Consider the following 115,343-nt stretch of genomic DNA (forward strand, 5'->3'; position numbering starts at 1 on the left):
TTGTCCGAAGCCTTCCGGGTGTTCTCGTCCTTCGTCCTTTGGGACAGGATCGTCGAGATCAGAACATGGAACGGATCTTTAGGCCACTCCGGATCCTCTCCAGCCGAGTTGCGGCCGGGGAACACGCCCCCGACGTAGACCTCGGAAAGGATCTTCAGGATTTCGCATATCCGCTCTGAATCCATCTCAATGCATCCTCCGCGGTGCGGAACGATCCGGTCACCAGAATATTCTCCTCCCCTCTTGCTTCCAAAGCGGCATCCAAAGCTTCTCCTACGGTGCCGCAAAGGGTGACGTTGCCGTGCACGCGGCGCATGGCATCGTAAAGGACATCGGGAGACGCGGCCCTCGGGGAGTTGGGCGGGGCGACGAACACCTTGGTCGCAAGCCCGGAAAGGATGTTGGAGACCTCTCTGATGTTCTTGTCGGAAAGCATCCCGAAGACAAGGACCACTTTGCCGTAGATCTCCACTATATCTTCGTAAAGGCACTTTGCGCCGGCGACAGTGTGCGTGACATCGATTATTATGGGTTCGCCGACGAGCTTCTGCATCCTGAACTCCCAATTCACCCTGCGGAGCCCGGCGTCCAGATTAGACGCTATCAGATATTTGAAATCCGAGAGGCAGGAAACAGCCTCTATGGCCAAAGCGGCGTTGCGGGCCTGCATCCTTCCCGGGACGGAGACCGTGAAGACCTCGCCCTTGTAGGACATCTCCAAGCTGTCTGAAAAACTGGCGAGCACCTCTATATCGGATTCGTCTACCCTCTTCAGAGGACAACCGACCTCTTCGGAGCACGATTCCAAACAGGAGCAGACTTCGTCGCCGTTTAGCGTTACGCACGGCACGCCGGGTTTCATTATCCCCGCCTTGTTCCAAGCGATCTCTTCGATCGTGTTTCCAAGGGCGGCGGTGTGCTCCATGCTCACGTTCGTGATGACCGAAACTTCGGGGATGATAACATTGGTGCAGTCGTATCTGCCGCCCATGCCGACCTCCACGACGATTATATCGGCCTCGACCATGGAAAAGAACTCGAACGCCACGGCGGTGAGAACCTCGAACTGGGTGCATCCCATCCCCTCGGATTCCATGCGCTCCTCTATGGGCCTGATCTTCGAGAGTATGAACGTTAGGTCCCTGTCGGATATGCATTCCCCGCCGATGCGGATGCATTCGTTGATCTCAAGGATCTGGGGCGAAGTGAAGGCCCCGACGCAGAACCCGGAAGCGTTCAGTATGGATTCGATCATGGCGCAGACCGAACCTTTCCCGTCGCTGCCCGCCACATGCACGGCCCTGAGCCCTTCCTGCGGGTTGCCAAGGCGTTCCAAAAGCGTATCTATCCTCTCCAAACCAGGCTTTATGCCTTGGTCGGATAGGCCGTCAAACCAGGCCATTATCCCATCTGGGTCCAATATGATCTCCGACGGCGGAATACATGAGCGTGCTTAAAAATATGTCACAAAGTTTCGCCGGCGGGCGTCGAAATTGAGCTGGATCACCTCATCGAGGACGTGCTTAGCATAGATGCGGGCGACATTGATGCCGGTGCAGGATTCGAAAGCCTCGAAAAAGGCGTTGGAATTCACCTCGCACAATATCATATCCCCTCCGTCCCCAGGGAAAAGCAGATCGATGCCGCAGTAATCCAGATCCAATGCGTCCGCTATCCTTTCCGCGTACGCCGCGACCTCGGGCGTCAGATCGTATGGTTCGCCGACGCCCCCGCACCCGATATTGGATCTGAAATCCGCGTCGGAATGCCTCAGCATGCCGCCTATGGCCTTCCCTCCGATGACTATGACCCTAAGATCCCTGCCTGAACTGCTCCCGACGAATTCCTGGAAGACATGAGGAACCGTTTTTACCTTCTCCATCAGCCCTGACAGCTGATCCGCGTCGCGGGCTATGTGCACCCCTTTGCCCATCGAGCCGTAGCATTCCTTGACGACCACAGGGAATCCCAGCGCATCGGCAACCTTCCCGGCGGCTTCCGGCCTCACCGGCTCCCCGGGATCGTAGCAAAGGAGCCCGGGAAGGGTCTTCGGCATCCTGACGTTATGGCCGGCCAGCCTGATGTACGTGACCATCTTGTCGTCGCATGCCTCTATTGCAGAATAGCGGTTGAAAACTGGGACTCCGGACCTCTCCAGAGCCTCAAGAACGTATTTGTCCTTGTCCAGATAGACGCAGAAAGCGTATCCGTCGCAATCTGCGACGATGCCGCGGCCCTCTATGCGGGCGATGAAACCGTCGTTCCTGAGGATGTCGGTCTCGATGCCCAACTCGGCGAACTCCTCCGCGAGCCTCGACGCCTGGACATCGAACGCGCGCATCCTGGAATACGCGTTGATCAGAATCAGTCCTTTCATAAGAGGAAAAGGGAGGGGGAAACCCCTCGATAAAGTTCAGTCGAAAATCTCCTTGTAGATGGATTCGACCAGCTCGTGATAGGTCATGCCCTTGGATGAGGCGACCTCGCGGACCAGATCCATGGTTCCGGAACCGTACTGCGCGGCCTTCTTCCTCTTCTCCGCGATGAACGGGAACCCGAGGTTCCTTGCGACCTGCTTCAACAGGACCTTCCTGGAATCGGCGTCCTTGGGCTTCAGATCCGCCACATCCATGGCGCCGACCTGCATGGTGACGATCGGATCGATATACGGATAAAGGATCGTCTTCCCGAAGTGGTTGGCCACCTTGGTCTCATGGGGTATCGTAGAGGTGATAAGCTTTCCCATATCGGATTTCATCGTCCTGACCAGCTCGTCATCCGGCATGCCGACGTACTTGGTGTATCCGGCGAAAAGCTCGTCGGAACCCTGCCCTCCGATAATGTACTTCTCATGGACAGTCCTGCAGACGAAGAAAAGCGGGAGCTCGAATGACAAGGTGAGGGGGCTGGAAGTCCCGGTTATGGAGATCATCTCGCGGAGCCTGGACTCAATGTTGTCCTTCGTTATCGGAATGTGGAGCCATGGGAGACCGAGCTTCTCGGACATCTCGCGCGCCATCACCACGTCGTAGGATTCGTCCTTCCCCGACGTGTAGAGGGTCACCGACCTGGCATAATCCTTGGCGATGGCCGCCACCAAGCCTGAGTCGAGGCCGCCTGAGAAGGCCACCGCTATGTCGCGGTCCTCGACGCCAGTCCTCACGGCGGAAACGATTGCGTTCTCCAAATTCTCGGAATTGACCGTCATGCGCTACGCATCGCTAAGCACGGATAAATACAATATGCAAGAGCGCGAATGGCATATGGTGTGTTACTTGATGCCCCTTTTTGGAAAGAAAAGTGTTATTTAATCGCAAAATGATGCGACGGTTATGGAAGGCGTAACACGCATAGGCGTATCTCTGGAGCCCGATCTCCTGGAAAAATTCGACAAGTCGATAAGCGACAAAGGTTACGTCAGCAGATCCGAAGCGGTCCGCGACCTCATACGCGATTCCTTGGCTGAGAATGAGTGGAAGAACAACGACGAATGGATGGTCGGAACCGTGGTCATAGTCTACGATCACACCAACAATACCGTCGGAGAGAAGCTGACGGACATCCAGCACGCCCATTTGGGAATGGTCAACACGTCGATTCACGTCCACCTCGACGACAGCAAATGCATGGAAATACTCATCTGCGAGGGGGAGCTCGGCAACCTGAAGAATTTCGCCAACGAAATCACTTCAATAAAAGGTGTCCTGAGAGGCAGACTCACTATGGCCGCCCCTTCCACAGGGAATCTCCACCATGTCGGGCACAGGCACTGACATCTCCACCCCATCGGTGCCGAGGATTATGGTCGATAACCCCTCGGCATCGCCCATCCCAAAATAACGGTTTATGATATCTGCCGTAGTGACAGAAGGATAGAATATCCAAGGGTCGGCCTGACCGAAATCATACGATCCGGGGAACGGGCTGGCCCTCATGATCATATGAGGCTTGGATGAAGATACAGTCTAGGGGTACATTACAAAATTCTCTGAAAGCCAGAGTATGTTGTCCATCCCGCGTATCTCTTCCGCCATGCTTTGCGGGACATCGTGCCCAAGCAGCGTCCCGTATTCGTCTACGATCTCGATGGTCACCCGATCGGGGCGAGGGAAGTTCGAATCGCAAAAAACCGCGGCGACGAGATCTTTGGTCACGCATTTGCCGAGTCCGATGCTCTGAAGTTCCATAGAACCAGAGAAAACCGATATGGAATCCTCTTCGTCGACTATCCTCGATATGAGGTCGGCGTTGAGAATCTCCGCGCGAACAACGCCGGGTTTCTCCAGAACTTTGGAAATGAACTCATCGGAGCGCATATGGAACTATCATCCAAGTACAATATAAAACCATTCTTTGAATTTAATGAGACGTCAATGAATTCTGACCGTATGTTGCGGCCGCAAAAGCGACGCACCGCCAACTCTTAAATAACCTTCACAAATTTCAGGCGGCGATGAGGAAACTAATAATCACCGAAAAAGCGAATGCCGCGAGGAGGATCTCCACGATCCTGTCTGACGGACAGTCACACTCCACCTCCAACGGAGGAGTGACGGTGATATCTTTCGAGGCCGACGGCGACGAGTACAAAGTGGTGAGCCTGAGAGGGCACATCATAGAATTGGATTATTCCAAAGAGTACAACGACTGGAGCAGCGTGAAGCCCGAAGACCTCGTTTATGCGGAGCAGGTCAAAACCGTCCGCGTGAAATCCATCCTCAACGCAATCAAAGCTATCGCCGAAGAATCCGACGAGATAATCATCGCGACCGACTACGACAGGGAAGGAGAACTCATCGGCATGGAGACCGTCAGAGCCATCGGCGTTTATTCCGATGCTGGAGGGGAATGCTCCCTGAACGGCAGGATCGCCGTCAAGAGAGCCAAATTCAGCGCTCTAACTAAAGGAGAAGTGGAAGCGGCTTTCGCGGATCTCGCCAGACCTGACAGAAAGCTTGCCGACGCCGCGGAAACGAGGCAGATCGTCGATCTGTCGTGGGGAGCCGTCCTTACCAGGCTCATATCGCTGTCGTCCGGCCAGATAGGAAAGAATTTCATGTCGGTCGGAAGGGTCCAAAGCCCTACCCTCAAGCTTCTGGTCGACAGGCACGAAGAGATAGAGGGATTCGTCCCGGTGCCGTTCTGGGATGTCATCGGAAAATTCGGGATGCTGGCTTTCAAAGGCGGCCATGAGGGCAACCATTTCTGGGAGAAGGAAAAAGCAGATGCCGTGCTGGCGAAAGTCGAAGGCGAAAAAGAAGGGACGGTCGTGGAATACGTCGTCACCAAGAAAGAGGAATACAAGCCCGCCCCGTTCGACACCACCCAGATGCAGGTGGAAGCCAACAAAATCGGCATCCCTCCGACGACCGCCATGAAGCTCGCCGAGGACCTTTACACCGGGGGATACATCTCCTATCCGCGTACGGAAAACACGGAATATCCCCGCACGCTCAACCTGAGGTCGGTCCTCGAGAAGCTGAAGGAATCAGAATTCGGAACCGAAGCCGAGGAAATCCTCTCCCAAGAGAAGATAATCCCGTCCAAAGGGAAGAGAAGAACCACCGACCATCCGCCGATTTACCCTACCGCTGGTGCATCATCCGACAAGATGAAGGGCGACAAATGGAAGCTGTATGAGCTCATCGTGAGAAGGTTCCTCGCCACCGTCGCGCCCAACGCCGAAGCGGAGGTGACGACCTGCGCCATAGATGTCGCCGGGGAGAGATTCCTAGCCGAAGGGTATGCCCTGAAAAAGCAGGGGTGGAAAAAGTATTATAAGAAATATCTGAAAGCGCCCCCCGCGAAGCTGCCCGAGATGGAGGTCGGGGACAGAGTGGAGATCAGATCCATGTCCGCCGCCGAATCCGAGACCCAGCCGCCTTACAGATACAATCAAGGTACCCTCATCCAAGAGATGGACAGGCTTCAGCTCGGAACCAAGAGCACCAGGCACGACATCATCAGCAAACTGTTCTCGAGGAATTACGTCCAAGGAAACTATATGATTCCCACCTACAGCGGCATAGCCCTCACCAAATCGCTGGAGAAGCACGGCGGCGGGATAACCGAGCCGGACATGACCGCGAAACTGGAAGCTGACATGGCCAGCATCACCGAGGGCAAGCGCACGATGGACGAAGTGGTGAAGGAATCCCAGGACATGCTCCACAGCGTCGCTGTAAAGATCTCCGAGGAATCCGAGGCCATTGGCGAAGAGATCAAGGTCGCGCTCCACAGCCAGCAGCATGTGGGCGTATGCCCCGACTGCGGCAATGACATGGTAATAAAAAGATCCAAAAACGGGAATTTCATCGGATGCAACGGATATCCCGAATGCACCCGCGCATATCCCATCCCGAAAGGTGCGCTGAATCAGATGACCGAGACTGTGTGCCCCGTATGCGGGCTGCCGCAGCTCAAAGTCATCAGGAAAGGCAATCCGCCTTCTGTCCAATGCATAGACCCGAAATGCAAGAGCAACGTGGAGAAAAACGATCTCGGCCCCTGCCCGACGTGCGGGAAAGGCCGCATAAGAGTCATGTTCTCCAAACAGGGCAAAAGATTCGCCGGATGCTCCGAATGGCCCGCCTGCTCCCAGACATACCCTCTCAGACCGAGGGGAAGCGTCCAGTCCGCGAAGAAAGTCTGCGAGCTCTGCGGCGCCCCCATGATAATCTTCGGCAGCATGGAAGAATGCATCAATACCGATTGCCCCGGCAGGAAGAAAAGCGCCCGCGCGAAAAAGACGGCGGAAGGAGCGGAGAAACCTAAGAAAGCCCCCGCAAAAAAGCCGGCCGCGAAAAAGAAGAAACCGGCGGAAGCAGATTGATCTCGCCAAAAATAAGGCCCTAAGGCCAATCAGAATAAACTTGGGCCTTCCTCTTGCTGCCCTGAGAAAATGGAATCCAGCTCGTCTATCTCGCGACCGATGCGTTGGTTGCGGCAGGAGCTGCATTCCAGTTCTTTTCCCAGACTCAATTTGAACTCCATCTCGTCCCTGTCCAGAACGGTGATGCGACCGCAGTTGCAATAGATGCTTTTGCCGCTTACGATGGATTCCAGCACCTGAATGCATTCATTTGGTTGGCCTTCCCAGTAGCTCATCCTATCCCCTAGCCCTTGGATCCCGAACGGTTTTCCCCATCCATTCTGAACCCTATATCCTCCCGTTTTTCCCCTTGAACAGCAGGATATCGCGCAGAATTACCTTATGCCTAGGCCCGATATAAGCCTTGTCTAAATCAGGGCAGCTGTCCCTATTCGTGTCCCTGATCGTCAAAATCGATGTCTGAAAACTGTTTCCGACTGATGATGACATTTTATATCTCGGCCGTTGAGCAGATGAAAGGAATCGGCATGCGCTATAAAAAAGGAAGAAAACCGCCATTGCGGCGGGAAGAATTTTCGTTGCCCTGATCGGATCAGAGACGGAATTTGGAGATGCCCGGGAACACGGCCTTAGAGCCCAATTCCTCTTCTATCCTGAGAAGGCGGTTGTATTTGGCCGTCCTCTCTCCGCGGGCCGGCGCACCGGTCTTAATCTCTCCCGAACCCCATCCGACGGAAAGATCTGCGATGGTTGTGTCCTCGGATTCCCCAGATCTGTGGGAGACTACGACGTTATAGCCGTTCTTGTAGCTGAGCTCCGCCGCATCCTGGGATTCGGTGACGGTCCCTATCTGGTTGACCTTCAAAAGAAGCGCATTGGCGGCGCCCATATCGATTCCGCGGGCGAGACGCTTGCTGTTGGTTACGAAGAGATCGTCGCCGACTATCTGCACATGCTTCCCGACCCTCTTCGTGAACTCCGCGGTAGTCTCGAAATCATCCTCTTGGAAAGGATCCTCGATGCTGACCAGGGGATGGCTCTTGATCAATGACTCATAATGGTCCAGAAGCTCTCCCGAAGACAGTTCCATGCCATCGACGGAATAGACTCCTTTGCTGTGGAATTCCGAGGATGCCGCGTCAATCGCGAGGAAAACCTCTTTTCCGGGCACATACCCCGCATCCGAGACCGCATCCACGATCGTGGAGAGCGCTTCGTCCACGGTGCTCACAGGGGGCGCGAAACCGCCTTCGTCGCCGACGTTTATGGAGCCGGAGCCGTACTTGGAGCTGAGAAGGGATTTCAGGCGCATGTAGACCTCCGAAGACATCCTGAGGCATTCGGAGAAGGATTTCGCCCCTGCGGGGATTATCATGCATTCCTGGATCTTCAGATTGCCGCCCGCGTGCTTGCCTCCGTTTATGATGTTGAGCATAGGCACGGGAAGAGTGACATGGTCCTTCCCTATGTGCTCATACACGGAGATCCCTTCGCACGCAGCCCCGGCCTTGGCGACAGCGAGAGACACGGCGACAGTGGCGTTGCCTCCCAGCCTGGATTTGTTGTCCGTGCCGTCCAGGTCGATCATAGCCAGATCTACTGCCCTTTGATCGGTGGGATCCATGCCGGTGATGCGCTTGGCAATCTCGTTGCGAACGTTCTCCACGGCTTTCAGAACGCCTCTGCCGCCATATCTGGATCCTCCGTCGCGCAATTCCAGCGCCTCCCAGGAACCTGTTGATGCGCCCGACGGCGCGATCGCAGATATTTTATGGCCTGCAACCGTGATCTCTGCCTCGACTGTAGGATTCCCCCTGGAATCGAGAACTTCCCTTGCCCACACCTTCTCTATTTTCATCATACATCCCCAATCAATCTTTATAATCGTTCATACCGCGCATCAATACGCGATAATCATTCTTTGAAATGGAATTCTTGTCTACCGATACAGCCAAAGTACGCACGACGCCCTCGGTCCTCTTCAAAAGGAGATCCAACATCCTAAGCGTCTTGCCCATCCCATTCACTTTGACCATATCATCGAAATTATCGAAAACGACCACCGGATTCGGTGAATCTTTGATGAAACCGCTCAGCTCGCTGACGAGAGTGCCATATCCTTGGCTGCTGAACCCGCCATCTTTGGCTTTGGGCGCCATCGCCCTCACATCTATCTTGCCATAACCCAGCTTATCCTTGACTATCTTAGGTTTATCTGACGTTATGACCATGACCGAATAAGCTTCCGGATCGAACATCTTAGCGAAATCATAGATTTTATTCGGGTAATCCTCGAAAACCACATACGAGGAACCGAACCTGACCCCGTGCTCGGAAGGATTCTCCCTTTCCGGCTCCGGCTGGGTTTTCTTCTTCCTGAACATTGAAAATAAGCCTGGACGGCTTTTCGGCTTCGCATGCGCGCCATTCTTGCCGCCGGCCATATCGGCGACGACGGGAGAGCTGGATGATACGCTGTAGAGGGCGTCCAGAAGATGCTCCGTATCGAAAGGCTTGCGGACGCATCCCTTCACCTCGGGAATGTCGGTGGGAATCTCCTCCGCTATGGATGCCAGCAGAACGACCTTGAGCTTGACGTCGGGATGAGACTTCCTGACCTCCTCTATGAAACCGAGGCTGCTTTCCCCTCCGAGGACGGTATCCAGGAAAACGATGTCGGGACGGAAATCGACCGCGTTGGATACGGCTTCCTGCATGGTGCCGCTGATGCGGATCTCGCATCCCTGCTCCCTGAGGATATTCTCGACGGCCCTTCTTATCCCGCCTTCGTCATCTATGACCAAAGCCCTCATACGAAAACCCAGTCCTGAATGACGATATTTATATTTAACTAAAACGAATAAAAAATGTCTAGATTAGGCAATTTTCATGGCATCCAAGAAAGAAGCCTGAATACCTAAGGCAGTTTGATGGGGATGGTACCCTTGACTGCGATTCTGCAAGGCCAAAGGAAACCGGGAAAAAGAGCGAAAACACCGATTGAATTGGAGCGGAAGACACGTTCCGGTATGATACATAGAAGAAGTGATGAAAAGAAGCGCTGGGATCCCGGTCCCAACGGTTCTTTCTGGTGACCGGCCGGAATGGCCGTAAATAGATGTGGAAGAGGAGAATTCCTCACTGCTTCCTGCTTTCCTTTGCTTTGGGCCTGAGGTTGCTGTAGCCGCATTTCCTGCACTTTGTAGCCTTGGGGGCGTTGGTGGCATAGCAGTTCATGCAGACAGACTTCTCAAGGAGCCTTTTCTCAGCTTCTTTGAAGCGTGCCATCTTAATTCCTCTGGACATTCGCATTATGCAGGTCATATAAAAAGGTTTTATGAGCGAAAGCGCCCCTCAGTAATCGCGCGTATATGCCATGGCAAAATCACGAAACTGTTTCCGACCTAGGCAGACAGCAAAAACAACACACACTGCCGCATTTTCCTTCCCAGAATCGGATTTCTGATTACGGAAACAGAGATCTCTGCTTGATGAAGTCCTCGATCGGGCCTGATTCCGATCCGGGCATCTCGTGGGTGACATATTCCGGTTTGAGAATGTCCAGCAGCTCTTTGCATGAAGGATCTGAGAAGGGCATGTGCCTGTCGATCATCTTCACGTGATGGTATACCCCGCGTATGAAATCCATCAGCGGCTCCTCGCCCGGAACTACGTCCTCAAAACTCTCGCGATAATCCGCGGATGCGCTGTAATGGAAATGGACCGTCCTCACCTTATCTACGACGTCATTGCTGTATCCAGAGAATATGTCTGCGAGAGCGTCTATGCCATCCTTCTCCGTGCGTATCCCCGGAAGGCAGCTCATCAGATGGCCGGTGTCTATGCAGAGGCCCCAATTCGAGAATTCCAGTTTCCTGTCCAGAATCCTGAAACCGGAGCTGTCAACCATCCTGAGGCCGGGCCACCAGAGATTCTCGAAAAGAATCTGGAACGGGGGCTCGCCTCCCTCCATATCGGCAACGACGCGGTTCATGACCTCCGCGAACTTGGAGATCACGAAATCGTCCGTGTGAGGGAAATGATGGGTGCGGATGCTGGGGATGTGCGCGTTGCCCAGATGGAGGACACCGTACGGTGGTCTGACAGTTTTCGCACGGTCTATGGCCAATGTTATGTTGGACACCACTTGCTCGGGAGAGCGGCCATACATGTAATACATGGACGACATCTCGTCCATTTCATAGGGCCTTCCCTCCCAGGCGGCCAGCCAATCGGTGGCATAAGGGAGATGGACCGCTGAAGACAATTGCTTGTGGGAATCTGGGATGGGCTCATAAGAAGTGAGCATCTCCAGGCCGTCGCAACCTATGGCATCCAAGAGGGCGGGAGGGTTCCTCCCGAAGAATCCCATCTCTTGGTATACCGAATAGCTGAGGTAATGCCTCATAGCCTCAGAATAACTCCAAAGCGGCGGATACTGCGGCTTCCACGGCGCTGCAGATGTTGTCCGCGCCTCCGATGATCAGAGCGTCATTCGGAGTCAGACCGGTGTCACGGATGGTCTTGGCGATGGCGGGCGACTTCTCATCCAGATTCCAATCCGGTGGGACCATCAGCTTGCCGTCGCGGATGAGAATGGTTGTGCATCCCTGAGCGCCCATCTTGACGCCGACATCCCTCTGCTCCATTCCGTTCTTGACTTTGTCGGCCGCCCCGAGGACGATTACGGCCTGCTGGAAGTCCCCCATGACGCTTTCGGGGACCTTTATGTCGACCGGCCTTATCGGAATCTGCCTGAGGAATTCGAGCCCTGCGGAGGTGATAGTGATCCCGGTCTGCTTGATGAAGATGAAATCCCACTCTTTCAGCGTATCGATGATCCTGCGCATGCTGCCTTCTCCGATGCCGACCTCTTGAGCCAGCCTCTTCCGCCCCATGCTTTTGCCGCCGGAGAGTACGTGAAGAGACCAGTAAACGTTCGCATCGTTGAATCTGAACATCGGGCCGAATTGAGGTTCGTCGATTATCTTCAACCATACCACCTGAGTAGAGATGTCATGGGCATTCTGGTTTTTAATAATGTTGGATGGGATTGAAAACCATCATGCAACGGTTAGTCACATTTCTTGTAATGGCGTAAATAAATCCAAAACAGATGGATGGAAAAGGTTTGGATGGGAAGGGGATCAGAAAGTCCTGACCTTCCCATCGATGATCATATCGGACACTTTGTCCACGTTGTCTAGCCAGTACTCGGCGACGGACTCGGCCTCGGACTTCCATGCGGCCAGGTGGGGATCCTTCTCCGCGTTGGGCAGAACGATCTGGACGGAGGCGTTGAGAGGCTCGGACACAGGCTTACCGATCTGGGAGAGGAGCCTGACCCTGATCTCAGCCTCATTGGTAACCTTCTCTGCGATCTCGTCCGCGATGAGCTTGGACATGACGTTGTAGATCTTTCCGATGTGGGTGATCGGGTTCTTTCCGGACGTGGCTTCCATAGACATGGGCCTGTAAGGAGTGATGAGCCCGTTGCATCTGTTACCCCTTCCGACGGATCCGTCGTCTCCCATCTCCTGGGAAAGACCTGTGCAGGTCAGGTAGTAGTTTCCGCGCTCGTAATCGTCTCCGGTGTTGATCTCAAGCTTGTAAGTTATGTCTTCGCTGCCGATGATCTTGAGAGCGTTGTCGGTTACGCAGTCATACATCTGCTCTATGGCGGATTTGTAGTGGCCGGCGTCGGGGATGTATTTGTCGACCATCGCGCAGGCGATAGTCATGGTGACCTCGTTGTCGACCCTGGAGCACATTACCTTGACATCCTGTCCGGTCTCAGGGAGCTTCTTCTTCATCTTGCCGTTGATGAATTCCTCGGTGAGAAGGGTGAGCTTGTCGGTGATCGAATAGGGCGCATAGCCGACTCCGAAAGAGGTGTCGTTGGCAAGAGTCTTCCCTGCGCTGTAGATGCCGGTCAGATCGTCGGAACCCATTCCGAGTTTGGCGTCGAGGATCACCTGGGAATCCACATCGAGGTTGGGGAATGTCTTCTGAAGATAGTCGTGGGCTGCCTTGAGCGCCGTGGGTTTGCATGGGAGATCCTTGCGGTTCTCGCCTTCTCCGGCGTAAGTAGTCGCGCGCCCTACGAGAAGGATGTAGACCGGGTCGATGATGTATCCGCCGCCGAACTTGGGCGCGGCTTCCCCGGCGGCGATCTGGGTCTCGTCGGTATTATGATGCAATACGTGCCCGAATTCCTTTCTGTACATCCTGCAGAGGGCTTTGCTGACCTCTTCTGCCAAAGCGTCGGAAACGCTGTCCGGATGTCCGATCCCTTTTCTTTCGACAATCTCAATCTTTTTCATCGGCGTGGGAATCTCGTTAAGCCCTTCCGCGTGGATATTCTTCGAAGTCATTGGAAACATTCCCTCTTTAGTTTAAGAATAGAAAATAGTCGTCATAGATAAACAATACGGAAGACAATATTCAAATAAGAATATAATAATTACATATGCATGAAATTCCCGCCGTCTACGGACATCCGCAGGATAAGGAAGAATTTGGATGTCACCCAGATGCGCCTTTCGGAGCTGTCGGGCGTCAGCCAAAGCACGATCGCCAAAATAGAGCAAGGAAAAATCTCCGCCAGCTATGCCACCGTGGTGAAGCTGTTCGAGACTTTGGATGAGATCAGGGAGTCCGGGAGGAAGGATCCTACCGCGATCGAGGTGGCTTCCAAAGGCGTTATGAGCGTCCAAAGCACCGAGAGCATCCTTAACGTGTCGGAGATGCTCAAAATGACCGGGTATTCCCAGCTCCCTGTGATGGAGGGGGAGATCCCAGTCGGTAGCATATCCGAAAGGGACATATTCGATGCCATGAGGCAGAGCCATTCCGCGGATCAGATGAAGACCACTAGCATCTCCAAGATCATGAAGGAATCCTACCCCATAGTTTCTGATAACGCTCCCATGTCGTCGGTTACCATGCTCATGACCGACAGCAACGCTGTTCTCGTCGCCAAAAAAGGGAAGATCGTAGGCATCATAACCAACGCCGACATGCTGAAGCTGATCTGACTCGGTCAATCCATTTTCCTGGCCGCACGATTGGTTATCTCGTAGCGATCGAAATCGTCGGCCAGAATCGTTTCGGAGAAGACCGCCTTGGCTTCCTCCAAGAGAGAATCCCTGCAGTCGTCATAGCGATTGCTTATGTGGGTAAGGAAAAGATAGCGCACGCCAGCTTCCTTGGCGGTGGCCGCCGCCTGCAGCGCGGTGGAATGGAAATGGCTGTCAGCCAAAGACGTTTCGGACGACATATACGTAGATTCGTGGATCAGGGCGTCGACGTCACCTATGGCATCCGCTATCGCCGAAGTTGATCTGGTGTCTCCAGTGTACGCGACGCGGATCCCTCTTCTGATGGGACCGACCACCTGCTCCGGAAGAATCCCTTTGACGGTTTCGCCCCTCTTCAGGCGGGCCATGTCCGGTCCGTCTTTGATGCCCAACGAAAGGGCCTTCCCTCTGTCGAGTTTACCGGGAGAATCAGGCTCGGACACGATGAATCCGACAGATGGCAATCCATGGTCCGTCCCGAAAACAGATACCTTCATCTTGCATACGGAAAACTCGTTTCCATGGTCGGCCTCGACGACCTCCACAGGATACTCGGTCTCGCCTTCGGTGGCATCCATGATGGCTTTCAGAGGCGCTGCGAACCCTTTCGGGCCGCATATCATCAGAGGGTCCTTCCTTCCAAGAAGCCCCATGGTCTGGAGGAGCCCGGGAAGGCCGAGGATGTGGTCGCCGTGGACGTGGGTTATCAGAACCGCGCGTATCTTCATGAACGAGAACGGCGAAATCATCAGCTGGCGCTGGGAACCTTCCCCGCAATCCATGAGGATGATGTCAGATCCGCTGCGGAGGGCGATGCAGGATGTGGACCTATTTCTGGAGGGGAGACTGGCTCCCGTGCCAAGGAACAGTATCTCCATCCTAGCACCGCCAAAAAGGGAATCAATAGACCTGATCCAACGATCTGTCGGTCTTGGTCTCTTTCTTGAATTCTTTATAGTGCTCTTTGCAAAGGTGTATCTGCCTCGCGCTGGGGTCTTTGAGATCAAGAGAGGATTTGGACACCTGTTTGATGTTGAAAGACCTCTCCGCCGGGTTATTGCACCCGGAAACGTCACAGATTTCGGTCGCTGTTTCATGCTTAGCCAATGCCATGGGATACATAATCGTCTCCATAAGGTATAATTATGATGGGATGGCTGGGATTTCATTTATATATAGACGATTGGCATCCATTTTTATGAACACTAAAGACGAAATATGCGACGCATTGGACGGAAATAGAGGCGACCAAGCTCCCCCCGCGATATTCACCCAGACTGGGACGGTCGGGCAGATGGACAGATGCGGGGCCTGCTGGCCGGAAGCGAATTTCGACGCTGAGAAAATGGCTCAGCTGGCCGTCCAACCGGCGGAGATGTTCGGATTCGCCATGGCAAAAGTGCCGTTCTGCGTGACCATAATCCCCGAGATATTGGGATGCGATATCAGCAAAGGGAACAAAGGGGCCCAACCCGCTGTGACCGCATCCCCTTGGAGGAACGACGACATGATGCTTGTCGAACCTCCGGATGTGATGTCTCCCGATGAGTTCCTGTCTTCCGGGAGATGCCCGATGATTTTGGAGGCGGCCGAAAAAGTGAGGTCGCGCAGAGAAGACCTCTTCCTGATATGCGGGATGGAAGACGCATTCTCGACCGCGTACCAGATGACTGGGTTGGAGACGTTCCTGATGGGCGCGATGATGGACCCGGATCTTTGCAGATCCTGGGTGGAAGCCGTCAAGCCTTGCCTCAAAGCTTACGCGGCGGCCCTTTCCGAAGTTTCCGACGACGTCCAGCTGATCGTCGAATCCGCGACCGACGTTATGCCCGCCGAGATGTTCCACGATTTCGTGGAGGGGAGCGCCTCCGACATCGTGGGTTGCATCAAAAAATCGTATTCCACCGTGCACAGCTGCGGAGAGACGTCGGAAATCCTCGAGGATCTGGCTTCCATGGGTGAGACGGGACTCTCCGTCGAGACATACTACGATCCAGTGGGTGTCGCAGAAAGGATAGCGAAGAAGGTCCGCATAGTCGGCGGCGTGCCTCCGGTTAACCACCTGATGCAAGGCACCCCCGCAATCATCCGCGAGGACGCCATCAAATGCTCAGACGCCGGATTCGCCATCATAGCGCCGGAATGCGGGGTCCCTCCGCTCACTCCCAACGAGAACCTGATGGCCCTGGCCAAGTACAGGGAAAATCTCTGATCCGATCCGGGGGCCTCCCCGGACCTTCCTATCAGCCAGCGGAAAAAAAGGATAATATCTTTCGTCGCCAATGGCGGGAGCATGACCAAGGTCTCACCCTCGATGCTTTCCGCCGATTTCTCTAAGCTCGGCGAAGAGCTCGTCCGCGTTGAGGCGGCCGGCGCGGATTGGGCCCACCTCGACGTCATGGACGGGATGTTCGTTCCAAACATTACATTCGGGCCTCCCATCATAAAATCCATACGCAAATGCTCGGGCATATTGTTCGATGCCCATCTGATGATAGAGGATCCGTCAAGATACGTGGACGCTTTCGCCGATGCCGGCTGCGACATGATCACCGTCCATTGCGAGGCCGAGGGGAACATAGCCGAGGCAATCGACAGAATCAAGGGAAGAGGGCTCAAAGCTGGTGTTTCGCTGAACCCTGAGACCCCCACGTCAAAAATCATCCCTTATCTGGGCGATGCGGATCTCGCTTTGGTCATGACGGTACATCCCGGATTCGGAGGGCAGTCCTTCATCGGGGAATGCGTGCCGAAGATCGGCGAAATCAGGAAATGGGCCGAAAACAGAGGGAAAAGGCTTGAGATCTCCGTCGACGGCGGGATAAACGCCGAAACCGGGAAAATCTGCGCCGACACTGGGGCAACCGCCCTAGTGGCTGGGTCCTCCCTGTTCAGGCTGGACGACATGGCGCCCGAGATAGCCAGATGGAAGCTGTACGGGCCTACGCTCTGAGGTGATTTTATGGGAGTAAACCTTTCACCGATAGTGGAGCCCAGGGAGATAGAGCTCTCGGAACTCCGCGGCAAAACCGTCGCAGTAGATGCGTACAACACCATCTTCCAATTCCTTTCGATAATCAGGCAGCCGGACGGAAAGCCCCTCATGGACCAGGACGGCAACGTCACGTCGCATCTCTCCGGGATACTGTATCGCACGTCCAACCTCATCGAAGCGGGCATCGAACCGGTCTTCGTGTTCGACGGCAAGGCCAACGCCCTCAAGGCGGGTACTATAGAGGAAAGGATAGCCCGCAGAGAGAAGGCGAAAGAGGAATACGAGCAGGCTCTGGCCGAAGGGGACCTCAAGAAAGCGTTCTCCAAGGCGCAGCAGACATCCAGAATGACTCCCGATATTCTCGAGAGCTCCAAAAGGCTGCTTGAGCTCCTCGGGATACCCGTAGTCCAGGCCCCCAGCGACGGGGAAGCCCAGGCGGCCTACATGTGCTCCGCCGGTTCCGTCTATGCGGCGGCCTCGCAGGATTTCGATTCCATACTTTTCGGGGCGCCCCTGCTTCTGAGGAACCTTACGATGTCGGGAAGGCGCAAAATCCCCGGCAAAAACGCCTACAAAGACGTGAAAACCGAACTCATAGACACCGAGAATATGCTCCAAAACCTCGGGATCACCAGAGAACAGCTCGTGGACGTGTGCATCCTCATAGGAACCGATTTCAACCATGGGATCGACGGCATAGGGCCGAAAAAAGGGCTTAAACTCATACAGAAGCACGGGAACCTGGAGGAGACCCTGCCCGCGATTGGCAAGGAGATCCCCGAATACCAGGAAGTCCGCGACATTTTCCTGGACGGCCCGAAATCCGACGATTACGACGTCAAGCATGGCACGGCCCTTCTGGAAGAGACCGTGGAGATGATGGCTGGATATGGGTTCTCCGAGGACAGGGTGAAAGCCGTGGTCGGCAGGATCGAAGCGGCCAGGAAAACTGAGGACAGCAGGAAAAAGCAGAGGTCCCTGGACGGATGGTTCTGAGCTTAAAACCTGGGGCCCGTGCACGGCCCTGGGAATCCCCGAGGGTCGATTTTTTGCTATATTGACTTTTCAATAAAACTTTATATCCAGCATCTATGCTGTCAAATGTGGGCAGAGGAGAATTATCGATAGGCCCTGCGAGAACTCGCGAAGAAAATGGAAGGGCAATCCAAGAAGTAGACATAACCTTCGTTCTTCCGGGGGAGAATGCCCAGACCAAGACGCTGTTCTACAGCGTGCAGGCCGAATATGGATACGGCCTGTGCTCGGATCTCTCGGACGCTTATGTGATGGCGTCCCTCGTCTATTGCATGAGGAGAGGGCTGGACATCGTGGCGGAATCCCCAATGAGCAGCCACCTCTACCACAATGTTACCGAGTACCTGATCCCCTCCCTTGTCCATACTGACGGCCACCTCGAAGCAATCAAGATCCATGCCCCTATAACGAAGGACTCGAAGGTACGCGCCGGAAAGCACGTGGGTACGGGAATGTCATGCGGCGTGGACTCCATGCACGCGCTCTGGCACTATCTCGACTACGAAGACAGCAGCCGCAGGCTGACGCACTTGTGCATAACCGATGTCGGAGCTTTCAACGTCGTTTACGGCAGCGATGAGAATATCAAAAAAGTCAAAGAAAGATCGTACGAACGTGCAAGAACAGTATCCGAAGACATCGATCTTCCTCTGATTGAAATCGAATGCAACATAAGAGAAGTATTGAAGCAAAGCCACAGGCTGACCCATACCTACACAGACCTGTTCTCCATAATGATGCTGAGATACTTCTGGAAGGTCTATTACTACGCATCAGTGGGCGACGGGAAGCTTGCCCTAGAGCTGGAAAACAACAGCAGACACGACTCCGGATACTATGAGATGTTCATCCTGCCTTTGGTGTCCGACGGAAAGCTGGACATTATGTCCGAAGGATTCATCTCGAATCGCTTCCAAAAAATCAAAGACATAAAGGACGCCCCGTACGCCCAGAAATACCTCTACTCCTGCGTGAAAAGGAGCGAGAATTGTGGCGTCTGCAGCAAATGCCTCAGAAACCTTTGGAATCTGGATGCGCTCGGTTGCCTCGATTCATTCCGCGATGCTTACGATATCGATGCTTACCTGAAAAAACGCAGAGTGCTTATGATCAAACTGGCCAATCAAGCCGGAAAGAATGATTTCGTCGAGGATGCGATCGGCGTATTCGCCGGCAACAAGGATCCAGATTACCTTTACGCCCTAAACAGCATAAAGAAGATTGAAACCGCAGTATCCGATTACGAAAAAGGCAAGAATCTGAAAAGATGCTTCAGGATATTCAAACATTACAGGCGTTACAGCACTCTGGCCTACGTATACTACGGCAAATCGCTGTTGGAAGGGAAGGGAACCGCCGCCGACGAAGAGCTAGGAAGGAAGGTCATGGAATCCGATAGGGCCAGAAAATACCTGCTGAAACACAGGGTTTCCGAAGATGACGAATCGGAATAAGAAAAGAATACCCGGCCAACTCCGAACTCTTCCTGATGCGCTGGAAATCCATCTCTGTGCCGATCATCTAACAGAACGATGTGTCGCTTTTGATTCCCATATTGCCTGTGGCAAAGACAAACCCGCATATCTGTTCTTTCAACCCTCAGGATTCTTTGTATTCTATCGTCCTGTTCAATGGCACTACAGTCGTACCGTCGCTTAAATCCTTAGCGACAGTGGCTCCCGCGGCAATCTTACAATTATTACCGATAACTATGTTCCCCACCAATACGGCTCCAGCACCGATGAATACGCCATCGCCAATTTTAGGTGCCCCATAGCGTTTATGGCCCTTCGTCTTATTGGACCCGATTGTCACCTGCTGGTATATAGTGCATTTTTTTCCGATCACCGCTGAATCACTGATAAAAATGGAAAGAATCCCGTGAGGAAAACTGGGGATCGCCGAGATTTTGGAGCTTATACCTATCCAGCTTCCGCGCTTCTCCAAGACATAATAATAAAGATTCAACATCATTTTCTTGTCAGAAGCGCCACTTTTTATAGCTTTTCTTAATCTGAATATATATTCTACCTGCCATGGTATCCTTTTGCCTAAAAACATTGATTTTTCAAATAATTCATATGATTTATATAAATCGCGAGGCACCACGTCACCGTCGAAATAAAACTCGGATAATAGAAATATGCATCTGGACGACTGGCTGCTATTGCAAAGCAAAAATGATTCGCGACGGTCGTTAATATCGGTGCTTTGGAAGAGTATGTTAGCTAGCGGTGCCACAGCCTCTTTCACTCCGGATTTGACTGCGGATCTCAGCATCATTGTTGCTTTGCTGATATCCTTCTTTGTCACTTTACCTTCAATATACATCATTCCGAGCCTATAATAGATGCCATCGTTTCCTAAAGCCTCCAATGACTTGCATAAATCAAAGGCGCGTGCCCTTTCAGTTTGGCTTTTGCTTGAATATAGCTCATCAATCAACAGAACAGATGCATCCTGATTTCCGGATTTTGATGCCTGCTCCAATAAATCTATAGCTTTTTTTCTGTCACTGGGAACAATGTTTCCTGTAAGATACCACTCCGCAAGCATAAGCTGGAAAGCGGGCCTACCTTCCCGCGCTAGTTCCGTGCAGATTTCTGCCGCTTTCAATCTGCTTTCCTGATTCCCTGATGCATATGCATTGATTAAAGACAGAAAAGACGACTCATCATCGATATCGTCGATCGCTGAAAGAACAGAATTATCACTCATGCCCAACAACCTCAAGCATTTCTCCATTATTTAAGTGCCACTTTAGTGCTATGCGCGAATTTTAAGTGAAAATACACGTCTTATCAAGGACTACTTATTTCATACGTGATTCGGAAGTTGTTAATATAACATATCCTTGCCGTCAGATATGGACAGAGGAAAATTGTCGATAGGGCCTGCGAGAACTCGCGAAGAAAATGGAAGAGTGATACAGGAGGTCGACATTACCATAGCTGTTCCAGGTGAGGATACCCAGACCAAGACGCTGTTCTACAGCGTGCAGGCCGAATATGGATACGGCCTGTGCTCAGATCTCTCGGACGCTTATGTGATAGCGTCGCTCATCTACTGCATGAAAAGAGGGCTGGACATCGTGGCAGAATCCCCCATGAGCAGCCATCTCTACCACAACGTGACCGAGTACCTGATTCCCTCCCTTGTCTATACCGACAGCCGCCTCGAAGCAATCAAGATCCATGCCCCTATAACGAAGGACTCGAAGGTACGCGCCGGGAAGCACGTGGGCACGGGCATGTCGTGCGGCGTGGACTCCATGCATGCGCTCTGGCACTATCTTGACTACGAAGACAAGAGCCGCAGGCTGACCCACCTGTGCATAGCCAACGTCGGTGCCTTCAATGGCCTTTATGGCAGTAAAAATAGTATTAAAAAAGTTAAAGATATGGCATATGAACGCGCCAGAACGGTATCCGAGGACATCAAACTTCCTCTGATCGAAATCGAATGCAACATACAGAGCGTGTTAAGACAGGGCCATAGGCTGACCCATACATACACGGATCTGTTCTCCATATTGATGCTGAGGTATTTCTGGAGGACCTATTACTACGCATCGGTGGGCGACGGAAAGCTTGCGCTCGAGCTGGAAAACAACAGCAAGCACGATTCTGGATACTATGAGATGTTCTTGCTGCCTTTGGTGTCCGACGGAAAGCTGGACATCATGTCCGAAGGATTCATCTCCAACCGCTTCCAGAAACTCAAAGACATAAAAGACGCCCCGTACGCCCAGAAATACCTCTACTCCTGCGTGAAAAAGAGCGAGAACTGCGGCGTATGCTCAAAATGCCTCAGAAACCTTTGGAATCTGGATGCACTCGGATGCCTCGATTCGTTCCGCGATGCTTACGATATCGACGCTTACCTGAAAAGACGCAAAACAAACATGTTCATTCTGGCCAATCAATCCGGAAAGAATGATTTCGTCGAGGACGCGATCGGCGTATTCGCCGGCAACAAGGATCCAGATTACCTTTATGCCCTGAAAAGATTGAAAAATCTTGAAACCGCAGTATCCGATTACGAAAAAGGCAAGAATCTGAAAAGATGCTTCAGGATATTCAAATATAACAGGCGTTACAGCACTCTGGCCTACGTATACTACGGCAAATCGCTGTTGGAAGGGAAGGGAACCGCCGCAGACGAAGAGCTAGGAAGGAAGGTCATGGAATCCGAGAGAGTCAGAAAATACCTGATGAAACACCCTGACCTCGCCCCACATGATGCCTGAGTAGGTATGCAACTCTGGTCACGACAGAAAAAATCGAATAAGCCGTTCGTCGAGAATGCCGCCCGCGTCTTCTCAAGCAACAGCAATCCAGACTACCTAAGCGTCTTGGGCAAGATAGATGCGCTCAGAAACGCCGTATGCTACGACGAAAAGGCGAGAACATAGAGCATTGTTAGAGACTTTCTCAAAACAAATGTCTCGACAAATGGCCTTCTATTGTTAGACAAAGAGAGATTTGAGAACAAAGGGACCGACACCTACAAAAAACTCGTGAAATAGATCATCAGTTCCGCTCAGGTCAAAGCATAGTTGAGGAAACGTCGTCTAACCAGTATAACAATTAGAGCTGCATCCGACTATCCTTAAGCCTCAGAAAGCACCAAATCATCATAACAAATGCGAGACCTATTGCGGAAGTCAATGGACCAAAGCATCATACAAGAAAGCCAGACCCAATTCCAGACGCTCCTCAATGCGCTGGAAATGCGACCCGGGGCCGATCGACACTTCCGTCTCGCATCCCCTGGATCTGAGAATATGCGCCGTCTCTTCCGTGCGTTCCCTGACAGTGCGGAGTATGGCGCATCCGGAACGTTCCTCCCTGTCTCCCAGAGAAAGGAAGGCCTTTTTCCCTTCGCCGCTGAAATCCAAGTCTCTGAGATACTCGACCCAGCCTTCGTACCACAGGGAACCGGACATCGATGAGACAGCGGAGAACATGTCGCCATGGGTGAAAGCATACAGCGAGAACAGCCCTCCGAGAGAATATCCGGCAATCCCATATGCCGGCGGAGACAAGCCGTGAATCTCCACCTCTTCAGGTATAATCTCTTCGACGAGCCGCCTCAGAGTCTCGTCTGCATTGCCGCCGAAATCGGGATCCCCTGCACGCAGACCGGGGGCCTTCCAAGGCGTCAGGGCATCGTTCCAATCGTCGTACCTTATGTCGATGACGTTGGCATTATGGGGCGCCGCAGATGCTATGTCGAACGGATGGCCGGCCATGTCGATGAAAATGATGCATGGCGCGAGATCGTCCCCGCATGGAATGAATTCTGTCTCTGCCATACGTCCGATGCCTCCGATCGCAACCAATTGAATGGCCGCCGGTTTCCCGGCGAAAGAAGTTTCAGAAAGCGCTTTCCTTGAAGAGCGCAGTGAATCTGTCCTTTTCCGCGTCGCTCAGGATGAGCGGAGGAATGAGGCGTATGGTGTTGCCGTGGCAGACGTTGACCAGGACGCCGTTGTCGCGGCAATGCTTCTGGACGTTGGATGCCGATTCGGCGGTATCCATCTCGATCCCGATGATGAGGCCGTATCCGCGGACTTCCTTGGCTTTGGGGGAGCCGACCGCGAGAAGGTCTTCCTTCCATCTGGCCCCCATCTCTCTCGCATGCTCGACGACCTTGTCGCGCTTCATGACGTCGATGACGGCGTTTCCCGCGGCGCATACCAAGGGGTTGCCTCCGAAGGTAGTGCCATGTGTTCCCGGAGTCATCACCGACGATATTTCCTCGGTCGTCGTGACGGCGCCTATCGGGAGACCTCCGCCGAGAGCTTTGGCCATAGTGATTATGTCCGGGATGACACCGAAGTTCTCTATCCCGTACCACTGGCCGGTGCGTCCGATTCCGGTCTGGACTTCGTCGCAGATCATCAGAGCGCCCTTGTCGTCGCACACGTCGCGGACGGTCTTGAAGAACTCCTTGGGCACGGTGCGGACCCCGCCCTCGCCCTGTATGGGCTCCACTATGACCGCCGCTGTGTCGGAATCCACCATCGATTTGATCTGCTCACAATCCCCGTAGTCGAAATACTTGAACGCGTCGCTGATCAAAGGCTCGAATGATCTTTGGTATTTCTCCTGCCCTGTGGCTCCGAGCGAGGCGGCTGTTCTTCCGTGGAAACCGTTCAAGGCGGACAGTATCTTCCCGCGGCCGGTGTAGCGCACCGCAGTTTTGAAGGCACCCTCGTTGGCTTCCGCGCCGCTGTTGCAGAAAAGCGTCCGATCCAGATTTCCAGGGGTTATCGACGCGATTCTCTCGGCGAGCTCCGCCTGCTGCTCCACGTAGTAGAGATTCGACACGTGGCACATGCGGGAGGCCTGCTCCTGTATCGCCGCGGTGACGTCAGGATGCACATATCCCAGCGAATTCACGGCGATTCCGGCCACCAGATCCAAGTATTCTTTTTCTTCCGTATCGTATAGGCAGCATCCCTTCCCATGCGTGAAAGACAGGTCTATCCGCCCGTAATTCTGGAAAAGGAATTGCGATGATTTCTCTTTGATATCGTTGAATTTCATTTCTCTCATCCCGTGACGATCGTTCCGCGGCCCTCAGACATGATGCCGCTCTCGTCTTTCCCGTTCACCATGCGGACCGATGGTACGCCGGCTTCCAACGCTTTGATGCAGGATTCGACCTTCGGGATCATCCCGCCCGAGATCGTCCCGTCTTCTATGAGGGCGCGCGCCTCTTCTATGGTCAGCGAATCTATCTTGGACGACGGATCGGCGACATCCCTCAGTATTCCTGGGACGTCGGTGATGGCAACCATTCCGGAGCACCCTATGCCCACGGCGATTCCGGCGGCCATTGTGTCCGCATTGACGTTGAGCATGTTTCCTGCGGCATCTTTCCCGATGGGATACACAACAGGCACTATTCCCTGCTCGATCAGATCGAACAGAGGCTGGGGGTCCACGTCGGTAACCTCTCCCACCAATCCGAGATCGACTTCCTTTTCCTCTCCGTCTTCCGAGGCTTTGATGGGCGCTTTCTTCTCGCACGAGGCGCAGAAATAGCCCGGGATTCCGATGGCGTCTGCGCCGGATTCCCTGAGGCAGCCGACCATGTCTGCGTTTATCTTGCGGAGCACGGTCTCAGCGACCTCCAAAGCATCCTTGTCTGTGACTCTGACGCCGCAGACCTTGACCGGCTTCAAGCCTCTCCTCTCCATCTCCTCAGATATTTCCGGGCCTCCTCCGTGGATGAGAATCAGCTTTTTGCCTTCTTTCAGCATGGCCGCCATCTCCGACGAAAGGCGCATCATATCGCCTTTCCCGCGTATGGCATTCCCTCCGAACTTGAGCACGTACAGATTGTCCATGAGAACAGCTCACGTAGCGTATTCCGCGTTGATGCGGACGTAATCATAGGTGAGATCGCAGCCCCAGCCTATGGATTCCTCCTCTCCCACTCCGAGATCGACCAGAATGCTGACCTCTTTGTTGTCCATCGCCATGCGGACGACCTCCACAGCGCGCTCGTCCTGGAAAACAGGCGACCCGGCATCCAAGATCGGGACTTCCATGTCCCCTCCCTTGATTATCAGGCGCATCTCCTCCAAGTTGAACTTTGCGCCGCTGTTCCCGACGGCCATCATTATGCGCCCGTAGTTGGGGTCGGAACCGAATATGGCTGACTTGACCAGAGGCGAATCGATGATTGTCTTGATGACTTTGCGGGCATCCTCCTTGGATTCCGCCCCGGTGACCTGGACCTCGATGAGCTTGGTGGCTCCCTCCCCGTCCATCGCGATGGTGCGGGCGATCTTGGTCATCACGGTGCGGAGGGCATCCTCGAACTCGGGATCCTCGTCTGCGCATTTGCCATTGGACATGCCGTTGGCGAGCAGGATGCAGGTGTCGTTGGTCGACTGGTCGCCATCCACGGAGACCATATTCATGCTGTCGTCGAGGATGGACTGCCACTTCTCGCGGAAAGCTGGGGATAGGTTGGCGTCAGTGGTGACCAGAGACAGGGTGGTCCCGTGCAGGACTTTCATGTGGGGCGAGATCATCCCGCTTCCCTTGGATATCGCGCCGATATACACCAGAGTGCCATCGCTCAGGCGGACGCGGGCGGCGCATTCCTTTTTGATGGTGTCCGTAGTCATGATGGCTTCGGCAATCAGGCCGTCGGCCTCTCTGCCGGAGCTCAGCTCTTTGGCGGCGCGGGATATCCCGTAGCGGATCTTGTGCATGTCCATGAAACGGCCGATCAGTCCCGTAGACATGACTCCGACCTGGACCGGATCCAGACCGAGCTCAGTCGCGACCGACTGCTTCATTGATATGGCGTCCTCGATCCCGCGGCGGCCGGTGAGAGCGTTTGCGTTACCGCTGTTCACCACGACGGCAGAAAGCGTCGGGGAATTCTCCTTCATCATGACCTGGACCGGAGCCGCCTTCACATTGTTGCTCGTGTAGCCCACGAAAGCTGCCGCCGGCACCTCGGAATACAGCAATCCGAGGTCGAGCGAGCGATATTTAACTCCGCTGTGGACGCCCGCCGCTTTAAAGCCCTGCGGGGTCGTAACTCCTCCATCGATTATTTCCGTCATATTCAAACCCCCAATCCCGGGAAATTGAGCCCGGATCTCTCATCGAGACCTAACATAAGATTCATGCACTGGACCGCCTGCCCAGATGCGCCTTTGACAAGATTGTCCACCACGCCGAAGGCGACGGCTTTTCCGCCCAGGACGCGGGCCGACACCTGCGCGTGGTTCGAAGCGACGACCGCGCGGATGGACGGATCAGGAACGTAATGGACGAACGTCTCGCCGCCGTATTGCTTCCCGTAGATCGAATCGATCTCCTCCTGGGAGACGTCCTTCTTCAGATCGAAATAGCATGACGAAATTATCCCGCGAATTATCGGGACCAGATTCGGGACGAACGTTACCTTCGAATGCGAACCCGCGAAGCGATCCACTGCCATCTCTATCTCGGGCGTATGGCGATGCTTCCCTATGCTGTAAGGTATCACGGATTCACCGCATGTCGAATGGTGGGTGCGCTCCGTCGGCACCATTCCTGCCCCGGAAGTCCCGGATTTGGCGTCCACGACGACGTCATCGCCGACCACCCCCGATTTGAGCAGCGGGCCGCAAGCCAGTATTATGGATGTCGCATAACATCCGGGATTTGCAACCAGATCCGCCCCTTTGATTTCGTCGCGGAAGAATTCTGGCAGGCCATACACGGCTTTCTGAAGGTTTTCCACGTCAGTATGCTCATGCCCATACCATTTCTGGTATGTCTCCACGTCATGGAGGCGATAGTCCCCTGAAAGGTCTATGGCTTTGATCCCGCGCTCCAGCAATGCTGGGACCTCCTTCATAGCCACGCCATGGGGCGTCGCGACGAACACGAGATCGAGATCCGAGGCCTCCGAGATGTTGGAGATGAACTCGAGGTCCAAGTATCCCTTGAGATAAGGATGCGAATCCTGCACTTTCTTACCCGCGTTCTGACGCGACGTCATCGCGGCTATTTCGACGTCCGGATGGACGGATAGGATGCGGGCAAGCTCTCCGCCTGCGTACCCCGTTCCCCCAATGATCCCTACTTTTGTCATGTCGAAACGTCCAGTTAAGTGAGTCGAACCCACTGTCGTTAAGCCTATAAAACTATTGTTTAGCAAAAGACATCTATTGTCTGATTTGTTGATGCACTGTCGCTCTGACACTTTGCATATCCAGATGTCGACATAGAGACCATTCACGGCGACATCAAAGGGAATCCCCCGAAAACCGATGGTTCTGGGAAGCGACCAAGGATATATGCGTAATGCATTTCCGCAAAACAATGGGGCGAGAAAGGATGGAACGCATCAACAAATCCGTCATCATATTTGGAGGCACAGTATCATTCATACTCAGCTGCTATTTGATGATCGAATACGTAGCCCTGATTTACGGATTCTGGACCCTCGTACCCGCCGCCATAGGCCAGATCATCCTGTTCGTCATCCTGGCCAGCGCATTTAAAAACATGGGCTATACGAAGTACCACAATACTTTCGTCACGTTCGACTACCGTACATATGTGGACTTCCTGAAGAATTTCGTCGTGAAATTCAAAGATTTCATAATCGAAGAAGGGGAAGAGCTGATGGATTGGGGATACATAGGAATCGGGATCATAATCCTGATGCTGTTCCCCCTTCTGCTGTCAATCGTAGGCTTCGCCGCATTCCTCCTCTGTTTCGCGGCCTATTTCTTCCTGGTGATGGTGGTTTACATCGCGGCTCTCGCCTTGGCCAAAGCGTCGGAATCCGGCGGCTATGCGAAAAACACGGGGCGCTGCGTTTGCCCGACATGCGGAACCGTCTTCGCACGCCCGATATACGTGTGCTCCTGCGGCCATCGCTACCCTTCAGCTTCGACCATAGAGCTCCGCCCTTCGATCCACGGGTTGACAAAGACGAATTGCGAATACTGCGGCGCGAAACTCCCTGTCAGCGGCGATAGGCGCTTATTGGATGCGATCTGCCCGGATTGCGGCGGCAAGATATCGACCCAGGAAGGCCGCCCCTATCTGGTCACATTGGCCGGTTCTTCCGGATCCGGGAAGACCGCCCTGGCTTTCTCCGCGATGAAAGCCTTGGAAAGCACCGGGAAATCGGAATACCCCTATGGGAATGCCTATGGCCTCAGAACGCCGAAAACCTACAGCCCGCCTTACGTCATCAGCGTCGACGCCTCCAAGAAAAGAAAGCAATACCTCGCTCTTTTCGACATAAATGGGGCATATTTCAGCGACAGCGATGACGTAGGCCAGCAACCGCAGTACGGCCAGGAAAATGCCATAATCATAACGATAAACCCGCTCTCGCCGGATGCGACCTTGAAAGATGAGAAGGCGACGAACATTTTCTGGCAGAAATACCATTCAGTCTCGCAGACTTCCCTGTCCGATTCCATACATGTTCCGCTGCATGTGGTGGTCACCCACGGCGATTTGGAAGGGGATAAGGCCGATATCAAAGGATATCTTGAGTCTAAAGGGTATGGGCTGATCATAAAATCCCTTGAAAGCAACTTCCGCAGCGTCTCCTATCACATCTGCGATGCCAGAGACCCGAAAGAGGTCGCGAAAGTTTTCTCCGATGCGATTTCCGGCGGGAACAAAGCGTTATCCGGCGCATTCCCGAAAATATGATGGCATAACGGTCACGAAATTTCCGGATTCCGATAAGATATAACTATCAACAACGACATAACGGAACGAGTTCGTTGCGCCCGAAACATGCGTACGAAACATCGGCAAATGTCGTCGCGGAGCTGGTCAATTGGAATCGCTCAATAAAGCTGTGATAATACTGGGACATATTCTGGCGCTTATTATCAGCGAATTTGTGATGTACTGCGTGGGGATCGTCAATACCGACCTTTACATCTCCATTCCCGTAGGAATAAGCATGATCGGCCTGGTGGTCGTATTGGGGATGTCCATGTACAAAATCGATTACAGCGAATTCCACAACACATTCGCCGTCTTCGATTATCACACCGTGATCAGGATGATCGTCAAAAGCGCCGAAGGCTTCGGAACTCTCATCGGCTTGGCGCTGACATTCGGCGTATACGGGATCGTCCTGATGATATTCCCGCTCATCCTGGGGATCATTGGGTTCGTCATCGCTCTGATCGTCTTCCTGATCTACTACTTCATTGTGATGATCATATTCGTCACGGTTCTGGGCTACTCGAAGATGAAGGAGAGGGCCGGTTACGCCAAAAACACCCGCCGCTGCGTATGCCCGAGCTGCGGCGCCATATTCGAGCGCCCGATCTACGTCTGCTCTTGCGGCCAACGCTATCCCACGGCGAATGGCCTGGACCTCCGCCCATCGATCCACGGGATCAACCACACCCATTGCGAAGTGTGCGACGCAAAACTGCCTGTGACTGATCGCCACAATAAAAGACGCCTCCTCGATGCGGTATGCCCGGAATGCGACGCCATAATCAATGCCAAAGAAGCCAAGCCCTACATTCTGACCTTGGCCGGGCCGTCCAAATCCGGGAAGACTACCCTCGCTTTCTCCGCTATGTATGCGATAGAGAAGAGCGGAAAATACTCCTACCCATACAGTTCCTCTTACAGCGGAAGCACCCCCAAAACATACAGCCCGCCTTACGTGATAGATGTGGACGTCTCCAAGAAGACGAACCGCCATCTCGTCATGTTCGACATCAACGGCTCATACTTCAGCAGCGACGAGAACGATTTCGGACAGCAGCCCCAATACGGGCAGGAAGACGCAATCTTCGTGACGATAGACGCCAGCGCCCAGGACGCCGCGGTCAAAGCCGAACTGGCCGTCAACGAATTCTGGCAGAAATACCATTCGATATCGCAGACCTCTCTGACCAGCACGATCCGCGTCCCGCTTCACCTGGTGGTCACCCACAAAGATGCCATCGGAGACCCGGGAGACGTCAGGGGATATCTGGTATCCTCTGGCTTCGGGCAGCTGATCTCCATGCTGGACAACAGCTTCAGCAGCGTCTCATACCATATATGCGATGCAAGAGACACAAAAGAGGTCGCGAAAGTGTTCTTCGATGCGTTCGTCAGGCTGGACTCGGACGTGGCGAACATGTTCTACAAGGCGTGAGGAAGGACATCGACATTTATGCGCAAGTGATTTGACTGCAAAACCCATTATAGATTACAGGATGCCGTGGTTCAATTGATCTGCTTTCATTGCTTCCAAGAAATCGACAAGGAACTGTACATTTGCAACAACATAAGATGCACCAGCCCCACCAAAGAGGTTGTCCCCAACATAAGCGGCGGCAAAAGGGTGTGCCCCACCTGCGGGAAAAAGGTGGGATTCCGCATATGCCCCAACTGCAAATGCCAAATACCTTTCGACCAGGAGAACCAGAAGAACATCTTCTACGCGATCGCCGGGGTCAGAGGATGCGGGAAAACCCACTACATGACCGTCCTGATAGACAGGATGAAAGAGCTGTCCAACGAGTTCGAATGGAACATACAGGGCATAGGGGACACGGAAGAGATCTACAGAACCAACTATTACAACCCGCTCTTCAAGAACCACACCACCCTGGAAGGTACGGACCCTCTGAGCATCAGGAAGGATTACGATGTACTTTCATACAGGCTGAAGCTGAAGAATGGCAAGACCATATACCTGCATTTCATCGACACCGCCGGAGAAGACGTCCGCGACATCAGAGGGACCTCCGCAATAGGCAATTACCTGTCTTACGCCCAGGGCCTCATATACATCATCGATCCGACCATATGCGACGGAGTATCCGATGTCGTCGGGAGCGGCCACGGCGCAGACGAAGACACCGATTACATCTCCACTTTCAACAGCATCTGCCAGACCATCCGCAGCTTCAACAGGATCGGCGACAAGAAGAAGATCCCCATCCCGCTGGCGATAGTCATGGCCAAAGTGGACGTGCTCCTCCGCGAGCCAAAGAGCCAGGAGGAGATGAGCGCGCTTCTGGGGCCGGAATCGGCCATCAACAAACCCAGGGTGAAAGGGAGGTTCGACGAGGAGAACAGCTACGCCATCGACCAGGAGATCCGCGGATACATCGGAAAATACTCCAGCGGGCAGATCAATCAGGCCGCGGAGAGCGAATTCAAGGTCTCCCGCTTTTTCGGGGTCTCGGCGCTGGGCAAAGACCCGGAGGGAAAGAGGATCGACAAGATCGAGCCCCTGAGAGTGGAGGACCCCATCCTTTGGCTGATCTACGGCAAGAACACCAAGACCGACAAATTCCCCGATCTGCCCGACCTATTCCACAGGAGGTGAACCATGCCGGAGCAGATCATTTACACCATAAACCGCGCGATACCAGGCCATCTCCAATCCGGCTACGGGATATACTCCGAGACTGAGGGCATCCCCGAGGGGGACCGCGCCGATGTCCTGGCAAGATTCTCGTCGTTCAAACCGCCCATGCCCATAAGCGGACCGGATGATCCCAATCTGGAGCTCATACCCAAAGCCCTGGCGTTCGGGACGCTGAAATCCGGGAAGATGTGCGTCGCCCAGAAAACCTTCACCGGGTACATCTACGGGATGCCGAGCAGATACAACAATTACGTTTCGCACTCGTTCATCTGCGATGATCTGGAAGGCTACCCGATAGAGTACATGTCCTCCCCGTCCTTCTGCACCGGGATCGACTTCGACGGCATGGACGTCACATCGGCTCCCGCCAGCCTGGACAGCTCCCCGCCGGCTCTGGAAAGCGGGCGCGCGATATGCCTGGAATCGACGGAAAAGTTCGTGGAATCCAGGGACAAAGGGTTCCTGAGGCTTCTGACATATAGGATACTGGACGCATGCGACAGGAAAGACAAGGTGCTGCTCTGCGCCGATTGGAAGGAGACCCCATTCTGGATAGCCGCGGTCACCATGCTGTTCCCCAAAAAAATCGCGGACAGAATGACGTTCGTTACCTATGTGCATCCGGACAACGCGGCGGTATGCGAAGAAACGATAATGGGCCTCTACGAGAGGCGCAGAGGCCAGATCCGCGAGGGCATAATGACCTCCGATGACGAGGCCTTCGACCCGTCGGAGACGTTTGACGGCCCGTTCAACGAGTACATAGACGGGGCGTATGGCGGGCTGAGGGAGGGATTCTTCGGATTCCTGGCGAAAGCCGAAGCGGAAACCCCCGGCAAGGACATCATAGGCCTGTATGACCTGTACTGCATTGCTGAGAAAGGCATGAAGCTGTCAGGGGACAGCCTTGACCGCGCCTGGGAAGCGCTGAAGAAATACGGCGCCAAACTTCCCGCGGAATGCTCTGCGGCCGCCGTGGAATGCAGGATGGAAGTCTTGGACGATGCCGACGTGGATTTCATCCAGAACGATCTTTGCCGCTCCCTGAAGGACGAGGAATGCGTGAGGAAGATCAGGATTGCCGTGGCGAAAAGCCGCCTCCAAGGCATGGACGGCCTCAGACCTTCCGAGCTGATGGGATTTTACGAGAGGAACAGGGGATCGATCGCGGATATGGCGTCGTATCGCCTCGGAGACTGTATGGGGTCGCTTCCCGGCGCCTGCCTGGCCGCCAAATACTGGTCGGACAGCCGCTCCAAGGATTCCTTTGAAGCGGCATCGGCGGCGCTGAGCCAGGCCGGGCCAGAAGCGGCGGAATTCATCCTTTCGGATCGCCCCTTGGCCATGGCCGCTTTGGGTTCGGACAGCCCGGCGAGCGAGAGTCTGAAGCGCTCTCTCCTCGAGGGAATGCTTTCTTCGAAGACCAGCTTGGATGAGGCTGCGCGCCTTGCGGAGGTGATAGGATACGATGCCGACCTCCAGGATGCTCTGGACGACCGCATGGCGGAAGGCCCATACGCCGGAGCCTATGTCAAAGGCAGATGCGAGAGCCTCATCGCCGAAGGGAAGACGAAAGAAGCGGAATCGATGTATCTGTGCCATTGCGAATCGGCCAGCACGGAAGAGATGCTGGATGCCCTGGAATTCCTGGGGGCTGCCGGCAAACCTCTGGAGAAAGCGTGCATCCCCACAATAGCCAAGAGATTCGAGAGCATGCCCGGGGACTTCCTGTCCGAAAAGAAGATGCGCATCGCCCATATGCTGGCGGAAATTGATGAGACCCTGGAGGGATCCCTCCGCACCGCCCTTTATCTGACCGCGGACAGCATAAGCCTCGGAACCCCGGCGGATCTGGATGGATACGATTCCTTGAGTCCGGAGGAGAAGAGATCATTCTGCCGCAGAGCCCTCCGCCGCGGGGTCAGGATGGACGAGGAATGGTTCGAATCCAGGCTCGCCCCGTTCGTCGGACACGAAAGCTCCGAATTCTACGAAGCGGCGGCCGACATAGTCCGCCCCACGATCATGGACTCCCCGGAAGTCCTCGCGGCATACATCGTGGCCGTAGGGAAAACCGGGATCGACGTTTCCGACCTCACGTACAAGAGCATACCTTGGCGCGGGAGGCCTTCGAGACTCGAGAGAGTGGTCGAGAAGATAGGCGGAAGCGAAGAGGACCTGGAGACATATTACGAGCACTCCGAGAGGCCCCCCGAAGAGAAGGGAGGATTCCTCGGCGGATGGGGCAGCAAAGAATCCGACAGCCAGACCAAAGAGGAGAAGAGCAAGCGCTCCGGCGGCAAGGATCCGGGATCCGACAGATCAGACAGCCGCAAAGAGGAAGGCCAGCGCGAGGAAGGCGGAGGGAACATCCTCAAAGGCCTGAAAGGCTTGTTCAAAAAATGACGGTGGACGACATGGCCGGGATAAAAGTTGGGATAGATTTGGGGACCACGTACTCAGCGATAGCTTACGTGGACGACAGCGGAACGCCCAGGATGATCGAGACCGACTGGGGCGAGGACACCACCCCTTCGGTGGTCGCCATAACCGATGACGGGTACATAGTCGGACACGAGGCCAAGGAGTTCCAAGCCAGCGGAACCGAAAACGCCTTCTCGACGTTCAAGAGGTTCATGGGAAGCAGCCACCGCTATTACGCCGGCGACAGGGAATTCAGCCCGGAAGAGCTGTCCAGCATGCTCCTGAAACGCATGAAGGAGGTGGCCGAAAAAGTATCCGGGAAGGAGATAGAGGGCGCGGTGATCACCTGCCCCGCGTACTTCAACGAATTCCAGAGGAAAGCTACCAAAAAAGCCGGGGAAGACGCCGGCCTGAAGGTCTTGGACCTGGTGAACGAGCCTACGGCGGCCTCCGTCTATTACGGATTCAAAAAAGGCGCCAACGGCACGCTGATGACCTTCGACCTCGGCGGAGGGACTTTCGACATCACCATACTGGTTATCGCGGACGGGAACATCACCGTCAAAGCCACCAAAGGGGATTCCGCACTGGGCGGGAAGAACTGGGACTCCGAGCTTTGCGACATCGTCTCCGCCAAATTCCAGGAGGAGACCGGAGACAGCTTCGAGAACGACAAGGAGTTCATGTGCAAGATGATCGTCGACTCGGAGAAGATGAAAAAGGAGCTCTCGTCGAGGAACGACGCCAAGATGAGGATAAACTACGGCGGCAGCGCGGTCACCATCTCCGTCAGCAGAGATGAGTTCGAAGAAGCCACATCCTATCTCGTAGACAAGACGATCAGCATCTGCAGAGACCTCCTCGCCGAGATGGGCATGAAATGGAGCGACATCGACCACGTGCTTCTGGTCGGAGGCTCCACCCGCATGCCGGCCGTCCGCTCTGCCATCAAAAACGAGAGCAAAACGGACGTCATCATCCATGAGGACACCGACCTGGCCGTCGCCAAAGGGGCAGCTCTGCTTGCGAACGCGCAGGAAGGCAAGATAAGGATACACAAGAAAGAGCAGGGCATGGGCGTCAGGACCGTCAACATGAGCTTCAAGGACGTGACCCCGTTCGGCCTCGGAACTTTGGTCACCGATCCCGGGTTCACAAAATACCTCAACAAGATAATGATCGCCCGCAACTCCGCGATCCCGGCCAAAGGCCGGCGCACTGTCAAGATACAGCCCGGGAACTATACCACGAAGCTCGACATATACACTATCCAGGGCGAGAGCGAGAACCCCTTGGACGTGGGCAACAAAGTGCTGTACCTGACCGTCGCAAAAGAGATAGAGAACGACGGGGACGGCGTGGAGATAGATATCGACTACGAATACGACCGCAGCGGCATGGTTAAAGTCACGGCCTATCAGGGCGAACGTCTCCTCAAAATGGAGACGGGGGTAGTCCCGGACAACTGCGCTTGGATGGGCAAGCCCCCTGTGGCCGAGAAGATCGCCGGAGGAAAGAAGTACATCATCCTGACGATTGACCTGTCCGGAAGCATGAGCGGCAATCCTTTGAAGGAAGCCATCAACGAGATGTGCAAGTTCGCCAAGATGATCAAGGACGCGGAGTTCGCCCTGGTAGCGTTCGCCGACTCCTCCAAAGAGGTCTCCGGATTCACTACCCCCGGCAACATACTGTCTAAGATCGAGTCTCTGAACAGCGTCAACGTCGGCGGAGGTACCAGCTGCAACCCCCTGAACAAACAGGTATATTCCCTGGCCAAAAGCGTCGCAGGAAAAGGGAAAGTGTTCGTCGTGACGCTGACGGACGGCCAATGGTATGGCGACAATACGGTCGAGAGCAGCATAAAGAGCCTGAAAGAGCTTAAAGTCGAATGCATAGGCATCGGGTTCGGGGACGTGGACAGAACCTTCATCCGCAAGATATCATCCTCCGACAAATCCGCTCTAAAAGCCAGCTTCGGAGGCCTGGGAAGAACGCTGTCGTCGATAGCTTCAGATATCAGCGGAAGCAAATGATGCGGACACAGGAAGCGAAGAGGACGGACGATGACTGACCCTTACAAAGCCTTGGGACTCAACCCTCTGAACACATACGACAAGCCTCAGGTGCAGCAGAGGATAAACGCTCTGAAGAGGGCCAACGAAATCAAATACAGCCCGGAGGAGCTTGCCAGATTCGAGGCGGAGATAACTTCCGGGATGGCCGCGGACGAATCCCTGGCCGCAATGAAGAAAGATTTCTCCAGGGTTCTGAGGAGCTTCATCTTCGTGCGCACGGACGGCAAGCAGGTGATCTTGGACAAGAGCGCCGACGCCATCTGCAAGAAGATGAAGAACAAAGGATGGAACATCGAGAAGGATGACATCGACGATCTTACCAAAACCCCCATCGAGAAATGCAAGGACTACGCCCTGAACGCGAAGCTCGTCGGAGCCCTGGGGGCGATGGAATGCAAGCCGTTCGTGGAATGGACCAACGACGCCGTGGACACGGCCAACGGCTACGGAGGAAACGTAGATAAGCTGGGCCCGAAGTTCGATGCGAGCGAGGTCAGGGCCATCTACGCCGCCCTCAACAAAATCTTCGACGTGCTGATGGAGCAGCGCAAATGCATGGACCTCGTCAAAGCGTTCAGGAAAGTGAAGCCCTGCGTTGACGACGACAAGCTGCTGGAAGACCTGAAAACATGGTCCGTCCTGTGGGAGATCGTCGAGGACATAAGGGCCTCATCCTCGGACCGCATAGAGAGGAGCACGATAGAGGCCCTCTTCGAAAGCAACGGATTCGCCCGTTCCGGAGCTGACACCGACAAGTCCCTGAAAGCGCTCGAGCAGTACTGCATGAGCATGGGGATAATCGCGAACCTGTCGAAGGACGACGATTTCGATCTCAGATGCGGCTCGTGCGGCGCCTACATGCCCAAAGACAACGAGAAATGCACCGTCTGCGGGTCGGATCTGTACTACCACTGCAAATGCGGGGCCACGACGCCTTTTTCTGAGGGGAAATGCAAGCGCTGCGGAATGGGGATAGCCCTCGTCAGCGACATCAAGGAAACGCAGAAGAAGGTCGAAAAACTGACGGCATCCTACGGTCTGGCCGAGCTCAGGCGCCTGCTCAATGACCTCGGGGAGCACAAGAAAAACTTGGATCCTCTGGTCTTGGCCAGAGCCGAAGCTGTTCTGAGGGACAACGACGCCATCGTTTCCAAGTTGGATTCGCTGATCTCAGCATCGAAAATAAACGAGGCCCTGGAAGCCTCGAAGAGATACCTCGCCGGGAAGCCAAACTCCCCAGACCTCGAACAGGTGAGGCTGCGCAAGAGCCACTGCGAATCCACGATGGCCGAGGTCAGAAGGCGCCTCCAGGACGCCGGGACCCTTTCGGGGAAGGACGCCGCCAAAGAATACGCCGCGATAATGCGCCTCTGCGCCGACTGCCCCGAAGCCAACGCGCGCTTGGAAGGCCTCAGGCCGCAGAAGCCTTCCTCGGTGATGCTGTCGGAAAGCATGGACGGGTTCATCAGGATAAGGATGGCCCAAGCCGACGGGAAACCGGCCGGGTATGAGATCGTCAAGAACGCCGGCCGCGCCCCTAGGAACCGCGAGGACGGAGAGACGATAAAGACCGCCGCCTCGGAATACGTGGACCGCGACATCGTCTTCGGGAAGGGCTACTACTACGCCGTATACTCCGAGAGGGAAGGGATATCATCATCCGAGCCTACGTACGCCGGACCGTTCGCCGTGTTCTCCAACGTGAGGAACCTCCGCGCCTCTTCGGAAACGAAGGGGATACGCCTGAGATTCGATGTCCCCAAAGGATGCAGCAGAGTCTGGATGTGCAGATCCGAAGGCTCCGTACCGGCTTTCCTCGGCATGGGACGCATAGATCTTGGGACCGAGGGCGGATATCTGGACGTGGAATCCTCCGGCGAAGGCATGTCATACGGTTACCTTCTGGTGGCCGAATATTCCGACGGGCGCTCTACGCCGGCGTTCTCGAAAGGCGTCTCGGTAGTATGCACCTATGAGAAGGTCCCGGAACCGCCCGGCAATTTCAAGGTGCAGCCGAAAGGGAACGGAACTTTCTCGGCCGCATGGAACCAATGCAGAGAGGAATGCAGGCTGTATTCATCGCCGAAGCGCATCGGCGGAAACAAAACGGCCACCGCTGATTACGTCAGAAAGAACATGTCGCCCCTGAGCTTCGAGACAACGGGCCAGAATTCGGCTTCGTTCTCGCTCCCGCCCGGCGCCGTGCTGTACGTCTACCCCGTGGTCATATCGGGTTCCAACGCCGCCATAGGCGCCGAAAAGCTCGTGCACAACGCGATCCCGCCGGACAACGTCAGATGCGTGTACAGCGGAGGGAGATACGTCGTCACATTGGACTGGCCGAAAGGCGCCTTGGCGATGAGGGCATGCTATTCCGGGGACGGATTCCCGTCGGACCCCCACGAAGGGTTCTCTGTAAGGAAAACCAAACAGGAGTACGATGCCCAGAAAAAGATCGAGATACCGTCCAAGGATTCGGAGATATTCGTCGCCGTCTTCTCCGAATATCCGGAGAGCACATTCTCCGAGGGGCGCAGCATCAGCTGCTCCAAGCTGAAAGAAAAAACCGCGATAAGATACAGCATCACAAGCGGGCTGTTCGGAACGAAGATAGAGTTCTCGACCGACCCCACATTGAGCGCCCTGCCTGAGATGGCGCTCCGCGTATCCGACTTCGGATTCCCGCGCCCGGACGACGAGAAGATTGCCACCGTGAGCAAAGTCGATCTGAACAAAGGAAGGGGCACTTTCGTCCTCTCCAAAGAAGCGGCCAAAGCGTATAGGAGCTCCAAGAGATCGGGGCTATTCTTCGCGAACTTCGAGGACTATGAGATTTACACGCTGGAACACCCCAGGAGCTGATTGATATGGAAGAGACAGAAAGAACGGACGAGATATGCGCGGATGCCGGAGAGCAGATCCCCGGACCTTCCGCGGAGGCGACCGAGCCGGAACCTGAAGAGACGGAACCGACGGCGGAAACTTCCGGGCCCGAAGAGCCATCGGAAGAGCCGGAAAAAGAAGACTTCGAACCTGAAGAGACGCCCGAAGCGGAGATCCCATCGATAGATTCCCGTCTCGACGGCATATCTTACCAATTGGCCGAAATCTGCGACAGAATCTCGGTTATGGATGTGCTGCTGGAATCCCGCACCATACCACAATCGGTGTTCCAGCACTTCAACGGGACCATCTCCGGGCAGCTGGATAAGGTCAAGATGAGCCTTACCGCGGACATCCTGAAGGAGATCATCAAATTCAGGGAGGATATGGCAAGGTTCCTGGCCAACGCCCACGAGAAGAAAGATGAGCTTACTGTGGACTCTTTGCTGAACTCCTTCGACAACTTCGATTACGGGCTCCTGAACATCCTCGAATGCCGCGGGGTTTCCTGCACCCGCGCGGAGATCGGAACGGCTTTCGACAGCAAAACCCAGAAGATCGTGCCCCCGGCCGTCCCGACCGGCGACAGGGAACTTGACAAAACCATCCAATCGATCAAAACGGACTGCTATGAGCTGGAGGGCAAGGTGATCTATCCCTCCCAGGTCAAGGTTTTTAAGTACAACGGAGAATGATAAGATATGTCAGACCTCAAAATAGGAATCGACCTCGGTACCACATACTCATGCATCGCGGTTATCGACCCCGCCACGGGGCTCCCGACCATCGTGAAGAACTTCGAGGAAGAGGAGACCACCCCCTCCGTGGTCCTCTACGACACGGAAAACAACGAAGTCATCGTCGGAAAAGATGCCAAAGCCAATGCAGCGATCTATCCGGACACCTGCTTCGACTCGATCAAAAGGCACATGGGAGAGGCGGGATTCCGCATCTACGTCGGCGACAAGGAATACTATCCCCAGGACCTCTCGGCCGAGATCCTCAAAAAACTCATCAGAGATTTCAAGCAGTTCTATCCGGAGTACGACATGAGCAGCGTGACCATCACCTGCCCCGCATACTTCGACGAGAACCAGAAGAAAGCCACCAAGCAGGCCGGCGAGATCGCCGGTTTCAAGAACATCAACATCGTCGAGGAACCCATCGCCGCGGCCATTTCTTACGGAGCGAAGAGCGACAAAAACCAGACCGTGTTCGTGTACGACCTTGGAGGAGGAACGTTCGACATCACCATCATCAAGATAGAGAACGGCAACTACTCCGTGTTCTGCACCGGAGGAGACTCCGGCCTGGGAGGAAAAGATTGGGACAGAGAGCTCGAAGACCACATAATAGAGAAGATCGCGGAGGCCGAGCCTTCCCTCGATGTGGGCGAGATCAAGAGCGGCGAGAACTACCCCGGGATCGCCGCCAAAGTCGAGGACATCAAGAAGCAGCTGTCCACCAGGACATCCGTCAAGAACTACTTCACCGTCGGCGCCAACAACATAGCCGTCGAAGTGACCCGCGAGGAGTTCGAATCGTGGACGGAAGCCCTTCTGGACAAGACCAGAGGATACATAGACACCCTGATGGCCGAGAAGAACCTCTCCTTCGACGACATAGACAAGTTCCTTCTGGTCGGAGGGTCCACCAAGATGCCTCAGGTCCCCGCGATGCTCAACAAATTCTACCCCCAGCTCGCAGGGAAGATCGAGAGCCACGACCCCAACCTCGCGGTCGCCAAAGGCGCGGCGCTGTACGAGCAGATGGTCACCGACGTCAAGACCGGCGGCATCAGGAAGTTCACCAGGGTCATGCCCCATACCTACGGCATCATCGCCTTCGACGACGAGAAACAGAGGGACATGGTCTGCAACATCGTCTACCGCAACGAGCAGCTCCCGCTGGAAGGGGCCAGAGAATTCTCCCCGTCCTCCAACGGCCAGACCCAGGCCCGCATCCAGGTGTGCAAGAACGACGCTCTGGAAGAGGACGGAGACCAGGAGGTCGACCTGTGCCCCAAGATCGGAGAATTCGTATTCGATCTCGCCAGCGACAGCAGGATGAACGAGGAGATCATTGTGAAGATCCGCGGGAACGAGAGGGCTGAGCTTGAAGCTGAATGCATCTACCGCGGCGTCTCCAAGATCTACTCCCTGCAGTTCACCGGCGACCAGATCATGTCCGAAGAAGAGATCAAAAGGAAGAGGCTCGGAGCCTGAGATCCCCGTCCGCCTCCGAGGGGCCGCCTCCAGGCCCCTCCGTACGGGCACCAAACGGTTTGACGCCGATGACAGAATTCAACGCGCATATCGTTACGGCAATCATGCCCGCCGGATGCCGTGATCCTTCGGTAAAAACATAAAATCAAAGCCTTATGGAGCCGAGACCTTGTTCAGCGGATCTGAAAAGATCCTTATTCTGAACTCCTGGCTGATCGACCCCTCGCCTGCATCGTCCCCGTACGAAACCGACATCCATATCCGAATCTCGCATTGGTCTCCGTACATCCTAAAATAAAAAACGTTGCTCACATCGTTCTCCGCGGATCCATTCCCACGGAACTGAGAGACGAATCCTGAGCTGAATCTCATTTCAGTTCCATCCGTCGCCGTGACCATGATGCCGCCGGCAATGCTGCTCTGGCAAACCTCCATGGTTCCTCCAGAGGAAATAGACAGGCCATCCATCCTGGATTCGCCGGAGCAGTCCATCACGATCCTGTCTGCAGCACGTCCGGATAGAATAGACTGAACTGCGAGCCTATACAAGCCGGATTCTTCTGACAGCCCGAATCTTTGTTCGATGTACATGCCATCTGCATCCATTTCGTATCTGCTTCCATCGCCGTCGCGAAGATCGAAACATACGGAGCCGGACTCATGCACAGAACGTTCGATGCCGTCCTGATGGGCAATCCCTATGATGCACATCGACAGAAACATCACGGCGAATATCGCGATAGCAACCAGCATTGCGGCTTTGCCATTCATCGAGCATCACCTCAGGCGCCGTGTGGGTCGAAGCGGCATTCCGATATTATCAGGATAGCCACCACGGTTATAGCAGTTGCAGCGATGGACATCCCCAGAATGTGCTCGTTCGGTGCGACAAGCCTGAACACATGCACAAAAACCGCGGCGACGCCTATGACGGGGGATATCACGGCCGCCGATTCAAACGGAGAAAGGTTGCGGTTATACGACCAAAACGCAAATGTGCACGCCGCCAACGCAGACAGCGAAAGAATCATGATCAACATCCCTGAGATCATGTATCCTGTTATCTGGGGGTTGATCAGGGCATAAGACAGCAACAGAATGCAATTCGCCAAGACAGGAACGGATATTGCCGCGATAATAGGACTTTTTATCGCCTTGGGATTCCCGAACGTGGACAATATGAATTTTACCCACCCCGATTCAACCCATTTGGAGATCGACAGCATGGACATGGAGAACGCGCTGGACAGCGATGCGGCAGCTATGAAGACTACATAGCTGTGATCGATAGCGCCCATGCAAGATGCCGAATGGTACAGAGCGATGAACAGCGCCGTGACCAGGATGCCGATGGCCATTTCTCTCTTCAGAAGAAATATCGAGGCGACGACCAGCCCCCTCAATTTACCAATCCTCCGCAATGCATTACGAGATCTTCGAGGGTAACGTCCTCGATTCCTAGCTCTGGAAAGCTCTCCGACAGCTCCGGCCTGCCCTTTATGAAGATTGCGCTGCCGTATCTCCCGGATTCCTCGCCGATCACGTATTCCCGCTGTATCGGCTTCGCGGGTGCGTTCACGCGACCGTACTCGCTCATGACAGCATTCATGTCATCGAACAGAACCTGTTTGCCGCCGTCCAAAAGGAGAACGTAATCGGCATTGACCTCCAGCATCGGGGCGTCATGCGAGGCTATGACGACGGTATGCCTCTCATCCGAAACGTATTCCCTCACAAGACCCAGGACTTTGTCTTTGGAACCCGGATCCAGACCCGAGGTAGGTTCATCCATAAGCAAATAATCTGTCTCATGCGACAGCGAGACGGCGACCTGAAGCTTGGTTTGGTTTCCCTTGGACACCTCAGCTATCCTCAGTTCTGGGTCGATATCCAAGAACGAGCACAGATGGAAGAATCTGCGGCGATCCCAGCCGGGAATGACTATAGACATCAGCTTGGAGAGCCCATAGGCATCAATGTCCGGCGGATATGGGCAGCGATCCAGCACGATGCCCATGTTCCCGCCGATAACTGGCTTGGAATAACGAACATCGCCCGAGTCAGCGGCGTACGAACCGGAGATGCAACTGAGCAAGGCGGTCTTCCCCGAGGAATTCTTGCCGATTATGGCCGTAATATTCCCTGCAGGGAGCTCTGCATCGATAGGACCCAATATGAAATCATGGAACCTCCTCTCCAGATGGTTGATGGCGATTCCCGCGTTCATCTCTTCCCCTCCTCATAGAAGATGGATACTATGTCGATGAGCTCCTGCAGACCGACTCCGTAGGTCTTAGCCTCCTCGACGGCCTTGCTCAGCAGCGATTCGATCTCGTTCAGCTTATACTCGGAAAGAAACCCGAAATCCGTATCGGAAACGAAACTTCCCTTTCCCACCATGGAAACTATGAAGCCTTCCTTCTCGAGATCCTCATAGGTGCGCTTAGTGGTTATCAGGCTGATTTTCAGATCCTTGGCAAGCTCGCGCATGCTCGGAAGCGGATCGCCCGGGCGAAGCTTTCCTGAGAGAATCATGTTCTTTATCTGAATCTCCAGCTGTTCGTATATCGGTTTTCCAGCTGATTTGCTGATGATCAGTTCCATCTGCTAGGCATCAGGCATTCCCCGTATTTAAAGTACATATAATAATTAATATATATACTTAATATATACAATAGTTCAGCAGAAATGCTAAGTAATCGGGAGGTCTGAATGAACAGAAAGATTTTGGTTCTAATGGCGATAATAACACTTGCCACGTTAGTTTCCATGGCGTTTCTTCCATATTCCATGGGGAATAGCAAACAAATCTCTTCCACAGAAGGATATAGGAATGCTGTGGACACGGATATCCCCGTTTTCGTGATCGGGGAAGATGGGAATGCGAAGGATATATTCGCAGCCGTGTCTTTCGGGACGAACACCGTCCGCATAAGCCAGAGCTTCGACGATTACAATAGCGAAGACATAGTCATTATAGACGGCGGCTGGATCGGAAAAAACAATCGGAGCGACATCTGGAAGCATATGGATTTGCTGATCGGAGACGGCATCGTGGTGTCAGTGACCGGCTCGTACGATGTGTTCGTGGACAATCCGAACTCCGTTTTCGCCGCGTTCGTAGACGGATGCCATGCCTACGCAGTACATAACGACCTTTCATCATCGAGATATGTCTGCCACAGCGCCGACGGCTCGGATATGCAAGAATGTGTGACGGAGACCTACTGCTGGGCGCACAGAATCCTGAGCGCGAAACAATTGCGGAACGCATCGGATCTTACCTGCGGAACAGAATACTCCTCGGATTACAGCGGCTATCTAGATGGCTACGGCTATATGAATATTGAGACCAATTATTATGCAATTCCCGAGGATGATGAGAGATACAACTACTATTTCGCTCGCTATTACGAAGAATCCGTTCCGAATCATAATAGATTCACGGCAGACATGTACGTCGAATCCAACAATGCGCAAAACAATCTGATATACAGCTACACAGCGCCTGGTACGGTATCGAATGTCTCTACGGCCTACATCAGCTACGGTGTTGAGATCGGCATCCCTCCGTCGACTACATACAACGTTGGATGGTCGTATTCGGTGCAAGATGTTGCCGTACACAACGGCTCCGATACCGAAACCGGAACATACGACATATGGCATAATGTGGATGAATTGAAGGCGGTGGGACAGGGCATGTATCATGTCGAGCCCGCTAAATTCATGCGCGCCGATTGCTACAACGGATCTGGGCATTGCTACCAATCAGACGTCTACACAGTCAAGTTCTGCAAATGGGTCGCTTTTTGGCTAGAATTCCACGAGATCACAAAAACGTTGCATGTGTATTACAAAGGATTGCCGCATACTCTGACGATTGACCCAAACGGTGCGGAAGAGTATGAAGATCTGGAGATGACCATTGAATTGGGTGCCCCAGAACCGGATTCTTCTACGTATAGCGAAGGGACATTCGTCAGCCTCTGGGACAGGGGATATTACAGATCTGGATACACATGCATCGGTTATTCTACAAATCCTAACTCAACTATCGCCGAGTATAATTTTAATGATACTATTCAGATGCTAGATGATTACATATTGTATGCTGTGTGGATGCATGATTGATAATGCGCCAAAAATGTGGGTGTGAGAATGAATAAAGCACATATCATCTTGGCCGTCGCGCTGCTGCTTGCAATCGCGGTGATTGCGGCAATAATAATCAGTGCCGATGACAAAAAGGAATACCCAATAGTCAGCGCGAACGAGGGGCTGCTCGGAACGGCATCTTTCGATGTCGCCGACACAGAGCACAGCGGCACCTGGATAAAAGGATCCGCATTCGCCATTGATAAAGGCGACAAAATCCTGCTGAAAATAGTTGGCGAGATGGAAATGAAAGGGAACGATCCGATGGGCGTTGGAATCAATACCGCTCTCGACCAGGAATACGCTCATCCTTCATTCATTATAGTCGGCGCCTATAGCGACTGGGAGCAGAAACGCGGAGTACCGAAACTTAGTGCCAATCGTTATGGATTCGATATTGGTTTTTCATATTTAGCCGAAGAAAAGGCCATCGGAGGTGGAACTTTCGTGGTCGATTTCGAGTCTACAGAGCGGTTCGACCGCTCAGAAGGCAAGATCGACTTTATTGTGGGGGCGGGATCCTATTTTTACAAAGGAATCTGGTACAAACATCCAGCGAACGAAGTTGTCACAATACACTTTAGCAATAATAATTGAGTGCGATTCTATGAATAAAACTGTTTTAAAAATACTGACCATTTCTGTGGCCACAATGATACTCTTCAGTTCATCAGGATGTTTATCACAAATGTCAGCAATAGAAAACGTCATTGATGATGGACAAGTCTCATTTTCTTCAATTGGTGAGCAGATATTTGAAAACCAATATCCATATAATGAAGACCTACTGTTAGCTATCTACACAAGCAATGCAACCACAAGTTTTTCAGACGGAGTTCAACACGAAATAAAAGCTGCTTCATCGATCTGGATACCTAGAGGAATCTGGAGTTCCACAGAAAACGGTTCGTGGGATTATGCATTTGTAACTACTGGGATGGGAGAATCCACTGATGGAGATTACATTCGCATTGCATTTATGGATGTGGATGGAACGTCGGATCACGGCCCCATGATAATGACTCCCGATACAGATTCTACACGTTCTTGGTGTATGCCATCATCAACCGGCTCAGGATTTAACCCTACCCCTGCAATCAGTCTTATAGCCCAAACATTGATTTCTATATTGAACCCTACAATGGGGATAAATGTCATCTCATCTTTGCTCCTCTCCTTTATTGGAATGATGAAAGGTTCATCGAGTGGCTTCACTATTAGTGATAATCATTTTACCAGAACATTGACTTGGAACCCGGACATAGATTGGACCGGCCAGAACATGGCATTTATCGCCCATGTATTACCGGGTGAAGATGTTAGTTTCACTACCGAATACGCAATATTCGGCCCTACATACGAATACCTGAGCGCAGGGAAGCACATCATATCCATATCAGCCCCCTCTATTTCAGAAGGTGGCCCTTCTGCTATGACTATCGAAGAAAGGGAAGCAGCAGGAATCGTCACCGTCACAAAGGCCCAATTACAGGCCCTGGCACCAGAATTCGGACTCAGCAACGATGAGGTTCAAGAGATGATGGATTCCGACGATAACGAATTTTACTTTACATCCGTGGCTCCATCCTGCGTCACGGAAGAACCGGAAGAAGCCGATCAAGGATACGGATCTAGGGACGCTCTGCTGGATGCCATCGCCAAGAAAATCTCCGTGAGCGAGAAGATTATTGCTGCATTCAGCGAGGACGACATCTGCGACCTTCTTGACAGCCAAGAAATCGTGGCCAGACATGCCATTAAACTGGAAAGCCTGCGCGCCTTAGACCGTCTCGTGAGGTTTGGGATCCACAGCCAAAACTCTCTAGAAAGAATGTATGACATGTACTGGAATCTCATAGGCCGTGCGAACGATCTTGTTTCCAATTTCGGAAACGATATCCTATTAAGTAACGTGTCGTCGGGATACGTCAGGGAGGCCCTGGACAGGGGTCCAGCGATAGTTTCGGATACTCTGGATGGATTGAGGGCCTCGGCAATGAACGGAATCTTCGACACCTTGGGTGACGGCGAAGCGCTGCTAGTGGGCAGCAACTGGCTGAGCGGCAATGCATCTCGCATGAGAATGATTGCCGAGATAGCCGCATCGGGACATCCGGTAATCATGTCGGGGAACAGTCCCGATGCGTTATCCACAGAGAATATCGGTTTGCCCACCGCATACTCCGACTCCGCGGACGTGTATGGCCTGTGGCATGATGATAATAACAACATCACATACTGCTACAGCGAAATTGGGGGCGAACTGAACGATTCCATCGAATCTGCGTTCGAATGGACAGAAAACTCGCAATCAAACACTCCAACTCCTGGTCAACTGGCGCCAGAAAACTCCGTCGTTTATTCCCTAACCAAGACGCACGGAAACTATGGAGATTTAATCGTAAATACTGAGTACGATCTAATTGAAATCGAAGATGACCTGTATATAGCCCTTACACACTACAAACTCACCGGCGATGCCAACGTATCCACGTCGTTCTGGGACAGATGGACTGCGGTATCAGATTTGAGAGTGTCATGTGAGCACAACTATTCATTTCTGATCGACTACGACCCCCATATTAGTCCAACAGGAAACGGCACTCAAAATGTGAATATTTGCTACCCCGATACCCAATTTTATATTGGATGGTCCTTCCAAATTGAAGACACAACCTTCCACGATTCCTCTAGCCTGTTAAACAATACATTCTCACTGTGGTACGACATAGACGAATGCGAAGCCAATGATGGAAAAAGCTATACAATCGAGCCGGGGACAATCGCCGAAATATCCACGGATGATATACAAGAGCTGATCCAGGAAATAGAGGAGAGATTAAACGAAAACATAGTGAGTGAAGAGGACAGGATTACGATAAAACCATTCAGATACTCTGAAACCGAGCACTATTCAGTGACGTTCTTCAGGGATCGTACGCTCCTGCCAGACCAGACGGAGACAGTGGAATGCGACATAACGGTGACCCTAATCTGACACAAATATGGCCTAATGCCCAACAGGAAACGATCGAGACCGCGCTCAACCAACTACAATCCATTATGGTGGGTTCGAGCGCCCTCGATCTCCGGCAGATTCAAGATCTTACGCGTTGGACAACGTATATCCAGTCTTTCTGAACATAATCGCCCATTCAGAGCGGGTGGGAGGCCAGCCGACTACGATCAATGATGCGCTAGGGCACCAACATACAGCATGAACCAGACATGGACGAACCTACCCTCGACCACTTCCGGTCCGATGGTCATATATCGAAAGAAACTCTCTCCCAGAGCGATAATCATGGCAGAGAAAACCAAAGACAAAGTGGTCCTCGCGTATTCCGGAGGCCTCGACACCTCAGTCGCCATCCATTGGCTCCAGGAGCAATACGACCTCGACGTGATAGCCATCGCTATCAACGTCGGCCAGCCCCCCAGCAAGGACGACATCGTCGCCCGCGCCCTCAGAAACGGAGCCATAAAATCCGATTTCATAGACGCCACCGAGGAGTTCGTCTCGGATTACGTCTGGCCTTCGCTCAAAGCCAACGCCCTCTATCAGAACGTGTATCCTCTGAGCACCTCCATCGCCAGACCCCTCATAGCCAAGAAACTCGTCGAAGTGGCCAACAGAGAGGGGGCCAAGTACATCGCCCACGGATGCACCGCCAAAGGGAACGACCAGGTCAGATTCGACGTCGGAATAGTCTCCCAGAACCCCGACCTGAAGATCATCGCCCCCATGAGAGAATGGGTCACCACCAGAGAGAAGGAAATCGAATACGCCAAAGAGCACGGGATCGAAATCATCGTCAAGAAAGAGAGCCCGTACTCCAGAGACGAGAACCTTTGGGGAAGTTCCTGCGAATGCGGAATCCTCGAAGATCCCTGGGCCGAACCCCCCGCAGACGTCTGGGAGAACACCGTCGACCCCGAGAAAGCGCCTGACGAACCCCAATACATAGAGATCGGATTCGAGAATGGTATCCCGACCCGCCTCAACGGCAAGAAGGTCGAGGGCGTGAAGCTGATCGAGAAGCTCAACAAAACCGCCGGAAAGCACGGCGTAGGCAGAATCGACCACGTCGAGGACCGTCTGGTCGGCATCAAGAGCCGCGAGACCTACGAATGCCCCGCCGCGGTCACGCTCATAACTGCCCACAGAGCACTCGAAGCCATGACCCTCCCCAGAGACACCATCGAATACAAGCGCGGTATCGAGCAGAAATACTGCCAGCTGGTGTATGATGGGCTCTGGTTCGGCGGCCTCAGAGAGCCGATCCAGGCGTTCATCGACAAGACCCAGGAATACGTCACCGGAACCGTCAGAGTCAAGCTGTACAAAGGGACCGCGACCGTTGTCGGAAGAAAATCCCCGTACTCCATGTACGACACCGGCCTCAGCACCTACGCCGAAGGCGACAGCTTCGACCACAGATCCGCGACCGGATTCATCTACGTCTGGGGTCTCCCCGGAAGAACCGCCGCGAAAGCCCACGGGAAGAAGTGATCCCTTTGCAGCAGGCTCTCTGGTCGGGAAGGTTCGAAGGCGGGATGGACGATTCCACTCTGGAATTCACCTCATCCTTGGATGTGGACTCCAAACTGGCGTTCTACGACGTCATGGGATCCTTGGCCCACGCAAAGATGCTGAAGGCGTGCGGGATAATCCCCGCCGAAGACGCCGACGACATCGTAGAAGGGCTGAAAGGGATTCTGAAGGAGATCTCGGACGGAACCTTCGAACTGGACTATTCTCTGGAGGACATCCACACCAACGTGGAATTCACTCTCACCCAGAGAATCGGCCCGGCCGGAGGGAAGCTGCACACGGGCAGGAGCAGGAACGACCAGGTCGCCGTGGATTTCAGGATGTACCTGAGGGATGAGGCCCTGAAAGCCGTAGAATCGGCGGACAGCCTCATGATGAGCCTCGTCAAGGTCGCCGAAGAGAACGGTGGAACTGTCATGCCTGGGTTCACCCATATGCAGCACGCGCAGCCGGTCTCCCTGGCCCAGCACATGCTCGCCCACGCATTCAGATTCTCCAGGGACGCAGACAGATTCCTCGATGCCTTCAGGAGAATGGATAAATGCCCGCTCGGAGCCGCCGCCCTGGCCGGGACCACCTACCCGATAGACAGGAGGATGACCGCCGCCGCCCTGGGATTCAGAGAGCCCACCGAGAATTCCATGGACACCGTCAGCGACAGGGATTTCGTGACCGAACTGGCATATTGCGCGGCGCAGACCGCCATCCACCTATCATCTCTTTGCGAGGAGCTCGTACTGTGGTCTTCGCAGGAGTTCGGGTTCGTGGAGATGGACGACAGATACGCAACCGGATCGTCGATCATGCCTCAGAAGAAGAACCCGGATATCGCGGAGCTCGTCAGAGGCAAGACCGGATCTGTGATAGGCGCCCTGACGACCATGATAGTCATGACCAAGGGCCTCCCGCTGACCTACAACCGCGACCTCCAGGAGGACAAGTCCCCCGTGATGGAATCCATGCGCACGGTGATCTCTAGCGTAAAAATCATGTCCAAAGTCATCTCCACATCCAAATTCAATACGAAGAGAATGATGGAAGTCACCAGCAGAGGGCAGATCAACGCCACCGATCTTGCCGATTATCTGGTCACCAAAGGCGTCCCGTTCAGAGAAGCCCATGGGATCGTCGGCGCCGCCGTGAGGAAAAGCATCGAATCAGGCGTGAACCTCGAGGACATGCCTCTCGAGGAGCTCAGAAGCTTCTCCGACAGGATAGAGCAGGACGTGTATCAGGTGCTCCCGGTGAGAAAATGCATGGAACGGCGCGATTCCTACGGCGGGACTTCCCCCGGATCCACCGACGTCCAGATCGGCCAGGCCATGGAGCAGATAATGACCAGAGACGAGATTGTCAGGCAGGAAAAGCAGCTGATAGAGAACTGCTGGAAAGCTCTGACTGAATGACGGGGGATTCCCCCGCACTTTTCTCTATAATACTATAGTGATAAATTAGAAAACGATGCAGTCTTCTCGATTATCACTATAGTCTTAAAAATGGAGCGCCCAGTTAGACGCCCCGGTTTGATTCAGCCTTTATAGTACATCATCGCGTTGCAGATTGTCGCCGCGATGTTGGATCCGCCTTTCCTTCCCTTGGGGACTATGAACGGCACATCCCTCTCCATGATTATCTCCTTGGATTCGACCACGTTGACGAATCCGACGGGTGCCCCGATGATCAATGCAGGCTTGAGTTCTCCCGAATCGATCAGCTCCGCGAGCCTTATCAGCGCGGTGGGAGCATTCCCGATGGCAAAGATGACCGGATGGCTCTTGGCAAGCTCGGCGCCTTTCTCCATCGCCACGGTGGCGCGGGTGCATCCGCGTTCCTTGGCCTCCGCGGAGACGTCCTCATCGGAGATGTAGCAATGGACCTCTCCGCCGTACTGGGCGAGCCTGGGCTTGTTGATTCCGGCGGCAGCCATTTTGGTGTCGGTCACGATGTGGGCGCCGTTTCTTATCGCTTTGACTCCGATGTTCGCCGCATCCTCGGAGAACACCAGATTGTCGGCGTAATCGAAATCGGCGGAAGTGTGTATGCATCTCTTAACTATGGAGAACTCTGGCTCAGGCCAAGTCCTTCCGTTCAATTCGGAGACTATGGTCGCCATGCTGTGCGCTTCTATGTCCTCAGGCTTCACTACGGTTATAGCCATTATATCACTCTGGTTTGCCAACCCTGAACTCGGTTGTAAATGTCTTATCGTAAAGTTTTGAAAGGTCGTGCTCATCCCCGAGGAAATCCCCGACGACTGTGAGAGCGGTTTTCTTTATGCCCTCTGCCTCGACTTTCGCGGCGATGTCGGCCAAAGTGCCCCTAACAATCTTCTGGTCGGGCCAGGTGGCCTTGTAGACGACTGCGACTGGAGTCTCGGGCTCGTATCCGCCCTCCTCAAGCTGCGCGACCATCTCGTCCAAAAATCCGATGGAGAGGAAAATGACCATGGTGGCGTGATGCCTTGCGAGGTCCACAAGCTTCTCTCTGGGAGGCATAGGCGTCCTGCCTTCCATCCTGGTGAGGATGACGCTCTGGCTCTTCCCTGGGAGGGTGTACTCCGCGTTGAGGACCGCCGCGGTCCCGAGGAACGAACTGACCCCCGGGATCACCTCATATTTTATGCCGAGCTCGTCGAGCCTGTCCATCTGCTCCCTGTGGGCGCCGTAGATGGCGGGATCCCCGGTGTGCACGCGGACGCACTTCTTTCCGGCGGCTTCAGCCTCTTTCATTACTTCGATGACCTCGTCGAGATTCATCAGGGCACTGTTGTAAATCTTCGCATCGGGCTTGCAGCCATCTAAAACGGCGGGATTGACCAGCGATCCCGCATATATCACCACATCAGCGGCGTCGATGAGCCTCTTACCTTTTAACGTCAGGAGCTCGGGGTCGCCCGGGCCCGCACCTATGAACGATATCATGTCAGTTCCTCCTCGGCACCTTTATCGGCGCATATCGGTGAGGGTTGTAGATTAAGGGACAATAAATAAGAATCGCCGGCCGTAATTCAACTCCAAACTTTCGAATGGAAACAGACGGAATATCTATCCGAACGGATTGCATTTCACGTCCTAAGCGCGTTGTGAGCACCCAATTATAATATAATATCTATACATCCAACAATATGGAAAACGGAGGCAGAGATATGGAAGGCAACTATGTGATCGTGGGTTCCCGCCGGATGAGATGCGGCCATACCACTGGCACATGCGCTGCCGCAGCCGCGAAAGCTTCCGCTCAAGCCCTTTTGTCAGGCGTATTCCCTGCCCATGTCGAAATACTCACGCCCAAAGGAATCCTTCTCGATCTGCCGGTGGAAGAGCCGAGATCCGAGGGGAAACGCGCCATTTGCGCCGTCAGAAAAGACGGAGGCGACGACCAGGATGCAACCCATGGAACGCTGATATGCTCCGAAGTGACGCTCACGGACGCTGGCATTACCATAGATGGAGGAGTGGGCGTAGGCAGGGTCACGCGGAAAGGCCTGGATCAGCCTCCCGGGAACGCCGCGATAAACAAAGTCCCAAGAAGCATGATAAGGGAAGCTCTGGAGGACTTGGCGCTCACATACGGCTACAAAGGCGGATTCTCGGTCGTGGTCAGCGTGCCGGAAGGCCAGAACATAGCTACCAAAACATTCAATCCCCGTCTTGGTATCGTCGGCGGGATATCCATACTCGGCACCAGCGGCATAGTCGAGCCGATGAGCGAAACCGCTCTGGTGGCGTCGATAAAGAAAGAGATGGACGTCCATGCCGCCGCCGGAGAGAAGGTCCTGATAGTCGTCCCCGGAAATTATGGCAAGGAATTCAGCGATTCCATCCCCGGGATCACGGACGACATGTGCGTTAAATGCAGCAATTTCGTCGGCGAGATGCTGGACCATGCCTGCGCGCTGGAGACTGATGTGGTCCTGATCTCCAACATAGGGAAGATCGTCAAAGTGGCGGCCGGGATAATGAACACCCATTCCCGGAATGCGGACGGCAGGATGGAGACGATAGCCGCCAACGCTGCGATGGCAGGCGCGGATATCGATACGGTCAAAAGAATCATGGGATGCATATCCACGGACGATGCTCTGAGCCTGCTGAGCCCGGAGCTCATGGAAAAAACCTGCGGGATCCTTATGGAAAAAATCCAATTCTACATGAACCACCGCACGGCCGGGAAGATCCGTGTTGGGGCGGTCATGTTCTCGTCGGTCTACGGCCTTCTGGGGAAGACCGAACTGGCAGACGCTCTCATCGAGGAGGCGACGCGGAAATGAGGATAGCGATCATAGCGTTCACGGCAAACGGATGCAAAACCGCCCTGAGGATCAGGGACTCTCTGGATGGGGAGGACGTCACCGCCCAGTGCAAAACCACCCATGACGTCGAAGGCATAGAGATGATACAGTGCTCATCTGACGAATGGACCGCCAAGACTTTCCCGTCCGTGGACGCTATCGTGTTCGTCGGAGCTACCGGAATAGCTGTCAGGCTCATCGCGCCATACGTCAAAACCAAAGATGTGGACCCCGCGGTCGTCTGCGTGGATGAGCACGGAAGATACGCGATAGCTCTCCTTTCCGGGCATATCGGCGGAAGCAACCGCCTGACGGCAAGAATAGCTGCTGGCATAGGCGCCACGCCCATCATAACCACCGCGACGGATATCAACGGGAAGTTCTCTGTTGACGTGTTCGCCACCGAAAATTGCCTCAGAATCACCGACCTCCACAAAGTGCAGATAATTTCCGCGGACATACTGGCGGACAAATTCGTGGGCATATCATCAGACAGACCCATCGAAGGAAACCTGCCCCACGGGCTCACGGAAGCCGACGCCGGGCACTGCGGCGTACGCATATCTTCGGATCCCTCCGAATCCCCGTTCAATGTGACCCTCAACCTGGTTCCCATGGACATCTCCGTCGGCGTCGGATGCAAAAGAGGGATCCTTCCCGGGAAGATGCTTGAGTTCGTGCTCTCAGTCCTGAAAGAAGAAGGCATAGCTCCCGAAAGAGTCGGATCGGTGTCCAGCATAGACCTGAAATCCGACGAGAGAGCGGTTCTGGACCTCGCCGCGTCCCTGAAATGCCCTGTGATGTTCTTCACCTCGGAAGAACTGATGTCTTTGGAGGGGAAATTCTCGGGATCGAATTTCGTCAGATCCGTGACCGCCGTAGACTGCGTGTGCGAGAGGGCCGCGATCAAAGCGCGCGGGGGAACGCTGATACGCCGGAAGACCGCTTCCGATGGGATGACTGTGGCCCTATCCAAAATCGAAGTGAAACCGAGGTTCTGACATGGAAGACATACTCATATTCTCTGGGACGACCGAGGGAAGGGCGATATCCAGGCTCTTGAAGGCCGCCGGCGCGAACGTCCATGTGAGGGTGGCCACCCAATACGGAGCTGACGCGATGTCCGGCGATGGAATCTCCGACGTCCAGGTGGGAAGCTGCGGAGGGGCTGAAGGCATCGCCAAAGAAATAAGGAATAAGGGATGCGGCTGCGTCGTCGATGCCACCCATCCGTACGCATCTGTGATATCCGAGCACATCAGGCAGGCATGCGACGCCACCGGAACCAAATTGGTCAGGGTGCTCAGAGACGCCGGCTCCCAAGACGGGATGGCAGTGGTCGGTTCGGTCCGCGAAGCCGCGGAGTTCCTTTCCAAGACGGAAGGAAACATCCTCGTCACCACCGGATCCAAGGAAGCCGAGGAATACACCAAAATTCCGAATCATACGGAGAGGGTGTTCATGCGCGTCCTCTCGACCCCAGAATCTGTAAGCAAATGCAGTTCGCTGGGATTCCAGGGCAAGAACCTTATCTGCGCCCAAGGCCCATTCTCGGAGGAGTTCAACGTTGCGACCATCAACCATGCGGATGCGAAATGGATCGTCACGAAAGATTCCGGACCATCCGGAGGGTTCCCGGAGAAAGTATCCGCCGCGGAGAAGACCGGCGCCAAAATTGTCCTCGTTGCCAGGCCTCCGGACAGCGGGCTGCAATATGCGGACGCTCTGGCTGAGCTGGGACGCATCGTCGGCAAGGAGCTCAAAGACAGCTCCAAGAGAAAGGTCACTCTGATCGGGATAGGGATGGGCGAAGACGGGATGACCGTGAGGTCCTCGAAGATAGTCAAAGGAGCTGACTTGGTCATAGGCGCCGAAAGGATGCTGAGAACCGCCGGCGCAAAAGGTCCCAACACCCTGGCCGAATATCGCGCCGACAGAATAGCGGAATACCTGGCCTCACATCAGGAATACAGAAACATAGCGATCCTCCTATCAGGTGACATCGGATTCTACAGCGGCGCCAAGAAACTGCTGGAAGCGCTGGAAGGATTCGACGTCGAATCGGAGTGCGGAATCTCCACCGCCGCCTATCTATGCTCGAAAATGGGGATACCGTGGCAGGACGCAAAGCTGACGAGCATCCATGGCAGAGAATTCAACGTCACCGGAGCGGCGAGAACCAACGGGACGGTCTTCGCACTGCTGTCCGGTACAGAAGGGGCCAAAGCCCTGTGCTCCGAGCTTATGGAGTATCTTCCTGACGTTACGGTGACGATAGGAAGCAACCTCGGCTACGAGGACGAATCGATAGTCTCCGGGTCGCCTGAAGAGTTGGTAAGCAAGGAATTCGGCGCCCTCTGCGCGGCGGTGATCCAGAACCCTCATCCGGACGCATCCTGCCCGATATGGATTCCGGACGAGGAATTCATAAGAGGCGATGCGCCGATGACGAAGAGCGACGTCAGAGCGCTGTCAGTCGCGAAGCTCCGCCTTTCCCCGGACTCGGTCGCATTCGACGTGGGCGCCGGCACCGGATCGGTATCCATTGCCATGGCGCTGGATTGCCCGGAAGGCAGAGTCTACGCGATTGAAAGGGAAGATGCAGCGGCTGATCTCATCGAACTCAACAAAAAGAAGTTCTGCGCTCCGAACGTAAAGGTGATCCGCGGTCTGGCCCCGGATGCCATGGAAGGTCTGCCTGCGCCCACCCACGCTTTCATCGGCGGGTCGTCGGGCAATCTGAAGGAGATCGTTGAGAAGCTTCTGTCCATGAATCCCTGCGTCCGCATGGTCATAAACTCCGTCACTTTGGAGACTCTGTCTGAGACTATGGCGGTCATCCGCGAGGAAGGCCTCGTCGAAGAGGAGACCGTCTGCATCAACGCCTCGAAATCCAGGAAAGCCGGCAGATACCATCTTATGACCGCACAGAATCCGGTATACATCACGGTGGCGAGAAAATGAGATGCCCGAGGATCATGATAGCAGCCCCTTCCAGCGGCAGCGGAAAGACGCTCACGACCTGCGGCATACTGCAGGCTCTGGTGAACAGGAAGCTTAAGACAGCCTCGTTCAAATGCGGTCCCGATTACATCGACCCCATGTTCCACAGCCGCATCATCGGCGCCAAATCGAAGAATCTGGACGCTTTCTTCCTGAAAGAAAACGACCTGAGATATATCTTCTCCAGAAGCGCGGAAGGATACGACATCTCAGTGGTGGAAGGCGTGATGGGATTCTACGACGGCATCAAAGTGGACAGTTCCGAAGCGAGCTCCTATGACGTCTCCATCAAAACCGGCACCCCTGTGATTCTCCTGATCGATAGCCGCGGGGCGAGCCTCTCGACGCTCCCGGTGCTGAAAGGATTCCTCGATTACAGGAAGAACAACATCAAAGGCGTCATATTCAACAGGATGTCCGAGAAAGTGTTCAAGATGATAGCGCCTGAAGCAGAGAAACTCGGCGTGAAAGCCATCGGCTACGTGCCCAAAGTGAGCGATCTGGTGCTCGAAAGCAGGCACCTTGGCCTCGTGCTCCCCGGAGAAATCGAAAATCTGAAGGACAAACTCAACAAACTGGCTGACGTCTTGGAGAGGACTCTGGACATCGACTCGCTGATAAAGATCGCGAACGAGGCCCCCGACATCGAAGGGGAACCTCCGGAGATACCCCAGACCGCTGGGAAAACAAGAATCGGGCTCGCCGACGACGACGCTTTCTGCTTCATATACGAGGACAACGTAGATCTTCTGAAAAGGATGGGCGCCGAGATCGTCAGATTCTCGCCTTTGAAGGACAAGAAACTTCCGGACGTCGACGGCATAATGCTACCGGGAGGGTATCCCGAGCTCCACGCCAAGGAATTGGAGGACAACGCTGCCATGAGGGAGGACATAAAAAACAAGCTGGATGCCGGGATGCCATGCATGGCCGAATGCGGCGGCTTCATGTACCTCCATACGATGATGACCAACAAGGAAGGCATGACATACTGCATGTGCAACGTCATCGACGGCGATTCCAAGAACATGAGCAAGCTGACCAGATTCGGCTATGCCACCTTCGAATCGAAATCCAGCGGGATATGGTGCAAAGGCCACGAATTCCATTATTGGGACAGCGACAACTGCGGAAGCGATTGGAAAGCAAAGAAACCGTCGGGATTGGAATACAGATGCATCCATGACGACGGCCGCATAATCGCTGGATTCCCTCATCTGTACTACTATTCGAACCCGGATATAGCCGCAGAATTCATAGGGAGATGCCTGGAATACAAAAGCAAAATAGCCCTGTGATGACCGGAACCGAAACATCAGATCGATCACGTTTTTGAAGTGCGATGCGGATGGGAAACCCCATCCAAACCCTTCGATATTATTGGGGCCGATGATGACCCCTTGCATCAATTCCCTTCTATTATCTACATATCGATTATCGAAAGAAGATCTAAAAGCAGATAAAGTCTTTCCTGACAGCCGCGGTTTCGCATCCCATCATAAAACTGAGCAGGGATTATAACAAGAAAAAAAGAAAGCCACGGCCCGGCCTTCGAAGACCGGACCGATTGTTTGGGAGGGGTTTCCCCCTCGTTCAGGTTTCGGATCACTTCCTTCTCATGAGGAAGAACGCCAGCAGAGCTATGATGATGATAGCTGCCGCAGCGATTCCGATGTAGAGCCAGAGGTTGTTGTCGCCGCCTCCGGATCCTCCGTCGGTGACAGTGACGTCGCAGGTCGCGGTCTTGCCGCCGTCTTCGGTGATGACGGTGATCTTCGCGGTTCCCTTGCCGACGGCCGTGACTTTTCCGTCGGAATCGACGATGACGACCTTGGTATCGCTGGATCTCCAGGAGACTTTCTTGTCGGAAGCGTCAGAGGGCACAACGGTCGCCTTGAGGGTTGCAGTCTCGCCCACTTTGAGCTGGAGGTTGGTCTTGTCAAGAGTGACTCCGGTCACATGGATGACAGGAGTTACTTCATTGACGGTCACAACACATTCCGCATACACGGAGGGGTTGTCCTCGGAAGCGGCTCTGATCGTGGCAGTTCCCTTGGAAACTCCGGTGACGACTCCCTTGTTGACGGTAGCGACATTGGGGTCGCTGCTGGTCCAAATGACGTTCTTGTTGGAAACGTCCGCGGGGATGATCGTGGCGTTGAGAGTCACGGTGCTGCCGACGTCGATGGTGGTAGCGATGGTGTCGAGCGTGATTCCGGTTACGGGCACAAGCCTCTCGGTCACGGTCACGACGCAGGTCGCGGTCTTGTTTCCGTCGACGGTGGCAACGGTAATAGTCGCGATTCCCTTGGAGATACCGGTGACAACGCCGTTGGCGCTGACGGTGGCGACGGAAGCATCGCTGGTGTACCAGGTGACGCTCTTGTCGGTGGCGTCAGCAGGCAGGACAGTCGCAGTGAGAGCGAGAGTCTCGTTGACGCAGATCTCTGCGGAGGTCTTGTCAAGGGTGACTCCGGTCGGATGGACGACTGGAGGCACGATGGGCTTGACGGTTACGGCGCACTCGGCCTTGTAACCTCCATCGACGGTGGTAACGGTTATGATGGCGGTTCCCTCGGAGATACCGGTAAAGACGCCGTTGACATCGACGGTCGCAACGGAAGCGTTGCTGGAGGACCAGATGACGGCCTTGTTGGTCGCATCGGCGGGCAGGACGGTGGCGATGAGAGTGACTTTCTCGCCGACGAAAATCTCTGCGGAGGTCTTGTCGAGAGTGACTCCGGTCACATGGACGATCGGGGCCATGACAGTCACAGAACAGGTGGCTGTGTGGGCTCCGTCGACGGTGGTAACGGTGATGACGGTCTTTCCTGCGGCTATTCCGGTCACTACGCCGTCGTTGACAATAGCGACAGACTCGTTGCCGCTGCTCCAGATGACGTCCTTTATGGTCGCATCGGCAGGCAGGACGGTAGCGGTCAGTGTCGCGCTCTCTCCGACATACATGGAGATCGCGCTGGCGTCGAGGACGACTCTCTCGACGGGGATGGCATCGGAAGTCACGAGGACGTAACAGGTCGCGACGAGGTCTCCGCAAGTTGCCGTGATGATGGCGGTTCCGACGGAAGCTGCCCTGACGACTCCGTTGTAGACGGTAGCCACGGAAGCGTCGCTGGTGGACCAGACAACCGGGTCGTGGTCGGCACCGGCAGGGTAGAAAATGGGCTCAAGGATGAGGACATTTCCGGGCCTGAGCTCGGCGCGATCGATGTTGAGGGTCATGTCAGTGGCTTGGCCGGTTATTACGGTGACAACACATGATGCGGTGTATCCTCCGTCGACGGTTGTGACGGTTACGGTCGAGGTTCCCTTGGCGAGACCGACGACAACGCCGTTATTGACGGATACAGCGTTGAGGTTGCTGCTGCTCCACATGACGTTCTTGTTGGTGGCGTTGGCAGGCAGGACAGTCGCTTTGAGGACAGCGCTGGTTCCGACATAGATGGTGATACTGGTCTTGTCAAGAGTGACGCCTTCGACGGGCACTAAGACAGGGGAGACCTCTGCAGTGACGACGGCGTCGTCGGTCAGCTCAATAACCATGGTGTCAGTGATGTCGTAAGTAACACCTCCCATATTGATGATGACGGAATCAACGGCATACCCGTTCTCAGGGATGACGACGAAAGCCACTCTGGTGGGATCGATTCCGGGGACAGCGATGATGGTCGCGTGCTCGGGGGATTCGATCACGAGGTCGTATGGACGCTCCTGAGGATCGACCTTTCCGATCACTCCGATGTTGATGTCCATCCCGCCTCCGCTGATCACGATGCTTCCTGAAGCCTCGAACTCTCCGGTTTCGGGGTTGAAGAAGGTGGACATGGGGACATCCCATCCGCTGGTGTATCCTTCGGGGGATTTGTCCATGCTGTTGTAGATTCCAGCCATTATCTTCTGGAATGCATCGGCTCCATCTCCAGGCTGGAAGTTCCTGAGAGCGATCTTGTACGATACTCCGTCCTTGTCGCAGACAATCGAGAGGATGTTGAAGAGCTCAGGGACATTGAGGAGAGGCTCAAGCACTTTGTTGAGAGCGTTGCCGTATTTCTCGCCGAAGAGCTGGACGGCATTGACCTGGCTGTACAGCATGGCGAGGTACTCGGCGGTCATCTCCCCATCGATTCCGTAAAGAGGAACGCTGACGGAAATCTTTCCGGTCTTGTCATCTACGGAAACGACGGAAGAGATCTTCTCAGCGGCATCGATCATGGCCTGATCCACGTCGACGTAGACGAATATGGCCCCATCATACGGCGCGCACTGGGATTTGATTATGTTCACATCCGCGAAATACGCGAGAGCCATTCCGGGCTCGGCGACGCTGATGTTGCCGATGGCATTTACGCCGTCCCTGAGAAGGCCGTTAATAGCGGCATCGACGTCAGGGATGTCTCCGTCCTGGATGTAGGTAACGCCGCCCATGACGTATTTGACATAGCTGTCGATGATGAATTGAGCCATCGATGGGTCGTTCCAGTCGACATTGGCAGGGATATTCTGGGGGTAGACGTAGAACTTGATCTGCCCGTTCTCATAGACTCCATAGGCAGCATCGAGACCGACGGAGGACTCGAAAACAGAGTTCATGTCGGCGACGAAGGCGGCGGCAGAGTCTTCGGCGTTGATTATGTAAGCGTCGAAGTTGACGGTGAAGGGCACGACGGTGCCGTATCCTGCATAGTAGTCAGCATGTGCCTGGCCGGAAACGTTGAATTCTCCGGTGGAGGGGTCGTAAAACTCGCTGAGAGGAACGTCCCAAGCGTTGACGGTGCCCGGGAGAGCGTCTCCGATTCCGTTGACGATTCCTTTCGCAAGTTTCTGGTAGGCATCTGCGCCCTCTCCGGGCTCGAAATCGGAAAGCGTGAGGCTGTAGTCGGTTTTGTTTGAGTTCCAGACGAAACTGACCGAGCTGATCGCGTTGGGAAGCCTGTTGGCAATGTCAGCGAGAGTGTTTATCATGCTGGCATACTGGGGGTCGAAGACCTTGTCAGCAGTCAGCGTAGAATACAAAGTCGCAAGTTCGCGGAGAGTAACGTCGCCGGAAGCCGCGGGAACGATTGCCGCAGCGCAAATCTCGCCGTCATAGACGTCGATCTGAACGAAATTGGTGGCGTATCTCGCGAAATCAATAGACTTTTGGTCCAGCGGGATTTTGACGACGACGCTTCCGTCGTACTCTTCGTATCCGGTCTTGGTCACTGTGAAGCTCTCGGAAGCATAGACCGTGACAAGTCCGGGGGTCGCTGAGCAGATGTTGTTGATCGCGATCCCCGCGATGCAGAGCGCTCCGGTGGCGGACGCGGAAGGATCGGGAATTCCGCCTTCCATGTACGAAACGCCATCCAAGACGAAACTGTCGTATTTGGTGATGATGTCGTATGCTAGCCCTTTCATCTCCGCCGTGTTGGCAGAGAGCTCGGAAACGAAAGCCGGGTCTGCTATGACCTCGATGACGCCGTCGTCGGTATACTTTATGCTGACGATGTTGGTGCCGATCGTTTCCTCAAGGAACATGTTGGCATCTGCCACGAGCTCCTCGCCCGAATTGGGGGAGGCGGCGGCTTTCTCGTCCGCAAGGCAGACGATGCCCGCCATCGCGATGAGAGATACCAGCATGGCGATGATTAACGCGTTGCTGTTCTTCATTTGAATCACTGAACCAGGCTCGAAGACCCATAAGGTCCCCTGGGCTCTGACAATGTGGGTATGAGGTCTACTAATAAAAATTATGGGTGCTATTATATTAATAAAAAGGAGTAAGAAAGGCCAACATAACTAAAGAACGCGTAAGCAACGGAAAATTGCCGATTTAGAAGGGGAAGGACGTATCCTCCCCCTAAGCCGCATTCATCTGTGGCGGACGAAATAGACTGCTGCGATTATCGCCAAGAGCGCGATGACGGCTATGCCAACATATAGCATCGCGTTGCTCCCGCCGCCTTCGGGATGGGGTTCCTCCGCGACTGTGACGGCGCATTCGGCAGAATGGCTCCCATCGACGGTTGTGACGGTTATGGTGGCGCTTCCTGGTGAAACGGCCTTCACATTCCCATCAGAATCCACTGTGGCTACGGCTGAATCGCTCGTCTTCCAGGTGACCCTCTTATCGCTGGCATCGGCAGGCCTGACCTCCGCGGAAAGCTTGGCTGAATCCCCGGCTTTCAATGCCAAAGCGCTGCTGCTGAGGGATACCCCCGTTACGTGTATCTCGCCTTTCGCGACAGTAACGGTGCATTCGGCGGAATATCCCCCGTCCATCGTCAGAACGCTTATCGTCGCCGTACCCTCGGAAACGGCAGTGACGATGCCATCCGATACCGTAGCGACGGATGGATCGCTGGTTGACCAGTAGACCTCTTTGTTGGTCGCATTGGATGGCGAAACTTTAGCAGACAGGGTCAGCGTTTCTTCCAGAACAATCGTGGCTGAAGACCGATCTAAAGCTACTCCGGTGACCGAGATTATATCGCTGGAAACCGAAACGACGCATTTTGCCTCGAATCCTCCGTCGGCGGTCTTCACCATTATATTGGCTGTGCCTTCGTAAACTCCGGTGACAACCCCGTCCGATACCGTGGCGACAGATGGATCACTCGTTATCCAGAACACTTCTTTGTTGGTCGCATCATATGGGATGACCGTTGCCACTATAGTTTGAGTGCTTCCGGAGACCAACGACATGCTTTCGCGATCCAAAGTTATTCCTTCGACCGCGCGCACTGGTTCCTTGACGGTTATCTGGCAGGAATCCGAGAATCCGCCGGCTATGGCCGTTATCGTGGCTTTGCCGGCCGAAAGTGCGGTCACAAGGCCATCTGAAGAAACCTTAGCCACAGAAGTATCGCTTGAGGACCATTGCACATTATCGGTTGAGTCCAACGGCAGAACTTCAGCGGTAAGCTTCAGATTTTCGCCTTCGGCCATCGATGCGGTCGACTTGTCCAGAGATACGCTTTCTGCCGGGATCTCCTTAGCTATGACAGTTATCGAACAGGAATCGGATATGTTCCCGTCGGCAGAAGAAGCGACTATCTTAGTGACGCCCGCAGACAAACCTTTCACGATGCCATCCTGGCCGACGTTTGCCACCGAAGGATCAACGCTTTTCCAGATGATGACCTTATTGTCAGCATCAGAAGGAGTGACAGTCACTTTCAGAGCTGTCTCCTCTCCCACCATAATGGATGCGCTCGTTCTGTCCAACGTTACCCCGGCGACATGGATCGCACTCTTCACTACTGTCACGACGCACTGATCCGAGAATCCCCCGTCCACAGAGGTGGCGGTTATGATAGCGGTCCCTGGAGATACGGCCTTCACGACCCCGTTCGAAACTGTGGCCACCGACGGATCGCTGGTTGACCATTCGATTCTTTTATCGCTTGCATCCGACGGAATGATGTCGACCCCGAGAGAGCACTCGTAGCCTATGGCGACCGAAGCTTCCTCCTCGCTGATGCTTATGGCCGTTACGGGAACCCTTTGAACGGATATCTGGCAGGAATCCGTTGCTCCGCCGTCTTGGGCGGTGACGGTTATTATCGCGACGCCTTCGGAAAGCCCCGTGACTACGCCTCCCGAAACGCTGGCCACCGACGGAGCACTCGAAGACCAGAATACGGTGCGGTTGGTGGCATCCGAAGGGGTGATGATGGCCCTCAATGCCAATGTCTCTCCGATTTTGATGGTCCCGGCGGACTTGTCTATGCTCACGGATTCGACATGCACCTCGCCATCATCGACGGTGACTTTGCATTCCGCTTCGAATCCTCCGTCAGAAGTTACCGCGGTGATGATCGCAGTCCCGGGGGATATCCCCGAGATTCTCCCTGAACTGACTGTCGCAACCGACGAATCGCTCGTGCTCCAAATAACCGTCTTGTTCGTGGCGTTGGATGGCGACAGCGTGGCTATGACGGTCGCGGATTCCCCTTGGACGATGGATAGGGCGTCTTTGTTCAATGTGATCCCAGTAACAGGGACAATCTTGGCGGTGACCGTGACCTTGCATGTGGCGGTGTATCCTCCGTCGGAGGTTCTGACCGTTATCGTCGCGGTCCCGGGGGATATGCCCGCCACTTTGCCGCCGCTTACGGATGCTATCTTGAGGCTGCTGCTGGACCAGACAACGCTTTTGTCGGTCGCATCGGCAGGCATAACGGTCGCTATGAGCTCCAGTGATTCTCCCGTCAGGAGCTCTGCCGAAGTTTTGTTCAGCGTCACACCGGTGACATGGACCTTTTCCTTCTCCCAGACTGCGTACAGCACGGTATCCCCGAGGACTCTGATCAAACTGCCCTGTTTGTATATAGGCACCGAGCCATCTTTGCTGGCCGACCATCCGGAAAATTCGAATCCGGATTTGGAAAGGGTGTTCTTGGCCAAGACTGTGGCGTATTCGCCGTATTCATAGAGGCCCGAATCGGTCGGAACCTTTCCGGAGCCCCCGTTGGCGTTGTATGTGACATGGAAATCTCCGGTATCCCAAGCGCCCATGATGGATTGGGTGAAAGTCAAAACGCCAGAATAGCCGCTTATCTCGTCCTTATACTGGCAGACGAATGCCACGTCCCTGCTGACCCTATCGATGGAAGTATAGGTTTTGCCGGGAAGCAAGGTGAAAAGATTGCCGTCGGCGCCGCATGCCATCGCGCTGATCGGCATGCTGGTTTTGTTTTCAATAATCTTGCCATTGAACTTGCCGTCGGCGCCATACACCGCCGTCGATGACAACTTAGCATCATTATCGATTTGAACCTTAGATCCGACCACGGAGGATTGAATAGTGCCCAGAAAAGTTCCGGATACTTTCATCTCACCGCTGACCACCATGTCGGCCACAACACTAAACCCTCCAGCCGAAAGAATTTCAGGTGTCGGATAGTATTTTTTCTCAAAAACATGGTCATAAAGGCCATTATAGCATATCAAGGTCCCTGTGACGTTCAGCGTTGCCCCTCTGGCGACTCCAAGGCTGGATCCTGGCAGGAACCTCAGCTGATTGGCAATCTCGAAATTCCCGCTGACGATGGTTATGTCAAAGTTATATGGGATTGAAAAAACGGTTTTTGCGGTGTCCACGTGACGCCCCTGCACATCGAGGATTATGGATCCGGCAGATCCTCCGCCCACTATTCTGATGTATTTCTTGCCGACATCATTCCATATGTTACTCTGCCAATCATCATCCCATACATCGCTCATCCCTTCGGCAGAAAGATATTCAGATGAGACGTACCTGGTCGTGAGCGAGGCCCCTTCGGCCAGTTTGATTAGCCCCTCATCAACCCCGACCAAAGTGACGGTGGCTTTGTTGAATTTTTTGTTCGCATAGAGATTCATGAGCCCATGAACAATTGCTCCATATTCCATCTCGAATTTGGACTGTATATTCTGGACAGCATATCTGTTGAACGGAGACTGCCCGCTATTGTAGTTGACGTAAGCGAAATCCCCGCCGACATAATCGGTGACGATGAATGGCTCATATATCTCTGAACCCTTCTCCGCGCGCAAAGTTCCGGTCCCCATGAGAGAGCCATAACAGCGGAGAACCCCGCCGTCCTTAACCGTGACATCCCCCTTGATGTAAAGGCGGGCGAAACTTCCGGACGTATGCCCCTGATAATCGAAAGTGAAAAGCTTAGAAAGCACCCCCCCGACTATGAGCTCGCCTTCTACCGTAATGGTCGAACCTTTCTCAAGAATCAATGCCAGATAACGATCGTTCGATATTTTAGCAGAAGCTTTATCGTTGCCGTCCATCGTCCCATCTTTATCCAGAACAGAGGAATATGGGAGCACCAATGTCACGCCTTCTTTGACCGTGACATCCTCGTCTATGGTTGCAGACATATACGGATTCTTCCCGGATACCTCATCCCCGATGACAAAAACGACATCGCCGGATTCGCTGGCCTCCAAAGCCTTCGGAACAGTCTCATAAAACATGTTTCCTATTTTGGCGCCTCCCTCGGAAGCGTCCGCTCCGGAAACTGAGAGCGACAGCGCGAAGGCCACGAATGCGGCGATAGCGAGAAGGAAAAGGGCCGAACGTCTCAAGCGAACACCTATCAGGCCCATATTCTTAGGGCACAAAAAACTTGGCGGTCACGAACGTGTTTTAACTATCGCGCATATTACGGGTTATGAGCGAAACGGACGAAACAGGCGAGTCAAACCCTGGGCCGATAAAGCGGCTCCGCGTGATGGGAACCGCGAACAAGACAATCATAACGGCTATCTACGTCCCCGCTCTTGTCTACGCCGGATTGGCGCTGTTCCTTACGATCATGACGTTCGGAAGCGAACCTGCGACCGTCATCCCCGGGATCGCCAAACTGTCTGGACCTTACAGCGGATTGCTTTCGGAGCAGCCCTGGGGCTTATACGTGGCAATAATAGGATTCGCGCTTTCCGCCGCAGGAATGTTCACGTCGGAGCCCTTGGACGTCCTCGGAGACCAGAATCGCGTCCAATACCTGTGGACCCACCGTCCGTATGCGCCCCTCAGATGCGTAGCCGCCCCTTGGGGCCTCATCAGCTCGGCATGGAAAAGGAACAAATTCTATGCGGTCGCCCCGATCATAGCCCTGCCCCTTTATGCCGTCTGGTCCGCGATCATCTCCGTCGCGCTGATAATCCCCTTCGCCATAGCTTGGGCGGTCGTATCCCATTCCATATCCAAAGCCAGGAAAAAAGAAAGGCTGGAATACAGAACCTCCACCAGATTCGCCGTCTGCCCCAGCTGCAGAAGGAAATTCTCCCGCCCCTTGGTCGTAAGCGACGGCGAAATGATAGACTATCCGATCCCCGGCAAATACGGCATAAAATGCCAGACTACAAACAAAGGCCGCAAGATTCCCTGCACCCATGGCACAAGGGGGATGCTTGAGACCAAATGCCCGCATTGCCTCCAGCTCATCCCAACCCGCGAATCATACCCCGTCTGCATATCCCTGGCGGGTGCGTCTGGCGCCGGGAAAACCACGCTGATGCTTGCGTCCGCCGAGATGATAATGGCTGCGGCCAAAAAGATAGACATAACATCTGAGACCCCGACCGCCGGCCTATCCCCCGATATCATCGCATGCAGGGATTCGGCGCATCCCACCGAGCCTGGGGCCGTCAATTCCGAATGCCTGTTCCTCAAACCCCTATCTGGGACCGGCTCCGAAATAGTGTACAGCGACATATCTGGCTCGGAATTCCTGGCGAGAAAAGACAAAGATCTGTTCGAAGAGTACTACAAGTACACCGACGGAATCGTGTTTGTCTTCGACCCCAGGTTCGCGAGAACCAATATGGCGGACCTCATAGATGCGTTCAACTCGTTCTACGGGATGTTCAGCACCATCAGAGGGATCGCTCCCGGAGAGCCCGCTCCGATCAGATTCGCCATGGTGGCCTCGAAGAAAGACATCAGCGGCATGGAGAATTCGGATGTCAGGGCGTACCTCCACAAGAACGGAGGGGACGCATTGATAAGGACCGTCGAAACCCTGTTCGAAGACGTAAGATATTTCTCGGAATGCGGAGTAGGAAACAGGCCGAAGACCGCCGCGGCGCCGATCCTTTGGATAGCCGAGGGAGCCGGGATGGAATCCGCGGCTAAGATATCGGCCTCGTTGGATGCGAACATCTGAAATATGAACAGCGTTTGGTCGTATCATGGAACTGCCTGCGAACGAAAGCGGAACCCGTCCCGAAGTAAGCGTGATAATTTCGGTGCTGAACGGGGAGCTTTATATCGGCCACATCTCCGATTATGTGCGCAGGCAGACGTTCAAAGACATCGAAGTGATATTCGTCATTTCAAGCAAATGCGTCGACGCATCCCTGGCCAAAGCACGGGAGGCGGCATCCCAGATGCCCAACGCCATAGCCGTGGAATACCCCGATACCGGAGCTTTGGGAGGCTCCAAGAACTACGGCAAAAAAATGTCTAAAGGGAAGTACCTCTGGTTCTTGGACGTGGACGACGAGCCTTCCCTGCATTACCTCGAGGAGATGGCCTCCATCGCCGAGAAATACGGAGCGGATGTCGCAGGATGCAATTTCATCTATTCCACAGAGCGCACCCCGTTCGAAGAGGATGAGGGAGAATACGCAATCCATTGCATGACCGGGGAGGAAGCAGCGATCCTCAGGTCAACGGAAAGATACCCGGTGGCCTCCTGGTCGATGCTGTACCGCGCGGATCTGGCCGAAGAATTCGGCATCGACTTCGAAGAGGGTATATGCGAAGACATCGAGTTCACGTACAAGACGCTCCTGAACTCCAAGAAAGTCTGCTACAACACCAAACCCCTCTACAAATACATGGTTGCGACGCCGGGGTCCATCTGCAACAGCGACAAAGACCGCAGAGGGCGCGTGGAGATAGAAAGGTACAACGATTTAGAGAGATACGTGGAAGGCTTCCCGAACGAGAGATTCCTGAAAAGGCGCTTCGCATTGCTCCGCATCAGATCATCGGGCCACATGTCTCTCAGATCGTTCCTGAAGTTCGTCGAAAGCCCCGAATACATGGACATGCTGAAAAGGGCGGGCGGAGCCCAGGTCCTCTTGGAGGGAGGATTCCAGAAGGTATTCCCCCTGGCATATTATCTTCTCATAAGATTCTGGTTCGCCGCGTTTTTCTACAGGTCCGGCAGGATATTCAGCCCTCCGGAAAAGAAGCGACGATCACATCTCGTTCATTTTCGAGATGAAATCGGTCGCCATCCTCTTCGCCAAGAACCTGATGTCCTTCAGCTCCGGGATGAGCGGCGACCAATCCGAATGGTCAGGTCCGGCGGCCCATCTGATGCCGTCCAATACCGGGCGATATGGGCACATCCTATCCGCGGAGATCATGGACCACTTCGTAACCGCTTCATACCCCATCTTCGGGATTCCGAGGCGATGGATTTCCTTCATTTGCTGGGCATAACAGCATTCGCCATCCGTGATTCCGCCGTACATGGCGCAGCGGTCCGACTCCCACTTGGGTGGATCGCGCATGAACAGAGCCTCCCCATCCTTCCAGCCGGTGACAGGAAGCTCCGGGGAACTCATGAAAAACTCGGGGACGTTGATGCGGGACCAGCCGAAGACAGCCCTGTCACGGATGTGGAAAGAATCGTAATCCATGTCCGATCCGGCCAGACTGACGAAATAATGGCCATGTACCTTCCTCCCGGCCATGGTCTCGATCAGTTTCTGGGACGTGAACTTCATCGTCGTGCAATCCACCAGATGGACGTCCTCTGGCCCGAAGAACGAGAGCACATATTTCCTGTAATCCTCGGCGCCGGCGCGGCGGAGGGAATCGATCTGATCTATGCGGCTGTTGTACAGCGCCACGAGTTCGTACGGGTCTTCCGGTATGCCGTCTATACCCAGAACCTCTTCGAAGAACTCCAGCAGGTATTTCGCCCAGCTGACTATCTTCTGGAATACGAACCTGTTGAGGAGCTTACCAGGCAGCTCGAGAGGGCCGTACGGGATGTGGGAGTCTGTGAACACGTAGGACAGGATTCTCTGGGCGTTGATGTAACGGAGATCCTTCCTTTCGGGATCCAATATTGGCAGCACCCTCATCAGATTGTATCCGTCGCGGGCGACAAAAAGCAGTCTGGAATCTTTCTCGGTGGCACCGATGATATAATCCGAATAGGCGACCGCCATGGGCCCACCGAACCTGAATCCCAGCTCGAAGACGTCGTCGCGCTTCTCCCCGATAATCCCGCTCCAGCGGAACATGTCCATTCCGACGATGACCGAACGGTCCAGATCCTTTGAAGAGACGAATTCTTTGACGTAAGGATGCTCGGCAAAATATCTGTCCGCCATCCTGACGTATCTGATCCCTCTGATGCCGTTCGCGAAAGCCATGTCTATATCCGGGCGTTTGGTGTCCCCTATGTGGGCTATCTGATCCGCAGATATGCCCAGATCGCTGAGAACGAGAGGATACAGATCCCCATCGTACTTGGTAGCTCCCATTTCTACCGAGACGAACAGCTTCGAATAGCCGGTTATCCCGCTGTTGCTCAGGATTTCGGCTATGACCTCCTGTGGCAGATACATATCCGATATTATGATGGCTTTTCTGCCGCTTTCCAGGACCTTCTTGAATGCCCCCAGAGATTCGGGATCGGCGTGGCAGGCATATTTCTCCGCTTCGATCTCCTTGTCAGGCATCTGGTATTCGTCCGGCATAACGCTATAGATCTCAGCCAAAGAGACTTCCCTGCGGTATCTCCTCCGGACTTCGGCCTCAGCCCTTATGCGGGATTCCGCGAAGCCTCCTGGAACTGCGCCTATGCTTTCCATATACCTGAAAAGATCAGTAGGCCTCAGAAAAGGCCTGACTATCAGAGTGTCGAAAATGTCGAATGACACATACTCCGGCAATCTGCCGACATCGAAGTCCTCTGGGAAACCGGATGTCATGCGCAGCCTTCCAGCCTATGCGGCAAAAAGCGGCCGGCCGGTTCGGATATGGTCGGCGAGAATTCACTTTCTGAATGGTTTGTGCGCATGTTCATCATCTGAAGCAACGCTGATATAATCGGGAATATATAATAATCCCAGCGTCAGCGGCCCTACGACGGCAATTCCAAAAAATAACGGGCAGACAGCGATGAAGACCCCAGAACTCTGGCATCCAGACAGTTCAGAGTGTATTATCAGCGACAAAAATGGGGTTCAATTTATATTGCTAATGCGTCTATGGTTAATCTATAGGAGTCGCTGCTAATGGCTGAATACACGGTAACGGACAACATCAGATGGAGAATTGAGGACGGCACCCTGATGATAGAGCCGGATAAAGACGGCGCCATGATCGATTACGTCCAAAACAACATCTGCTTCAGCCCATGGTACGCACAGAGGGATAAGATTACGGACGTCGAAATACTCGACGGAATCACGAAAATAGGTGCCGGCGCATTCTACGATTGTTATAAGCTGCAGAGGATCTCCATCTCGAATACCGTCGAATCAGTGGGATTCCAAGCCTTCCACAATTGCAGCATGCTCAAGGTGTTGACATTCCCCGAATCCGTCAAGACCATCGGCGATTATGCGTTCACCTTCTGCGCCTCTCTGACGAGGGTCGAATTCAGGACCCAGGAACCGATCAGCGTGGGCAAATGCGTTTTCGAAACGTTCGCCGGAAGCGAGAACATAATCACCATCGATGGCCTCGGCGTCGACTCCACAGTGTTCGATGAGGGCAACATCGGCGCCAACGCCAAGATAACCTTCGAGACTGATGGGAAAGACGGCAACATCAGATGGGCAATAAGCGGCGGAAACCTCAGGCTCACCATGTCCAAGGACTACTCGGACGAATACAAGCCTTACGTCAAAGACAACGTCTGCTCAGCTCCTTGGCATAAATACAGGACCGGAATCCACAGGGCCACCCTCAACGACGGATTCAAAGAGATCAACTGCGGAATGTTCTTCGACTGCGTCTATCTTACCGACGTCAAAATCCCTCCGACCATCGAAGTCATCGGAATGCAGGCCTTCCACAACTGCAGGAGCCTCAAATCCCTGACCGTCCCGCAGCAGGTCAGAATCATCTTCGATTACGCGTTCACCTTCTGCACCTCTCTGGAGATACTGTATATGCTCCCGGAGAAGCCCCCGATGCTTGGGAAGCATCTCTTCGATACCGTCCCCGGCGCGAAGATCATAACGATCAAAGGGCAGGACTGGATCAATTACGAGTATTTCAACGACGAGACGATCGGAGACAACGCCAAGATATCCTTCGATGTGTTCGGATACATGGAATCGCTGGAGTGGAGGATAGAGAACGGCGTTCTGACCATCAGAGGGATCGCCGGATCCAACATGCAGATGGACATCATGGTGGTCGACAACAAATGCATCGCGCCATGGCACAAATACGCGTCCGGAATCCACCACATCGTCATAGAGCCCGGGATGCTGAACATCGGGGCGGGAGCGTTCTATGACTGCCCCTATGCGGAGGACATCCAGATACCGTCCACCATCACCGACGTGGGGTATCAGGCATTCCACAACTGTAAGAAGCTCCACAACATAACGTTCCCGGCCAACCTGAGGACTATCGGAGACTACGAGTTCACTTTCTGCACGTCGCTGAAGAGCATCTACTTCATGTCTGACAGCAGCCCCTATTTCGGCATCGGAATATTCGACGGCATACCCGAGGATCAGGAGATCACAATCTACACAATAGGATGGAAACCCCAAAACGCCAGCATCCAGTCATACCCGATGATCAAATTCGCCAAGATCGGTGAATGATAGGGAGCGGATTTCCATCAAAGACAAGAACTACTTCAAAGGGCAAATCTGGCGTGCAAACCAGAGATGCAAGATCGGAAAACGGGTGTATGAGGACAAAATAGCCCCGCTTGCCGATGGTTCCTCGAAGATAGTCCTTTTCCCCGATACCGATACGAAGGTCAATTTCTATGGCCTCCTCTATCTGGACGAATTCCTGGTAAGAAATCTGAAGAAGACCGCAGTCATCGTGACATCCAACAACGGCGTCGCCAAGTCAGCCAATTATTTCACCCCGAAGATCAAAGACATAATCACGGTCAGCGAAGAGGAAATGGACGGGTTGCTGGCGCTCTACAGCCTGAGGAGGAATGAGATGGAAATGACCGTCGTCTCTTTGGACAAACCGGATGGACGCACAGCAATCCGTTTCAAAGGCGTAAGAGGCATGACCGTCGAGCAGATAATCGCAATCGGCGTCTATTTTCTGATTCCGTTCAGGATAATCAGGCGCGGGTTCGATTTCAAAGGGATGGACGACGAAGTCCTCGACATAATGAAGGAGGGTATGTGATGGCTGAACCGGCGCCTACCCCTTTCAAGTGGAAATTCATCGCGTTCCTGAAAAAGATCATGAACAAGGATTCCACCAACTTCGTCCAGCACGTGTACTTCAAGATAAAACTCGGCGAATGGTGGAAACTGTATTCCCGCGTGACCAACAGCAGGGAAGACGGCATCACGTATCTGTGCCCCTACAGAGGGACGGGAGACGTGTACCTTGCCACAAGGCTCTTAGCGGCTTCTATAGGCCCGGATCGCGTCAAAGAAAGCACTGTGTGCGTCGTAGGAGGGTCTTCCGTCAAAGTTGCCAAGCTCTTCGGATTCGAAGACGTCAAGAACCTGTCCCAGACCGAGATGGACCAGATGATCATCCTCGGCGACGTGGCTGGATATTCCGCGCTGAACCTCTTTGTGCTCCATCCTGACCCTCCCAATTCGGTCACGGGCATATCAGATCACCTGAGAAACTACAACGGGATCAATTTCCATGATCTGTACAGAGCGGGAGTATTCGGCAACGAATACATGAGGAGCGAACCGCCCAAATTCGATGACGCATCGGAAAAGGTGAAAAAGTTCTTCGAAGACAACGGCCTCATTCCGGGGAAGACCATCGTCATAGCCCCTTACGTGAACACCCTCAACATGCTTCCGACATGGTTCTGGATCGAGCTTGTCCACGACATGAAGCGGATGGGGTACACCGTATGCACCAACTGCGACAAAGACGATGACGTCATATACGGCACCACGAAGCTCTTCCCTGAATACTCCGAAATGAAGGATTTCTTCGAGTATGCCGGATTCCTCGTGTCATCGCGCAGCGGTCTGTGCGAAGTCATCTGCTCATTCGACATATGCAAGATCATCGTGTACCAGCCCCATCAGTACTGGGGAGAGGGGACCAACATCAGCTACTTCAGCCTCAATGACATGGGCCTGTGCAGCGATGCCATAGAGTTCGAATACGAAGGCATCGAATTCCTGAAGCTCAAGGACAAAATCCTGATGCTCCTGCGCGAATGGGAAGACAGGCACCCCAAAGAAGAGGAAGAAGGCGGCAACGAGTGATATCACAGATTGCCGTCTATCTCATATTCCAGATCGAACGGTTGGTCGCGGTTGAGATTGACCGCCACCGAAACTTCCAGGCCAGAAGGTTTGCGGTCGTTCACGACTATTCTCTCCCCATATGGGAGGTTGTTGATGATGCGATCATACCTTACGCCTGCCGCTCTCAGAAACTCCTCGGTCTGAGGCATGCACCAATCCTCGCGGGATGTTAGGAAAATGATCCTGTCGCTTTCCGGTATCCCTGCGAGGAATTCGCGGGCCCCCTCAAGGAATGTGTCGTGGCCGTCTATCTTGTACCCGTTGTGCTTGACGATGGTACCGTCGATATCCAGGAGCCACGTCTTCCCCAAGGGGGAAAGAGTCAGTTTATTGCTTTTTTGCGGCATCCCCGATCGCTCCGCCGGGATGGTTGAGTATGAAGTCGTCGTAGGTCACGCCCTTCCTCTTGGCGACGTTCATTGCCAGGGCCTGCAAGACTATCAGATACACCGTAGTCGAATTGTTAGGGACCTTGTTCCAATCGTCGCCCTCGTGATCCAGCGGAATCGTGAGGGTGTTGGGAGAGTTCTTGGCCAGATAGCTGTCCTTTTCGAATGTCATGGTCCAGATCGAGTTGTCGCGGCCGAGGTTGTCCCTGACGTAATCGAGAAGGCGCTTGGACTCCGAGGTTTCCCCGCTCTTGGAGAGGATCATGATCAGGTCCCCTTTCCTTATCGTACCGAGATCGCCGTGGACCGCGGTGTTGGTATGCAGGAATGTCGAATTCAGTCCCAGAGACAGCATCGTGCCGACGAATTTCTCGCAGATAGGAGCGTTCTTCCCGAGACCAGTGATGACGACCTTCCTGCCGTTGGAAAGCGTGCAGCAGACGTCGTTGACGAGCCTGTAGAAAACGTCCCTGTCTATGGAGTCCACGGATTTGTTGACTGTCTCCATTATGCCGTCAAAATAGTCTCCCATCGCGTCCTCGAGATACCACAGGCCGTTGTAGAACGCGGCGCATATGGAGTCGTAATCCTCCCAAGCGTACGTCGTCAGGGAGAGCCAGATCACCGCATGGAGAAGCCTGAGATCCCTCTCGTTGATCTCATCGGAGATGAGATTGAGGTACTCCCCCTCCATGTCCTCCCATCCGTTGGACTCGATCCTCAGCTTTATATCGTCGCCGATGGTGAGATCGAATTTGCGGAGGTTGAACTTGTCGTAGTTGCCTGCGATCGAGTAGTAGAGTTTTGCCCAATCGTATGCGGGATCCCCGTAGATCTTGGTGTCCCCGAAGTATCCGCGGGGGTCGATGAACACCGGATCGGTGCCTTTGCGGAGGATCATGTTGGAGAAGGTGCAATCCCCATGGATGATGGCGAAGGGCTTGTTGGAAATCTCATAGAGCCTCTTCTCAAGCTCTTCCATGCAGTAGAAGACGTTCCTGCACCTCTTCCCGTTGATCGTTATGTATCTGTCGTAGGCGTGGGGGATCAGGTCCCTGACCTCGCTTATGCGGCTTATGGTCTTGTCGTAATAGTTCTTCCTCGTGCTGAACGGGTCGGCCGGAGCGCTTCCGCAGCTGTGCAGATGCTTGAGGCTGTCGACGATCTTCTTCAGGATTTCGAGCTTCTGGTCGCGGGTGAGATCGTATGCGAACACGTTCTTCCCGTCAACCTTCTCCATCACGATCGGAGGGCCGGACTCATAGATTTTGGGTATCGGGATGCCTTCGAAACCCTTGACCGCCTCGTACCATGCGCACTCATCTTTGGCGAGCTTCTGACCTTGGGCGTCTATGCCCTTCTTGACTATGTGGCCCTCGCCATCGATTTCGATCGAATTGAATGGTCTGCATTTGCCGCCTTCGATCGACGGTATGTCCTCGTACAGCCCGAACTCTTTTGCTCCCTTCAGGTCGAAGGATTTCAGCGCGATCTCCGACTTCGAGAGCCAGCGAACGAACTCGCCGGAAGTGGGGACATCGGACAGGACGCTTTTGTCTTTGAAAACGAAGAACCCGGCGATGCCTCCGCGATCGCTCCTCTCCTCGACCGGAGCCCCGTCCCTGAATGACCATCTGCAGCTGAAACTGTCCGTTGTGCCGATGAGATTCCCGTCGGAATCAGGGACTGAAGTCTCCTTGGCGAGGAGCAGATCGCACCAGGTGAGCGCGAATCTGGCTCCCTCGGGGATGTAGGCCAGTGCCTTCCTGATTCCGGCGCAGGTGCCGGTTTCACCGTCGGCGCTGACGAAGATGAACTTGACCCTTTTCTCTTTGGGATAGATGTTCAGGTATTTTCTGAGGACATCCTCTTTGTAATCCCCGATTACGATGAATTTCTTGCCTTTGTATTTGTCAAATAGGTGGAGTATGAGTGGCTTATTGTCTATGGGCACCAGAGCTTTGGGCTTGTTTCTGGTATATTTTTTGAGGCGAGTTCCCTTGCCTCCAGCCTGGACAACCACATAGTCGAATGCATCCATGGCTTAACCATATCAATTCATAAATAATAAGACATTGCATCCAACAGAAATAAAAGGAATTGCGGCCTCGAACGCTTCGAAACCGCGTTTTAAAAACGGGACGGATTTACGAGTCCATCCCGAGAGTTTTCCTGGCTTGGCGGTGGCCTTTGATGGCTGCGCGACGAAGATATATATCTGCTTTCTCAGCGTTTTTATCCACGCCGATGCCATCCCTGTACATCAGATGCAAGCGGTAGCACCTCGTCATGTCGAGCGCATAGGACAGCTTGCAATATATCTCCGCAGCTTTTTTATAATCCTGCTCGAAGAGCAGCCCCTCATAATACATGTCGGCGAGCGCCAGGCGGCTGGAGGCCGAAACTTCGGCGGCCATGAGGTAGCATTCCTTGGCCTGGGCGACGTTGGAGAACTGAGAGCTGCCGTTCTTGTAAATCGAAGCGAGCTGAACGATACCTTTTGTGTTGTAGTTCAGAGCGGATTTCTTGATCAGATCGTCGGGATTGGCATCTATCTCTAAGCGCGACGAGATCGTGTCGGCTAAGATGTACTGGTAAGGCGCTATCGCCGCATGGGAATAGATTTTGAACCACCTGTCGGATTTCTCCTTGTTGCTTTCGGTGCCTTCCCCGTCCCTGTACATGCAGGCCACCCTGTACTGGCTTTGTGCGCTCCCGCCTCTGGCGGCCTTCAGGTAATAATCGAACGCTTTCGCCAGATTCTGATCCACGAGCTTTCCCTCGCGGTATATGGCGGCGATCTCGGCGATTGCCTTGGAATGCCCGGCATCCGCCGCCATCTCAAGGTATTCGATGTATTTTTCGTTGTCATGGACGGTTCCGACGCCGTCCCTGGACATTATGGCCATCTGGTAGAGAGCATCTGGGCTGCCGTCCTCCGCAGCCTTGACGAATTGCGAATACGCCAGGATACGGTCGTCCTCATTCCATGCCGTCCTCAGCAGCACGTTCCCGTATCTCAGAACATCCGCCGGAATTCCGGACTCCGCCAGCTGGCGGCAGATTTCGATGACCTCAACCCTCTCGGAATCGGATTCTTCCCCTCCGGAAAGGGCCGAGAGCTTCATGCGGGCGTTGGAGTTGCCTTTGGAGGCCGCCGCCTGATAATAGACGAAAGCTTCTCCGCGATCCTCTTCCGATTCCGATTCCAGCAGCATATCGGCGTACAAGACCTGGGCTTCGCTATGGCCTTGCTCCGCAGCCTTCTTGATCCATTCGCGATAGAGCTCGTCATTCTTTTCGACTTTCTTCCCATCGCGATACATCAGCGCAAGCGTATATTGGGCTGCAGAAACGCCTCCGACCGCTTGGTCGTAGATTATCTCGAAGGATTCCGTCATGGCCCTCATGTACTTGGCGCAGACGGTCTTCGTCTTGCCGTCGGCCACGATCTTTCCTTTCTCGATCCATACCGCGCGGGTGCAGAAGTCCTCTACAGCGGAAATTCCGTGGGACACGAACACGACGGTCTTCCCGCTCTTGATTATGTTCATGAAAGCGGTCTTGGCTTTCGCCGAGAATGTGGCGTCTCCGGTGCTCAGCACCTCATCCACCAACATTATGTCCGCATCCACGTGGAGCATGATCGAGAAGGCGAGCCTTCCCGACATACCGGAGGAATAAGTCTTGAGAGGGTTGTCGATGTATTCCTTCAGGCCCGAGAATTCTATGATCCCATCTATCTTCTCGGCCATCTGCTTCCTGCTGAAGCCATAAAGCTCCCCCTTGAGGTAGATGTTCTCCCTTCCGGACATGTCCCCTTGGAATCCCATGCCCAAAGCGAGGATGCTCGCGACCTTTCCGTCGACCTCCACCGTTCCGGTGTCCGGCTCCAGAATCTTGGCTATGATGCTCAGAAGGGTACTCTTTCCGCTTCCATTCCTTCCAAGGACGCCAAGGATCTCCCCCTTCTTCACCTCGAGATTGATGCCGCTGAAGACGGTGTGCTTGACGGTAGAGGTTTTGTTCTTCCTGATCAATCCTTTCGAGGAATCGTCGCGGACCTCCAGCCTGAATGATTTGCTTACGTTCTTCAGTTCTATGGCATTCCCTTGTTTCATCACAACCTCTCCACAAATCCACGCTTAAGATAGTTGAACACAATAATCCCTATGAGCATCGCGATGATCGCGAAAAGGAAGCACATGGCATACATGCCCAGATCAGGGATCTCCTTGAGATAAATTACGGAATGGAAGCATTCCAAGAAATACGTCAGAGGATTGAACCAATATACCGTGCTTACGATCCCAGTCGCGCTTGATGCGAGCTTGCGTATAGGGGTGAAAACGAAGAACACCAAACCCATGGAACCCAGAAGGTACTGTACATCCGGAACGTAAACCGTGATGGAAGACAGGGCCAACGTACATCCTGCGCAGAAGAAATACATCGCCACGACAAGTGGGAGAAGCATCAGCAACCCCAGGAAATTGACTCCGTATCCGCTGATCAGAATTCCCGCGATGATGAACACGTACCCTATGATCATTATAATCAGGCTTACGGTCGTCTTGGTGAATACCAAGATCTCCTTGGGGACGTACATCTTCTTTATTATCCCCTTATTGCCTGTGAATGCGCTGGTTCCTCCTGCTATGCCGGAGATGAGCATATGGTATGCCATGATACCGCTTGCGATAAGGACCCAATAATTCTCGGGCCTATCCCTGACCTCAGCGCTTATGAAATAGCAGAGCACAACGTAAATCACGGGCGTAGCGAAATGCCAAGCGAATCCCAGAAAGGAATTCTTGTATCTCCCGAACAGCGACTTCTCTATGAGTGACCTCATCACATTTCTGTAGCTGTACAATTCCTGGAGTTTCGCTTTGACCCCAGAAATGGGCGATCTCAACGCTGGCACATCACTCATAACTGATAAAACCACATCGTGCAACGATATATAATTCTGATTGACGAACGCCAGACGAGTCCAAAAATCATTGCATAACCGAGGAACGGCAACCCTGTTCGGCCGTGTATGATGAGAGCGGCGATACCTGCCTTCAGATGCGGATGAAACGTTAGGTTGGGAACATCGGCCTTTGCGAAGAACGTTCCGAGAGAGAAGGGCAATAGAGCCCAGATGGCTGCGAAAAAGTACTTGGTGAATGAATGGCGGGAAACCCCGCCACCAGCTCATCTGGAAGAGATTGCGGAATACATCCCGACGATACCGAACGCCATGAGCAGTATGCCTGCCACAATCATGATGACGTCTGCCGCGGATGATAGATTGAAAAGCATGATGATGCCCACTATTACCATCAGTGCCCCTATAGCGATGCCGGCGATCTTTACGGCTGTGCTCGGGAACGACGTTGACCCCAGGATATACAGGACACCCATGGCTGATATGGCAATGGCCAGAACAGCCATCGTAATGTCGCGGAAGAAATTCGGAGCGGCCAGCAAAGCTATGCCCAGAATTATGCCTACCACAGATATCAAAATTCCAATGCCTGATGATGCGCTATTAAAAGTTCCAACCAAAGATAGCGTTGCTCCGATGATGATCAGGACGCCAACAACCATGATAACGAGATCCAAAGACCCTTTCCCACCTATGGCCACGGCAAGCCCTATGGCGAAGATTACCGCCGATACAATCAGATTGATTTTCCACGGATTTCCGTCTATTACTGTGACCTTTCCCATAATGAAACGCCTCCCCCACGATTCGTATGTGCATAGATAACTTTTGCCACACCATAATTATCATCAACCTGCGCGATACGGTGGCTATGGCAGTAAAAAGCGTGAATGCCTCACACATACTCGTGAAAAACGCAAAAGACGCGGAAAGCATCATGGCCCGTCTGGAAAAAGGCGAGAATTTCGAGGATCTGGCCAAAAGATTCTCCAAATGCCCTTCGAAATCCAAAGGCGGGAACCTGGGATGGTTCAGCCGCGGAGACATGGTGGCGGAGTTCGAGAAGGCGTGCTTCGAAGGAAAGACCGGCGACATCGTCGGGCCTGTGAAAACCGAGTTCGGCTATCATATCATAAAGATAGTCGGCCAGAAATGAGAATGACAACAGAATAAACGGTTTGAAAAGCTCGTCCCTCCCATACCTAGGAGGGACGATGACCTCATCAGAGGCCGTAGTTCTTCATGCTGAAGTTGGGGACGACGTCCTTGTACTCCTTGACGCAGTAATCGACGAACTTGTCGGTGTCGTCAGGGAGGGCGGACAGCTTCTTGTTGATGTCCTGGAGGGTGTCCAGCTGCTTCGCGGTAAGGCCGAGCTCCTTGGACTCGTATCCCTTGAGGAGGATCTCCACGGCCTTCATTCCCGCTGCCTTCGACCTGAGATAAAGGTCATTTCCGTTCTCGGCGATGACCTTTCCGATCTCGTAGGCGTGGTCATAGGCAAGGACATAGCCTTCGGGGCCTCTGTATCTGTCAGCGTACATGTAAAGGTCCCTGAGAGTCTTCTCCTGGTGGGTCTGGATGGCGGTGTTCATCAGAGCGGCCTCGTATCCCAGAGATCCGAACCAGCACTGGACGGAAGTCCCTCCGAACTCGGGGTGGTACTCAACGGACTCGTTGGACCAAAGGTCGCAGCACTGAGCCATCAGGTTTCCCTGAAGGTCGCAGTGGGCGCACTGGCAGTTCTTTCCTTCCTGGGCGGTGGGCTTTCCGGCGATGGATTTGACGATGGGTCCCTCGTATCCGCAGTCCTTGTCGGGTCCGATGGCTCCGGACTCCCATGCGGCCAAGGTCCTGGCGGAGGAGATGGCACGGGTGACGGCGGAGAAGGTCCTCTGAACATCCTGGTCGAGCATTCCTCCTGCCATGAACATCGAGACGTTCGCTCCGGAGCAGTTGGTGTCTCCTCCGGCGATGCATCTGTTCCTCTTGGCGATGTTGGAGAGCTCCTGCCAGAGCCAGGTCATATCGATGGAACCGAGGTATCCTACTCCGAACAGGAACGCGACTATGTCTCCGTTGGTGACGGCGTAGTCGGCGAACTCTTTTCCTCCGACGGATTCTATGGAAAGGTTGTCGCAGCCGTTCTCGCATGCGATGTCCGCGCACTCGAAGAGCTTCTCGGGATAGGCGTGGACGGAATCCATTCCGGGGCGGAGACCGGCGTCGGCTTCACGCTGGTCGGGGATGGTCTGCCTGACGGCGCAGTTGAGCCCGTACTCCTCGTGGTATTTCTCGCAGATCTCCTTCTGGCCGGCGACGACGGGAGCGGAAAGCTTTGCCTGGTTCATCTGGGAAACCCACTCGGTCTCAAGCTGGACGTTGGGGAATCCGGCGGTGACTGCCCTCTCGAGGATGTCTTTGCTGATGTAATCGACATACTCTCTTCTGAGCTTGGCAGGGTCTTTCTCGGTCCCGGGCCTGGGCGCATAGTTGACCTCGGGGATGACGTATCCCGCACCGATCTTTATTCCGAAGCCGTACGAAACGGGCTTTTTCGCGGTTCCGAAGACCATGTCGTCCGCGCTATCGTATGCCATTCTTGTGTATCTAGTAACTGCCATCTCAAATCACCCCTTTACAATCTCGTCCCACTCTTCTCTGACTCTCTTCCAGTCGTATCCCTGGCGGATCTTCTCCGCGATCAAGGGCGTCTGAGGCGCCTTCTCGGAATAGATTCCGAGGTCGTAGGAGTTGGCGTACTCCCTGTTGACGGCTCCTCCGCATCCCATCAGGGGGATGTTGATTCCCTTCTCCTGAAGGAGCTTCGCTTCCACGGGGAACACGGCCATGGTGGTGGTCATCAGAGCGGTTCCGCTGGCGAAGATAGGCTTGGATTCCACGACTTTGTCGATGAAGTCCGCGACGGGCACATCACGTCCCAGATCGATGACATTGTATCCGGAAGATCTGACCATGACAGCGGCGATGTTCTTTCCGATATCGTGGGGGTCACCTTCGACGGCGTGCATGACTACAGTACCCTTGGACTCCCTTCCTCCGGGAACCTGCTTCTCAGCGATGGCGATCCCGATTTCCATGGTCTTGGCGGCCATCATGATCTCGGGGAGATAGTAGACGTGCTCCGCGTACAGTTTCGCGACGCATTCCATTCCTGCGACGAGACCGTTGTTGATGACGTCGAGCGGGTCCCTCGATTTGAGAGCCTCCATGACGACCGGTCCGACGGTCTTGAGCCTCATGTAGAGGACTTCTTCGGCCACTTTCTTGAAAACCTCATCCTTGGGGAGCATTTTCTTTGCCATTTCCTCAGGGGTGAGCTCCACCTGCTGATCGATGTCGTAACGCCTTAGGACTTTTGTGAAGTCCGCGCCTTCGATGCTTATCATTTCTGTTTTCCTCCTCATTAAAGCGGTTGGATAAACATCTACTTGGTAGGTTATAACCGATAGCAAAATTTTTTCTTGCGCCCATAATTATAATGCTTATAAATTTTTTGATGGCGGAAAAAATATGACATAATCATCCAAAAACATTATTATTCGCTTTTTTAAGATGTCTGGCTATCGAATCTTACGAGACTTAATAAAATGATTAATCAACATATCATATGTATAACAGGTTTATTATATGTATAATTTAATCGTTATACAAGTAGCATGTCCTCCATCGTCTATCTCCGCAATTCCAAATCCAATACTATATATGCTTATCTCAACGAGTCGGTCTGGGATCCCGAAAAGAAAAAATGCATTTGCAAAAGGAAATGCATAGGCCACCTCGATCCTGACACGGGAAAAATCGTTCCGAATAGATCTTCCAAACCCAAACAGACCCCTTGGATCAAATCCAGATACGTCACAAAACTCTTCGAAGAGGTATCCAAGGAGCTCCAACTTTCCGAAGTCTTGTCCCTCTGCTTTCCCGATGACTGGAAGAAAATATCCACTTTAGCCTATTATGTGGCGGCAAACAACAACGAGCTGCAATTCTGCCACCATTGGTGCGAAACCCACAAGACCCCTGACGGAAAGATAATGACGCCGGAAAAAACCAACGAGCTGCTGAAAAACATCGATTCAAACGCAATATCGCTTTTCTTCACTCTCTGGAGATTGCGCCTCCAACCAGACGAAGTGTATGTCGACACGATAATCTTCAGAGAATCCAGCGATGACATGACGAATTATGCCAAAAACTTGGGCATAGAGCCGGATGACAGGCAATACAAAACGAAGATGGAACTGTATTTCACGACTAAAAATGACATACCCCTTTGCTATGAGCTGTCCAGCCTGTCCACAGGCCACGTATACGGAGATTATGACGTCAGAAGAGAGAGCTTCCGCAAGCTGACCTCATTTCTTGACGAAGAGAAAGGAGACGTGTTCGACGCGTCTTTGATAGCGTACGCGGGAAGCAACATTATCGTGCGCGTCCTCCCGGACAACGAATTCGTGAAGGAATTGACAGAAAAAGTTTCTAAATCCATAGCAAACGCCGAAAACGGAAGGATGGTGTTCGGGAATTTCCTTTTCATCGAGACCTTCATGAATCACTACAACGGAAAAAGATACTATACGCACATCTGTTACGATCCAAACCGCGCGGCGAATGATCTGTCCGCATTCCTCACGATCGTCAACAACTGCAGGTATGAGATCGAAAGCGGGAATCCCATTCCGGATCACCAGCACATCTATGACAAATACCTTCTCACGAGAGAGGAGAACGACTGCACAATCGCAGAATACAACAGCCAAGCAATCATGCAGCACAGCAACAATGCCGGCTATTCGGTGTACATCTCCAACTTTACGCGCAATCCGGTCTCGGCTCTCATCCCATTCCTCCAAAGGAAGATGATCACAGACATGTTCAATGGAATGATGAATGAATATGACAGCAATTCCATCAACCTGTCGACAGAGCAGGTTTATCTCAGCCGCATATTCATACAATTCATAGCGTTGATCATAAAGTGCGAGATCGAACGCAAAATGAACGTATACAAGCTAAACAAAACCCTATCCTACAAAGAATTGATCGAAATGCTGGACAGCATAAGGACCGTCAGAATGCCTGGGTCCAAAAAAATGGTTGACACAGAGATTGATGGCCCTACCCTGAGGGTGATGAACCTTCTGGGGATAGGGCCAGAAGAAGATTGAAAACTCCGGGGAAACCCGGGGATTGTTTCAGGATGATTTCTTAAGGGCCTCGTATTCCTTGACGAATGTCTTGCTGCGGGAAGCTGCCCTCTTGAGGTAATCGAGCGCTTTATTGGGATCGGCGGGAACGCCTTTGCCTTCGCGGTATGCGCGCCCCATGCGGGCGAGAGCGCCGGGCTCGGATTTGGATGCGGGAACCTCTATGATCTCAATCATTTCCTTGTAAGACTCGGGAGTACCGACCTTCCAGAGCACGTCAAACAGATCGTTTCTTGCAAGAGGCACCTTAAGATCGACGGCCGTCCTGAGGTACTTCTCAGCCTGTTTGAGATCCGCTTTCACGCCCTTTCCATTGAGGTAAGCGCGACCGAGCAATCTGCAGGACATTCCATCGCCTTCTTCGGCAGGCTTCGAGATGAGCTCTATCATCTCTTTATTTGATTTTTTGGTCCCCTTCTTCCAGAGCGCGTTGAAAAGGCTGTATTTAGCCCACATCATGCCCATCGAATCCAATCTTCTCAGCCAACCGATGCGGGTGTCGAGTTTGACCTTGCCTTTGACCGCCATCTTATAGGCTTGCTCCATTACGCACGCCGATGCGACATCTCCCCTCTCGATGAGCTCGACGCAGGCGGAGCATGCATCTGCCCTGTTCCCTTCGGAGACCGCCTCCGCATACGCTTTCCTGAGGGCTATCGTGCCTGCTGCCGTATCGCTGAGGATCGAGCCGATATCTCCGGAGCATCCGGCGGACAGAGAATCCAAGGCATTCCTGTCGTATTTGTCGGTGATGACGTCGATAGATGACCTGATGTATTCCAATATGCGAGGGATGTAGTGGAACGGCTTCCCATCCCTGGATATGCAATCGAAAGGAAGAGTAATAGAATAACCGTTGGCCTCATCCAACAGTTTTGCCGCCGCGCCGTCGGAGAAACTGGATCCCATAAAATCTGGAATCGGATATACGGCATTCTCGCCCATGAGATAGGCAGACGGGCGCGCACAGATTATGATGATCTTTCTGCGCCAATTCTTCTTGAGATACTTAGCCAAAGCTGTTATTTCCGCGGACGCGTCCGATTCGACCCCGCATGAAAGGTATTGGGTATCAACGACTACCCAATCTGCCTTATCGGAATTCAGAACCTCCATTTCCCCTTCAGAAATGAAAAGCGGATTGACTCCGATGACACATCCTTTTATCTCATAACCCTCTGCGCCGCACTGCAGAGCATCTTTCCCAATGGAACTGCCAAGAATATTGAAAGTGGCCTCTGGCATCCTCTCGCCTCGGCCCCCCATGTCAATATGCTTATTTTAGGATTGGCACAGAAACGGATGCGAGAGATTGACTTAAAAAAGAAGCGTTAAAGTCGGGACGGCGGCACCGATTGCCGGCACCGCCTGCGGAATCGCTTCCGCTGTCCCTTAATCTGTTTTACAACTCACAGGTAGTTGTAGTAGAGGATGACATCCTCAGTGATGGGTCCGAAGACGACTTCGGTGTTTTCCGAGTCGATGACGTTGAGGGTCAGAGTGGATCCATCGTGGGTGGTGGTGGCAGGAGCGTAGCTGTACGTTCCGTACTCCTCGAAGGCGATTCCCATCTTCTTTCCGACGTTGTCTCCGTAGGCCTGGATGACCTGGTTGAAGTCATCGCCGTAGTTGACGTCGAAGGAGAGGTTGTATCCGGGGTCTCCCTGGAGCCAGAGCATGACATGCTTCTTGACGTGGTCGAAGGTGAACTCGATGGTGTTCACAATCTTGCTTCCAGTGGGGTTGGCCTGGACGGTGATGGTGTACTCCTCAGCGGAGGTCAGGACGTATCCCTCGAACGCTGCGGGGGCAGCGGGAACTCCCTTGGAGGGGTATCCGGGATAGTTCATGTAGTTATAGGTGTAGGTTGCGCCGTAGTCCTGAGCGGAAGAGACACCAGGAACGATCTCCTGTCCTTCGCAGGTGAAGATGACGTTCACAGCGTACTTGAGAGCAGTCCTGTCAAAGTTAGCGATGACAGTCCAGTCCTCGGTAACGACGGCGGGAGCGTTGTCCCATCCAGCGAAGCTGTAGGTGTAGTCGCCGAGAGTGGAGACAGCGGGAGTGGCGGTGGTGATTCCGTATGCTCCGACGGTCAGAACGTTGTCGGCGGTGGTGAGCTGAGTGCCGTAATCGACGGTGTAGAAAGTCTTGTCGACAGTTCCCCATCCGACGGGCTGAGCGACGACGGTGACGGTGTACTGGTTGACAACCCTCTCGAAGTTGGCGATGACGGTGCTGTTTCCGGTGACGGAGTACTCGGGGATGTCCCATCCTACGAACTTGTAGGTGTACTGGGCGTCAGCGGGGGTGGGGGTAGCGATGGACTGGGTTCCATCGACGGTCAGGACATTTCCGGCCGCAGAGATCTTGTCGCCGTAGTCAACGGGGATGACACTGACGGAGACAGTTCCGTATCCGGCAGGCTGAGCGATGACATTGACGACGTATCTGTTGACTTCCCTGTCAAAGTTAGCGATGACGGTGACGTCACTGGTAACAGTGGTGGTGGGGATGGTCCAGTCGACGAAGTAGTAGGTGTACTGGTCGTCAGCAGGGGCGGGAGTAGCAACAGAGTTGCCCTTTCCAGCGACGGTGAAGGTCTGGCCGGCAGCAGTCAGAGCGGTTCCGTAGGGAACGTTCTCGAACTTGTCGACGGAGACGGTTCCGTATCCGGCAGGCTGAGCGATGACAGTAACGGTGTACTCGTTGACAACCCTCTGGAAGTTAGCGATGACGGTGACGTCACTGGTAACAGTGGTGGTGGGGATGGTCCAGTCGATGAACGAGTAGGTGTACTGAGCGTCAGCGGGGGTAGGAGTAGCAACGGAGTTGCCCTTTCCAGCGACGGTGAAGACGTTGTCAGCAGAGCTCAGAGTGGTTCCGTAGGGAACAGCCTCGAACTTGGCGACGGAGACGGTTCCGTATCCCTCGGGCTGAGCGATGACGGTAACGGTGTATCCGTTGACAGACCTGTCGAAGTTAGCGATGACAGTGGTGTCTCCGGTAACCATCGCAGGAACGTTGGTCCAGTTGACGAAGAAGTAGGTGTACTGAGCGTCAGCGGGAGCAGGAGTGGCAACAGAGTCTCCCATGTCAGCGACAGTGAAGACGTTGTCAGCGGTGCTCAGAGCGGTTCCGTAGGGAACGCCGTTGAAGACACCGACAGAGACGGATCCGTAGCCCTCAGGCTGAGCGATGACGGTGACAGTGTACTCGTTGATTTCAGGAGCGAAGTTGGCGTATACAGTGCAGTCTTCAACGACCTTGGCGGGGACATCGGTCCAGCCGGCGAAGAAGTAGGTGAACTGCGCGGTGGGTGCGTCAGGGGTAGCGACGGAAACGAGGCTGTCGTAAGAAGCGGAAAGCTCGTTGCCGTTGGTGGTGAGGGTGGTTCCGTAGGGGACGACAAACTTGTTGACGTCGACGGTTCCGCTCTCTCCCTGAGTGAGGATGGTAACGGTGTACATGATGGGCTCGTACCAGAAGATGTAGTGGTTGTACTCGGCCATGGCAGCGACGTATGCGGCAATCATGTCTTCAGTGATGGCAGGCTTGCCCATTCCGCTGACCTGAGGCTCAGTGGTCTTTCCACCGACACTCTTGATGTACTCAGCAAGGGTGAGTCCGTAGAGGTCCTGAGGAGCGTCTGCGGGGGTCTTGATGCTGGCCTTCATGTAGTACGTGGAGTACTTCTGGAGGGCCTTGGTCTTGTCGTAGAAGTTCTGAGCGCTGGGGTTCTCAACGGTCACACCATCTTCGTTGGTGAGCTCGAATCCAGGAACGTCGTCAGCGAAGACGTAGAACTCGTTGTAAGCGTAGAGTCCGTTGTTGTTCCTGTCAACTCCCCAGCTTCCCCATCCGTACTCGGAAGGGAGAGCGGCACCGGTCTCAGGGTTGACGACGGGGGCCTCGGTGGTGACATCGTAGAAGTCAACAACGTAGGGGAAAGCTCCGTAGTCGAACTCGGATCCGACAATGTACTAGTGAGTGTCCTTGACTGCGTCGAGGTAGTAGTAGATGAAGGCTTCGACGTAGACGGGGTAAGCAGACTGACCGTTGACGGTGGGCCAGAGGTCAGGGGTGCAGACGATGTCCTCAACATAGGGCATTCCGTCGACTTCGAAGACCTGGTAGCAGACCTGCTTCGAGCTGATGATGTTGTTGGCGCCATCAGAGAAGTAGAAGGTAACAGCCATGTTGGCCTGGTTCCTGTAGGGCCAAGCCTTTCCTTCAAGGATGCTCTCGCTGAAGTCGAACGAGACGGTCCAGAATTTGCTGTAATCGCACACAGGAGCGACTTCGCTTATCGGATAGTAGTCATACCCAAGGGTGACATCGAAATCGATGTTCCTCTGGGGAAGTCCGGTCTGCTCAGAGAATTCTTTGTCGACAGCGGTGTCCGCATCGCTCATGACGGCAGGTACTGCAGCGAGAACAATAGCGGAAACAGCAATGACGGCAAGAATCGCTGCGAACAGGGATTTCTCCGATTTATATGCTGTATTCATAGATATTTCTCCACTTGTGGATAAGGCTAGATGCGATGTGCATCACCTTCGGGCGATTACCCCCAAAGTACACGCAAACTCTTTTGACAGAATCGCGTGCAAGCCTTCACCCCAGCTTTATGCAATGTGATTATTTAATTCTAACCTACCTGCCATATTTAGCGATTGAACGTTTGTTCATAGAAGCGTTTGAGTAATACTTTCTATCCAACCATAGAATCAGGATACAGGTAACTCTTTTCGCTTCCAATACGGACTCTTTGTGGCTTGCTGCAATCCGCAAAAAAGTCTAAAGTTGGTAGTTTGGAGCGCTCAAAGGCTTGGATTACCCTATTTTAGAACTATGCCGCCAGCTATATCGCTTGAATGAGAGAGGATCCGACCTATATCGTAGAGATTCGTATGCATATGGTTGGGGCTCTGCTATCCCCAATACAATTGTAAAAGCTCTCCGCAGCCATTTGCCGTCTCTTCTATGCCACACTGGATTGCCCATTGCCTTTGGACTCGGCCTTTTTATAGATTTAAACTATCAAGCCATCACTTCTTCGGAGCGCATCAAACGTCTCGAAACCTGGAAAAGGCTCTCATTAATCCCGCGAAGGTTCATCTCTGGAAACCGCAAACTTATCTTTTTTCTGAAGATAGCTCATTCATCAAAGATTTGGCGATAAATATGCGATTGCTGTTGATGAACCAACTATAAGCCTCAATCAGACAATTGCGTGCATGCACATAGCCACATTCAACAATATTTAAATCTAAGATAAGCAAGTAAGCAACATGACCGATTGGAAAATCACTGCGATAATTATCGCTGTGCTTGCTGTCGCGGGTGCGGCATCGATATGCGCTGCGTTCGCGGACGAGACCAACGGCGAGATCACCCCCCAGGTAGTATGTGTGGAGTATGACTCGACCAAAAGCACCAACATAATTATCACCACAGACATCAACTTTGAGAACAGGATCTGCCATTATCAGATCTACAACAAAGACAATGCCCTCCAGTTCTCAGGTATTGCGATGTCTCCGTCCAACGTTTTCTCGATCGATTCCACCAAAGGAACCCACTCCATGACGTTCACCGACGGAGTATACCATCTTTTCTTCGACCAAACTGTCTACGAGTACGAATTCAGCATAATGAAAGTGGTATTCAACGGGAATGGAACCGCGTTCAAGTCCACCACCGCCCACCTTTCCACTGACACCCTGTCGAATTACGGACTCCCCGCAGGCTACAACTGGAACACGAACAGCAACGGAACCGGAGCTTGGATCTCCGACCTCTCCCTGGCGGATTTCGGCGATGACTGCTCGCTCACCCTTTACGCATTCAAGAGCGGAAGCACCGGAATCTCCATCGTTTCCGATACGTTCACCGTCATTCCCGGCGCCGACGCCACCGTCATCCTCGAGCTCGACAACAACTCCGGAATATCCCAGCTTGACCTCAGCATCGGATACGACCGCAGCGCCATGAAGCTCAAAAGCGTCTCTGCCGGTTCGATAATGACCCTCGGAAAGTATTCCACTTCCGATTATCCGTTCGTCGCAAGCCTCTCAAGCAAGATCAATTCGCTAGGCCTCGGAACGCTCCTGACTCTCACTTTCACAGTATCGTCCGACGCCATCGAGGGGCAATACCCCGTCAAGATCACCGTCACCTCCGCCGAAGACCAATACGGAAAGCTTCTTCCTTCTTCGGCTACCGGATGCGCGATAACTGTTGGCGAGAAGATGCGCGGAGACCTCGATGGAAACGGAAGGATCAACGCGTTGGATTCGCTCATCCTCAAGAAATACATCGCACACAACCCCGTGAGCGTTTCCGAGGAAGACCTGAACCTCAACGGAGATACCAGAGTCAATGCTTTGGACTCTCTCCTCCTCAAGAGATACATCGCGCACAACCCGGTCATATTCGCCGATTTCCCGAACGATGAAGTCTCGATGACCATAACCGAATCCGGTTCTACCAACGAAATCGAAGGGGTCTACGTCGGAGAGAGCGTTTTCGTCTCCAGCGAATCTGGAACCTCCGCAACCGTGACCGCCAACGGAAGCGCCGTTTCTGTGACTCCCCTTGGCAGCGGAAGATTCACTTTCGTCGCGCCTTCCAGCAAGATTTCGGTCAATATCCACTGAACTAAACGGCCGGGAATTCCCGGCCACCTTCCTTCCCATTTCATTTTCAATACCAATATTATATGCTAATCCCTTATGGCATCAGAAGGGATCGGATGAACTACTTAGACAGCGCGGCGGACATATCCGCTTGGGGAAGCGTATCGCCGGATGCAGTGCAATTCATAGTATCCGAAATGAGAAAACGTGAACTGATCGGCAAATCTGAAAGCCCGGACGCCAAAGAGATCGCAGAAACCCTATGCCTCGCCGACGGAAACCGTCTTACCATGGCAGGCGCCGCCCTTCTTTGCGCGCGGCCGGACCGCTTTATCGAGGGAGCTTACATCAAAATAGGATCTTTCGGAGCTGACGGGACCCTGCAGAAAGAGGACGTAATCAAAGAGCCTCTGATACTCCAGCCAAACGTGGCCATCCGCAGACTCTACGAAAAATACCTCGAAAGCAAAGTGGTCTACGGGAACCTCCATATCGATTCGGCATACGAGTACCCTGCCAGCGCCGTCAAAGAAGCCGTAATCAACGCTTGCGCACATCGCGATTTCGTATCGGGTTGCCCGGTGGAGATCAGAGTCTTCCCCAACAGCCTTTCCATATACAATTGCGGAGGGTTGCCAGAAGGATGGACTGTATCGAATCTCCTCGGAGAGCACAGATCAAAACCCAGAAATGTCCGCATAGCCGATGCATTCCATGACGCGGGTCTGATGCAATGCTGGGGCAAAGGAATCGAAGCGATCGCGAACGCATGCAAAACCGCTGAGACGCCGATGCCAGAATTCTTCGCGGGAGAGTCCGATTTCACGGCTGTTTTCCCTGCGGAATTCTCTGCCCCCAAAATAGAATGCCAAGAAGAGGTCGGCCCCGCAATCCAAACGGAAAGCGACATGGAGGATCGGATAGTCGAAATCATATCTGAAGGGAAGCTCAGAACGGGGCAGGAGATATCGGACGCTCTGGGCATGAACAGACGCCAATTCACCAGGGTAATGTCCAAACTCATGGAGGAAGGGAGGATAACCAGGGAAGGCAGCAGGCGGAAAGGGAGATGGATCGCCAATGGCCAGACGGATGGCCGGAACTGAAAGGCGGGGATTCCGCCCTCAATTACGGATTCATCCTTCTTTCTTGATGGCCTCCAGAAGGCCGCTGAAGGTCGGGACTGGAGATACCAGATCAGGTTCCCTTCCGAACCCCTTTAAGGCCTCGGCGGTGAGCGAATCGACGGCGGCGATCTTCACATTGTCATCCATGTATGCCCTGGAGTCGTCTTCGCCATACTTTTCGTCCATGAAGCCGTACAAGAACCTTACCGCTTCAGGTGAGGTCATAGCCAACCAATCCAGTTCGCCGCGTTTTATTGCGATCATTATGTGCAGCAAAGGATTCCCGATGCCAGCGGGCGACGATCTGTAAACCATGGCTTTATTTCCGTCGCTGACTTCGGACAGTTTTGCCTCATCCCCTACCATAAGAGCGCCGCCGTCTCCGCCGGCAGAAGATTCTATCCCTTTGCGGCGCAGGCATTCGGCGGCCGATCCCGAAGCATAGACAGGCCCTTTGAACATTGTCCTGAAGCCGCCTTTGAAATGGTCGAAGCATTCCTCGACCGCGGTGGAAGTCATGAAGACAATAGGCCTCCCTGCGGATGCGGCCTCGGATACTTTGGCGTATTCGCCGTCGCCGCCTTTGACTATCGTGATCGAAGGTGCGGCCATGACTGAGAAGCCCATCGCCTCCGCTTCTTTGACTGAATCGACTATCCTCCTGGTCGTGCGCATGAAAGCCAATCTGGTCATCTTATCCTGCCGCTCCCAACGCCTTCATCGTTTATGTGCATGCCGACCTCAGATCACTTCGTCGCGCTTCCCATCCAGATATTCTGCTATCCCGAGAAGATCGTCCATGACATAATCCGCCTGGACGTACTCGTCAGCGCTCCTGAGCTCCCCGCGGATGCTGGAGACTGCGCGGATGCGGACGAACATATCTTCCATCTCTCCGGAGATGCCGACTGGGGCGGATGGCCCGGCGCCCATCAGCTTCATTATGCCTCTCTCCGCGCCGGCCTCTATGCGCGTCGGCATGTGGTTGAATGACGAAGCCCATACTCTGGCGCGGCAGGAATCGGCCCCGCATAAGACAGCTATGATTCCTTGGGAGGCCGCAGGCATTATCCCCTCCAGCGGTTCGCAATCCGCCTCCGGATAGGCCAGCCTGAATTCTTCCTCTGGGATGACAGCGACAGAGGATCTCCCTTCGGCGACGGCTTCCAAGCACGCCTCCGGACGGCTTTCGAAGGAGAGCTCCAGCTCCGGGAAGGACTCCGCCAAAATACTGGCGGCTATGGGCACGCACACCGACGCTGAGGAGCCGGACGACAGCCCCTCCAATCCATAAGGCACCGCCACATACCCTCTGCTCCCGCGCTCCAGCATCGCGGCCACCGCCAATCCTCCCTCCAATTTGATCGGGAGATGGCGGAGCATGCATACCAGAACCTCATCCTATCCTATGCGCCCAGACCATTCGCCGGCATACTCGATCGGAACGCCTTCGCCTCTCGCGGATGCCAGCGATACAAACTTTTCCGCCGCGGCACTATCCGCGAATCCCCAGCCGGAATAAACGCGCATGCCTCTGCGATGTCGGCCTTGACTATTTCATTTGCGATGGAAAAGGGTAAGGGGGGATTCGGGCCCTTTACCTCCGAATCCCGTTTGTTAAGGGGTTTATCGGCGGCCTTCGGGACCGCCGGAGCAGATGTTTAGGCATTCGATCCTCTGCCGCTTTCGGGCGTTTCCGTTTTCAATGGTTTCATGAGCGCCTGACCCTCCAAACCACGACGATCGCGACGATGATGATCAGGATCACGATGATGATCAGGAGGATGTCCGTGATGCTCAGGGAATGGGGCTCAGAGATGATGGGGGCTTCGGCCTCCTCATAGCTGAACTGGATGAGGCTGGTGACACGCCTGTCGTTGTCGGGGTTGCCGCTGAACGAGAAGTCGTAATCGGGCTGCAGAACGCCGTTCACGACCATCGGGTTGTCGATGTACTCCTCCTCATGCCCGAGAGCATAGGTGAGCTTTACGCGGTAATCTCCGGCTTCGAGGTCGACCGGCGACTCATAGCAGTTGAGACCGGTCTTGGCGAGGGTCAGAGGCACGAACTGGCCGCCAACAAGCTTTCCGACCATGGGGGTCGCAGTCTCGTCGGCGACGTACAGCTTGAAGTTGTAGATGGCGGTGGTGTAATTGAGCCAGACGCTGTCGTAGGTTCCGTAGGGGTCGTAGACCCTGGCGTTTGCGACTTCGTCGGCGTTCTTCACATTCTTGGTAGCTCTCCATCCGTTGACGTAAGCGTTGTCAGCCTTGGCCTCGATGCTGTCGATGGTGCGCCTGACTTCTTTTCCGCCGGACGTGGTGTAATCGACATATGCGTCCTTGTCGGCGAAGACGGTCAGGTACAGATCGTCGTCCTTGAAGAATTTCGTGCTGTCGAATCCGCTGAAGGCTCCGCTTGCCGCGGCTCCGGGAGCTACGTAGGCGACACCGTCAGGGAAGATGGTGACTCCGGATCCCAGCGAGGGGGTCTTGGTGGCGGGAGCGGCTCCGGTTCCGAAGATGCTCTCGTTGACTCCGGCATAGATCTTGCTGGCCTTGAACACTCCGTTCTCGGTTGGGATGCTGCCGTAGATGTGCACGGTCTGGTACATGACAAAGTTTCCGTCCTTGGCATCGATGGTTCCGTCCACGGTCGAGGTCCCGCCGATTTCGGGGGATCCGATGGTGGTGTCTCCGGAGTTCACGAAGGTTCCGGGGACGGACAGAGCAGGCGCGGTCACGGTGGATCCGAGTCCGGTGCTGAAGGATCCGGGAACAGAGAGGGCTCCGGCGATGGTGACATCGGTGCCTTCTCCGACATTGACGGCTCCCGCAGAGGTGAGCGTCTTGGCGAAAGCGACGTTGGCGTCATCGACGATGCTCAGAGATCCTCCGTTGGCGACGGAAGCGGCTCCGGATACTGCGGCGGAATTGTCGGCCGCTCCGATTGTGGCGCTGCCGGATACGCTGAAGTCTCCGGAGAAGGTCTGCGCAGCGATCTGGCCTAGATCCATGCTGCCGGCGACATCGGTGTTCCCGGCTACGGAGAAAGACCCTCCGACGGATGCGGGCAGAATCACTGACAGCGAGCCTGGAACGGTCAGATTGCCGTTTATGACGGTTTCGGTATTGGAATCGATTGCGAGGGATCCTTCGACGCTCACGTTCTTGGCGGACACCTTGGTTCCCTGGCTGAACGTGCTGTATCCGAGTATGGAAAGGTCGTTGGCTACGGAAATGACAGAATTCTTTCCGAGGACAGTGTTGCTGAGTTTGGCAGATTCGGCGGTGATGGAAGCGGAATCTCCGAACTCGGCATCTGCGATGGAGACATCCTTCGCTTTGATGGCCGCGCTGTTTCCGGCGGCGATTCTGCCGGTGGAAACGAAGTTCTGCTTGGCTTCGAGGGTCATTCCGTCGCTGATTTCGGCGCTGCCGAGGTTGATGTTGTTGGCGGTGAGCACGAATCCGTTTCCGGCCTTGATGCTGTCGATGGAGGTGACGTCTCCGTCAACGATGATGCGGCTGCTGTCCCCGAGGACGATCCTGCCGCTTCCGCTGAGAGCTTTGAGCGCGATGTTGGTTCCGTTTCCTCCGGAAAGGGTTCCGTCGACTCTGAGCGATTTCGCGTTCAGGTTCATGGCGGCGTTTCCGGAAGTCAGCAATCCGCCGGCGTTGATATTGACGGAATCGGCCGCGATCTGGGAGGCCGCAAGGGTTCCCGCGATGGCGATGGCCTTTCCGGCGATGCTCTGCTCGGCAGTAACCTTGGCCCCTTCAGGGATCGTGACGTCGCTGTAGAATGTGAAAGCGTTGGTGATGTACGTGTCCGCGTCAGATGCGAAAGCGATTTCGAATCCTTCGGGAGTCTGTACGTTGATCCTGGATTTTCCGGAGAAAGTCGCGGATGCGCCGGCTGCGGAAGCAACGGGGGCGCCATCAAGGCTGATGCCTCCCTCGGGGCTAGGATTAAGGATGAATCCCTTCGCGTTGACGAATGCGATGGAACCGTTGCCTATGGCGATTCTTCCGTCCACAGACGAGGCCTGGGTGGCATCGAAGACGAATCCCTTGAGAGCCAGAGATTCGGCAGTGAAAGCGCCGGACTTCACGTAGATGGTCTTTCCGGTCCCGTTAAGGGAGACGTTTCCGACGACGTTGTCGCCGTACATTTCGACGGTGTCGCTGATCCTCGACTCATTTCCGGCGATGTAGGACAGGGGGGATATGGTGTTGACCCCGTCAAGAGTGTAGTAAGCTCCGGCGATGGCGGAGGAATAGGTCGAGAAAGGCACGTCAAATTTGAAGCATCCGTTGACGATGGTGGTCCCGTTGGTGATCAGGTAAGTTCCGGGGTGGGCATCCAGAGTCCCGTTGACGGTGAGCTTGGCGCCGTTGATGAGCTCCAAAATCTTTCCGTTGACCATGAGGGTGACTTCCTCGGGGATCACGGTGTCTTCGCTTATGTAGACGTGGTCCTTTCTGAGCTCGATGACATCACCGCTATGGGACTCCTCAAGAGCCTTCTTGAGGTTGGTGAACTTAGCGACAACACCGGAACTCACCAGAACGTCAGATATGACGAGGTCGAGTTTGGTCTGGCTTGAGTCCTTGTCCATGAGTATGAGAGTGCCGTCCTCTACGTTGATGGGAACGTTCCCGTTGTCGAACACCGCTCCCGCTTCGACTGTGACAGTAGCGTCGTTGATGATCCTGATAGAGTTGGCCTCGGTCATGTCGACGGTCATCGTGCTGGGAATGACGGTATCCTTGTCGAATACGATGTCCCCATACAGTTTGAGGTAGTCGGGCTGAGCCTCGAGGGCGTTGGCTAAAGTCGTGTAATAGTGGTATCCGCCCTTCATGTAGTAGACGCCGTTCAAGATGATTCCGGGGGTGCCGTGGACATTGGATTTTAAGACCAGAGGCACCGCGGTCTTCACGGTTCCGGTGACTGTGAGAGTTCCGGTCCCGGTTATGGGCGCGGATTTCGTATTGTCGATCATAGTGACGTAAGAGGACACGTTGAGGACGGATCCTTCGCGGAGATCCATGTTTACTTCCTTGGGGAAGGTCATGTCTTCGCTGATAAGAAGAACCCCGACAACATCCATGGCCGCTTCGGAGGAGGCGGCAACGGGGGTACCAGAGAGGATCACTCCGGTGGACGCGCCGGTGACTACGATTCCGTTGACGTTGGCTACGACGAACTGGGTAGCGCCCCTGTTGTTGAACACAGCGGTTCCTTTGAGGTTCTTGGCCTCGAAAGTGGATCCGGAATTCGCGGTGACGACGTACAGGCAGCTCTTGGCGCTGTCGGCGACAATCTTTCCGGAGTTGGTGACCGCTCCGGAAAACTCTCCGTTGACGGTCATGGTTCCGTTGTTGACGATCGATGTGGCAGGCATCGATTCGGCGTTGACCCCGATCTGCGTAAGGGATCCGTCCTCTGCGATGACGAAGGACGAGCCGCTGTCGATGACCATCGAATCATAGGTCGTGAGACCGGAAATGCTGACGGTGGATTCAGACTCAGCTTTGATGCTCTGAATGTGGGTTGCGGCTTTGTTGCTTTCGATGGCAACGACTCCGCCTTTCTTGACGGTGAATCCGCTGATGACAGCGGATCCCTTCTCAGCGACGGTGAAGTTGCCGCTGACTGCGGCACTGGCGCCGTCCTCGCAGACGAACCCGTAAGGCCCGTCGACCGAGACGTTTCCGCTGATGCTGACGGATGCGCCGTTTTTCACGAGGAAGGTAGGGGCTCCCTCGGTGCCTTCGGCGCATACAACATTTCCCCTGATGTCGGCGGTTCCCGATGCGATAGTCACGTTCGAACCGCTCTTTAGCGTGAGAGTTACATCTTTATCAACGATAAAAGAGTCGTTCGCGATGACGAACTGGCCATTCTCGATGGTCAGATCGCCGTTGACTTCGATAACCTGAAAGGAACTTCCGATTATGCTCGCATCAAGGGTTCCGTGGATGTACAGTACCTTGTCTTCCGAATCCGCGTCTGCGGGCATGGAGACAGCGATACAGGACGCCACGACCGCCAGAATGACGGCTGCTGCAAGGAACTTCTCCTTGCTCCTGAATGCTTTTTCGTTTGTCGATTCCATAGAACATCTGCTCCTATGAACCGGGCACTGCGCCCGGAGACTGCCGACCGCATCTTCACAGTCAGCTCGGCCCCGGTCATCCCTCCCGAAGCCGGCTTAGATGCGCCGGCGCAGAACTAGATGGAAGTCCATTGATATAAATTTATTAATAGAAAGAAAGGATGCGCGGGGCTTCCGCCGAGCGTTATCCTCGCTGACCGCCTTTCGGCTGGGTTTCCGCGACGTCCACCTTCTTCCTTTGGCGGCCGCCGGTCTTCTTGAGCTTGCCCTGGCTGAGAGCCCATTCGAAATTCTTCTGCTCCGCCGGGGCTATCAGTACCCGGTCCCCCTTAGCATATTTGCGGCCGGTGGCCCAATTCGTGAACGGAGAGATCACCTTGTATTCATCGGCGTCCATGACGACTTCCCTGACGTTCGGCCTGCCCTTCATCTCCGAATAGGTGCCTGCGAACGTCTTTATATGGCCGCCTGCGACCTCGATCACGCTCGTGCAGACGGTATCCAGGAAATACCTGTCATGAGTGACCGCGATTATTGTGCCCCCGTACTCGTTGAGCGCCTCCTCTATCGCATGTTTGGCCGGGATGTCCAGATAGTTCGTCGGCTCGTCCAGGACCAGAACGTTCGTCTCGCCCAGAAGCAGCATGCACATCGCCACCCTCGCCCTCTGGCCGCCCGAAAGCGTGGAAATCGGACGGTCCACGTCGTCCCCGGTCAGAAGGAATCTGGCCAGCATGCCGCGGGCTTCGCCCCTTCTCTCCTTGCCTATCAGCTGCAGCAGCTGCTCCTCGGCGGTGAGCCTCTTATCCAGGCTGTCATGGTGCTGCGAATAATAGCCGATCTTCGCGCCGGGTGCCATCCACAGCTCGCCTTTGGACGGTATCTGCTCCAGCAAAGCCTTTATCAGAGTGGTCTTCCCTTCCCCGTTGGACCCGAAAACCCCGACCTTGTCCCCTTTCTGGATGTCCAGATCGACATGCTCCAGTATGGTCTTCCCGCCGAGCTCGACCGAGAGGTCCTTCGCTGTGAGGACGTTCTTCCCGGATTTGCGGGCCGCCTGGATCCTGACGGTTATCTCCCTGCTCTCCTCAGGCTTTTCTTTGGCCTCCATCTTGGCGATCATCTTCTCCCTGGTCTTATGGGTGGTCATGAACCATTGGTCGCGATGTAGTTCCTTTGCGATCTCTTCCTGCTTCCTTTTCTGGGAGGAATATTTGCGGTATTCCTTCTCCATCCTGTCCAGATCCAGCATCTTCTTCATGATGAAATCCGAATAGTTGCCTTTGTACTCCCGGGATTTCCCGTTGGAGATCTCCAGCATGCGGGTCGCGATCTTGTCGAGGAAATACCTGTCATGGCTTATGACAAGAACAGCACAATGGGTCTTCAGAAGATAATCCTCCAGCCACTCGACGGTGCTGATGTCCAGATGCGACGTCGGCTCATCCATTACGAGGAGATCGCAGTCGTCGGCCTGGACGACTATGCGCGAAAGCATCACTTTGGCCCTCTCCCCTCCGGAAAGGGAATCCATCGTCCTGTCGGCGAAATCCCAGGTCAGCCCCACCTTTTCAAGGGCGGCCCTTTGGTTGCCTTCGTCATCGGCATCGGACTGGGCCAGCTGGGATTCCAGCATCGCGCTCTCTTCAGCCAAAGCGTTCCAATCTATGTCGCCGCCGGATGCCATAGTGGCTTCTATCTCAGCCAGACGGCGCTTCAGATTCTCTATGTGCCCATAAGGCCTCCCCAAAACGTCGCGGACCGTGAATTCGGCGGACGATTCCGCGAACTGCTCCAGATAGCCGATCCTCTCGGTGTTGCGGGTGAGCTCCCCCGTATCCGGCTTCATCTCCCCCAGAAGTATCTTGAGGAAAGTGCTCTTGCCGGCGCCGTTTATTCCGATAAGGCCGATGGCATCCCCTTCGTTGATCTGGAGGCTGACATCGGTGAGCACTTTCACCGGGCCGAATGATTTGGCTATCGACTGGGCCTTGAGAAGCATGCGGCCCGATAAGCGCGACTGATAGATGATGCTTGCTCATACATACTCGTCGCGAAGGCGGATCGGGCGCGCATGCCCATCCGTAATCGCACCGATTCTGCGGAGGAACCCGTCGGTTTCCTCCAGCGGAACCCACGCCTTCACGCTGACTCTGTCGGAATATGAGCATTCCGGTCTTCTGGCCATGAAAGCGCCGCACTTAGATTCGAAGGCGCTGTAGTGGCTGTATCCCAAATCGAAGGAGAACACAGCGCAAGCCTTCCTCAGAACCCGATCAGACCTCTCCAGGGCGAAGGATGCCGATTCTGAATAGGCGCGGACGAGGCCGCCGGTGCCGAGGAGGGTCCCGCCGAAATAGCGGATGACTGCCGCCATGGAATCGGACAGCCCAGCCCCGCTGAGCACGCTCAGAATCGGCCTTCCGGCGGTCCCGGACGGCTCCCCGCCATCGCTGAAGCGGACTTTTCTGTCCGAGGCACCATAGATGGCGGCATAGCAGTAATGGGTGGCCCCGGGGTACTCCTTGGCCAAAGCCGCCAAGTTCTCCTGGATGGCCCCCTCATCGGGACAGGGCATCGCCACCCCTATGAATCTGGACCCTTTGATCGAGATCTCCGCTGACGCCTTCCCGGCCAGCGTCTCGTAATCGGACATCGCCATAGGCTCGCCATGCAGATAAGATAAAAAGGAGGCCCCGAAGGGCCCCGGCAGTTTCAGTGGTTCTCCACGTAGGTCTGCGCTTCGTCGAATTCATTCTGGATATCGGCGGAAGGTTCTGGAGTGGCCAGCGAGACCACGACCCCGGCTATGAGCGCGAACACGAACCCGGGCAGGAGCTCGTAGATTCCGGTCCCGGACAGGAAGGTGTTCCACAGGATGACCGTGATGAACCCGACGAACACCGAAGCCAAAGCTCCGTAGAAGTTCATCCTCTTCCAATACAGAGACAGGATCATCAAAGGACCGAAAGCCGCGCCGAATCCGGCCCAGGCGTATGAGACGAGACCCATGATGCTGTCCCCTCCGTACAGGGCGAGGATAAGCGCGAACACGGCCACCAGAACGACAATCAGCCTGGAGATCCACATGAGGATCTTCGGCTGGCCCTTGTACTTGCCGTACTTTCCGAGGATGTCGTTGGTTATTGCCGAAGATGCGACCAGAAGCTGGGAGTCTGCGGTGGACATGATCGCAGCCATGACGGCGGCGAAAAGCAGACCCGCGATTATCGGCGGGAACAGGTCGCCGGCCATCTCGATGAAGATGTGCTCGGCGTTGAAGCCATCCGCGATCGCGGCCTCCCCTATGTATGCCCTGCCGACCAGACCGACGAGGATAGCCGCGAAAAGGGCGATCGTGATCCAGATCAGAGAGACGCGGCGGGAGATCTTGACCTCTTCGGGGTCCCTGATGGACATGTATCTGACTATGATGTGGGGCATACCGAAATATCCGAACGCCCAAGCAAGCAGCGAAAGTATCGCTATCGCGGTCAGCGGGGCTCCGCCGTCCCAGAACAGATCCATGTAGTTCTCGACCCCGACGGAATCCCATGCGGCCTGGAGCTCTCCCCAACCGCCCAGAGAGCCTATCGCGGCCAGGGGCACGACCAGAATGGCGACGAGCATCAGCATACCCTGGAAGAAATCGGTCCAGCAAACGGCCTTGAAACCTCCCATGAAGGTATACGCGATGATGATGATGGCGCCCACCGCCATGGCGGCGCCGAACGATATCTCGGGGAAGATCGTCTGGAGCGTGATTCCGCACCCTTTGAACCCGGATGCCACATAGATCACGAAGAAGAACAGGATGATTATGCTGCAGATGAATCTGAGATACCCTTTCTCATCTTTGTAACGGTTCGAGAAGAATTCGGGTACGGTCAACGCATTACCTGCGACGACGGAATGCTTTCTGAGTTTTTTGGCCACGAAGAGCCACGACAGGTAGGAGCCTATGGCAAGTCCTATCCCTATCCATGCCTCTCCCATGCCCGCTAGAAGCACCGCCCCGGGCAGGCCCATAAGCAGCCAGCTGCTCATATCTGAGGCCTGAGCCGATAGTGCGGTGACATAAGGGTTCATCGAGCGTCCGCCCAGTATGTAATCCTCCATGCTGCTGGACCGCTTGTAGAAATAGAATCCTACGCCCAGCACCAAGGCGAAATAGACGATGAACGCTATCAGCACTTGGATGTCCATGAATGCACCGGGCGATTATCGTTAATGTCGCATAAAAACGCATTGACTGCCGGCGGGCAACATTTTGAATGATAAAAGGAAAAAGGAAAGGGTTTTGGCCGGGATCCCTCCGGCCTCAGTCGCTCCCGCGGCGCATGAACTTGGGCCCGACCCAGTTCCATCTGCCCAGAAGGTGCATGATCGCCGGCACGATGTATGTGCGCACGATCAGAGCGTCGCAGAGGATGGCGAAGCAGAGCGCGAATCCGAACTGCTGCATCATCAGCATGGACGACAGCATGAGGGTGCCGAACGCGCCGCCCATGATCAGCCCGCAGATCGTGATCACCGAGCCGGTGTGGGTCACCGCGTGGTGGATCGCATCGTCGTTGGACATGCCTTTGATCACGTTCTCCTTGATGCGCGTGGTGAGCAATATGTCGTAATCCATACCTAATCCGAGGCAGATGACCAGCAGGATCATCGGGATCAGCCACATGACGCTCGCGCCGAGCGCATCCGTGAAGAGGATGTGGGTGATTGCCATCGTCCAGCATATGCTCATCAGAATCGTCAGCACGGACCTCAGCGGGATCAGATAAGATCTCATGACGACGAAAAGCAGAATGATGATCAGGATGACCACGATGATCTCGATCTTGTCGAACTCGGCCCCGACTGCTTTGGAGATGTCATACATGACAGCCGCGCTTCCCGTGACCCACTTGGACTCCAGGACGGGGTTGGCATCCATGAACGCGTCTATGCTTCTTTCAGACCTGTCTATCGTCTTCATGGATTCGGGCGACATCGCGGCGTCGACTGTGGAATACGTCACCGTGATGTACTCGACCGAGCCGTTCCCATCGGAGGAATTCACGAAATCCCCGCCGACGGATCTGCTCAGGGTGTTCACGAGATAATCAATTGCAGGGCCTGCCGCCGCGACCGTTATCGAATCGTCGATGCCCGCGGAACGGATGGTCTGGATGGTGTTGCTCACATACAGATCGATAGTACCGGGCGAATCGGCCACGATCCTGTCGATGATCTGCGTGGGCGTGGGGTTCGAGATGCCTTCTGAGATCAGTTTCTGCGTCGCTTTCGCCACTTCGGATTGCCAGACGAAAGGCCCGCTTATAGCAGCCACGTTGGGATCGGACGATATGTTGGAGCATAAACCGTCTACGCCCATGCTTGAGAACGATGGAGACCACGTCAGCGATTTCATCTGCGACATCATTGCCGCTGCCCCTTGCGACACCATACCGGCGGCGACCAGCGGCGCCAAAGCCGACGCGTCGAAACTTTGGACCTCTGCCAGAGGCTCGGACGATTCGAAGATGACGTAGTTGGGCATCAGCATGCCCTGGTTGGCATAGTCTCCGATGAGATCCATGCCTTCCCCGGACTCCCCGGTCTGCATGGAGCTCACCATATCATAGGAAAGCTCGGCATTGGTCATTATGTATGCCGCCGGGACGGTCACCAAAACGGTGGCGATGACGATCGCTTTGGCATGCTTCAGAGAGAATCTGGATGACCCCTCGAAATACCTCTCTCCCAGCCTTCCGAACCATCCGAACCACCCTTTGGTGGCCTTCCCGCCTTCCTCAAAGGATTCTATGGTGGTGGGCCAGAATATCCTGTCATGGACTAGCTCCAAGATCGCCGGGATCAAAGTCAATGCGGCGAGCAGAGCTATGAGGATCCCCAGAGCGAGGCATATCCCCATGGTCGACACGATGCTTATCGAGCATATCGACATGGCGCCGAAACCGATGATGACGGAAGCCCCGGATGTAGCGATGGATTCTCCCGCCCACACTATGGCCTCGTGGAGGGCTTTGTCATGGCCGAGGCCGGAGCGCAGGCCTTCCCTGTAACGGGCGATGATGAAGATGCAGTAGTCGCATCCGGCACCCATCATCGACACCAGGATCATCATCTCCGTTATGAAGAAAATGTTCAGAATCTGGCCGATGCCGTAGATCAAAGCGAGGGTAACGACGAAGGCGAACCCTATCGTCATCGGAGGCGTAGCGGAAGTCACGAAAGACCTGAAGAACAGCCCGACGAGAACGAGAATCAGAAGGACCGTGAAGGGGTCTATCCTCGAAAGGTCGTCCAAAGCGCCTTCGGCCATGTCCGCGGAGATTGCGGGCGTTCCGGTGAGATAAATTGAAGCGCCGGAGAATCCGGGGTTCAGCGAATCGAAAGCTCCTTTCTGCTGGGAGATGAATTCTCTGAGAGCTGGGGTGTCGTCGGTCACATTCCCTTCGAAAGAGGTGTCATAGACGGCCCCGACCAAGAATATCCCGCCGTCGAGCCCTTCCTTCTCCTGAGCGCCCATACTGACGAACGGGGCCCGGGAGGAGAGCTTCTGTCTGCCGTCGGCATCGACGTATTCGGACGCATGGTCTGAAAGGTATCCAACGAAATCCTGAGACAGCAACTTTTCTTCGGCTGTGGAATACTTGATGACGATGATCGGGACCGATGAGACATCCACGCTGCCAGACGGATAATACTGGCCCATCACTGTCATGCCTTGGATCGACTCCGAATCCTCGGCGGCCATGTCGTTGACGTCATATTTCATGACATCACCGGATTTCAGCGCAAAAGGCACCGAAACCAACAGTATGGCTATCCACAGCGCGACAATAAGCTTCGCATGCTTAGCTATCGCATCTGCGAGACTGTCGAATATCATGAAGGGCCGACAATACGGCCACTATTTAATTGATTCTAATTATTTCATATAAAGGTGGATATAAATCCCTGGATCGGGCTGCTCGGCTCTTTTTCCCTATCTTATCTTTATATTTCACCTTGGCAGGAGCGGGGGATGCCCTGACTTTCCTCCCATTGAGTTTCGTGCTGTTCACAGCCTTGATGACAGAATCGACCGATGACGCTTCAATTTCGACGAAAGTGGAGCGCGAACCCATCCCGATGCGTCCGACTTTGTCGCGGCTGATGCCTGACGAAAGGACAATGAAATCGGAGATGTCTGAACGCGTGATCTCGGATCCTTTCGGTATGTCCAACGAAACCACCATGAACTCGGGAGCGGACAGAGCCTCGCTTTTAGCCCGCGATCTCTGATGCACGGGAGGGACATGGCTCTTGCCTTTCGCTCCGGATTCTGATCTTCCCGTTCCGTGCAACGCTTTCAGATCGGGATTCGCTATCTTCAGCTTGGGAATCTGCTTTCTTGTGACGCGCTCGATCTCTTTGCCCATAAATTGCTGATAGGCCGGTACTCTGAGGTCTTCTTTCGGGGTGATGAATGTGAATGCGACCCCTTCCCTTCCAGCCCTTCCGGTACGCCCGATGCGATGGGCATAAGTCTCTGGATCCAAAGGAGCATCATAATTCACGACGCATTCGATGTTATCTATGTCGAGTCCCCTAGCGGCCACATCGGTAGCGATGAGCATGTTCATCCTGTCGGCTTTGAAGCTGCGGATGGTTTTCTCCCTGCGGGATTGGGGCATATCCCCGTGGATAGCTCCTATCCGAAGGCCTTCTTTGCTCAGACCATCATATAAATCGTCCACCATTTTTTTGGTGGCGCAGAATACGACCATTTTTGGATCGCCGTTCGCCATTATGTCGCGGAGAACGTCCATTTTGCCGTTCCTTTTCACTTCCACATAATATTGACGCACCAATTCAGGGACCAAAGAATCTTGCGAGACCGATATTTCGACGGGTTCTTTCATCGAACGCTCTGCGATGGAACGAACCTCATCCGAAAGCGTGGCAGAGAACATCATCGTCTGCCTGTGCGAGGGGACCATGGAAATGATCTCGTCCATATCATCTATGAAACCCATATCCAGCATCCTATCCGCTTCATCGATCACGAGCTCCCTTACCGAATCCAATTTCAGATTCCCTCTCTTGCAAAGGTCAATGATTCTTCCTGGAGTCCCGACAACGATATCGCACCCGGATTCCAAGCCCTTTATCTGTTCGACATATGACGCTCCGCCGTAAACCGGAACGATGGAATGACGCGTATACTTTGATAGCTCGGACATCTCTTTTGAAATCTGGACGGCCAATTCCCTTGTCGGGGCCATGACCAAAATGGTCGGCTCCTTAGACCCAGATTTGGTGCGCCCGATAGACACGATCGAAAATGCGCCGGTCTTGCCCGTTCCAGTCTGAGCCTGACCGAACAGATCTTTGCCTGACATCCCCACCGGAACCGATTGCAATTGGATCGGGGTTGGCTCGGTCCACCCCATGTCTGCGATGGCTCTAATCAGTTTTTTATTGATACCTAATTCGTCGAAGGATGCCATTTGAACCTCTGATAATACTGCTTAAGACAGTTTGCTTTGAGGCTGTACAAATGATTGTATATAAACATAATTGGACGTCTCCAATAGTTTTACCTAGATTTCCCAGGTTTTTTCATCATAATCGTTACTTTGCCGTCGAAACGACGTCCAAACCCATTTGAAACCCAGCATGGTGCTAAAACATCGAAGGATTTCATCGTGTTAATTAACAGATGAATGACCTGTTAAGTATTCTTATTTGAATAATTCAAAAATAGCAATAGTCTAATAAGGTTTTGAATTACGATAACATTATACAAAAAATTTAAATGTAATAATTTAATCCTCCACATCGCGCGGTAGTGGTGTAGGGGTTAACACTTAACCTTGCCAAGGTTAGACCTCGGGTTCGATTCCCGGCTACCGCACCTTTTGAATTCCTTGATCAGAATAATACGTCCAAATCACTGATAGGGCCCGAGAGCTTACGCCCCCGGGTGTAGTAGTGTAGGGTGTGCATGCGTCAGGAAAACTGGCTATTCCCTTTTCCGGAAAAGGAGGCCTGCATGCCCAGACCGCGATTAAGTATATTCATCGCCGCGTTTATGTCGCGATCGACACAGAAACCGCATGCGGGACAGCTGTGCACGCGAACTCCCAAATCTTTCCTGACATAATAACCGCAACGAGAGCATATCTGGGAGGTGTTTCTGGAATCAACGAATATGACCTGGACTCCGGAGTCCACAGCCTTGTATTCTATCATCTCCACCAACATTCTCCATGCTGAGGAATATTGGTTTCTTCTTCCTGTGCTTGTATGGTAGCTGTGAATCAGCTCTTTAACGCTGATATCTTCCAGAGCGATCATAGAATATGATTCCACGATCTCTGTCGAGCGCTTGTGCATCTCATCGCGCATTTTATTGTTGTAATGCTCGAAAAGATGGCATAGTCTGCGTTTATACTTCCTGAATTCGTCGGAATCCGTATCGCACTCGCTCATCTTCCTCTGGATTTTGACCATTTCAGAAGCCATCCTGTCAAACAGCTTCGTATTGTCATAGACAGTGCCATCAGAAAATGCCGCGAGATTGTAGAGCCCCAAATCAATGCCCACAGGTCCTTTATCTGCAGATGGTTTGCACGGTATTGATTGTTGGACGCACGAAATCGTAGCGAACCATTTGCCTGTAGAAGACCTGGAAATCGTGCATGATATGGGGTGGCCTTCGAAAGACCTATGCGCAACGCATTTTACGTCCCCGATGGAAATGATTCTCAGCCTATTCCCGATCAGACAGATATTTCCCCCGTATTTTATGAAGGAAAAAGATGCGTATCTGTCAGGCCCCCGAAATGCCGGCAATTCCGGGGAAAGACCTCCTGCCATTTCCGACTCGAACTTCCTGAAAGCTTGGGCGACGCGATTAGATACTTCGCTGATGCAATCCGGATGTATCTCATTCAGTCTGGGATGATCGAGCTTCAGGACATATTCGCAGTACTCATCGATGTCTTTGCGATTGAAGATGCGTCCGCAGGTTTCGTATGCTTTCCTGCACATTTCCACCTCCTTGTTGTACACGAATCTGCACCCTTCCAAAGCGGACCCCATGAGATTTGCCTGCTTTCTGGTAGGGTAGAGCCTGTACCTGACGCTTCTGAATCTGGACATCAGAAAGCCATCCGCCGATGGGATTAAAAACGGGACCGAGATGATTTAAGATTGTTAAGGCCGGGCATAGAGCCCGGAATAGGTTTGCATCATTTGGATTTGGACGCTTCGATATAGGAGTTCCAAGCCTTTTCAAGATCGGGCCTCTGTATCGTCTCCATGACGTACTGAGCGAATTGGTCGCCGGTGGCCCCGGTGTCCCTGCCGGTCATGACGAGTTTCTTCTCGAACTGGCAGCAGATATCCAAAGCCATCCCAAGCTTCCTTCCTTTTTCGTTCTCGCCGATGTGGTTCAGCATCATGGCGACGGCTTTGATCATGCTGCATGGGTCGGCATATTGGGCCCTTCCCTCGGTGACCATGCGCGGGGCGGAACCATGGATCGCCTCGAACATAGCGTATTTCTTTCCTATGTTCGCGGAACCGGCGGTACCGACTCCTCCCTGGATCTGCGCCGCTTCGTCGGTGATGATGTCTCCATAGAGGTTGGGAAGCACGAACACGCGGAAATCGCTCCTTCTGGCGGGATCTATCAGCTTCGCAGTGGCGATGTCTATGAACCAGTCGTCCCAGCGAACCTGAGGGTAGTCCTTGGCGACTTTCTCAGCGGTGCTGAGGAACAGTCCGTCCGTGGTCTTGATGATGTTGGCCTTGGTGACCAAGGAGACGTAGTTGAGATTGTTCTTGGCCGCATAGTCGAATCCGAGCCTGATTATCCTCTCGGTGCCTTGGGCGGTGGCCACGCAGAAATCCATCGCAAGATCGTCGGTTACGTTCATGCCGTCGCTGCCCATGACGTACGAGCCTTCCGTGTTCTCCCTGAAAAACGTCCAGTTGATTCCCAATTCTGGGACGGACACCGGCCTGACATTCGCGAACAGGTCGAGCTCCTTTCTCATCGCGACGTTGGCGCTCTCTATGTTGGGCCAGGGGTCGCCTTTTTTGGGCGTGGTGGTGGGGCCCTTGAGTATGACGTGGCATTTCTTCAGTTCCGCGAGAGTGTCATCGGGTATCGCCTTCATGACTTCGACGCGCCTCTCGATGGTCAGCCCATCTATCTGTCTGATCTCGACTTTCCCGGCTTTGATCTTGTCGGCAAGCAGGAATTCCAAAACTTTCTGGGCGGAAGCGCAGATGTAGGGGCCGATGCCATCCCCTCCGCACACTCCGATCACAAGCTTGTCAAGGTTGAGATAATCGGTCCAATCGCCTTCCCCCTTGAGGGTTTCCACCCTTTCGAGCTGTTTCCTTAGGAGAGCGCCGAATTTTTCCTGCGCCTTTTTTATAGCCTGTTCATCGACCATTTGAATCGTCCCTCCAACGGAATCATAATATTAAAACATCGCAAAGATGGCCGAGGGGACCGGCGACTGCACATCATTATTTAAGAGAAGCGCCGATTATGAATCCGAAAACGAAAAGTTGTCTGTGTCAGTCGCAGGCAGTGATTCAGATCAGTGATACAGATGATCTCCAATTTCACGGACATAGGGATACCCGAAGAAATAGCGAAGGCGATGGATGACATGGGGTGGACGGAACCCACCCCCATACAGATACAATCGATCCCGTTGGGACTGGAAAAAATCGACATGTTCGCCCAGGCGCAGACCGGAACCGGCAAGACGGGCGCGTACGGGACAATAATGCTGGGGACGAACCCCTCGGGAACGAAGGTGCCATCCGGGATCGTCCTCGTTCCCACCAGAGAGCTTGCCAATCAAGTGTCCGGAGAGCTCACGAAACTGTCGAAATACTCCGGGCACGTCAGCATCCCCATATACGGCGGAGCGAGCATCGAGAGCCAGATAAAGAAGCTGAAGGCTGGATGCGATATAGTCGCCGGGACCCCTGGCCGCGTCAGAGACATGATCAACAGGGGCGCCCTCAACCTGTCGGCGATAAAGACTCTCGTCCTGGACGAGGCGGACAGGATGCTTGACATGGGATTCATCGAGGACATCGAGTTCATCCTCAAGGCGATGCCCAAGGAAAGGCATACCCTGCTGTTCTCGGCCACGATGCAGGAGAATGTCAAGCAGCTCGCGTTCGATTATATGGTCAACCCCCGGGAGATATCCGTCTCCCAGGACGAAGTCGTATTGGATCTTACCAAGCAGTACTACATCTCGGTCGGCAGGAGGAACAAATCCTGGGCCCTGTGCAGGATACTCGACATCGACAAGCCGAAGGCCATCATCTTCTGCCAGACCAAGAAGATGGTGGACGTCCTCGACGAGAGGCTTTCCGAGCTCGGCTATCAGGTGGAAGCCATCCACGGGGATATGCCCCAATCCAAAAGGGAGAAGGTCATAAAGGATTTCAAGGTCGGCGGGACGGACGTGCTTATCGCCACCGATGTCGCGGCCAGAGGCCTGGATATCGACGACATAAACTACGTCATAAACTACGACATGCCCGACGACATAGACGTCTACATCCACCGCATAGGAAGGACCGGCAGGGCAGGGAAGGAAGGGACCGCAGTTTCCTTCGTCACCTCCGAGGAGGAGCACCTCATCAAAGAATTCCAGATGCGCACCGGGATCGACATAGAGAAGAGGAGCGTCCCCGAAGCCGAGCCCGGGCAGAAGGACAGCATAAAAAGGGTCGTTGATTACGACCAGATCTCCGACGTCTTCGGCATGTGCAAGTTCGAAGTCAACCTCGGGAAGAACGACGGGTTCGGTAAGGTGTCGCTCGCCGACTTCATCATCCGCAATGCGAGGGTCAGAGACGTTTCCATCGGGAAGATAGAGGTGGGGCCGGATTCCTCGGTCGTCGAAGTCCACAAGGATTTCGGGAACAGGATGACCATGGACCTCACCAAAGCGAAGCACAAAAGCAAGAAGGTATCTGTCCGCGTGATACAGGACTGAGCGATGCATCGCCTCGTGCCAGACATCCTATCCGCATCCAGGATCGTCGGGTCAGTTCTCCTGCTCTTCACCGGGGAGCTGAACGCATGGTTCCTGATCATCTTCACGTATTGCAGCGTCAGCGACGTGCTTGACGGATACATCGCCAGAAGATACGGGATCGAATCCCCCAGAGGGGAGATACTGGACAGCGCCGCGGATTTCTGTTTGATCCTGGCTATGCTCGCGGTGCTCATCCCGACCCAGCCCTGGGAGCCTTGGATGATCTGGTTCATCGCTTTGATCGCTGCCGTCCGCGGGATCTCCCTGTGCATCGGGACCTACAGATTCCGCAGGCCGGCCCTTCTCCACACCAGAATGAACAAGCTGGGCGGGCTTCTCCTTCACCTGGCCCCCTATCTCATGGCCTTCGTAGATCTTGGAATAGTAGTCGCAATAGTCTGCTCGATATGCTTCGCCGGGGCGCTGGAGGACTTGGCCATAAACTCCAAAGCGACGTCCTTGGACCGCAACATCCGCTCTTTCAGGGAGCCCCGGATTCCGCAATAATCTTTTACTGCATAGCCTGATTCCGTGCCATGACCCTCCTGATGACCAAATGCCCGTTCTGCGGCGAGAATTTCATGGTTGCCGACACCGAAGACATGGAGGGGACATGCATGCTTTGCAGCCGCTCCAAAGCATTCACGAAAGAGGAGATCAGCGACGCCGAAACCAGGCGCGATGAATTGTCCGAGAGATACATCCCTGAGATGCAGAGGATGTTCGAGAGCAAGGATGCGGAAGCGATCGCGCCGCTCGCCAAAAAAGTCGCGTCGGAGGGGGTCTCGTCTTGGTATGCCTGGTTCTTCATCGGGTGGCACGAGATGATGTCAGGGAGGACGGAGAAAGGATTCGACGACTTCTCTCTGGCGGTATCATTCTTGGACGAAGAGAGCTTCGACGAATTCTATTCGCTGGTCATGGACGCGTGCGTGGATTCCTTGGCCGACGCATGCGCCGAAGGCAGGCGCTGGAACACCGGACATCTGAGCCTCCTGGAATTCTCCTCGATAATGGACGAACGCTTCCACGACATAATGGATGCGAGCTTGGAAGAGGATCTCACCACCAAAATCGGATACTGCGACGGGGTCGCGGAAAGCGGGAGCGCTTGCCTGAACTTCGCGTTCGAAGCCGCGGACATCGCCATCAGCTACTCTTGCAACAACATGTTCCTGCCCGACCACGGCCCGGTGCTGGAGGCCGCGTCTTGGGCCGCCCTTTCCATGGCATCGAAGGCGGAAGACCTAGAGGGATCGAGAAGCAGGAACGCTTCCAAGATCAGGATGCTGTCCGAATTCCTGGACAGGGTCGGAAAGACGGAGGGCGCGATCCTGCGCGATTACGGCCCGGAGAAAATGGGTTTCCTCTGCGACCTCTGGATCGGCGAGGAGGATGACATGCATGGGGACATCCTGGAGAGAGCCTTCGAGGATTTCGTCGGCTATATGCTGTCCGACGGCCGCAACAAAGGCCGGAAAAAGAAGATGGAGGATGGGCTGGCAAGATACGAGGCGTCCATAAGGGAAGCTCTCGCCGACGAAAGGCTGGGCGCCCCCAAAGAAGAATCCGGGGACGGTTGGGAGAGCGAATATGCGGGCAAGGAATGCCCCGAATGCGGGGAGTTCGTCCCCAGCGGCCCGGGCGGCATACTGGAATGCGGATGCGGATTCAGAGGGCGCATCGTCACGCCGGCCATAGAGGATCTTCCAGACGGAATCGAAGAGCTCCGGGCGATGGCGAGGGAATCGCTGAAAGGGAGCGACTCCGAGCTTCTGAACAACCTCGGGGAATGCATCCTCGACAAGGACGGGGACGAATGGCTGGGACATCTGGCCCTCGGCAGATCGTGCGTCCTGGACGGGAATCTCCCGGTGGCCACCGTGATGCTGTCTGAGGGATCCTCGACTTTGGGGAGGAAAAGCGGGGCCGACGAATTCTGCGGCATAGCGAAGGACATCCTCGCCGAAGGCATGGCATCCGCCTCCAGAGAGGACGACCATCTGGCTTTGCTTTACATGCCGCCTCTCATCCTGAACGCCGAGAGCATGTCCAAGGGGGGTTTCCTGGGGAACGTCTTCGGCAGGATCATGGAATTGGACGGCATGAAGACTGCGCTGAGCATCGCCGTATGCACGGAAACCCTGCCGAAGCTGATCCTCTTCAGCATGTGCGGCAACCCGTACCTTCCAATATGGTCGGAGACCCTAGGGAAATCCGCCGCGCTTCTGGAGAGGGCCGAATCCAACCTCAGGAATGCGGATTGCGACGGCGAAATGAAGTCCATGCTGGGATCGAACATCAGAAAGGACATCGAATTCGTATCATATTTTGCGGATGAGATTTCTAATCGGATCTCATCGTCGAGCCCAAAGGAGATGGACGATCTGAA

86 protein-coding genes and 1 tRNA gene (2 of these 87 only partly in view) are annotated in these 115,343 nt (G+C 54.1%); 39 read left to right on the forward strand and 48 right to left on the reverse strand.

All coding sequences use genetic code 11. The annotated features are described in order from the left end of the window. The 4 genes in view from IKP20_07005 to IKP20_07020 are tightly spaced (at most 51 nt apart) and all read right to left on the reverse strand, a layout consistent with a single transcriptional unit that may run on beyond the window. Positions 1–185, reverse strand: the start of a protein-coding gene (locus IKP20_07005) for an endonuclease III (protein ID MBR4504699.1). It extends 490 nt beyond the left edge of the window; the window shows 185 of its 675 coding nt (coding positions 1–185); the start codon lies at positions 183–185; its stop codon lies off the left edge, out of view. Beyond that, positions 155–1,402 (reverse strand): bifunctional folylpolyglutamate synthase/dihydrofolate synthase, encoded by a 1,248-nt coding sequence (locus IKP20_07010; protein MBR4504700.1) that lies wholly within the window; start codon positions 1,400–1,402, stop codon positions 155–157. Before IKP20_07010 ends, IKP20_07005 begins: the two co-directional genes overlap by 31 nt. 51 nt (positions 1,403–1,453) lie before the next feature. Then, positions 1,454–2,377, reverse strand: coding sequence for a RimK family alpha-L-glutamate ligase (locus tag IKP20_07015; GenBank protein ID MBR4504701.1), 924 nt, complete (start codon positions 2,375–2,377; stop codon positions 1,454–1,456). A gap of 36 nt (positions 2,378–2,413) precedes the next feature. After that, positions 2,414–3,208, reverse strand: coding sequence for an asparagine synthase (locus IKP20_07020; GenBank protein MBR4504702.1), 795 nt, complete (start codon positions 3,206–3,208; stop codon positions 2,414–2,416). A 124-nt stretch (positions 3,209–3,332) separates the two neighbouring features. Between IKP20_07020 and nikR the strand changes: the two genes are divergently transcribed. Beyond that, complete coding sequence (gene nikR, locus IKP20_07025) at positions 3,333–3,773, forward strand: nickel-responsive transcriptional regulator NikR (GenBank protein ID MBR4504703.1); 441 nt, start codon at positions 3,333–3,335, stop codon at positions 3,771–3,773. 192 nt (positions 3,774–3,965) lie between these two features. On the opposite strand, the gene IKP20_07030 is transcribed toward nikR, so the two are convergent. Beyond that, on the reverse strand, positions 3,966–4,316 hold the full coding sequence (locus IKP20_07030; GenBank protein ID MBR4504704.1) for a hypothetical protein: 351 nt from the start codon (positions 4,314–4,316) through the stop codon (positions 3,966–3,968). 137 nt (positions 4,317–4,453) lie between these two features. Here IKP20_07030 and IKP20_07035 point away from each other — a divergent pair, with 137 nt between their 5' ends. Further along, positions 4,454–6,832, forward strand: coding sequence for a DNA topoisomerase I (locus IKP20_07035; protein ID MBR4504705.1), 2,379 nt, complete (start codon positions 4,454–4,456; stop codon positions 6,830–6,832). A gap of 29 nt (positions 6,833–6,861) precedes the next feature. Here IKP20_07035 and IKP20_07040 read toward each other — a convergent pair whose 3' ends face one another. From IKP20_07040 to IKP20_07070, 7 genes are all read right to left on the reverse strand, one after another. Further along, the gene (locus IKP20_07040) at positions 6,862–7,107 is read right to left on the reverse strand and encodes a hypothetical protein (GenBank protein ID MBR4504706.1); all 246 of its coding nucleotides are present in this window, start codon (positions 7,105–7,107) and stop codon (positions 6,862–6,864) included. 317 nt (positions 7,108–7,424) lie between these two features. Further along, positions 7,425–8,693, reverse strand: coding sequence for a phosphopyruvate hydratase (eno, locus tag IKP20_07045; protein ID MBR4504707.1), 1,269 nt, complete (start codon positions 8,691–8,693; stop codon positions 7,425–7,427). A 10-nt stretch (positions 8,694–8,703) separates the two neighbouring features. Beyond that, entirely contained in the window at positions 8,704–9,645 is a 942-nt protein-coding gene (locus IKP20_07050) for a response regulator (GenBank protein MBR4504708.1), read from the reverse strand. A 325-nt stretch (positions 9,646–9,970) separates the two neighbouring features. Beyond that, the gene (locus IKP20_07055; protein ID MBR4504709.1) at positions 9,971–10,120 is read right to left on the reverse strand and encodes a 50S ribosomal protein L40e; all 150 of its coding nucleotides are present in this window, start codon (positions 10,118–10,120) and stop codon (positions 9,971–9,973) included. A gap of 178 nt (positions 10,121–10,298) precedes the next feature. After that, on the reverse strand, positions 10,299–11,240 hold the full coding sequence (locus IKP20_07060) for a TIM barrel protein (GenBank protein ID MBR4504710.1): 942 nt from the start codon (positions 11,238–11,240) through the stop codon (positions 10,299–10,301). Between the two features lie 4 nt (positions 11,241–11,244). Next, a complete protein-coding gene (locus IKP20_07065; protein ID MBR4504711.1) occupies positions 11,245–11,793 on the reverse strand; it encodes a hypothetical protein in 549 nt (182 codons plus the stop codon). A gap of 186 nt (positions 11,794–11,979) precedes the next feature. Further along, complete coding sequence (locus IKP20_07070; protein MBR4504712.1) at positions 11,980–13,206, reverse strand: methionine adenosyltransferase; 1,227 nt, start codon at positions 13,204–13,206, stop codon at positions 11,980–11,982. Positions 13,207–13,338: 132 nt separating this feature from the next. Here IKP20_07070 and IKP20_07075 point away from each other — a divergent pair, with 132 nt between their 5' ends. Then, on the forward strand, positions 13,339–13,869 hold the full coding sequence (locus IKP20_07075; GenBank protein MBR4504713.1) for a CBS domain-containing protein: 531 nt from the start codon (positions 13,339–13,341) through the stop codon (positions 13,867–13,869). 5 nt (positions 13,870–13,874) lie between these two features. On the opposite strand, the gene rnz is transcribed toward IKP20_07075, so the two are convergent. Continuing rightward, entirely contained in the window at positions 13,875–14,789 is a 915-nt protein-coding gene (gene rnz / locus IKP20_07080) for a ribonuclease Z (protein ID MBR4504714.1), read from the reverse strand. A 22-nt stretch (positions 14,790–14,811) separates the two neighbouring features. After that, positions 14,812–15,024 carry a hypothetical protein gene (locus tag IKP20_07085; GenBank protein ID MBR4504715.1) on the reverse strand — a complete coding sequence of 71 codons (213 nt, stop codon included), beginning with the start codon at positions 15,022–15,024 and terminating at the stop codon, positions 14,812–14,814. A gap of 85 nt (positions 15,025–15,109) precedes the next feature. Here IKP20_07085 and IKP20_07090 point away from each other — a divergent pair, with 85 nt between their 5' ends. The 4 genes from IKP20_07090 to IKP20_07105 all read left to right on the forward strand — a co-directional run bounded on the left by IKP20_07090 (position 15,110) and on the right by IKP20_07105 (position 19,395). Then, entirely contained in the window at positions 15,110–16,123 is a 1,014-nt protein-coding gene (locus tag IKP20_07090; protein MBR4504716.1) for a hypothetical protein, read from the forward strand. 81 nt (positions 16,124–16,204) lie between these two features. Next, positions 16,205–16,864: a ribulose-phosphate 3-epimerase gene (gene rpe / locus IKP20_07095; GenBank protein MBR4504717.1), complete on the forward strand. Its 660-nt coding sequence runs from the start codon at positions 16,205–16,207 to the stop codon at positions 16,862–16,864. 9 nt (positions 16,865–16,873) lie between these two features. Then, positions 16,874–17,902: a flap endonuclease-1 gene (gene fen / locus IKP20_07100; GenBank protein ID MBR4504718.1), complete on the forward strand. Its 1,029-nt coding sequence runs from the start codon at positions 16,874–16,876 to the stop codon at positions 17,900–17,902. 107 nt (positions 17,903–18,009) lie between these two features. Then, on the forward strand, positions 18,010–19,395 hold the full coding sequence (locus IKP20_07105; protein MBR4504719.1) for a hypothetical protein: 1,386 nt from the start codon (positions 18,010–18,012) through the stop codon (positions 19,393–19,395). Between the two features lie 145 nt (positions 19,396–19,540). On the opposite strand, the gene IKP20_07110 is transcribed toward IKP20_07105, so the two are convergent. Next, positions 19,541–20,659, reverse strand: coding sequence for an SEL1-like repeat protein (locus IKP20_07110; protein MBR4504720.1), 1,119 nt, complete (start codon positions 20,657–20,659; stop codon positions 19,541–19,543). 148 nt (positions 20,660–20,807) lie between these two features. On the opposite strand from IKP20_07110, the gene IKP20_07115 reads away from it, so the two are divergent. Continuing rightward, on the forward strand, positions 20,808–22,190 hold the full coding sequence (locus IKP20_07115) for a hypothetical protein (protein ID MBR4504721.1): 1,383 nt from the start codon (positions 20,808–20,810) through the stop codon (positions 22,188–22,190). A 417-nt stretch (positions 22,191–22,607) separates the two neighbouring features. On the opposite strand, the gene IKP20_07120 is transcribed toward IKP20_07115, so the two are convergent. The 5 genes from IKP20_07120 to IKP20_07140 all read right to left on the reverse strand — a co-directional run bounded on the left by IKP20_07120 (position 22,608) and on the right by IKP20_07140 (position 27,556). Beyond that, positions 22,608–23,258, reverse strand: a complete 651-nt coding sequence (locus IKP20_07120) for a hypothetical protein (protein ID MBR4504722.1) — start codon at positions 23,256–23,258, stop codon at positions 22,608–22,610. Positions 23,259–23,319: 61 nt separating this feature from the next. Next, positions 23,320–24,495, reverse strand: coding sequence for an acetylornithine transaminase (locus IKP20_07125; GenBank protein MBR4504723.1), 1,176 nt, complete (start codon positions 24,493–24,495; stop codon positions 23,320–23,322). A gap of 5 nt (positions 24,496–24,500) precedes the next feature. Beyond that, positions 24,501–25,301: an acetylglutamate kinase gene (gene argB / locus IKP20_07130; GenBank protein ID MBR4504724.1), complete on the reverse strand. Its 801-nt coding sequence runs from the start codon at positions 25,299–25,301 to the stop codon at positions 24,501–24,503. 9 nt (positions 25,302–25,310) lie between these two features. Then, positions 25,311–26,537 (reverse strand): bifunctional ornithine acetyltransferase/N-acetylglutamate synthase, encoded by a 1,227-nt coding sequence (argJ, locus tag IKP20_07135; GenBank protein MBR4504725.1) that lies wholly within the window; start codon positions 26,535–26,537, stop codon positions 25,311–25,313. 2 nt (positions 26,538–26,539) lie between these two features. Next, positions 26,540–27,556 carry an N-acetyl-gamma-glutamyl-phosphate reductase gene (locus IKP20_07140; protein ID MBR4504726.1) on the reverse strand — a complete coding sequence of 339 codons (1,017 nt, stop codon included), beginning with the start codon at positions 27,554–27,556 and terminating at the stop codon, positions 26,540–26,542. Between the two features lie 245 nt (positions 27,557–27,801). On the opposite strand from IKP20_07140, the gene IKP20_07145 reads away from it, so the two are divergent. The 8 genes from IKP20_07145 to IKP20_07180 all read left to right on the forward strand — a co-directional run bounded on the left by IKP20_07145 (position 27,802) and on the right by IKP20_07180 (position 41,438). Further along, positions 27,802–29,142 (forward strand): hypothetical protein, encoded by a 1,341-nt coding sequence (locus IKP20_07145; protein MBR4504727.1) that lies wholly within the window; start codon positions 27,802–27,804, stop codon positions 29,140–29,142. Positions 29,143–29,272: 130 nt separating this feature from the next. Then, entirely contained in the window at positions 29,273–30,604 is a 1,332-nt protein-coding gene (locus IKP20_07150) for a phage holin family protein (protein ID MBR4504728.1), read from the forward strand. Between the two features lie 66 nt (positions 30,605–30,670). Then, complete coding sequence (locus tag IKP20_07155; GenBank protein MBR4504729.1) at positions 30,671–31,786, forward strand: hypothetical protein; 1,116 nt, start codon at positions 30,671–30,673, stop codon at positions 31,784–31,786. 3 nt (positions 31,787–31,789) lie between these two features. After that, positions 31,790–34,234, forward strand: coding sequence for a hypothetical protein (locus tag IKP20_07160; protein MBR4504730.1), 2,445 nt, complete (start codon positions 31,790–31,792; stop codon positions 34,232–34,234). Beyond that, a complete protein-coding gene (locus IKP20_07165; GenBank protein ID MBR4504731.1) occupies positions 34,231–36,288 on the forward strand; it encodes an Hsp70 family protein in 2,058 nt (685 codons plus the stop codon). Before IKP20_07160 ends, IKP20_07165 begins: the two co-directional genes overlap by 4 nt. A gap of 30 nt (positions 36,289–36,318) precedes the next feature. Beyond that, the gene (locus IKP20_07170) at positions 36,319–39,192 is read left to right on the forward strand and encodes a zinc ribbon domain-containing protein (GenBank protein ID MBR4504732.1); all 2,874 of its coding nucleotides are present in this window, start codon (positions 36,319–36,321) and stop codon (positions 39,190–39,192) included. A gap of 5 nt (positions 39,193–39,197) precedes the next feature. Further along, positions 39,198–39,908 carry a nucleotide exchange factor GrpE gene (gene grpE / locus IKP20_07175; protein ID MBR4504733.1) on the forward strand — a complete coding sequence of 237 codons (711 nt, stop codon included), beginning with the start codon at positions 39,198–39,200 and terminating at the stop codon, positions 39,906–39,908. Between the two features lie 6 nt (positions 39,909–39,914). Then, entirely contained in the window at positions 39,915–41,438 is a 1,524-nt protein-coding gene (locus tag IKP20_07180; protein MBR4504734.1) for an Hsp70 family protein, read from the forward strand. Positions 41,439–41,591: 153 nt separating this feature from the next. On the opposite strand, the gene IKP20_07185 is transcribed toward IKP20_07180, so the two are convergent. Genes IKP20_07185 through IKP20_07200 form a run of 4 tightly spaced genes read right to left on the reverse strand, consistent with a single transcriptional unit; the run spans position 41,592 to position 44,042 of the window. Continuing rightward, the gene (locus IKP20_07185; protein ID MBR4504735.1) at positions 41,592–42,209 is read right to left on the reverse strand and encodes a hypothetical protein; all 618 of its coding nucleotides are present in this window, start codon (positions 42,207–42,209) and stop codon (positions 41,592–41,594) included. 11 nt (positions 42,210–42,220) lie between these two features. After that, positions 42,221–42,841 (reverse strand): hypothetical protein, encoded by a 621-nt coding sequence (locus IKP20_07190; GenBank protein ID MBR4504736.1) that lies wholly within the window; start codon positions 42,839–42,841, stop codon positions 42,221–42,223. Next, the gene (locus IKP20_07195) at positions 42,838–43,665 is read right to left on the reverse strand and encodes an ABC transporter ATP-binding protein (protein MBR4504737.1); all 828 of its coding nucleotides are present in this window, start codon (positions 43,663–43,665) and stop codon (positions 42,838–42,840) included. Before IKP20_07195 ends, IKP20_07190 begins: the two co-directional genes overlap by 4 nt. Then, positions 43,662–44,042 carry a GntR family transcriptional regulator gene (locus IKP20_07200; GenBank protein MBR4504738.1) on the reverse strand — a complete coding sequence of 127 codons (381 nt, stop codon included), beginning with the start codon at positions 44,040–44,042 and terminating at the stop codon, positions 43,662–43,664. Before IKP20_07200 ends, IKP20_07195 begins: the two co-directional genes overlap by 4 nt. A 234-nt stretch (positions 44,043–44,276) precedes the next feature. Here IKP20_07200 and IKP20_07205 point away from each other — a divergent pair, with 234 nt between their 5' ends. The 5 genes from IKP20_07205 to argH all read left to right on the forward strand — a co-directional run bounded on the left by IKP20_07205 (position 44,277) and on the right by argH (position 51,557). Next, positions 44,277–45,572, forward strand: a complete 1,296-nt coding sequence (locus IKP20_07205; GenBank protein ID MBR4504739.1) for a hypothetical protein — start codon at positions 44,277–44,279, stop codon at positions 45,570–45,572. Positions 45,573–45,599: 27 nt separating this feature from the next. Beyond that, on the forward strand, positions 45,600–46,193 hold the full coding sequence (locus tag IKP20_07210) for a hypothetical protein (GenBank protein MBR4504740.1): 594 nt from the start codon (positions 45,600–45,602) through the stop codon (positions 46,191–46,193). A 10-nt stretch (positions 46,194–46,203) separates the two neighbouring features. Next, the gene (locus tag IKP20_07215) at positions 46,204–48,594 is read left to right on the forward strand and encodes a hypothetical protein (protein ID MBR4504741.1); all 2,391 of its coding nucleotides are present in this window, start codon (positions 46,204–46,206) and stop codon (positions 48,592–48,594) included. Positions 48,595–48,900: 306 nt separating this feature from the next. Continuing rightward, positions 48,901–50,109, forward strand: coding sequence for an argininosuccinate synthase (locus IKP20_07220; protein ID MBR4504742.1), 1,209 nt, complete (start codon positions 48,901–48,903; stop codon positions 50,107–50,109). Then, positions 50,106–51,557 carry an argininosuccinate lyase gene (gene argH / locus IKP20_07225; GenBank protein MBR4504743.1) on the forward strand — a complete coding sequence of 484 codons (1,452 nt, stop codon included), beginning with the start codon at positions 50,106–50,108 and terminating at the stop codon, positions 51,555–51,557. The genes IKP20_07220 and argH overlap by 4 nt, the downstream gene beginning before the upstream one ends. A 122-nt stretch (positions 51,558–51,679) precedes the next feature. On the opposite strand, the gene IKP20_07230 is transcribed toward argH, so the two are convergent. Both IKP20_07230 and cobM read right to left on the reverse strand, forming a co-directional pair. Beyond that, positions 51,680–52,309 carry a precorrin-8X methylmutase gene (locus IKP20_07230; protein MBR4504744.1) on the reverse strand — a complete coding sequence of 210 codons (630 nt, stop codon included), beginning with the start codon at positions 52,307–52,309 and terminating at the stop codon, positions 51,680–51,682. A gap of 4 nt (positions 52,310–52,313) precedes the next feature. After that, positions 52,314–53,072 carry a precorrin-4 C(11)-methyltransferase gene (cobM, locus tag IKP20_07235; GenBank protein MBR4504745.1) on the reverse strand — a complete coding sequence of 253 codons (759 nt, stop codon included), beginning with the start codon at positions 53,070–53,072 and terminating at the stop codon, positions 52,314–52,316. Positions 53,073–53,296: 224 nt separating this feature from the next. Here cobM and cbiD point away from each other — a divergent pair, with 224 nt between their 5' ends. The 4 genes from cbiD to IKP20_07255 are packed head-to-tail and all read left to right on the forward strand — an operon-like array spanning position 53,297 to position 58,743. Next, the gene (gene cbiD, locus IKP20_07240; GenBank protein ID MBR4504746.1) at positions 53,297–54,421 is read left to right on the forward strand and encodes a cobalamin biosynthesis protein CbiD; all 1,125 of its coding nucleotides are present in this window, start codon (positions 53,297–53,299) and stop codon (positions 54,419–54,421) included. Beyond that, positions 54,418–55,443, forward strand: coding sequence for a cobalt-precorrin 5A hydrolase (locus IKP20_07245; GenBank protein ID MBR4504747.1), 1,026 nt, complete (start codon positions 54,418–54,420; stop codon positions 55,441–55,443). Before cbiD ends, IKP20_07245 begins: the two co-directional genes overlap by 4 nt. Before the next feature lies 1 nt (position 55,444). Next, on the forward strand, positions 55,445–57,406 hold the full coding sequence (gene cobK, locus IKP20_07250; protein ID MBR4504748.1) for a precorrin-6A reductase: 1,962 nt from the start codon (positions 55,445–55,447) through the stop codon (positions 57,404–57,406). Beyond that, entirely contained in the window at positions 57,403–58,743 is a 1,341-nt protein-coding gene (locus IKP20_07255; GenBank protein ID MBR4504749.1) for a cobyrinate a,c-diamide synthase, read from the forward strand. The genes cobK and IKP20_07255 overlap by 4 nt, the downstream gene beginning before the upstream one ends. Positions 58,744–59,050: 307 nt before the next feature. Here IKP20_07255 and IKP20_07260 read toward each other — a convergent pair whose 3' ends face one another. Beyond that, positions 59,051–63,115, reverse strand: a complete 4,065-nt coding sequence (locus IKP20_07260) for an Ig domain-containing protein (GenBank protein MBR4504750.1) — start codon at positions 63,113–63,115, stop codon at positions 59,051–59,053. A gap of 201 nt (positions 63,116–63,316) precedes the next feature. Further along, the gene (locus IKP20_07265; protein MBR4504751.1) at positions 63,317–67,531 is read right to left on the reverse strand and encodes an Ig-like domain-containing protein; all 4,215 of its coding nucleotides are present in this window, start codon (positions 67,529–67,531) and stop codon (positions 63,317–63,319) included. Between the two features lie 86 nt (positions 67,532–67,617). Here IKP20_07265 and IKP20_07270 point away from each other — a divergent pair, with 86 nt between their 5' ends. From IKP20_07270 to IKP20_07295, 6 genes are all read left to right on the forward strand, one after another. Continuing rightward, positions 67,618–69,114: a hypothetical protein gene (locus IKP20_07270; protein ID MBR4504752.1), complete on the forward strand. Its 1,497-nt coding sequence runs from the start codon at positions 67,618–67,620 to the stop codon at positions 69,112–69,114. 25 nt (positions 69,115–69,139) lie between these two features. Further along, the gene (locus IKP20_07275) at positions 69,140–71,254 is read left to right on the forward strand and encodes a glycosyltransferase family 2 protein (GenBank protein MBR4504753.1); all 2,115 of its coding nucleotides are present in this window, start codon (positions 69,140–69,142) and stop codon (positions 71,252–71,254) included. Positions 71,255–71,278: 24 nt separating this feature from the next. Next, complete coding sequence (locus IKP20_07280) at positions 71,279–71,854, forward strand: hypothetical protein (GenBank protein ID MBR4504754.1); 576 nt, start codon at positions 71,279–71,281, stop codon at positions 71,852–71,854. Positions 71,855–72,214: 360 nt separating this feature from the next. Continuing rightward, the gene (locus IKP20_07285; GenBank protein MBR4504755.1) at positions 72,215–73,765 is read left to right on the forward strand and encodes a leucine-rich repeat domain-containing protein; all 1,551 of its coding nucleotides are present in this window, start codon (positions 72,215–72,217) and stop codon (positions 73,763–73,765) included. Beyond that, positions 73,758–74,318, forward strand: coding sequence for a hypothetical protein (locus IKP20_07290; protein ID MBR4504756.1), 561 nt, complete (start codon positions 73,758–73,760; stop codon positions 74,316–74,318). The genes IKP20_07285 and IKP20_07290 overlap by 8 nt, the downstream gene beginning before the upstream one ends. Beyond that, a complete protein-coding gene (locus IKP20_07295) occupies positions 74,318–75,379 on the forward strand; it encodes a hypothetical protein (protein ID MBR4504757.1) in 1,062 nt (353 codons plus the stop codon). Before IKP20_07290 ends, IKP20_07295 begins: the two co-directional genes overlap by 1 nt. Before the next feature lie 2 nt (positions 75,380–75,381). On the opposite strand, the gene IKP20_07300 is transcribed toward IKP20_07295, so the two are convergent. The 5 genes from IKP20_07300 to IKP20_07320 all read right to left on the reverse strand — a co-directional run bounded on the left by IKP20_07300 (position 75,382) and on the right by IKP20_07320 (position 81,531). Beyond that, positions 75,382–75,732, reverse strand: a complete 351-nt coding sequence (locus IKP20_07300; GenBank protein MBR4504758.1) for a hypothetical protein — start codon at positions 75,730–75,732, stop codon at positions 75,382–75,384. Between the two features lie 16 nt (positions 75,733–75,748). Next, the gene (locus IKP20_07305) at positions 75,749–77,851 is read right to left on the reverse strand and encodes an SIS domain-containing protein (GenBank protein ID MBR4504759.1); all 2,103 of its coding nucleotides are present in this window, start codon (positions 77,849–77,851) and stop codon (positions 75,749–75,751) included. Positions 77,852–77,957: 106 nt separating this feature from the next. Then, the gene (locus tag IKP20_07310; GenBank protein MBR4504760.1) at positions 77,958–79,931 is read right to left on the reverse strand and encodes an SEL1-like repeat protein; all 1,974 of its coding nucleotides are present in this window, start codon (positions 79,929–79,931) and stop codon (positions 77,958–77,960) included. Then, on the reverse strand, positions 79,931–80,746 hold the full coding sequence (locus IKP20_07315; protein ID MBR4504761.1) for an ABC transporter permease: 816 nt from the start codon (positions 80,744–80,746) through the stop codon (positions 79,931–79,933). Before IKP20_07315 ends, IKP20_07310 begins: the two co-directional genes overlap by 1 nt. A 266-nt stretch (positions 80,747–81,012) precedes the next feature. Continuing rightward, positions 81,013–81,531, reverse strand: coding sequence for a DUF308 domain-containing protein (locus IKP20_07320; GenBank protein MBR4504762.1), 519 nt, complete (start codon positions 81,529–81,531; stop codon positions 81,013–81,015). 101 nt (positions 81,532–81,632) lie between these two features. Between IKP20_07320 and IKP20_07325 the strand changes: the two genes are divergently transcribed. Continuing rightward, a complete protein-coding gene (locus IKP20_07325; GenBank protein MBR4504763.1) occupies positions 81,633–81,902 on the forward strand; it encodes a peptidyl-prolyl cis-trans isomerase in 270 nt (89 codons plus the stop codon). A gap of 67 nt (positions 81,903–81,969) precedes the next feature. Here the strand turns inward: IKP20_07325 and IKP20_07330 are convergent, their stop codons facing one another. Both IKP20_07330 and IKP20_07335 read right to left on the reverse strand, forming a co-directional pair. Next, complete coding sequence (locus IKP20_07330; GenBank protein MBR4504764.1) at positions 81,970–83,370, reverse strand: methanol--corrinoid methyltransferase; 1,401 nt, start codon at positions 83,368–83,370, stop codon at positions 81,970–81,972. A gap of 6 nt (positions 83,371–83,376) precedes the next feature. Continuing rightward, complete coding sequence (locus IKP20_07335) at positions 83,377–84,156, reverse strand: cobalamin-dependent protein (protein MBR4504765.1); 780 nt, start codon at positions 84,154–84,156, stop codon at positions 83,377–83,379. Between the two features lie 270 nt (positions 84,157–84,426). Here IKP20_07335 and IKP20_07340 point away from each other — a divergent pair, with 270 nt between their 5' ends. Next, a complete protein-coding gene (locus tag IKP20_07340; protein ID MBR4504766.1) occupies positions 84,427–85,938 on the forward strand; it encodes a hypothetical protein in 1,512 nt (503 codons plus the stop codon). A 27-nt stretch (positions 85,939–85,965) separates the two neighbouring features. Here the strand turns inward: IKP20_07340 and IKP20_07345 are convergent, their stop codons facing one another. The 3 genes from IKP20_07345 to IKP20_07355 all read right to left on the reverse strand — a co-directional run bounded on the left by IKP20_07345 (position 85,966) and on the right by IKP20_07355 (position 90,488). Then, positions 85,966–87,222: a sel1 repeat family protein gene (locus IKP20_07345; protein ID MBR4504767.1), complete on the reverse strand. Its 1,257-nt coding sequence runs from the start codon at positions 87,220–87,222 to the stop codon at positions 85,966–85,968. Positions 87,223–87,386: 164 nt separating this feature from the next. Beyond that, positions 87,387–89,729, reverse strand: coding sequence for a hypothetical protein (locus tag IKP20_07350; protein ID MBR4504768.1), 2,343 nt, complete (start codon positions 89,727–89,729; stop codon positions 87,387–87,389). Positions 89,730–89,960: 231 nt separating this feature from the next. Then, positions 89,961–90,488, reverse strand: a complete 528-nt coding sequence (locus IKP20_07355; GenBank protein ID MBR4504769.1) for a hypothetical protein — start codon at positions 90,486–90,488, stop codon at positions 89,961–89,963. 783 nt (positions 90,489–91,271) lie between these two features. Here IKP20_07355 and IKP20_07360 point away from each other — a divergent pair. Beyond that, on the forward strand, positions 91,272–92,639 hold the full coding sequence (locus IKP20_07360; GenBank protein ID MBR4504770.1) for a hypothetical protein: 1,368 nt from the start codon (positions 91,272–91,274) through the stop codon (positions 92,637–92,639). Between the two features lie 95 nt (positions 92,640–92,734). Continuing rightward, a complete protein-coding gene (locus tag IKP20_07365) occupies positions 92,735–93,724 on the forward strand; it encodes a hypothetical protein (GenBank protein MBR4504771.1) in 990 nt (329 codons plus the stop codon). Positions 93,725–93,754: 30 nt separating this feature from the next. On the opposite strand, the gene IKP20_07370 is transcribed toward IKP20_07365, so the two are convergent. From IKP20_07370 to IKP20_07405, 8 genes are all read right to left on the reverse strand, one after another. Further along, a complete protein-coding gene (locus IKP20_07370; GenBank protein MBR4504772.1) occupies positions 93,755–94,438 on the reverse strand; it encodes a uroporphyrinogen-III synthase in 684 nt (227 codons plus the stop codon). Positions 94,439–94,486: 48 nt separating this feature from the next. Continuing rightward, complete coding sequence (locus IKP20_07375) at positions 94,487–95,128, reverse strand: hypothetical protein (protein MBR4504773.1); 642 nt, start codon at positions 95,126–95,128, stop codon at positions 94,487–94,489. 328 nt (positions 95,129–95,456) lie between these two features. Beyond that, positions 95,457–99,869 carry a hypothetical protein gene (locus IKP20_07380; GenBank protein MBR4504774.1) on the reverse strand — a complete coding sequence of 1,471 codons (4,413 nt, stop codon included), beginning with the start codon at positions 99,867–99,869 and terminating at the stop codon, positions 95,457–95,459. Positions 99,870–100,053: 184 nt separating this feature from the next. Beyond that, positions 100,054–101,871 carry an ABC-F family ATP-binding cassette domain-containing protein gene (locus IKP20_07385; GenBank protein MBR4504775.1) on the reverse strand — a complete coding sequence of 606 codons (1,818 nt, stop codon included), beginning with the start codon at positions 101,869–101,871 and terminating at the stop codon, positions 100,054–100,056. Positions 101,872–101,907: 36 nt separating this feature from the next. Further along, a complete protein-coding gene (locus IKP20_07390; GenBank protein MBR4504776.1) occupies positions 101,908–102,525 on the reverse strand; it encodes a YigZ family protein in 618 nt (205 codons plus the stop codon). Between the two features lie 59 nt (positions 102,526–102,584). Beyond that, a complete protein-coding gene (gene putP / locus IKP20_07395) occupies positions 102,585–104,075 on the reverse strand; it encodes a sodium/proline symporter PutP (protein MBR4504777.1) in 1,491 nt (496 codons plus the stop codon). 115 nt (positions 104,076–104,190) lie between these two features. After that, on the reverse strand, positions 104,191–106,770 hold the full coding sequence (locus tag IKP20_07400) for an MMPL family transporter (protein ID MBR4504778.1): 2,580 nt from the start codon (positions 106,768–106,770) through the stop codon (positions 104,191–104,193). A 25-nt stretch (positions 106,771–106,795) separates the two neighbouring features. Next, positions 106,796–108,373: a DEAD/DEAH box helicase gene (locus IKP20_07405; GenBank protein ID MBR4504779.1), complete on the reverse strand. Its 1,578-nt coding sequence runs from the start codon at positions 108,371–108,373 to the stop codon at positions 106,796–106,798. 335 nt (positions 108,374–108,708) lie between these two features. On the opposite strand from IKP20_07405, the gene IKP20_07410 reads away from it, so the two are divergent. Next, positions 108,709–108,780 (forward strand) — tRNA-Gly (locus tag IKP20_07410). A 95-nt stretch (positions 108,781–108,875) separates the two neighbouring features. Here the strand turns inward: IKP20_07410 and IKP20_07415 are convergent. Both IKP20_07415 and IKP20_07420 read right to left on the reverse strand, forming a co-directional pair. Further along, on the reverse strand, positions 108,876–110,030 hold the full coding sequence (locus tag IKP20_07415; protein ID MBR4504780.1) for a transposase: 1,155 nt from the start codon (positions 110,028–110,030) through the stop codon (positions 108,876–108,878). Positions 110,031–110,119: 89 nt separating this feature from the next. Next, on the reverse strand, positions 110,120–111,334 hold the full coding sequence (locus IKP20_07420) for an isocitrate/isopropylmalate dehydrogenase family protein (GenBank protein ID MBR4504781.1): 1,215 nt from the start codon (positions 111,332–111,334) through the stop codon (positions 110,120–110,122). A 162-nt stretch (positions 111,335–111,496) separates the two neighbouring features. Between IKP20_07420 and IKP20_07425 the strand changes: the two genes are divergently transcribed. The 3 genes in view from IKP20_07425 to IKP20_07435 are tightly spaced (at most 29 nt apart) and all read left to right on the forward strand, a layout consistent with a single transcriptional unit that may run on beyond the window. Next, positions 111,497–112,909 (forward strand): DEAD/DEAH box helicase, encoded by a 1,413-nt coding sequence (locus IKP20_07425; GenBank protein MBR4504782.1) that lies wholly within the window; start codon positions 111,497–111,499, stop codon positions 112,907–112,909. Positions 112,910–112,924: 15 nt separating this feature from the next. Beyond that, positions 112,925–113,458: a CDP-alcohol phosphatidyltransferase family protein gene (locus IKP20_07430; GenBank protein ID MBR4504783.1), complete on the forward strand. Its 534-nt coding sequence runs from the start codon at positions 112,925–112,927 to the stop codon at positions 113,456–113,458. A gap of 29 nt (positions 113,459–113,487) precedes the next feature. Continuing rightward, positions 113,488–115,343, forward strand: partial view of a hypothetical protein gene (locus IKP20_07435; protein MBR4504784.1) — the 5' portion only. 166 nt of this gene lie beyond the right edge of the window; only the first 1,856 of its 2,022 coding nucleotides appear in the window; its start codon is at positions 113,488–113,490; the stop codon falls past the right edge of the window.

Source organism: Candidatus Methanomethylophilaceae archaeon, assembly GCA_017524805.1.
Classification (GTDB): domain Archaea; phylum Thermoplasmatota; class Thermoplasmata; order Methanomassiliicoccales; family Methanomethylophilaceae; genus Methanoprimaticola.

What these genes read in the sequence shown, in the direction of transcription:
- IKP20_07010 (MBR4504700.1), bottom strand. Translation starts at nt 1,402, where the DNA reads ATGGCCTGGTTTGACGGCCTATCCGACCAAGGCATAAAGCCTGGTTTG.
- IKP20_07015 (MBR4504701.1), bottom strand. Translation starts at nt 2,377, where the DNA reads ATGAAAGGACTGATTCTGATCAACGCGTATTCCAGGATGCGCGCGTTC.
- IKP20_07020 (MBR4504702.1), bottom strand. Translation starts at nt 3,208, where the DNA reads ATGACGGTCAATTCCGAGAATTTGGAGAACGCAATCGTTTCCGCCGTG.
- nikR (MBR4504703.1), top strand. Translation starts at nt 3,333, where the DNA reads ATGGAAGGCGTAACACGCATAGGCGTATCTCTGGAGCCCGATCTCCTG.
- IKP20_07030 (MBR4504704.1), bottom strand. Translation starts at nt 4,316, where the DNA reads ATGCGCTCCGATGAGTTCATTTCCAAAGTTCTGGAGAAACCCGGCGTT.
- IKP20_07035 (MBR4504705.1), top strand. Translation starts at nt 4,454, where the DNA reads ATGAGGAAACTAATAATCACCGAAAAAGCGAATGCCGCGAGGAGGATC.
- IKP20_07040 (MBR4504706.1), bottom strand. Translation starts at nt 7,107, where the DNA reads ATGAGCTACTGGGAAGGCCAACCAAATGAATGCATTCAGGTGCTGGAA.
- eno (MBR4504707.1), bottom strand. Translation starts at nt 8,693, where the DNA reads ATGATGAAAATAGAGAAGGTGTGGGCAAGGGAAGTTCTCGATTCCAGG.
- IKP20_07050 (MBR4504708.1), bottom strand. Translation starts at nt 9,645, where the DNA reads ATGAGGGCTTTGGTCATAGATGACGAAGGCGGGATAAGAAGGGCCGTC.
- IKP20_07055 (MBR4504709.1), bottom strand. Translation starts at nt 10,120, where the DNA reads ATGGCACGCTTCAAAGAAGCTGAGAAAAGGCTCCTTGAGAAGTCTGTC.
- IKP20_07060 (MBR4504710.1), bottom strand. Translation starts at nt 11,240, where the DNA reads ATGAGGCATTACCTCAGCTATTCGGTATACCAAGAGATGGGATTCTTC.
- IKP20_07065 (MBR4504711.1), bottom strand. Translation starts at nt 11,793, where the DNA reads ATGTTCAGATTCAACGATGCGAACGTTTACTGGTCTCTTCACGTACTC.
- IKP20_07070 (MBR4504712.1), bottom strand. Translation starts at nt 13,206, where the DNA reads ATGACTTCGAAGAATATCCACGCGGAAGGGCTTAACGAGATTCCCACG.
- rnz (MBR4504714.1), bottom strand. Translation starts at nt 14,789, where the DNA reads ATGGAGATACTGTTCCTTGGCACGGGAGCCAGTCTCCCCTCCAGAAAT.
- IKP20_07085 (MBR4504715.1), bottom strand. Translation starts at nt 15,024, where the DNA reads ATGGCATTGGCTAAGCATGAAACAGCGACCGAAATCTGTGACGTTTCC.
- IKP20_07090 (MBR4504716.1), top strand. Translation starts at nt 15,110, where the DNA reads ATGAACACTAAAGACGAAATATGCGACGCATTGGACGGAAATAGAGGC.
- rpe (MBR4504717.1), top strand. Translation starts at nt 16,205, where the DNA reads ATGACCAAGGTCTCACCCTCGATGCTTTCCGCCGATTTCTCTAAGCTC.
- fen (MBR4504718.1), top strand. Translation starts at nt 16,874, where the DNA reads ATGGGAGTAAACCTTTCACCGATAGTGGAGCCCAGGGAGATAGAGCTC.
- IKP20_07110 (MBR4504720.1), bottom strand. Translation starts at nt 20,659, where the DNA reads ATGAGTGATAATTCTGTTCTTTCAGCGATCGACGATATCGATGATGAG.
- IKP20_07115 (MBR4504721.1), top strand. Translation starts at nt 20,808, where the DNA reads ATGGACAGAGGAAAATTGTCGATAGGGCCTGCGAGAACTCGCGAAGAA.
- IKP20_07120 (MBR4504722.1), bottom strand. Translation starts at nt 23,258, where the DNA reads ATGGCAGAGACAGAATTCATTCCATGCGGGGACGATCTCGCGCCATGC.
- IKP20_07125 (MBR4504723.1), bottom strand. Translation starts at nt 24,495, where the DNA reads ATGAAATTCAACGATATCAAAGAGAAATCATCGCAATTCCTTTTCCAG.
- argB (MBR4504724.1), bottom strand. Translation starts at nt 25,301, where the DNA reads ATGGACAATCTGTACGTGCTCAAGTTCGGAGGGAATGCCATACGCGGG.
- argJ (MBR4504725.1), bottom strand. Translation starts at nt 26,537, where the DNA reads ATGACGGAAATAATCGATGGAGGAGTTACGACCCCGCAGGGCTTTAAA.
- IKP20_07140 (MBR4504726.1), bottom strand. Translation starts at nt 27,556, where the DNA reads ATGACAAAAGTAGGGATCATTGGGGGAACGGGGTACGCAGGCGGAGAG.
- IKP20_07145 (MBR4504727.1), top strand. Translation starts at nt 27,802, where the DNA reads ATGGAACGCATCAACAAATCCGTCATCATATTTGGAGGCACAGTATCA.
- IKP20_07160 (MBR4504730.1), top strand. Translation starts at nt 31,790, where the DNA reads ATGCCGGAGCAGATCATTTACACCATAAACCGCGCGATACCAGGCCAT.
- IKP20_07165 (MBR4504731.1), top strand. Translation starts at nt 34,231, where the DNA reads ATGACGGTGGACGACATGGCCGGGATAAAAGTTGGGATAGATTTGGGG.
- IKP20_07170 (MBR4504732.1), top strand. Translation starts at nt 36,319, where the DNA reads ATGACTGACCCTTACAAAGCCTTGGGACTCAACCCTCTGAACACATAC.
- grpE (MBR4504733.1), top strand. Translation starts at nt 39,198, where the DNA reads ATGGAAGAGACAGAAAGAACGGACGAGATATGCGCGGATGCCGGAGAG.
- IKP20_07180 (MBR4504734.1), top strand. Translation starts at nt 39,915, where the DNA reads ATGTCAGACCTCAAAATAGGAATCGACCTCGGTACCACATACTCATGC.
- IKP20_07185 (MBR4504735.1), bottom strand. Translation starts at nt 42,209, where the DNA reads ATGAATGGCAAAGCCGCAATGCTGGTTGCTATCGCGATATTCGCCGTG.
- IKP20_07195 (MBR4504737.1), bottom strand. Translation starts at nt 43,665, where the DNA reads ATGAACGCGGGAATCGCCATCAACCATCTGGAGAGGAGGTTCCATGAT.
- IKP20_07200 (MBR4504738.1), bottom strand. Translation starts at nt 44,042, where the DNA reads ATGGAACTGATCATCAGCAAATCAGCTGGAAAACCGATATACGAACAG.
- IKP20_07210 (MBR4504740.1), top strand. Translation starts at nt 45,600, where the DNA reads ATGAATAAAGCACATATCATCTTGGCCGTCGCGCTGCTGCTTGCAATC.
- IKP20_07215 (MBR4504741.1), top strand. Translation starts at nt 46,204, where the DNA reads ATGAATAAAACTGTTTTAAAAATACTGACCATTTCTGTGGCCACAATG.
- IKP20_07220 (MBR4504742.1), top strand. Translation starts at nt 48,901, where the DNA reads ATGGCAGAGAAAACCAAAGACAAAGTGGTCCTCGCGTATTCCGGAGGC.
- IKP20_07230 (MBR4504744.1), bottom strand. Translation starts at nt 52,309, where the DNA reads ATGGCTATAACCGTAGTGAAGCCTGAGGACATAGAAGCGCACAGCATG.
- cobM (MBR4504745.1), bottom strand. Translation starts at nt 53,072, where the DNA reads ATGATATCGTTCATAGGTGCGGGCCCGGGCGACCCCGAGCTCCTGACG.
- cbiD (MBR4504746.1), top strand. Translation starts at nt 53,297, where the DNA reads ATGGAAGGCAACTATGTGATCGTGGGTTCCCGCCGGATGAGATGCGGC.
- IKP20_07245 (MBR4504747.1), top strand. Translation starts at nt 54,418, where the DNA reads ATGAGGATAGCGATCATAGCGTTCACGGCAAACGGATGCAAAACCGCC.
- cobK (MBR4504748.1), top strand. Translation starts at nt 55,445, where the DNA reads ATGGAAGACATACTCATATTCTCTGGGACGACCGAGGGAAGGGCGATA.
- IKP20_07255 (MBR4504749.1), top strand. Translation starts at nt 57,403, where the DNA reads ATGAGATGCCCGAGGATCATGATAGCAGCCCCTTCCAGCGGCAGCGGA.
- IKP20_07260 (MBR4504750.1), bottom strand. Translation starts at nt 63,115, where the DNA reads ATGAAGAACAGCAACGCGTTAATCATCGCCATGCTGGTATCTCTCATC.
- IKP20_07270 (MBR4504752.1), top strand. Translation starts at nt 67,618, where the DNA reads ATGAGCGAAACGGACGAAACAGGCGAGTCAAACCCTGGGCCGATAAAG.
- IKP20_07275 (MBR4504753.1), top strand. Translation starts at nt 69,140, where the DNA reads ATGGAACTGCCTGCGAACGAAAGCGGAACCCGTCCCGAAGTAAGCGTG.
- IKP20_07280 (MBR4504754.1), top strand. Translation starts at nt 71,279, where the DNA reads ATGCTCGGCAAAATATCTGTCCGCCATCCTGACGTATCTGATCCCTCT.
- IKP20_07285 (MBR4504755.1), top strand. Translation starts at nt 72,215, where the DNA reads ATGGCTGAATACACGGTAACGGACAACATCAGATGGAGAATTGAGGAC.
- IKP20_07295 (MBR4504757.1), top strand. Translation starts at nt 74,318, where the DNA reads ATGGCTGAACCGGCGCCTACCCCTTTCAAGTGGAAATTCATCGCGTTC.
- IKP20_07305 (MBR4504759.1), bottom strand. Translation starts at nt 77,851, where the DNA reads ATGGATGCATTCGACTATGTGGTTGTCCAGGCTGGAGGCAAGGGAACT.
- IKP20_07310 (MBR4504760.1), bottom strand. Translation starts at nt 79,931, where the DNA reads ATGAAACAAGGGAATGCCATAGAACTGAAGAACGTAAGCAAATCATTC.
- IKP20_07315 (MBR4504761.1), bottom strand. Translation starts at nt 80,746, where the DNA reads ATGAGTGATGTGCCAGCGTTGAGATCGCCCATTTCTGGGGTCAAAGCG.
- IKP20_07320 (MBR4504762.1), bottom strand. Translation starts at nt 81,531, where the DNA reads ATGGGAAAGGTCACAGTAATAGACGGAAATCCGTGGAAAATCAATCTG.
- IKP20_07330 (MBR4504764.1), bottom strand. Translation starts at nt 83,370, where the DNA reads ATGGCAGTTACTAGATACACAAGAATGGCATACGATAGCGCGGACGAC.
- IKP20_07335 (MBR4504765.1), bottom strand. Translation starts at nt 84,156, where the DNA reads ATGATAAGCATCGAAGGCGCGGACTTCACAAAAGTCCTAAGGCGTTAC.
- IKP20_07340 (MBR4504766.1), top strand. Translation starts at nt 84,427, where the DNA reads ATGTCCTCCATCGTCTATCTCCGCAATTCCAAATCCAATACTATATAT.
- IKP20_07345 (MBR4504767.1), bottom strand. Translation starts at nt 87,222, where the DNA reads ATGCCAGAGGCCACTTTCAATATTCTTGGCAGTTCCATTGGGAAAGAT.
- IKP20_07355 (MBR4504769.1), bottom strand. Translation starts at nt 90,488, where the DNA reads ATGAATACAGCATATAAATCGGAGAAATCCCTGTTCGCAGCGATTCTT.
- IKP20_07360 (MBR4504770.1), top strand. Translation starts at nt 91,272, where the DNA reads ATGACCGATTGGAAAATCACTGCGATAATTATCGCTGTGCTTGCTGTC.
- IKP20_07365 (MBR4504771.1), top strand. Translation starts at nt 92,735, where the DNA reads ATGAACTACTTAGACAGCGCGGCGGACATATCCGCTTGGGGAAGCGTA.
- IKP20_07370 (MBR4504772.1), bottom strand. Translation starts at nt 94,438, where the DNA reads ATGACCAGATTGGCTTTCATGCGCACGACCAGGAGGATAGTCGATTCA.
- IKP20_07375 (MBR4504773.1), bottom strand. Translation starts at nt 95,128, where the DNA reads ATGCTCCGCCATCTCCCGATCAAATTGGAGGGAGGATTGGCGGTGGCC.
- IKP20_07380 (MBR4504774.1), bottom strand. Translation starts at nt 99,869, where the DNA reads ATGGAATCGACAAACGAAAAAGCATTCAGGAGCAAGGAGAAGTTCCTT.
- IKP20_07385 (MBR4504775.1), bottom strand. Translation starts at nt 101,871, where the DNA reads ATGCTTCTCAAGGCCCAGTCGATAGCCAAATCATTCGGCCCGGTGAAA.
- IKP20_07390 (MBR4504776.1), bottom strand. Translation starts at nt 102,525, where the DNA reads ATGTCCGATTACGAGACGCTGGCCGGGAAGGCGTCAGCGGAGATCTCG.
- putP (MBR4504777.1), bottom strand. Translation starts at nt 104,075, where the DNA reads ATGGACATCCAAGTGCTGATAGCGTTCATCGTCTATTTCGCCTTGGTG.
- IKP20_07400 (MBR4504778.1), bottom strand. Translation starts at nt 106,770, where the DNA reads ATGATATTCGACAGTCTCGCAGATGCGATAGCTAAGCATGCGAAGCTT.
- IKP20_07405 (MBR4504779.1), bottom strand. Translation starts at nt 108,373, where the DNA reads ATGGCATCCTTCGACGAATTAGGTATCAATAAAAAACTGATTAGAGCC.
- IKP20_07415 (MBR4504780.1), bottom strand. Translation starts at nt 110,030, where the DNA reads ATGTCCAGATTCAGAAGCGTCAGGTACAGGCTCTACCCTACCAGAAAG.
- IKP20_07420 (MBR4504781.1), bottom strand. Translation starts at nt 111,334, where the DNA reads ATGGTCGATGAACAGGCTATAAAAAAGGCGCAGGAAAAATTCGGCGCT.
- IKP20_07425 (MBR4504782.1), top strand. Translation starts at nt 111,497, where the DNA reads ATGATCTCCAATTTCACGGACATAGGGATACCCGAAGAAATAGCGAAG.